This is a genomic window from Spirosoma aerophilum (assembly GCF_054782495.1).
Genome location: NZ_BAAGSJ010000009.1, coordinates 66,132 through 181,474, shown reverse-complemented (window position 1 = coordinate 181,474; position 115,343 = coordinate 66,132). Strand labels below are relative to the sequence as shown.

Below are 115,343 nucleotides of genomic sequence, written 5' to 3'. Positions count from 1 at the left end.
CTGTCCATGTAAAACTGCCGTTTGGCGGCCCTGCCCGGAAGCACCAGCCAGTTGAACCCCAGCCGGATGACCAGCAACGTCGCAATCATCAGCACGAGCCGGTTAGGCGAGGATTGGGTCATGCGCCAGCCAATGCCGAAAAGCAGGAGGGAAACAACCGCTGTTTTCCAGAACGCAGCGGGTAACACGCGGGTGGTCGGGTAAAACATAGCTGTCCAGACGCCAGCGGCAACCACCAGCGTCACCACCAGCCAGATGCGTTCGACCCACCATCGGCCCCGGTCGGTGGGGGCGGATTGTTCAGTGTAGAGATACGCCAGCACAGTAAAGAACATCGGAACCAGCCCGATCAGATACCGGCCATAGGCCTGTGGCGAAGACCAGTAAATGAGTACCGTCAGGCTGAAGGTGAGCGCGTTGAAGGCAACGAACGGATTTTTGGTCAGGATCGTCCAGATGTCCTGGCGAAACAGCAGCACCAGCAGAAGCGTAAACGGCGCGAAGTGGTACACAAACTCGAACGGAAACGTGATCAGGTGGAGGAGCGTTGGCCCCCAGCCAAAATAAAGGCCGGTGCGTTTGGTGCTTTCAGTGATCAACACACTGGCTACGTCCTGATACGGAATGGCGTTCTGACTGAAGTAAACCACGTAATAGCTGCCTGTAAGGAGCGCGAATACGCCAATGCCCGCCAGATGAGCGGGATGGAAAAGCAGCCGGGGCCGACGGGTATACAGGAACCAGCCCCCCAGCGTCAGGCTCTGAAACGCCAGTGGGGGTAAGCCTTTTAGTAAAAAGGCCAATGCTGTCAGCGCATAGGTAGTGAGATACAACAACCAGTAGTTTCGCTTTTGGTCGTAATAGTACACCAGCATCATCGCTGCGTAGATGGTCAGCGAGAAGGTGATCTCGATGAGTCCCAGCATGGAGTCATACAGCAGCACGCGGCCATTGGTCATGGTCATGAACGCAGCCGCCCAGGCAACGCTCGAATTGGTGTACTTCCTGACAACGGCAAACATCGTTGCGCCCAGCAGTAGCAAAGACACCAGCATGGGAAACCGCAGGGCGAAAGACGAATAATCGCCGAACAACCGATAGGAGCCAATGATTAGCCAGTTATAAAGGGGCGGCTTGTTGAAGTAGCGTTCACCATGGAGGGTGGGCGTGATGTAGTCGCCCGAGAGCATCATCTCCAGCGATACCAGCGCCCGCCGGGCTTCATCGCCGGTATCGAGCGGCATGTAGCCCAGGTGCGACGAGAGCACCAGCACCAGTCCTACGCATAGGCCTGGCGTCCACCAGTCGGTTGTCTGCCGGGCAGAAACCGGTTTTATTGTCGTTGTCGATTCCATGGACAGGAAGTTTTGGCTGAACCGGTTCATCGTTGCTGGATTACTTTTCGCAGGCTGAGCCAGCTGCCCACCGTATTCGTCAGCCATTGTCCCTGGTCGAGGGCTACGGCCATTGCCAGTTGCGATCCTCCCAGCCAGCGGACGGGTAATGTGAGTTGGGCCATGCCCGAAAACTGCGATAAAGGTGCTCTGGGGTCGCTGCGCATGGGTTGGCCGTAGTTGCGGCTGTAGGATAGTAAAGCCCGTATCTGAGCGCCGGAGGGCCACTGGCCCAGCAAGCCCAGGTGGCCAACCTGCACCCGGTTGTTGCTGATCATCATTAACCCATGCCGCCCGTTACCGCCGATCAGGTCCTGTAAATCGGCCCGGGCGTCGACCCGGCGGGTGATGAACGGGGTGCCGATCACGCGTTGCCGGTGTGTCCAGCCATCCACGTACTGGTAATTATTGAAATAGTCATCGGCGCCATTGTAGAGCCGGCTTCCGATCTCGAAGTTAAATCCACCCTGATCCAGCGTGGTCAGAAATTCAGCCGTTATCTGGGTAAGTTGAAAGCCGTTCGAATAGCCAATCCGCTTGTTTTTCCAGCGGATACCGTACAGGCCGTCGGGCATATTCTGGAAAGCAACCCCCGATTTGTCCTCGAACGGATGCTGGTAGTAGAGATACCAGTTGGACTGCGTGTTATCGATTTCGAGCGCTACATCAATAGAGCCCAGGTGGTTTCCTGCCTGGTTGATGATGTCGTGGCCGCTGTACTTCGTCGTGTCGTTGGGTGGTTGTCTGACCAGAATCACATCTTTATACGTCTCCAGCGAATTCGGCAGCTGACCGTCGACTGCAAACCGCTTCCCCAGTGCACTCGAATAGCCTCCCCACTGGGCAACGTGTGTCAGGCCGCCATAGAGCCGCACCCGATTGCGGAAGAGGCTGATCCGGGCGAACAGCGCTTTCTGATGAAGGAACGAGTTCCGGATGGAGTCGGTATTGCCGAACCATCCGTGCGCATACATCCCGTTGAGGGCCACAATCCCTTTCGTAAATCCCAGCGGTACATACCCCCGAGTACCAAATTGGACCTTGTAGAGGGGTAATGCATTGCCCGACCAGGCGTAGGACCCCGACGATAACAGCGTATCGACCAGGCCAAATACCTCCCGACGCCGACCTGCATAGAGTTCGAAATGCCGGGACAGGAGACTCGCATAAGCTACCGGCAGGATAAGCTGAGAACGGGTGCCCAGGTTGGCGATGCCTTCAACGGCCACTCTGCCGTGGAGCTTCCGGGGGGCTTTGTCATCCCCGAACTGCCTTGTCAACCCCACCCGTAACACACCCGCAGGGCCTGTTAGCGGTACGGTTCCGTACTGACGCGAACGAAACCAGAAAGGGGTCTGCTTTGCCGACGAACCCAATCCGCCTACCTCAGCCATGATACTTTGCTTAGCCGTAATGGTGTCGGGAATGGCCTGGCCTGTCAGCGTGTAAGCGGGTAATAAACAGACGAATAAACCAATAGGAATACGTAGTCGATTGACCATATAGTAAAGGGTATTAATAATTGCCGGAGGGTATAAGTAGGGGTAAACTCAGGCAAGAGCTAGATTAGATAGAATACTATATATTTAACAATCTTACTAAAAAATAACTATATATAGCGCTTATTGCTTATAAAGTTAATAAAATATATATTGTAAGTTAAGAGAATTATTGTTTTGGAAAGTAATTGTGGAAATTGATTAAGCGGGAATAGGTACTGGATTCATGCCCATCTACTGACCCATGAGCGGTTAAAAGATGTATTGGGGCTAATGGATCTGACTGTTTCTTAGAGCGTCATGCCCATGACAGCCTGGAAATTTTTCGTATTGTCGCCATACGCCTTCACCACAACGCCCCCCGTAAATCCGTTGCCGAACCGATAGAGTAAGCCATATTTCTGATAGGTGGCCGGATGGTACCAGAGCGGGCGCATTACATTCCAGCCCATATGGGCCGTAAAGGAAAAATGGCCCTGCCAGAATTCATAGCCAGCCAGCAGGGTGCCTTGCCGGTAGGGTTGGTAGCGACCTGTCCAGCGTTTGATTTGCTCCTTGAAATAGTGATCATCCAGCAACTCGACACCGCCCGACAGCACGTGCGTTCGGGTGAGGTGATAGCCTGCCAGCAGGTTAAGACCGAAGATAGGGTAGGCCTGTTCGGGAGCCTGATCGTTTGCTTCCAGTACTTTGGCTGACCCCAGCCCCAGCACACGGAACATCCAGCGTTTGCCCACGCGGGGCGCACGCCAGGTACGGGTGTCGGGCAGCTTGGTAGAGCCGGTATAGTGCTGAAGACCAAACGATAGCGCGGGAATGTTAAGCCCCTGATTAGGCAGGCGGACACCCGCGTTTGAGATGTGTTTGAAATCGAAACCAGCGAGCAAACGCCAGTGATCGCTCAGGTTATAGCGCGCATACAGCCCCACACCGGTTAATCCGTTTATGGGCGTACCGAAGGCCTTGTTACCCGGGTTTCGGACAATATCATAACTCCGCGATACATAGGTCAGGCCAGCCAGCGCACGAATGGAAAGACCCCACCGCGCCCGATGCACCAGAATAGGCTCGTAGAAAAGACCGGCTCCAATGGACTGACCCAGGGCTACCGGATTGCGAAACGAATACCCATTGACGAACACACCGGATCGGAAAAAGCACTGGCATTGCTCCCACGAGTCCCGACGCATGGACAACCGGCTATAACGCAGCTCGATCCCAACCGGCGTCTGGTCCGACACCGGGCTGATGTGAGTTGCTTTAGTCAAACCCGATAAAGTAATCAGACCTATCTCCCGTTCTTCGGGTTGGGTAACTGCCTGGGCTAATACAGCCAGCAAGGGGAAAAGAACAAAACAAAAGACGAGGAAGAGCCTCAATTGAAACATAAAAAATCTGGTATAGCTACGTTTTTTATTTGCTTCATGTATGAACTATAATAAAATATTAAGTTAGCTTTACAAATAAAAAGAATATTATAAAGATATATATTAAATATATAGTAACATAACGACCGGCATCTTTTTATCTGGCCGTTGAAGCTGGGCGATACTATGGTCCGTATTTATCTTGGTCTTTTACTGGTTTGCGTAGGCCTATCAAACGCCTTTTCTGCTTCGCTCACCCCGCCTGACTCGCTGGTTACCCGTCCTGTGAGGCAGGCGATCAGCTTACAGATTGGCACCACCGGACCAGGTGTTTTTTATAATCGGGAAGTAAGTTCGCTGCATCGGCTGACGTTGCGGGTAGGTGGTCAATACTTCGCGTATCGTAAGTCAATACAAGTCAAAGCGGCTTCAGATTCCTATGTGCAGATCAAACCGGACGTAACGATTGGTATGGCGCAGGCAGCCCTCAAATGGCATCCGTTTCGGCGGAGTTCGTTTTTTCTTACGGGGGGCGTAGGCTACACCTGGCATCCGGACATGCGGTTTGTGATAACGGCAGAGAATACCCTGAATTTCGACGGACTGGAGCTAACCCCTCAGGATGTTGGTACGGTTAACCTGGGCTTCCGATGGCACCCCGTTGTGGGCTACCTGGGATGGGGATTCGGGCGGAGCCTGCCGGACAAGCGACTGGGCGTTGGGGTCGAAATGGGGGTTTTCTATCTGGGAAAACCGCGTGTTTCGCTTGATTATGAAGGTTTTCTGGAAACAACGACCATCGATGATCAGGTAGCCGTTGTCGAAAAGAACCTGTCCGGTTACCGCTATCTGCCGACAATCAATCTAACGCTTTCATACAAAATCAGTCACTGAACGGCTGGCCCTCCCGGTCTGCTTTCACCCTTTTTCCTGTTATGAGCATCCGTTATCTAGTATACAGCCTGCTGATTTTTATGGTCGCTACGGAGGCCTGTCGTAATCCGCTCGATGGGGTAACGATTGGCTTGAAAGATCCCATCCAGGAGGGCGTGGTGGTGAGTCAGTTTTATGACCCGACCGGTAATCCGTTGCCGACCGACAACCAGATAACGATTGTCGGGCCGGATGCTTCGCGGGTGGTAACGACGCTGAACACCAGGCGCTATAAAGTAAATACGGATGGAAACCTGTTGCTGGCTGCTGCGCCGGGAACGGATATTTCGTCTCAAAACCCCTTACGGTTCACCCTCGTTGTCGAATCGAAGGAGTACCTGACGGTTGTGCAGCCGTATGTGCTCTCCGACCCGAAACGACAAACCCGCAGCATCCGGCGGATCAGCCTGCGTAACCCTCCCCGAACCCTCAACGCCGTTCAGCAGGCTGGAAGTGCCAGTACGAGTGGGTCCGTCCCGACGACCTTTGGCCTGACAACCACGCCAAAAACGGGCGAGATTGATCAGGCAACGGTCAGGCTTGAGTCGGGAACCCGGCTTATCGATCGGGAGGGGCAGGCAGTAGGCGGCAACCTGACACTAGCCGTTATGTATACCAATGCCCGTACTGATGAAGCTACGCGTTTCATTCCGGGGGGCGGCATTCTGTCGTCCGTAGCGGGTAGGCGTGGGGCTCCCTTAGGAAACCTGCGGTTTGTGTCGCTGGCTGGGTCGGTAACCTTTCAGCTGTATAATGACGGCTACACGCTGGTCAAAAACCTGTCGCCGTCTGCTCGCTGGACCATGGATGTCAACCCGTCTCTGTATAACGTACCCAAAGGCCGGTCTATCCAGGTTGGTGATTCGATTCCGCTGTTTAGCTACGATGAGCTAACCAGCCGATGGCAGGAAGAGCGGCCCGGTGTGGTCATTCGCAATCCGCAAACGGGGCGGCTGGAGTACCAGGCCGAAGCGGCCTACACGGCGGCCTACGTGGCTGGGTGGACGGAGTCGATTTGTGCAGTAGGGCCGGTCTTCAGGGTTAGCAGCCCGTTGGCGGGTGTCGATGTGAATTACCTCTGCAAAGTAATTGATGTAACGACAGGCCAGCAGGTAAGCGCCTTTTATACCAATGCTAATAATGGGTCGCTCATTTCCATTCGGAACCAGCCGAAAAATCGGAAACTTAAGGTACAGATCTACGACGAGACCGATGCCTGGGGCAAAGGCACGAAAGGAGGATTGATTGCCGAATCGGCACCGGGCTTCACCTGCGATCAATCGCCGGTAACGATCAGTTTGGCCGCTCTGCCTGTACCGCCCGTTATGAAGCTGGAGTTTTCGTTTTCCTGCCCGAATGGCACCCGGCTTGATGAGGCTTCTTTGCCGGCCATGATCATTTCCCAGTACAGTGAGGTTGACCAGAACAACTGGCACGATCTCATAACGGCTACCCGTACCAGTCGGAAAGCAACCTCCTATAAACTGAAGGTAGGCCGTCGCTACGACTTCCGCGCCAGCACCGATGGGGGGGCCACCTGGCCGCTGCGTCAGAATAATTATTTAGTCGACAAGCCCGAATGGACGCTGAAAATCCGGGCAGAAATGTACTGCAAATGAAAATACTGATCCTGCGATTCTCATCCATTGGCGATATCGTGCTGACGACCCCCGTAGTCCGTTGCCTCCGCCAAACCCTGCCCGACGCCGAGATTCATTACTGCACCAAGCGTCAGTATCAGGACCTTGTTGCGCATAACCCATACATCGACAACGTTTTTTACCTGGACGATAGCTTGCCCCAGTTGGTAAGCCAGTTAAAACGGGAACAGTACGATGTTGTTATTGATCTGCACAATAGCCTGCGCACCCGGCTGATCAAGCTTCAGTTAGGAAAACGGGCCTTTACGGTCAACAAGCTTAATCTCCGAAAGTGGCTTTATGTACGGTTCAAAGCCCGCGTGATGCCCCCCGTTCATATCGTTGATCGCTACATGGACACCCTGAAGGCACTGGGCGTGACCAACGACGGGCGGGGACTGGATTATTTTATCGGGCCTACGGAACACGTAGGCCTGAATCAACTACCCTATACCCATCAGTCCGGCTATGTCGCCTATGCCATCGGTGGACAGCACGGCACCAAGCGATTACCCGTAGACCGAATCATTGAGGTTTGCCGTGACATAGGCGGCCCTGTGATGTTGCTGGGCGATGCCCGGGATTATGAGCAGGGTAAACTGGTTCAGCAGGTGTTGGGCAATGAGATCATTTACAATGCCTGCGGCTCGTTCACCATCAATCAGTCGGCATCGCTGGTGAGGCAGGCACAGTCGGTATTTAGTCACGATACCGGACTGATGCACGTCGCGGCAGCGTTCAAAAAACCGATCGTGTCCATTTGGGGCAGCACAACGCCCCAGCTAGGCATGTATCCCTACAAAACGCGTCATGTTGTTGTAGAGAATACGAATTTGAGCTGCCGTCCATGTTCTAAAATAGGGCATGAACAGTGTCCGCTGGGGCACTTTAAATGCATGACTGATCTATCGTTCACGATCAACCCCGACCAAATCTGGGAAAAGGCCAGACAGGACCAGTATTGAAAAATGGATGGCAGGGAACTAGATCGTATCGGTACTTTTCAAGGCCCAATAGATGAGGACTGGCTGAAAAAACAAACGAACAAACCGCTTTCGGTCGGTATCCAGCCCAAAAGCGCTTCGCCTGTTGGTATACTGAGAGATGTTGCCGGGGAAAATAGCGGTGAAAAAGGCAGCGGCTATCTTGCCCGTTGCTTCCTGGTGTTTCTCATCGGTCAACACCAGGCTACTGCCCAATGCGATTTCGGCGATGCCTGAGTACAGAACGGTGTCATCCGTCTTCAGGGGCACCCAATCCGGCACCTGTGCTTTGAAATCTTTTCGGGCAAATGTCAAATGGCTGATACCCGCGAAGATCAACGAACTCCCCAGAATTATCCGGGCTACCTTTTTTGCACGTTTCTCGGTCATCGCTCTGTGTCGTTTATTTGTCTGTTTATATACAGTAAACGGATTCATGTGGTCAAGGTTTAGATGATCGATACGCATGAATAAATCCGCGAATGAACATAAAATTGCAAATTGACCTAAATGAGCGTGAACGCCTGATGCCAATCAGGAGCCAAGTTGCACCGGGTATAAAGTTTAGCTGATCGGAAAATTAAGGGACAAGCAATGACATGTTACGGAGCGGCTGGGCGCGTAAGGCGTCGTACTCAGCCAGGGTAAAAAGGGAGCCCAGCGCAGGCAGATCTTCGGGACGATGGATGTCGCTGCCGATAAAATCGACCCAATTGTTCTTGAGTAATCGAAGTGCCTGAGCGCGCACTTTATTGCCATACCGACCGGTTAGCGAGAGCCAGTTGAGTTGAAATAAGCACCCCATTTCGTGAATACGGGTCAGCGATGCCTCATCATTATGGTAATAGGTATACCGTTCGGGATGGGCCAGCACGGGCGTGTATCCGCGTGTTTGAATGCGAAAAATTATGTCTTCCAACTGTTGGGGAGCCGATGCCCAGCCTGTCTCGATCAACAGATACCGTTCAGCGCCGAAAGTCAACAGATCGTCGTTGTTCAGTAGATCCGGAAAGAATTCATCCAGCATGTACTCTGCGGCTACGTCGATCTGAATCGGTATATTATGGCTATCGGCCAGGGCCTGTAATTGGCGTTTACCCTCCCGAAGGTCAGTGGATGAGTTGGGGTACCAGTCCCGGCTAACGTGGGGTGTCGTGATAATTCGCTGAATGCCCCATGATACCATTTGTTGTAAGCAAGCTATTGATTGTTCAGGGTTTTTTACGCCATCGTCCACACCCGGGAGTAGGTGTGAATGCATATCTACCTGCCAGAAACAAGCGTCATTCCCTGCCTCGATCCCATTGACCGAAGAAGAAATAAACCGTTTCTTAAATCGTTCCCAAACGTTCATAGTTTTTTAATCTCGTCAAAGCTACAAAATCAGGGCCTAACAAAAAATGTGAGTATTGTCACTCATTCACCATCATCCGGCTAATTATTCCTGCAAAATCGGCTTAGGAGACCTGATTTTAGCCCTTTTGAGCTGATTTAAAGTTTTAGTTAATAAGTATCTGTTACATAACTGTGTGTTGATCGATATACGTATTTACATAAGATAAAGTAACCTATAAAGATTAAGTTGTAATAAATAGTTATAAGTACATACGGAATTGGTACATTTTGGGTTGCGTTAGCCGTTATAATTTCAATGATTAATTTTTAATGGTTAGTGACGTGTATCCGTTGGCTTGTTCAGTTGTAGCCTGAACATTCGTACATTTCTGCGGTTCTGGATAGAATAGAGTAATGTTTTTGGACATCTTTTTTATCTGGAATCATGAAGAAATTAGCCACAATAGTGATGTGTCTGGGTGTCGCTATTTCCGCTTCAGGGCAGACAAAATCCGGATCGACGACACCACCGGCGGTTGTTTCGGTGATCGAGGGCGTTAGTGGAAAGCACTTCGAGCCCGATACGGTCTTTGCCGCTTTATCAGAAGAGGATGAGAGCTTGCTGGCGAAGCAGCCTATTGCTAACTGGAGCTTACTTCAGGAATCCGGTAAGTACATTACCTATTCAAATTTGGTTGTTGGCACACGGTCCTATCAGTTGCTCATTGCCAAGGCGCCCCAGGACGAATTCCCCACGGCAACCCTGATGAGGTACACGACGCCTAAATCAAAACCCGACCCAATTGCCCGCGGCATGCTTAAGCCAAAAGAAGAGAAGCCAAAATAACAACTACAGATCGGTTGTTGCGGAATGGCTGTTAACGTTTGAGGGTCAGCTGCGCTATATTTCCGTGTAGCATAGCGACAACATCAGTAACCAGAACCGCTGGCCGCTGGATGAAGCACTGCTCCACCAGCATGGCCGGGTCATCCTCCGAATCTTCATCGGGCGATCGTTTCATCATGGCAATGCCCTCTTCAATATGAGAAAAATAGCACCATTGGGCACCATCCACACTATCGAACCCAATTAGTTCGCCCGCCTGAACATGTTCACCCCGGTTCAACAGATCGGATAAAGGAACAAGCGTTTCGTAAGTCGTCATAGCAGTTTACTTCGTTTATACTGTTTACGCATAACATCCCTGAACAGTTTGATGTATAACCTAAAAAAGCGCCTGACTTCTACAGCCGGACGCTTTTTTAGGTTATACAGATGCCTTTTTACCAAAATTAGTTGGCTAGTAGCTTTATGGCCTGAACCGCTACAGCCGCACCGTATCAAGCCAGACGTTTCTTACTCCTGCTGAGACTCGAAGATAGCCATCGCTTTGTCAATCGTTTCGTCGTCTACGCCATCAATCGTTAGTTCGTTATCGTTCTCTACATTACTAACAATGGTCACCGTAGCCATGTCCAGCGCCGGATTGGCCAGGAATAGCGCAGCCCGAAACCGTTCTTCGATACGACGGTTCAACGCATCGTTGATGTCATGCGTGAGCGCGCTCGCCAGTTGAGCTTCCTCTTTGTTACTGATCATTCGTAAAGGGATTTTTAAAGATAAGTTGAGGTGTTAAAGATAAAAAAACAATGCAACAGCCCCAAGGGTATGCCGCAGTTTTACACCATACCCTACAAAATCTATTACACGGCATCACCGGTATAGTTATTAAAAAAGGCATCCGGTTTGCCAGTTCACACGCAGCCCGATAAGGTAGTCGGGTATGTGAAATCTGACAACCAGAAGCCCGTTACCCTATAAAGGGTCTGTTTAGACCATTTGATAATCGTTGGTTTCGACAGTGGTCGAATCTTCATTCAACTCCTTCAGTACCGCCCGGGCAAATGCCAGTCGATCTGATTTGCGATACTGCTCTATGGTTAATGCACCCGACGGGGCTTGAAACGTTTCATTAACTCGCTGGCAGGCAGCCCATAACGTAGGATGCAACTTGATTTTATTCTGGCGAATGGGTGTATCTGCACCGAACCAGAGATTTTTGATGTTATCTACTGTTGACTTCATTTCAATAGACTATAATATGAAGCCAAACCGGGTGTCCTGATTAATGTTTGAGAATTTTGAGCAATTAACACAACCTTAATCCGCCGACTACTGGCCTGAACTTCTAAATAGACAGTTTAATTTATGTTCTTCCTTTGACGTATAATAAATGCAAAAGGATAAAGGGTAACTAATTTAGTTATCGTTAATAACGCAGCAAAACTACAAAACGTGATAAAAAAGCACAAAAATTTACTAAAAGTTTATTTTGAGGTACAATATTCTGTCTATTTTATATTTTACTTGCCATATATATTGATAGCCATATTATAGAAAATAATAACAAATTTTATGCCTTACTACAGTTATTCCAGCAACTCACTATATTTTATTTGTCAGGCGCCTGGCTATGGAACAATTTGATGACATTGACAATGAGCTGTTTACACCTCCTGCCGATAAAAATGTACCGATCTGGCGCTACATGGATTTCACCCGGTTTGTGTCTTTACTGAATTCCGGAAGTCTTTACCTGACCCGATGTGATCAATTCGATGATCATTTCGAAGGATCGGTCGTGCCGGCGAGTACACTACCCCGGCTGGAGAATCGGCCGGATGAGTTGCTCGACAAAGCGGCCCTTACGCCCAATCAGTTACAGGGTATACTGGCGGGCCTTTGGCGAAAATACCAGCGTCAGTACGTGTTCATCAATTGCTGGCACATCAACAGCCAGGAGTCGGCGGCTTTCTGGCGGTTGTATGGAAAGAAAGACCAGACGATCGCCATTCAAACAACGTATGCAAAGCTTAGGGAGGCACTGCCCGACCGTTTTTATGTTGGGGAGGTAAACTATGTCGATCACCAGACGTACATGAATAACGAGAAAGAGGGTTTCTTCAGTGTTATGTGTAAGCGGAAATCGTTCGCCTACGAACGGGAACTGCGTGTCTGTTACGTCGACTCCTATGAGTTTCAGCAGGATAGTAAAGATCCGAAAGAGTTCTTCTTAGAGGCTAACCCGCGCTTATTCGAAACAGTACCCGTTGATCTGCAAACCCTGATCGACTCGGTTCGGATAGCGCCGGATGCGCCGGCCTGGTTTGTGGAATTGACAAAAGATACCCTTATCCGATTCGGCTATGATCTGCCCGTTTGCCAGTCCCGATTCAATGAATACCCGTTCTATTGAATAGGGGTACCGCGTTGTTGTTGGGGCAATGGTTCATTGGCTAACCGGTTGTTAAGTCCTTATTTTTACGAAAAAGGCTACTTAGGCTTACCTCTTATCGGATGGAAACACCCTAAAAATCAAACGGTACCCATGGGATACCGCTTGAAAGTAAATCTCTATTAAAAAAACATAAGCTCATGCATTAATTTATGTTTGGCTGTTGCCTCAAAATTTACTTTCCGGCTTGTGACCGAAACTATATCTACTCTGTCTAAATGGAAGGTTGAATTAATTTGATGCTTCTTTAAGCCCGGTTGCCTCGATGTGGTCGGGCTTTTTTCTTTGGGCGGGTCAACTGGTTTTCTGCGTCGAATCACGACTGACCTGATCAACCATTTACCTGATTCCAACAACACAATCCTCAAAAAGCCATAACCCGATGTGTCTGACTGCTTTCCTGGGCCAGGTCGATGATACGGGCGAGTTGCCGGATATCGGTGGGCGATACCGACGGCTGGGCGCCATGCACAATCGCTTCGTAAAGGTTATCGTAAAAAGGGGTATAGTTCCCCCGCTCGCTTTCTATTAGTTCAGTTTGCCCGGACCGGTACAGGGTTCCCCATCTGTCCGCCGGCTCGGTGCCCCAGGTGGCCTCCGTTGGCAGCTGATCTATCCGAAGGCGCTCTTCCTGCGCATCCAAACCATGCTTGATAAAGGAACCTTCCGTACCGTGCAGGCTATAGCGAAGTTGATTGTTGTAGACGAGCAGGCTGGATTTCAGCCGGACAACTTTGTCGGCGTACCCCAATTGTATGTCGAAATAATCGTTGATCAGGCTGTTCGGGCGAATGATCCGGATCGTGGCCTCCACGGTATCCGGTTTGCCGAAAAGATGCAGGGCCTGGTCGAGTATATGCGGGCCGAGGTTAAAAAGATTTCCCCGCGCAATGCCGGGTTGCTCTTTCCAGTTCTGCACACTCAGGTTAATGGGGGAGTAGCGATCATAGTGACCTTCATACTCAACCAGCGTACCCAGAGCCCCTTCGGCCAGTAAGCGCTTGATGGTCAGAAAGTCAGAATCCCATCGCCGGTTTTGGTAGGCGGTAGCCAGACAACCCTGCTGCCGGGCCAGTTCCAGAAGCTCACTGGCTTCCTGTTCGGAGGTGGCAAAGGGCTTCTCGACAACCACATGTTTCTTGTGCAGCAACGCCTGACGCGCATAGTTGACGTGGGTATCGTTGGGTGTGCAGATAAAAACCAGATCGATGGCCGGATCGGCAAACAGCTCTTCGGCCGTGGCGACCCATTCAATGGAGGCATCGAAGGCACGAACCGCTTCCGGTCTGCTGCTAGCGATCTTCTTTAACCGAAAACGTGGGTTGACCGATAAAAACGGGGCGTGAAAATACCGTCCCGACAGCCCGAAGCCGACCAAACCAACCTGAATACTAGTAGACATACGAAAAAGAGTAAGAGTCAGGGGCCACACGCGGGCTAGGCCGGTACATCGCAATCGGGGTACGAGTCTGCGCGAACGTGTTAAGGGCAAAGATATAAACAGCACGCTATCAGAAGGCCAACACGCGTTTTATTCCTGAAAATTGGCTTCATGTGAATTCACGACTAAATCGATAGTAGGCTGAATCCGGTAATAAATGAACAAATTATACCCTGATTTATCGGATTAGATGAGCCAATTTTGTTTGTCAATGGAGCGAAGGCGTTTCGTGGTATAAGTAAGAAGAAGATGAGTCGATCCAGAACAATAAGTATAATCGTAGCCTTTGTCGTCATAAACGCTTTGGGTCTGAGCCTTACCGTTGTCAACAACGGCAGTTATAAAAATTCGCTTTATCACCGCTTTACCCGCCAGCGATTTGCCTGGATTGTCAGCGATCCGCTCCCAAAACAGCCCATCCAGGCGGGCTGGGCCCGCGAAGTTTTTCTTCCAACGGCGGCTGCTCAAGAAGGAACGCCGGACTCTGTTCAAACGCGGGTACTGGTGCTGAATAATGGTACCACGCGGGCGGCCATGATTACCGTCGATCTGGTCATGATGCCGCCCTCGGTGGCGCTGGCGCTGGAACAGCGGCTGCCAAAGCTCGGCTTTCTCTGGAAAAACGTTTATCTCGGATGTACGTACGCCCATGCCGGGCTGGGCGGGTGGGCCAGCGATTACATGGGCGAGCGGACCTATGGGCCGTACAATGAACAGCGTGTCAATCAGTTGACGGAGACTATTCTGAAAGCGGTGGCCGCTGCCCAGAAAAACAAAGCGACGGTGCAGATCGGGTACACCCAGTTAGATCTGAAATACCAGAAGCCGCTCCCGACCGAAAGCCGTCAGGCAGGGGCCGATCCGCTTCATCTGCTGCAACTTCGTAAATCGACGGGCGAATCGGCGCTGGTCTATTCGGCCAGTGCTCGCCAGATACCCACTGGTGCAGTCTCCGATGCCCCCCATGACGGCGGGTTTTTTCGTGACCTCACCCAAAAGCTAGACCGGCTGCCGGCCTGTTTTACGCTGGCAATGGTTGGGCCGGTGCAAGCGATAAGCCAGCCCGGTCAGGCGGGCCAGGAGAGCCTGTCGGCCGATCGGATAGCGACTCAGATCGTTACCTTATTGGAGCGCCAGCCGCTCCGTACCGACAGTACTTTAATTGCCCAAACGGTGCCGCTTGTCCAGAATGACCCTCATATTCGCATTAGTCAAAGCTGGCGGTTGAAGCCCTGGCTGGCCAAAGCGCTGTATGGCGACTACCCGGCGGAGTTAAAAGCGTTGCGCATTGGTCGAACGGTGTTTCTGGGATGCCCGGCCGGCGTATCCGTGGAACTGGCCGATGACCTGCTGGCATTGCCCGTTGCCGACCAGCGAAACCTGATCATCACCAGTTTCAATGGCGGAAACATTGGGCAGGTTGTTCCCGACAGGTATTATTTCGACGACAAGAGCCCTTATCCGATTGGCAAGACCAATTTGTTCGGCCCTCACACCGCCGAGTTTTTCGAAGACATGACCCAAAGTCTGGTCAGTAGTCTGAAGTAGCGGACGAGTGCGTAAGTGGACTATGTTATTTATTGGCTTAGTCAGTCCATAAAAATCAGCTGTTTTAAAGACACGCGCCAGTTAATAAGCGACTGGTGCTGGTATAGATACAAGCAGGACAGGCATAGTAGGCGTAAGTAATCCGGTCAATCAGGAAAACTTACGCTATTGTATAAGGCCAGTAAGCAACTAGTGATTAAAGCTTCAGCACTATGCCAAAGAGTAAATTTGGGAGCCAGCTACCGGAACTCTTTGAACGTTCAAGAATTGAGTTGACTATATCATCTGACCTATATCGTAAACCTCCTCCGGTAAAGACCTCTAATCGGGTATGCCCTCCCTGAGTGAGCTGGAAGTCTATACCAGTTTTCAGGTTGATACAATACACCATTCGGTAGTCCATAACTGGCGTATAACCCGTTGACGAAGAGTTATACGTATCGACATATCCCTGTCGTTTCACCATCATATTCGGGCCAACGAAAAAACGGCTTCTCCGACGGGCATTGCCGGAATAAAATCGATAATCCATCTTGATGGCCCAACCCTGACCATTAATTGACCCTAAGCTTTTCCAAAAATAACTACCGTCAATTACTAACGCCTGGCGTGGCGCCGTTCCCATTTCAGCACCCACACGCAGCTCGCCTACCGTGAGTTCAAATGGATATAGTCGAAGAAAAGATGGTGATTTGACCGGGGTGGACGTTAGGGTATCGACTTGTTGCGCAGAAACGGCAGCAAATTGAAGAACCGCAGCAATGGTGCTAAGAATAATGTGTTTTCGCATGGTGTGTGACGGACTATTTTCGTGAATTGATCAGTCAAAACTAGCCGTACACACCTGATATTGAAACGGGGAGTTTATTTCCGGTGGGTTCCGGGTTACTGTCGGATGAAAGAAGGCGGTACAAGGAGATAGGTTTTTAACTATCCAGTCCCATCTTTTTCAGGAAATCGGGTTTTACCCGGCGGGCTACATCGACCTCGCTGCCGTCGATCATGATGAGTGAGCCACCCTCGCCACGGCGGTATTTTGTGATGTAATTCAGGTTGACCAGGTGGGATTTATGGACTTTAAAGAAGTACTCATGATCATCAAGCACCTGTTCGAACTCCGCTAACGAACGCGAAGCCACCAGTTCTTTGCGATTAACAAAGTGCACGGTGGTGTAACTACCCATAGCTTCGATGCGAATGATATCGGCGGTGGCAAAGAGGAGAACGCTTTCCATCGTCGGAATCGGTATTTTCTTTACCCGTTCGCGCTCTTCCCGAATCATTTTCAGGACCTGCTTGAGGTCATCGCTGGGCGCGGGCTGGTTTTGTTGCAACTGATTTTCCAGTACTTCACTATGCCGTTCAATTAACTCCTGGTTTTCTTCCAGCCGTTTCAGGGCCAGTTCCTGCGCCTGATTAATGCTGGAACGTAATACATTTATTCGGTCAAGCAGGGCAAATGTCAGTAAGGTGGCCTGGCAAACGGCGCCAATCTGGTATCCGTAGTAGGTGAGGGTATGATCGAAGGAAATCACGTTGAACAGCGTCAGGATCAGCAGCAGAATCTCAACAATGTAGAATCCCCAACCCAGTAAGTAAAAGCGTGCCGGCCGGAAACCCCGACGGTAGAGCCACACACCCACGCCTAAAAAAGACAGGAATGTGATCAGGACAATGAGGTTGAACACCATTTCGGCTTGCTGAACGCCCAAACTTTTAGCAATGACAACGGCAATGGCCAGGGCGGCCACCGCCCGGTAGGCCCGGGCCAGATGAGGATGAACGGCGGGTATATTCAGAAATGAAACCGAGAAGGCAATGCTGGTGAGCAGGGTGAAAAGCCGGATAAGGCTGGAGTTGATCCCATTGTTCATATAGGGCATATCCTGCCAGAGGAGATCGAACAGATACCCTTCAAAGGTGAGCAGCGTGAGGGCTGAAAAGACCACGTGCAGGGTATAAAGCAGGAATGTACGGTCGTTGAGGGACACATACATAAAAAAACTGAACAGGGCAATCAGCGTCATAACGCCCACCACAAAGGCGTTGATCATCGTTTCGCGGTATATTTTGTGCATCACCGGCCGAATGGTTCCCAGCTTTATTGGCAACACCAGCCCGTTCATATCTTTGAGGGCAATATAAAGCTGCCTGGGTTCCCGGCCCAGATTCAGGGTAATGCTGTTAATGCCAAAGTAGCGGTTTGAGAACGGACGCAGTACACCCGTTTCCAGAAAGTAAGTAGTGTCCCTGCCAACAACATAGGCGTCGACATAATCGACATCCTGCGCTTCCAGAATGGCATAGAGGGGTTCATGGGTTTGATTCCGGATATCCCATTTAAGCCAGATCCGGGAGGGGGTGAAGCCTAAATTAATGACCTTATTCAAGCTGGGCTTAAAGTAACTGTCGGGCAGCTGGCTGGCCTGAATATGAGTGAGCCTGTTGGTGGTATCCTCGAAATATCGGGCCTTGGCTCCCATCTCAACTAAGTCATTACCGATGTGATACGAAACCGCCGGTTGAGCCTGGCAAGGTCCTGAACCCAACAGCCAGAAAAGCAAAAGTAAAGTTGTACTGTTAGTGAATACTAGCTGTTTAAAAGTCACTTTATATGTGTCCTGATGGCGGGATATGATTTTGTAATGCTAACGATTGCTGTCAGAAATTACAAGTGAACCGCCTGATAAACGATGATATATAGGATAATAAGTAAAATAATCTATGTAAGTGTACTAATGGAAGAATTTCTGCTAAACTATTTATGTAAAAGTGGTTACAAGTTGCGTGAATGATTTTACTATATTGCAAAAATTCCCAACGGTTAGAAGAAACGTATAGCGAAGTTTATGAATTAGTAGCCATTAATGCCAATAAGCGACATATGGCCTATGCACGGTTTTCACGCACTGCATTACAAGTAAAATGGCTCACTTTTTGTATATATGTTATTAAATATATTATACCGTTAGTAACTTATGGGATTGTATTCTATGAAACGTAAAAATTACCTCATAGAGGAAGAAAATTCTACGATTGCGCTGGAAATATCTGTGAATGGTCGCATCGAGCAAGGGTATGAACCGATAGGTGGCATAGGATTTGATAAGCTGAACGGCCGATATCTACAGGCGTTGTATCTGCCGGAAAGGCTCCAGACTACGCCCGTGGATGTGTATAGATCAAGAGAAACCAAATAAAAAAATTCTGTATTGCGTTTATTGGCTTTAAAGGGCCAATACATACCTCGTTACTTCCAGGTACTTCCCTGATTTACGCTAAATTGAGCTTTTGGGCTTCTATATATAAAAAATAGACTTACTTTTGCCAATAAGGCTTTATGGTGTAATGGATAGCATCACAGTCTTCGGAACTGTTGGTTGGGGTTCGAGTCCCTATAAGGCCATTTTTTTAATCAAATGCGCTGGCAACCTTGCCATTGATGGCATGCCCAATTCGTTGATACCCTGTCTGGCGGGGCATCCGGCATGTAAAACTCCGTAAGTTCACGAGTCGATTTTGATTTCCTGCAGTATCACTGTAAGAAAAGTGAGCCGTATTGCTCTCAGGCGCTGACCATATACCTGGTAAATGAGTTAGACCTGTCCACTCGATGAGCAGACCGGTTCGCTTTGATGGCTGGACCCGTCTGCACTGGTGGTGGCGCAGGCGAAAAAGGTGAACCATAAAATTACCGCACTTCCCATTCATGCGTACCAGCCGCAACGGCGTTGATCTTCCAGAAATTACCCTCGGGGGTTGCCTTGACCGGCTTGCCGTTTTCCAATACCTGACTTTTCGCCTTTTTACGGGGCAGATATACGACACTGCTGGTATTGGCGGGTAGGGTAGCGCGCAAAATAAAACGCGCTGCTGTGTTCTCAAATGATACCGTAACAGGCCCGCGTAGGGTAGCCAGCTGCAGGGAGGCCTGCCGCAGGGTATCCGGCTGGGGCTTTATCTGGATGGTCTCAAAGGCAGGCGTCAGGGCCTCAACGCCCATTAGTTTTCGAACGATAATGTTTGCCGGTGCCGCGCCCCAGGCGTGGTTCCAGTCCTGATTGGGCTTGTAACGGGTATCCCAGGCTTCGGTGGTCATGGTGGAGCCGGTGCGGATCATGTTGTACCAGCTTCGCTCATCGGTAGAGGTCATCAGCGCCAGCGCGTAAGCTCCCTCGTTGGCGTTGTACAGCGCATCGAGCAAAAACTGTGACCCATATACGCTGCAGGCCATCCCCCGCGACCGCATGTGAGCCAGCACCCTGGCCTGTACCTTTTCAGGGACCAGACCAAAGGCCAGTGCCATCATGTTGGCATGAAGGGAGGCATGGTCCGTACCTTCGCCATCGTGCACCAGTCCGGTCTTGGGATCAATAAACGTGGCCTGGAAAGCTTTCTTAACGAGATTGGCGCGGTTGGTGTACAAGGTGGCGTCGTCGGTTTTACCCAGTCGATGGGCCAGTTGTGCCATGAAGGCCAGCCCCTGGTAATGAAAGGCGTTGACAACGGCATTGTAATCCGTAAAGACAAAGCCGTCTGTTTCACCGGCTTCTTTCTTGCCAAGTCCCAAAACGCCCTGCTGCGGCCAGTCGACAATGTCCTGAATGGTGGGCCGACCGTCGAAGGTATCGTAATGAATGGATTTTTTGAACTCCGGGGTTTGCAGCCCTGTCCGGGTGCTGATGAGGCCGTCGGCACGGGCGAGGGGTAGCAGAAGTTTTGCCTTTAGTTCGGGGTAAAGGGCCTCTACGGTGCGCGAATCGCCTGAGTAAAGGTAGTCGTACCAAGCGATCAGCACGTTTTGCAGCGACCATTCGGTAGGCCAGGTCGCGTGAAAAACGAGGTAGTTCAGCGACCGTTTGGCCATGTTGTATTCGGCATCGGTGGCGTAGTGCGATAACTGGTTGAGCAGCGCGTCGGCTTCGTACGGAATCCGTTCACGGTCACCATCCACGTAATAACCCGTAAATGTTGTCGCTTTGATGGTATGCTTGCAGATCTCCCAAACCTGGTTGAGGGTGCTGTCCGAACTGGTGAACGTGGTGGCCGCATCATCGAACGGGTAGGTGACGACCTGACGAACCACCTGCTCGACGCGACTGGTCGGGGCCAGCTCCAGTTCGACATAGCGAAAGGGTAATACTTCGCCGATGTAGTCGGGCATCAGAATGGCTTTGGGGCCGGTATTGCGCTTGTCAGGTTTGAACTGAATGGCGTAGCGGTGCGTCCCTTTTTGCAGCAGAACCGGAATCTGTCGGTACCGGAGCGTGCCCGATGGTTGCCGGTTTATGTGCCCGTCGGCCGTCACCGCTTCTCCAAGGTGTACCCGCAGCGTACCGGCGTCGGTTGGGTTGGCAACGGTTATAAACACCTGTCCGAAGGCATCTTTCCCAAAATCATAGACGACTTGCCCTCCGGCCAGTGTCCGCTGTGAACGGGGAACTTCTTCCGTTTTGACCAGCGGGTAAAACGGCGTTTCGTAGTCCGACAGCTGTCTGGCTGTCCGGAACAGTTTGGGCTGGGAGAACTCGCTTTCGGTGTTCTGGTTGTTCCAGATCTTCACCCGCCACGCGTAAATCCGGTTGGTATCCAGTTTCTGGGTGGCAGGCAACGGAACCCCCACGCTCTGGCTGCTCATTACTTTGCCCGAATCCCAGATGTCGCCCTGACTGCTGAAGCTGTTTTTTCGGGACGACGACAGGATAAGTCGGTAGGCTGTTTGGCGGGTGGTTTTTCCGTCAGTCGGCACTACCCAGCTAAACGACGGTCGGCGGCTTCGGATAAGGGCCAGCTGTCCGGCAAATCTGGCCGAATCGGCTCCGTCGAGCGTATAGTTCGTTAAAAAGCCATTGCTCCACACCTTGTCGGTATGGAGCAATAGATCGGTCCGTAAGGTCGTGGGAGCCGTTTGGGCAACGGCTGTCAGGCTGGCCGCCAGTAGACCAAAGAAGAAAACGTAGCGCATGAAATCGGGTTGTTAGCGTAAATCCACACTATGGTCGTGCGGAAAGTCTTCGCCACTCCATATCTTTTGCGCACTCCATTTTGCCGGGGCATCGGCCCAAAAAGGGTCGGACGGTGGCAAACCAAGTGGCAGAAAGATCGTTGAGGCAATGTACAGGCTTCCCTGATTGTTGTAAAAATCAGCCAGATCGGGTTGCGAACCGTACAAGCCAATGGTAAGCCAGCCATTCTGATAAGTAGAAGGACTTTCGAGCGTTTTTTTAATCACGGCTGTCAATGCACAGCGTACCTGAGCGGGTTTTAGTGATTCGGGCAGGGCTTTGCGCCACGCCATATCGGCCAGATGCTGGAAAACGGCTCCACGGTAGACCAGCGATCGTCCGGTAGCGGGATAGGTGCCGTCGGTGTTGATGAGCCGCTCCTGAATAACGGCATACCGTTCGTTCCGCTTCCTGATTTTAGCGATCATGGCATTGTATGTATTGGTCTTTGTACTGACGATGTCGGTAATTGTTGCCAGATAGGGGTGCATGACGTAGCTGTTGTAGTAATCATAAGCGTAGGAGGGGCCGTCGGAATACATGCCATCGCCTACATACCACTGTTCGAGTTGCTGGAGCGCATAATCGACGCGCATGGGGTCCCAGTCGTAGCCGTATTTGCAGAAAAAGGCTTCGGTCATGGCCGAGAACAGCAGCCAGTTGGAAAATACCGGCTTGAACTGGCGGGTCGTTCTCAGGGCTTTCACCAGCCGTTCGCGGTCGGTTGGGTTCAGGTTTTCCCACAGCCAGGGTGCCCGCACAAAAGCGCAGGCAATGTAGGACGCGTCGACCAGCTGCTGCCCGCCGAGGTTAAAGTACATGTAGTCTTTCGCCGTCGAGTCGAGCGCATTCGAGAGGCCCTTGAGGACCCATTGCCGGTACTGGTTCCGCAGCGTTACCTCGTCGGGGCTGCCACCTTCGCCCTGTAGCCAGGGCGCTATGCCGCTGAGAACCCGGCCCAGCACTTCTACATACTGGACTTGCAGGCGGTGCTCCCGGTTGTCGATTCGTTTGGAGGTTACCCTGGGCATCACAATGCGGAGGCTGTCGTGGGCCAGATTGTAAATAACCGGCCTGACCATTTTGTCCATCTCGGCCAGCCAGAACACCCGATCGTTAACCGGTTTTGGTTTCGCAGCTATTTTTTTCTTTTGCGCGAGGACGTTGTGGCTGAATAGGGTGATGAGCAGGAGGAAGAAGACGGAGCGTAGATTCATTGTTCAGATTGTGGCACGGAGAAGATTACTTTTTACGCACAAACCGGTGCATTTCGCAGCTGGCGAGCAGAAAAGCCCCAACGCCGAAGTTGGTGGTTGAGTTGGCGTCGACAACCTGGCCGGGGATGGCCTTTTCACCGATGGGTTGTACATAGCCAATTTTTCCGTCGGGCTGAAGAGCCGTGGTGGTGAGGTAATGCCAGCCTTTCAGGGCCGCGGGCAGATACTTTTTTTCGTTTAGGTAGCCGTTGTTGATGCCCCAGAGGAGGCCGTAGGTGAAGAAGGCGGTGCCGCTGGTTTCGGGGCCGGGGGCATGAGCCGGGTCCAGAAGGCTGCGCGTCCAGTAGCCCTCTGGCTGCTGCGATTTCAGTAGGGCATCGGCGAGGCCTTTGTATTTGGCAATGTATTCCTGACGGTGCGGGTCATTCTTCGGCAGGTCCTTCAGGACTTTCGCCAGACCGGCAAACACCCAGCCATCGCCCCTGGCCCAGAAATCCTTTTTCCCATTCACGCTTTTATGTTTGGGAAATACATACTTCGCGTCGCGGTAATACAGCTTCTCGTCGGCATCGTACATGATGCTGTTGGCGTAGGTGAAGTACTCGTGCAGCTTGTCCAGGTACTGTTTGTTGCCCGTTACATTATACAGCTTGGTCATCACGGGCATCACCATGTACAGCCCGTCGGCCCACCACCAGTAGTCGTTGTTGGGCGTACTCATTTCGTACGCCATCACCTCGTTGGCGCGGGCAATTTTGCGCGCGTCGGGCTTGAGGTTGTAGAGGTCGATATAGGTCTGGAAGCAGATTTGCCAGTCGCCGAACAGCACGTATTCGTCAGTTTCGCCGTAGCTGTATTTCCAGGTCGATGTATCCGTGGCTTTGGCACCCATCCAGTCATTGTGTTCGGCCCACGCTTCCGAATACTGGCGGTAGGCTTCGTTTTTTGTCAGCGCATAAGCCTCCATGTTGCCGGTATGATAAGCGGCATTGTCCCAGAAGGCCCGCCCGTGGGTGGGGTGCGTCGATTGCCAGTAGTCGTTTACCCGCTGAATTGTGTTGAGGACGTCCGGAGCCGACGGCCGTTGCTGAGCGAAAAGCCCCGTACTGCTGAGCAGCAGGATAAGCGTGTATTTGGTGAGTGTCATGGGTAGTCAGGGGCTTGGAATGGTATCGGGATGTTACTGACCCAACTGCGTCAAATCCCACTGATCGGTCCATTGAATGACCGGTTGGTTGCTGTCAAAGGTGATGGGCAGCCAGAGGTAGCGGCTATCTTTCAGGTCTTTGGGATTCCAGCGGTCGGCCATAAAAATGAATGCATTCCGCTTGCCCTGTACGGGTTGAATGTAGGTCGACTGGCCATCGAAGGTTTTATCTGCCATGGGGCCTTTCATCGGGTCACCCACCAGTTTCCAGGGGCCAAAAGGGGACTCTGCCACGTGCAAACTGGCCTGATTGGGCGCCCAGCCCGTACAGCCGCTGGTGATCAGGTAATACATTTTGTCTTTCTTGAAGATGGCCGGTGCTTCGCGGTGGTTACTGAACAGCAACGTGTCCTGCGTAGTCGCCGACAGGTAATCGTCGGTTAATTTTACCAGCCGGAGGTCGTAGTTTTCACGGGCCGAGTAAATGTGGTAAGCCGAGCCGTCGTCATCGACAAACAGGGTCATATCCCGTGACATATGGCCGTTGGGCCGGAAGCTCTTCACGTATTGATACGGCCCCGTCACGTGTTTGCTGACGGCCACCCCCGCCCTGGCAGCTTTGTACCCCTGGCCGGGCAGCTCGAGGTGAAACCACATCACGTACTGCTTCGTCCTGGGGTTGTAAATGACCTTGGGCCGTTCCATCAGCCCGTTCGTGGCAATCTCGCTCGTCGGGTCGGTGGATTTTGCCAGTGCCAGCCCTTCGTTTTTCCAGGTATACAGGTCCTTCGACGAATAGACGTTGACCCCTTCGGAAGCTGACAGGCCGCGCTTCTCCCCGAACCAGTAATACGTCTTGTTGACATAGAGCAAACCCCCGCCATGGGCGTTGATGATGTCGCCTTTGTCGTCGTGCCAGACGGTACCGGGTTTAATGATCTTCGTTTTTTGAGCCTGGCTGATACGTGGGCTCAGGATTGCGGCCAGGAAAAGGAGGGCAAAGGAAATGAGTTTCATCGTTGAATAGATAAAGCAGCGCGGCTGGAGTTCCAGCCGCGCTAGGATTAATACCCCGGATTTTGCGTTAGCACTGCGTCTTTGTTCAGTTGGATTTCCGTCAGGGGGATCGGCATCAGCAGGTGTGTGCTGGTCAAACCGCGTAAGGGGTTGACAGCGCTGTTCGGGTTGAGCCGGGTGGCGCGGTCGACCAGCGTTTTGGTTCGCATCAGGGTCATCCGCCGATTTTCCTCGCCGATCAATTCGCGAACGCGCTCGTCGAGGATAAAGTCAAGCGTCATGTCGGCGGAGGTTACTTTGCCGACTGTTGGGTACCCGGCAAACGAGCGTTCGCGCAGGACGTTGATGCTGGCAGCCGCAGCGTCCAGTTTGCCCTGCTTGAACTGGGCCTCGGCCAGCAACAGGTAGGTTTCGCCCAGACGCATCAGAATAAAATCCTTGATCATCGCGTAGCCAAACGTATCGTTGGGGTCGAACTGGTACCACTTGGTGGTGTGGGGCGCAATGTTGAGCAGCGTATCCGTACCAGTATAGGGCACTGGTTTGCCAAACGTAGTTGGTTTCGACGGGTCGTTGTACACGTAGCGCCGACGGATGTTGTACGGCGAATTGCGAATATCGCCCGGCTTGTAAAGACTGTACAAAACCCAGTTGCTGAGTCGTAAACGCCCCAGTGCCCGGCCGCCGGTGGAGTCGGCTAAGGCCATACCCTGGACGTTGTGATAGGCTGCGCCCCAAACCCGGCGCTGCTGTGGATTGTCGGTAATGCCGCCCACAACGGTGCTTGGGTTTTCCTGTTCCAGTACCCAGATGGCTTCGGTGTTACCCTGCACCCGGCGCTGGTTACCGTAGATGAACATGTCGTGGTAATAGTCGCCGGGTTCGCCCGCTTTGATACCGTAGCGGCCCTTGATGAGCTTGAACCGGCCACTGCTGATAATGGCCTGTAGTTGCGCTTCGGCCAGATCCGGCTTGTCCATGCGCAGGTAGGCTTCGGCCAGCAGTTGCATCGCCATGAATTTGTTGGCGCGTCCGTAGAGCTTGCCTTTCGAGTTGGTTTTCACGCTCTCGATGTCCGGCAGGTTCGCAACGGCATACGTGAGGTCCTCTACGATCAGCTTATTCACCTCCTCTACCGGTGCCCGGACGAAATCCGTTTTTGGTCCCGTCAGGGCTTGCGTCAGGATGGGGACACCACCGAAACAGGTAGCCAGGTTGTTGTAGGCATACCCCCGGAAGAACCGCGCTTCGGCGTCAATTTTATCCTTACCCGTTTTGCTGATGGCCGTTAACGAAGGGGCCTCAATGCCATTGATGATCGTGTTGGTCAGGTTGATCATAATGTAATTGCGGTTCCAGGTGCGGGCCGCGGCTCCGTCGGTGGGCGTCAGCAGCGCGTAATTGTAGTAGGGAATCTCGATACCCTGCTGGTTGGAGGTGGCATTGGCGACGTCTGTGCCCACCTGCCACACGCTGGGCCAGCCCTGCTGGTCGGACCAGGAAAAATAGGTGCTCGTGTGGTTGTACAAGCCAACCAGCGAAGCTTCGAACCCTAACGAGTCGTTCAGGGTAACGGGGGTGTAGGACGAGAAAGGTTTCTCTTCCAGAAAGGTATCTTTGCAGGCCGATGCCAGAACAACCGTCGACAGGGCCAGTGCTTTTATGTATGCTTTCATTGAGGTTAATGTTGAGGCTTCCAGTTAGCGAAGGCTGATGTTCAGGCCCATAACAAAGGAGCGGGTGAGGGGGTAGTTGTTCGTCCAGTCGCCGGAGCCGCGGGTCGACTGCACGGCTTCGGGGTCCCAGCCAATCCAGTTGGTGAAGGTGTACAGGTTCCGCCCGCTGGCGTACACGGTCAGGTTGCCCAGGTGCAGTTTGTCGAGCAGTTTCTGATCGAAGACGTAGCTTAAGGTTACGTCCTTGATACGGGTGTAACTGGCATCCGATGCGTAGCCGTAGCCGCGTGGATTTTTGAAGGCCAGCGACGGGCGCGTAGTACTCCGGTTGTCGGCTGTCCAGTAACCCACGTCGATGGGTGTGTTTCGTTTGCCGGTTTCGTCGGCATAGGTCAGGTCGGCGTTGTTGCGGGTTACACCCTGAACCGTCTGGACAAACACATTGAGATTGAAGTTTTTATAATGAAAGGTGTTTGTCAGACCACCGGTCCATTTTGGCGCGGTTTGGCCCAGAATCATCCGGTCGCCATCGGCCGTGATCTTCTTATCGCCATTGAGGTCGGCGAATTTAAGGTCGCCAGCCACCGAGCCGGGGTCCTGCGAGGACGCATCTTCACCCGCCTGCCAGACACCGGCCATCTTGTAGTCATACACCACGCTGATGGGCTGACCGATGAACCAGCGGTTGCCGAGGTCATCTTTCTTATCGCCGTAGAGGTCGAGGATGCGGTTGCGGTTGGAGGCAAACACAACGGTACTTTCCCATTTGAAGTCGCCACTGGTAACGTTGCGGGTGTTCAGGGTCAGTTCGATACCGGTGTTCGACGTCTCGCCGAGGTTGTCATACACGCTCGAATAGCCGGTCAGTATGGGCAGGCTACGCAGCAGCAGCAGCCCTTTGGTGTTGTTCTTGTACAGATCCAGGCTACCGTTGATGCGGTTGTTCAGCATACCAAAATCAACACCGATGTTGCGGCTCAGCGTCGTTTCCCACTGCAGGTTGGCGTTGCCCAGGTTGCCCGGCTGTGCGCCGATGGTGCTCACGCCGTTGAAGGGCGACCGAACGGTATTGTCGGTCGTAATGGTCCGGTACACGCTGATGGCTTCGTTGCCGGATTTGCCGTAGGAGAAGCGCAGTTTCAGGTTACTCACCAGATTCACGTTCTTCATGAACGCTTCGTTGCTGATGTTCCAGCCGATAGCCGCCGACGGGAATAAACCGTACTTGGTCGTGTTGGCCCCGAATACCGATGAGCCATCGCGCCGGGCCGTAACGGTGAGCAGATAACGGCTGTCGTACGAATAGTTGACCCGGCCCATCTGCGAGTTCAGGCCGTAGCGGTCGGCATAGGAGTTGCTGGATTGCGTAGCACCGGCCCCCAGGTTATTGAACGACAACTGGTCGTTGACAAAGCCGGTAGCGTTTCCGGTAGCCGTGGCGTATTTACGCTGCTGGGCGCTGTAGAGCCCCGTAAAGTCGAAGTGGCTCTTGCCGAAATCCCGCGTGTACGACAGGATATTTTCGAGCGTAAAGCTGTTGGTTTCGGAGAAGAACGTGTTGGCCGTTCCGAGCAGGTCGTTTGCCGACCGACCGGTATAACTCGCCGTGCGGGCCGGAATGTACGAATAGCCGAGGTTCATGCGGTACTTCAGGCCATTCAGTTTGCCCGGCAGTTTCAGTTCCAGATAAGCGTTTCCGTTCAGGTTGGTGTTGCGGTCAACCCGGTCGACGTTCAGGCCGATCATGGGGTTGGTGTACAACTGCTCGGGAAACATGGGGTAGATCCGGTAAGTCCCGTCGGTGTTATACTCCTGCCCATAGGGGCTCATGGCCGATGCGTTCAGCAAGTTTGCCCGGCCACCGTCGCGGTTGCTGTTGGCAATGAACAGCGAGGTGCCCACCGTCAGGTAATCCGTCAGGGTAACGTCCAGGTTGGAGCGGAAGCTGGCCCGCTTGTACTGATAGCCTTTAATAACGCCTTTCTGGTCCAGAAATTCGCCCGATATGAAGTACCGCACGTTGGGCGACCCACCCGAAATACTCAGGTTGTGGTCCTGCAACACGCCCGTCTGTGTTGCTTCGTTCATCCAGTCGGTCGTAATGCCCGCGTTGTAATTGGTCAGCTCGTCGTAGTTGGGGACGGGGTTAACCAGTTTCTGGCCGGTCTGGGCCATGTAATCGGCGTACTTCTGCACGTACTCGGCTCCATTGCGCGGACGCAGCATGTGGGCGAAGTTTTCGATACCCACGTAGTTATTGTACCGAATGGTTGGCTTGCCCGTGCTGCCCCGTTTGGTCGTGACCAGAATAACGCCGTTGGCCCCGTTGGTACCGTAAATCGCTACCGCCGAGGCATCTTTCAATACCTCCATCGACTCGATGTCGTTGGGGTTGATATCGCTCAGTGAGCCGCCGGTTTTGCTCAGTGGAATCCCGTCGACAACCACATAGGGGCCGGAGTTGGCGTTAATGGAGTTCTGACCGCGAATGGTCGTTGACGGAGCCGCCCCCGGCACGGACGACGACTGCGAGATATTGACACCCGCTACCGAGCCCTGAATGGCCTGCAACACGTTGGTTACGGGCAACTGCGACAGGCGGCTTTTGGGGACAGACGCTACCGAACCGGTAATATCCGATCGTTTCTGTGTGCCATAACCCACCACAACCACTTCGTTCAGGGATTTGGCATCGCCCTTAAGTTGCACGTTCACCACCGTCTGGTTGCCAATGGGCACTTCCTGCAGGATATAGCCAATAAACGAAAAGACCAGTACCGGGTTGGGTGTGCCGTCGGGAATGCGCAGGGTATAGTTGCCATCGGCGTCGGTATTGGCCCCGATGGACCCGCCTTTCAGCGAAACGGTAGCACCGGGCAGGGCGTCGCCCTTCTCGTCGGTCACTTTTCCCGTAACCGTAATCACCGCCACCTCCGACGCACGTGCCCCGGCAACCGTTGATCTGACGGAAGCGTATAGCGGATTGCTATTGCCGACGATCTGTTGAGCGAATATGCCCCGGGCAGGAAGCAACACGCCACAAAAAAGTAGCCATTTAATGTCCATAAGCAGGTTCTGGATTTCTTAGTTATTTGAGGATTTACTTTACGATGTGTCAGTCGAAAGCAAAATCAATGTTTGAATAATGCAAAACTAAGAGGGCCAGCCTGAACGGATGGGGGGCGTTTTCGCCAAAAAAAGGGGGATAATTGAGATTGGGGAGTGGTGGAGCAAGTGGAGTGGTGAAGTAGTGGAGTAGCTTAGGGGTGGAGTGCAGAAGTAGACCCATTCCACTTATTCTACCACGTCACTTACTCTACCACTTCACTACTTCACCACTAACCGACTCCACTACCCTCACTTCTGATACACGCGGACGTAATCCACTTCGAAGCGTTTGGGGAATTTAGTTTTGGCGGGGTCGCCACCATTATTGCCGCCCACGGCGAGGCTCAGGAGTATGAAATGCGGCTGGCGAAAGGGATTGATGGCCGATCCGTCTTTATTAATGGTTTCGAGCAGAGAAACTTCGTTCAACAGCTGATCGTCGACATATAGCTGAATAGATCGTTCGGTCCAGTCCATACGCCAGACATGAAACTTCTTCGACCAGTCGGGATCATTAAATGAATCGATCGGCTTTTTATTACTGCGCCATATGGGCACATACTGCTTGGTATCTCGCCAGGCTACGTTGGCGAGCAGAATGTTCTGGTAATACTCCATGATGTCGATCTCGCCATTGGCGGGCCACTCGCCAGCTTCTCCCATTGTCCAGAAAGCGGGCCACATACCGGGGCTGATATCGATTCGTCCGCGCATCTCAAAACGGCCGAACAGCCAACTATGCAGGTCCTGCGTTTTCATACTGGCCGATGTGTACTCAATGGTCGGGCGTCGGCTATTCCAGTTTTCGCTGTTGGGCTTATAGGTTGGATTTCGTCTTTTCTCCCGTCGGGCTTCCAGGATCAGGAATCCATCTTTACAAAAAGCATTCTCTGGCTGATACCACTGATGCTCGTTATTGCGAACAAAGCCTTTTTCAAATACCCAGTTTTTTGCATCCGGTGCCCCGTCAATATCAAATTCGTCGGCCCACACCAATCGCCAGCTGGTGTCGGCAGGGGCCGTATCCCCGGCAGGCTGGGTTAGGGTGGTCGGTTGTGTTGACTGGCTAAAACTCTTCATGCTAAGAAAAACCAGGAAAGCAAGAAAAAGGCACTGGTGAGTCATGACTATTTTGGATTTCGGGTCTGTAACTGACGCAAAATAGCCGCCAGTTGTTTGGGTTTACTCATGTAAGGCGATAGATCTAATAACTCTACTTTGCGGAACTCGACGGGATGGCTTTCACTCTGCAGCGAGATATAGCCTCCGCGAAGAATCTGCCCGTCTTTTTTCACCTTGGGGTCGAAATTGATCACATTGCCACCACCAATCTGCGGCTTTGAATACGTAAGCACGGTGTCGCCTTCCACAATGTGTTTGATGAGCGAATCGCCCAGCACCAGCGCTTCGGCGCGCACCCACCGGTCGCCTGCGTAGGTTTTGGAGTTGGAGTCGATGCAGTGCGGGGTAAAGAGTTTACCGTCCAGCACAACGTTTGTGCCGGGTGTGCAGAGGTTAGCGGTATGCCGCTCGTGCTGCCCATCGCCCCCCAGCAACTGCATTTCCATAGAAATGGGAAAATCCTGCTGCAGGCCCATCGTTTTCGGGTCCTGCCCGTGCAGCATGGCACCACTGTTGCGAATGGCCCAGCCCGGCCCTCCTTTCACCTGCTCCCCAACGAACCGGTATTCCATGACCAGCAGGTAAGCCGAGAACGACTTTTTGTAGAAAATGTGGCCGTACTGTTCATCAAAGGCTTTGTACTGGTCGTACCGAACAACGAGTTTGCCATCTTCCACCCGGAAGGTGTTGCCGTAGTTATCGTCGAGAGGGTGCCCGGTTATTTTCACCGACCAGTCTTTGAGGTCTTTGCCGTTGAACAATTGAATCCACCTGGATTTTTTGCCGCTGGATTGACCCAAACAAAGACCGGCAGTAAGACATAGAACAAGCAACAGGAGCGAGGTACGCATGAATGAAAAGTAGAAAAGTGTAAGGGTAAAAAATACAATAGCCTGTAAAGAAAAGAGACGAGACAACTGTCTCGTCCTTTCTAAACCAATCTAATCTAAATATAAAATCGTTAGGGGCGAAGATGAGGGCGAAATTTGGTCGAGACCGGCTCGACGAACGTTGGCCAGGAAGGGTTGGTTAGCTGCTGGCCACTCGTTGTTCGTGGTTGACGAAGGCTGGCAGATATCGTTATTTAAGGAACCCGAGAAACATGAACTGTTTGCGACACTATTGGTAAAAAACAAAAATTAATTGTTGCCACCTTTTAACATAGAATAACGTATCAGTCAAAAGAAGGTTTTAATGGGTATAAAAGTAGCGTGTTGAAAATAGGTAGTAGGGTTGGTTTTCGTCAAAAGAAGGGGGTAAATTGGTCCTTAATGATGAAGTGGTTTTTTTTATATACATATTGCCTGTTAAGTGCCTGGCTGGTGCCGATCCCCGCCTGGGCCCAGCGTGAGCCGGATCAGTTTCGTTTTCAGCATATTACCGTCAACGAAGGTCTCTCGCACAGCGATGCCATGTGCGTAGCTCAGGACAAGGCCGGCTTTATCTGGGTGGGCACCAACAAAGGCATCGATCGCTACGACGGCTACACATTAAAACCTTATGAGCTGCCCATCAACGATCAGGAGGGTATTGCCAGCAACCGGATTCGGACGCTGGAAATAGACCGCTCCGGCAGGCTATGGGTAGGGGTGGAGCGATCGGGAGTCTTTTGGTACGATGCCACCCAAGACCGGTTCGTAAGCATTCGGGAACTGGCGGGTGCGGCTAATTTCGAGTCGTTCATCCGGCAGTTGACCCACACCAACGTGCATGCCATCTGCACCGATACGCAAAATCGGATCTGGGTGGCTACCCAACATTACGGCGTGTTTGTGCTCCAGACCGACGGGCGGGGCAACCTCCGCGATATTCACCAGATAGGTCTCTTAAATAAACCCAATGCCGAACCCCTTGTCAACAAACTGGCGGTCGATTACCGGGGTCGAATCTGGATCGGTACCCTGGGGCAGGGGCTCTGGCTTTTTAATGGCAGTGCTCCACTGCCCCGGCAAACGACCTTGCTCGCTGCGCATGTAACGGCTCTGCCAGCGTCGGCCAATATCAGAGCCCTGCACGTTGACACACGGGGCGATTTGTGGATTGGGAGCGACGATCAGATTTTCTGGCTAAGCCGAACAGCATTGGGCGTCCCCGTCGGCTTTCAGGTCAGATCGCTAAGCCGAACCTTTGCCGACATTGAAAGCCTTTTCCTGGACTCGTCGAAACGGTTATGGATCAGTACGAACTACGGCCTGCTGCTCATGGAGGCCGGGGCCGTAACCGGCACAACACCACCTGTCGATGAGCAGGCTGTCCATACATTTCTACCGCTGGACACCGACCCGGCCAGCATCAATTCCGTTCGGGTACACGACCTGCTGGAAGATCGCTTTCATAATCTCTGGCTGGCCACCTCGGCGGGCGGACTGAATCAGCTGAAGTTGCGCCCCAAACCCTTCGGCCAAATCCGCCGGCAAATGGTTGGGCAAACGACGCCCGCCAACAATTACATCAACACCATCTGGAAAGATGAAAAAACCAATCGGTTGTGGATGGGTACCCGAAATGGTTTTGCCAGCTATGATCTGACCCGGAAAACGTACCGGAACTACCTGAATCGGTCGCTGTCCGGCGATATAAACGGCATTGACATCGCTACGCTGTTTCAGGCTTCTGACGGAACCCTCTGGATTGGTACCCGCTATTACGGGCTCTACCTGCTGAAGGGGCAGGCCGGGGCAACACCTGTCCGGCTGGCCAGTGGTCCGACAATACCCGATCTGAGTAGCAGCAGTATCGAAAGCATTGTGGAGGATCGGCATGGAAGTATCTGGGTGGCTACCTTCAGCGCGGGCATTCATCAGTATACCCGCCAGGGCCAATACCTGAAAACCTACGATACCCGACAAAATGTCTTGCCGACGCATCAGTTTACGGCACTGCTTTACGACCCTGAACGGGATATTTTATGGGCCAGCACCCGGGATGCGGGTGTGCTGAAGATACAGATCACGCCCACGGGACTACAGACCCTCAGCCAGTTCAAACACGAACCCGATAACCCAAACAGCCTGCGGACCAATTACGCCTGGCCGTTGCTGAAGGACAGGCAGGGGAGCCTTTGGATCGGGACCATTGGCGGAGGACTGCACCGATTAACTACCCATGCCGGCGGCAAAGAAATTATTGAGCGATACAGCCAGTGGGTTCCCGAAACCGACGTCGAAAGCCTTTTGACCGATGAGGCCGGTAATCTCTGGATTGGCGGGGCTGGTTTGTATCAGTTCAATCCGGCGAGCAAACGACTGTTTCACTACGATGTGACGGATGGTTTGCAGAGCAACTCGTTCAAAGTAGGGGCTGCCTTTCGGGCGGCCGATGGAACCTTGTATGTTGGCGGTACCAACGGCATCACCTATTTTCAGCCGCGAAACCTTCACCCGAACCCGTATCCACCCCTGGTGCAGATCACCGAACTGCGCATCCTCAACCAGCCGGTGGGTATTGGCGATACGCTGAACGGTCGGGTTTTACTGTCCAAACCCTTTACCGACGTCCAGACCGTTCGGCTAAAGGCGGCAGAGAATGATTTCTCCGTTGAGTTCGTCGGGCTGAATTACGCCAATCCTCAGAAGCAGCAGTATATGTACCGGCTGGAAGGCTACAACGCTGGTTGGATACGGGCGGCACCCGGCCAGCGAACGGCCAGCTATGCCAACCTCCCCGCCGGCGACTATACTTTTCTGGTGAAGGCCAGCAACGACGATGGGGTCTGGTCTGCCAAACCGGCCCTGTTACAGTTTACGATCTTGCCGCCCTGGTGGCGAACCTGGTGGGCTTATCTGCTCTATGCGGCCTCCGTTGTGGGCGCTTTCTGGTTCTATCAACGAAGTGAACTGGCGAAACAGGAGTTGAAAAATAAACTGGTGCTGGAGCAGTATAAAGTTGAGAAAGAGAAAGAAGTGACCGATACCAAGCTGCGTTTCTTTACCAATGTCTCGCACGAACTCCGCACACCCCTGACGCTGATCCTGGGACCGCTGGAAGAGCTGGCGGCATCGGGTGGAGCACTGCCGGCGGCAAAAGATAAAATCATGCTCATGCACCAGCAAACCCGCAAACTGCTGGATCTGGTGAATCAATTGATGGATTTCCGGAAGGTCGAGTCCGGGCATGTGTCGTTGCGGGCCAGTCGCGGAAATATCATGGCTTTCCTGACCGAGATCTTTCTGATCTTCAAGCTGAAAGCCGAAGAGCTGCACATCGACTACGCCCTGGAAGCTCCTGCCGAAGCGGTGGTGCTGTATTTCGATCGGAGTAAAGTCGAGATTATCCTGACGAACCTGCTCTCTAACGCGCTTAAGTTTACGCCCGAAGGCGGTAAGATCAGGATAGGCGTCTCGGTGGTTGGTTCGCCGGATAGCGCGGCTGTTTTTGAGAAAGGTGCTCTTCAGGCAAATTACCTGGAAATAGTGGTGCGCGACTGGGGCGTGGGCATGAATGCCGACGAGGTCGACAAAATTTTCGATCCTTATTATCAGGCATCCCACACCGAAACCATGCGCATGACGGGTACGGGTATCGGTCTGTCGCTGGTGAAACAGTTTGTGGAAGTACACCTGGGGGAGGTCATGGTACAGAGTGCCCCCGGTGCCGGTACGACCTTCACCCTCCGATTCCCTTTTGGCCGGGAGCACCTGCCGCCGGACTCCATTCGCGATGAGCCTTCCCGGAGCGAACGCCACATGACCTTTACGCAAGACATGCCCGAGGTCGACAGGCCCGACTCCACCAGCGAACCCGCACCGGTGGTTCGGTCGGGACGTATCCTGCTGGTGGAAGATAACGATGAACTCCGGCAGTATTTACAGCAGCTCCTGTCGACTACGTTTGAGGTATTCGTGGCCGTCGATGGTGTGGATGGCTGGGAGAAAGCGCTGGATCTGCTGCCCGATCTGGTCGTCAGCGACGTGATGATGCCCCGGAGCAATGGGCTGGAGCTGTGTAAAAAAATCAAGCAGCACCCCAAAACGATGCATATTCCGGTGGTACTGCTCACCGCCCGGGCGGCTGCTGTGCACGAACTGGAAGGACTGGAAACCGGTGCCGACGAATACATGGCCAAACCCTTTAACCCACGACTGCTGTACACCAAAATAGCGGTGATGCTCCAGAGCCGCCACCGGCTCAAGGAGTATTACCAGCGCCAGATCCTGCTGAAGCCGACAGACATCATTATCCCCGATGAGGAAAAGCAGTTGCTGGAAAAAGCCATGGGTATTGTAGAAGCCCATCTGGCCGATTCCGATTTTTCTGTTCCGGTGCTGGTTCGGGAAATGGGCATGAGCCAGTCGGCGTTCTACCGGCAGATCAAAGCCATGACAGGACAGTCGGTGGTGGAGTTCATCCGCGATGTGCGCATCAAACGGGCCGCTCAATTGCTGGCGACAACGTCGCTGCGGGTTTCCGAAATAGCCAATCAGGTCGGTTTCGACGATCTGAAACATTTTCGCAAGACGTTCCAGAGTGTGTACACCCTCTCTCCTTCGGAATATGCCCGGCAACACCGGGAGGGTGCTACGGCCGATACATAAGTCCCTGTACGCAGTTGGGTTGGTGCCGAAATCGCTGAGGCTATTCACCAACGCGCAACAAGCCCGAATAGAAGTCATCAACACACAAACGGCCCGCCTTCTTTTGGAAGGGGGCCGCTTGTATGTTGATGAAGAATGAACTTTTGTTTGTTGATGAAGGAGGTATTAAAGATCGGCGACTTCGAACTTGGTTTTGCCGCGCAGTTCGTTTTTGGTAGAGGCTACCGCTGCCCCATATACGACTAACCCAAAACCGATCTTGTTCACGGCATCACCGATGTTGTAGATCAAGTCCAGATTGAGCCCCATATTGCCTAGCAAGCCACCGGGCATGGCCATATAGCCAATTGGGTAGATACCCCAGCCAATCAGAACGAAGTTGCGCAGCAACCGAACGGCTTTCGCTACTTCGGGGTTTGGCGATTGGTCAGCTACCTGCTTCACACTGCCCATTGTGGCTTCATACACAATGCCAATGTAACCCAGCGTCGAAATGGCACCCCAGATGATTGTCCGGGCAGGATCGATAGACTCCCCGATGTAGCCCGTTACCAGCATAAAGACAGAGTAACCCACTAAGCGCCAAAGCGTGGAGGTTTTACCACCGTAAGGCTTGATGAGCAAATAGAACTCGACGCACATCAGGGGTACTGTAAGCGTCCAGTCAATGTAGCGAAATTCCGTAGGCGACGTCTTGGTTTCGAGCCAAACGCCCCGCATGTAAAAATAGTGCACAGCCGCAATCATGGTGATTAGCCCTGAAATAAGCAGCGATGTTCTCCACTTACCATCGACCTCACTGCGTTCCATGAAAAAGAACACAGATGCCGCAAACATAGACATGTAACCTGTGAAGAACGTAAACCCAATTACGTCACCTGGCTGAAGTACCTCCAGCAGAATTGAACTGATCTGGTTAAGCATAATGGTAAAGTTTGTGATGAATGGGTGTAAAGAAATGATACAAGTTGTACGGAGAATTATACAACGGCTCAAATGTATATTGTTTAAGGTTTATAAAAAAACTTTAAACAAAATAAATATTTTCGGAGCGTTCCAAAGGTGGAATGACGTCAGGAAAAGCTCGGATAAAACGCAGTGGAGCTACTTTTTGCTAATTTAATTTTTTGATAGCTAGGCGTTTAGCGGGCAGGTTCAACTGGCGCATAACCTGAATATGGGGCAATGTAATGGTCGACAGGAGAATAAACAGATAGGGGAGGGGATCGAAATACGGCATGTAGCGGTTCCAGATGCCCGCACCCGCCAGTAAAAACCCGAAAGCTAGGACTGTAAACGGGATTGACTGTTGCCAGAGTTTCCAGATCGATCGGGCCGGATGAGCCGAGCGGTGTAGATAAGACTGAATAAGGCCGAACGAACTGAGCGAATGCCAGCCACCAAAATAAAGCATGAACGCCGGTAATAAAGGCAACGAATAGGTCAGTAACAGGACCGTGCCCAACCGGACCAGTCGCCAGCCATTAATGAGCGTTGGCCGATGGCCCAACGATAACATGGTGAGCACGATACCTAGTGTGGCCCACCCGCGTAGTAACGCTCCGCTTTTGTTTACCGCGATAGCCCAAAGCGTCATGGTTTTCGGGTCATCCTGTACAATTCGAGCCAGGATGGGCGTCACTTCTGTTGCGTGAGCGAGTAAAATAAAGCCCAGAACAAAGCCCCCCGCTATTAACCGGGTGAATGACCAATAGATATCGTCCGGCGCATGTTCAAGGTCAGTTTCGCCGAAATGCCAGGCTGAGATCAGCAAAAAGATACACAGACACAAGACGGGAAAAAACAGCCAGGCCAGCCCATAGAGCACGATCATAACGATGTACTTAGCCAGAAAGCGGGCCAGCGAAAACGGCTTTGCCTGCTGACTGATGCGCTCTTCTTCAATGAGGTGGTCGAGCGCACCGTGCGGAATACCCACTACAAGTAATAAGCTGCCGCAAAAGATCAGCTGAGCCGTTACGGATAATGGTCCTATCCAGTGCTCATAACTGACCAGCAGCGTTCCGGCCAGTATAGTCAGGTAGGTAGGCGTTCGCTCAATGGATTGTCCTAGCCGCTTTAATGTGCTGGTTATCATGGCTCCGAACGTATATAGGTACGGACAGATTAACCGTCAACACAAAGTATGAGTTCTGAAAATTATAAAAAATATAAAATTTGTTTAATAAATAGGATAAGCTGGACAAATGTATATGCCAAAATCCGGCCCGTTAAAATACGGGCCGGACAACAAAATTCACCTACTCGTTACTCATCTGCCAGTTAGCAGGATAGACGTAGTTCGACTATTCGATTTTCTTCACTTCCCGCTTGGGAATTGCCAGCGAAATGGAGAGGAAAAAGGAGGGGCGCAAAACCCGTTCGGTAACGTTCTCGATTTTTACGTCTTTGTAAACGGTGCCAACGCTGTATTCACCCGCCTTCAGGCGATTAACGTTGGAGTAGCTCAGACCTCCCGAAATGATCGCTTTCTGCGTTTGCCCTATCCCTGCCATAACGAAACCACCAACGAGGAAGCCCAGATTGATATCTGTTATCTCTTTAAAATCAGCATTGATCCCAAACATGCCTCCCCAGCTTATATCGTTACAGGTCCGGCGATGCAAATGAAGCATAGGAGCAATACCCGGAGTGATGGTGCTGAAAAATCCAGCTTTGTCGTACTGTCGAAGCGTTTGATTCGGATCGAAGAAGTAGTTTTCATTGGAAATGTATTTAGCCACCAGCCCAACACTGTAGTCAATTTTCCAGCTCTTTTTCACGTAGATCGCATCCAGAAATGTGTCGTCGCCAACATGAATGGTAAATAGTAATTCATCTACATTGCTGGCAATTTTTATAGGATTCGACTCAACCTTATAGTTCAGGGGATCAACCGCATTGCCGTACAGACCGTCAATTTTTTTGATGGTTCGCTGATAGAGATCTCTAAGGGCCATGTAATCCTTGGCAACCTGATTCTTAGCACTTTCAATTTTAGCTTCACTTTCCTTATCGTTCGCCTTGTGAGCAACAAGGGCTGCTTCTCCGTATTGAGAATATACTTTTCTGTAGGCCTCTATAAAGGCTTGGAAATTAGAGCCTAAGGCCACAATTGATAAGGAGTCAATACCAACCCGTTTCAATTCAGCGCGCATCTGGACTGCATTATAAAAACGTTTGTTGGCCATAGTACTGAGCAACTGTTCCTGTAAATCCAGTACTTGCTTGATCTTTTCCGCTTCCTCATAATACAACTCACACGAGTCGACAAGGGTTGAAACAGCCTTTGAAACCGGATTCTGGGTCGCATCTTTCAATACTTCCTCCATTTTATCTACCTGATCCTGTGTGTTATCCAGTTTCTTTTCCGTATCGGTCTTGATGCGGAAAAGGGTAATAAATTCGGCAGGCATATCCGTTGTTACCATAACGACCTGGCCATCTATCCGAACTTTTTGAGCGAAGGTGTTGACATTGATGAGCTCGTAGGTGACCAGGGTACCTGCCGGAAGGCAGGTATTGGAGGAGGAAGCATATGTTCTGGATTGCCAGTCGTAGGTGACCCTGTTGGTTTGGGCATAGAGACCCTGGCCCGCTCCCAGGAGCAGGAAAACAAGTAAATACCTCATGGATGTGGCTCGTTAAATTGTGTGAATATCTTTTAGAAAACGCATGCTGGGTGCAAAGAAGTACTCGCCCCCTTTCAGGTGGACAAACTGGTCGAACGAGGCTGTTTTTGGGCTACCAGCTGATCCCCACACAGGACAGAATGTTCCTTTGACGGTCCGGTCCCCCTGCCCGATAACCGGATCTATACCATCTGTCTGGCCGTTGGCGTGGGCCTGAACAAACTCGAATTGTTTTTCGATACTGGCCTGGTAACTCATGAAGAGTAGTCCTACTTTTTCAGTGGGTTTGTTATAGATATTCCCGTCGTTAGGGCCATCGGTTCGTTTGCCATACGGAATGCCCCGCCGGGCCATAATCCGGTTATTCTCCACCTGAACACCTTCTGTGACGGGGCCGATACGGGGGTTCGTTTTACGAATATGGCCATGAAACGGGCACCGGGTGTTGTCATTTGCCTTGTAGGTAAAGTTGTTGAGCAGGGCACTATTGATTAACTCCGGGTGCGCATCAAGTTCAATAGGGCTGCCATCTTCGGCCCGACCCACGAGCATGGCTCCGGCTCGCTCTTTGTTATCGTCATCCGTAAAGCCCAGCTCACCCGCCAGATTGGCTTCTGCTAATTTGAAGCCTTTCACATTCTGCTCCAGTTTGCGGAAAACGAAGTAGCTGCCCAGCGCGTTTGGGTCGCCCATGAACGGGTCCTGTACCAACACCAATTCTTTTTTCGCACGAGGGTCGAACTGTATGTCAGCTTCATCCTCTATATTATTATCTTTTTTGTACGTCTTCCATTCATCGGTGAAGAACAGCGGCTGCGATATGCCATCTACATAACCGAAGTGTTCAATACCCGCACCTTCGTCGTTTTTAAGCGCATTTCCCCACGCAATGGTGGTAACATCGGCAAAGGATTGAATAGCCCGGTTAACATTGTCTACCGAGGTTTTCAGTGTGTCTTCATCGGTATAGGCCAGCAGAAGCATAAAATGGATGTCGGACTGAAAGCCAGTTTGCCACTCTTTGGGTTTGGGGTCTTTAAGCAGAGTTGTTCGAGCTTTCATACCCTTTTGAAACGCCTTATCCTGAAATTGTGTAGGTATGCTGATATCAAACAAATACTGGTAACCGGCGGCACTGATATGGATGCAGGCAAAAAGGCCGGTGTCCACGGCAGGATTATCTTTATAAAGCAGGTTACTTCGTAGTTGTGCGTAGCCCGACTTAATGAGCGCGTCTTCCCCTTCTACCAGACTGTGCAGCCAGGTTTTGGCTTCTTTCCTATGGTTGGGGCGGCAGTGAATAAAGATGTTGGCGGTATGGGGGCGGCCATGCGATTTCAGGATGTTGCCCTGAATACCGTCGAGCAAAGGGCGATTGGACAGAGAGTGGGGATCGAGTAGAACAGTCATAGTCAGCTAAGTAGAGGGTAAAATTTTCTTGAATAAACCTTCGATAAAATCAGTGCCGGCATAGCCAGCCGCTACAATGGCCAGTCGGGCTTCCCGGCTGAAGTCAGCAGTATCATCGTGGCCAAAACTCGCCAGGCAGCCGGCAATAAATCCGATCAACAGCGATACCCAAAGCTGCCGCCCGTCGAACTGGCTATTGTAAATGCTTTTGGCGCTGGTCGCCGTGTTTTCGACGGCTTCTGCGGTGGCCTCTTCTTTAAGTTTCTTGAGGCCAATAACAACACGGATACCCTGCCCGATCAGGCCGAGTAATCCACATAAAATCAGATTGAGCAGGATACGTTCAGTGGACATCATCGGAATAGTTGCTTGGTAGAGTGAATTATGCAGTAAGGCCGGAGCTTAAGAATATGCACATAACGGGTGGTATGAGTGTGAGAAGAAACGGAAAGCCAATAAACTTTTTGTTGTTCTGAACGCGCAATCGAACACCTCAAAGGTCGGTACCCCATCTTCTTTTGCAAATCACTGATTATGATGATTTTGTATCCTGTAATTAGGGGATATTGTCAATGATGAACTATATCGGGGGGCTGGTTGGGAAATCTGAACAGACTGTGTAAGTTTGCCTAAAGTCCACATTCATATGAAAAAGTACGTACGTTTTTTGTGTCTGTTTGTGCCGATTTTGTCCCTGATGACTACGTTGTCGACCGGACAAGTACTCCCAATTGACAGCCTGAAGCGGGCGTTGATCAATCTGGATAAACAACCAGACGGTTATACAAAGGACACCCTTCGCTATCGTACACTAAAATCCCTCATGCAGTCGTATTCGAATAAGAATATCGACTCCTCGGTCCACTACAATACGCTAACGATCGGGCACTGCGTAAGTCGCCGGTTACAACCCGAACTTGTTTACGCCTATCTCTATGCAGGCTACCTTTATCAGGTAAAAGGGGACCATTACCAGAGTATCCAGTTTAACTACAAGGCGCTGGTACTGGCGGAAAAACTGAAGCTCTACACCCGAATGGCGCAGGCTCATAGTGAACTGGCCCATGCCTACAACAGTCTCAGGAACTACACAAAAGCCATACAATTATGCCAGCAGGGACTGTCTATTCTCCAGAGCCATCCGGACCCTTATACGCAGCTGGCTATTCTGAACGTGCTGGGCGCGGTTTACCGGGAACAGAAACGGTTTACCGAAGCCCTGAAGATCAACAATGAAATGTACCAGCTGGCCCGGCGGGAAAAGCGGCCCTGGTATGAAGCGCAGGGGCTGCACGCCATTGGCTGGGTATATAAGGAAATGGGTGATACCCGAAAAGCCCTCGACTATTATACGAAAGCACTGGCGCTGGCCCATAAGATGGGGAGCGTCGATCTGGAAGGCAGTATTCTGCTGAACACCACCAGCCTGTACATTCTGCAGCGGAATTGGGCACTGGCGCTGACAGCCTGCCAACTGGCAAAACAAACGGCTCTGTCGGTAAAAAACAGCAGTATTGTTGCAGAGTCGGAAGAAAAACTCTACACCATTTTCAAAAATACCAATCAGCCTCAAAAAGCTCTGCGGGCCTACGAAGACTTTGTGCTGCTGAGAGATAGTTTGTCGAAAGAAAAGACGCAGCAGCGGATCGACGCGCTACAGACCGAATATGAAAATGTACAAAAAACAAATGCGTTGCAGAGGCAGAACTTAAAACTTCTGGCCGAAACAAACCGGAGTCAGGCACTGGCACAAACCCGAAATGTACTGTTCCTGGCCATCATGGCTATACTGCTGGTGGCGGCATTACTCTTCTGGAACAACCGCCGGTTGAAGATCAAAAATCAGGAGATCGACCACCAGCGAACCCTGCTCGAACTGGCCCGGACTCAACTCGCCGACATCAATAAAACCCTGGAAGCCCGCGTAGAAAAGCGTACTGAAGAATTGGTTAAGGCAAATCAGGAGCTGGTTCAGAAAAATGAAGAAATAAAAAAAGCCCAGTTTAAAGGACAGACGATTGAACGAAAACGCGTGGCGATCGAACTGCACGACAACCTGAGTAGCCTGCTGAGTGCCGTGAATATGAGCATACAGGCCATTAATCCCAAAAACCTGTCGGAGTCAGAGCAATCTGTTTACCGAAACGTGAAACAGCTCATTCAGAATGCCTATTCGGAAGTACGAAATATATCCCATAATATTCTTCCGGCCGAACTGGAGCAGGAAGGGCTGTCGACAACCCTCACCACGCTGGTAGGCCGCCTGAACCAAAGCTCACCCCTGGCGTTTACTCTCACTATTACGGGCCTCCACCACCGGCTGCCGGTAGAAATTGAATTCAATGTGTACAGCATTGTGCTGGAATTGATCAACAATGCCATCAAACACGCGCAGGCAACCACCGTCGGGATCAGCCTGCTCCGAACGGACCTGGGCATTAACCTATCCGTTACGGACGATGGCATTGGTATGAATCAGCAGCACAGCAAACGAGGCATTGGCCTGCAAAATATTGAGGCTCGTCTGGCGTCGCTGGGCGGCACGTTCAACGCGGTGATGCCTACCGAAAGAGGCACCCGGATACTCATAAAAATTCCCGTCGAAACGGTGCGTTTCGACGGGAACGTAGCCATCGACTAATGGCCCTGGGATACCTGCGACCCACTTACATTAATTCGTATGCGGGGGGCCAATCGGATTCATTTCCGGCATGGTTTCGGGGTTGGGCAACTCGGCCTTGTCCCAGCTTGTGAGCGTAGGGTCAATTTTCAATAGGGTGTCCTGATGGGTCAAAAACGACTCTTTGGTGAAAGCGGCATACAGCTCGGCATTTAAAAGCCGGATTGACTTCACATTCGAACTATTGGGTATGTGGCTGAAAACGAAAGGTAGGTCCGGGTTAATTGGCTTGCCGTCCGCATCAATAAGAACAAACGTAATCCTTCCCGTATCATCTATTCTAATGTCTAGTTTACTTTCTACATACACGTATCGAAGGTCTTCAGGGAGTTGGGTTTCCATTGGCAGAATAGAGTTAGATGTGAACGAATTTGTTTAGACGAGGTTAAATTTAATGGCATACTTGACCAGACCAATGGTGCTCTGAACGCCCAGTTTCTGCATCAGGTGTTTGCGGTGCGTTTCTACCGTGGTGGAACTGATGAATAGCTTTTCGGCGATCTGCGTACCCGAGTATTCCTGGGCAATCAGCTTCAGTACATCCAGCTCCCGCTTGGTAATGGTTATCTTCTGGGGTTTATCGAGGTCGGGGGTCACTTCAATACCTGCTTCATTGGCCAGCTGGAGCATTACCTGTTCGCTGTAAAACTTGTTGCCTTTACTGATCGCCGATAAGGCCGATTCCAGTTCGGATCGCTCCGCACTTTTCAGGACATACCCATCGGCTCCGGCACGGATGGCTTCTTTGATGGCTTCGGGTTGGTCGGCCACCGTTAACAAACAGATTTTAACGTGCGGAAAACGCTGCCGCAGCTGAATGGTTAGCTCAATACCCCCCATAATCGGCATTTGTACATCCGACACGACCAGACTGATATCGGGTTCGATCTCTAGGGCGGTCAATACCTGTTGGCCGTTAGTGTGTTTCGAAACGACCTCAATGCCGTCTATACTCGCCAGGAGCATGGCAATACTATCCAGCAGAATCCGATGATCTTCGGCTACGAGAATACGCATAACAGGGAATTCATACACTAAGAATAATGGGATCAGGGTAAGCTACTTATTTTTTATCGATCGGTTGTATATCCGTCTGGTATTATTAAAAGACAACTGGCTTTTCAGTCGGCTGACAGTCAAAGGCCCACGCCATAAAGTCCTTTACCGTTCGACTTTATGGAGTGGGCCAGACATTAATGGTGTGGATAGAAACATGTCATAAAGGTCCGACCTTTACCACCACTTATCCATCCCCGATTCTCATGATTTTGTATCCTATGATTTAAGGATATTTCTACAGGCAGCGGCCTGCTTGCTTCTCTACGCCGAACGGACATACACCAGACCGGCCGTGTTTTTACCCCGTTGGTGCGCTGTCCGGATGTTGATGAATCAGGCAGTAAATTGTAATTTGCTGCCATGAGAAATTTGTTCAATCGACTCGTGACACCGATGCTCCTGTTGGCGGCACTGGGTTGTGGCAGTGGCCCGCTGGAAAAAAAGTACCGTAGCCAAACCATGTGGTACGACATACGGGTTGGGTCGAGCCCTAAAAATGATTCCATCAACCACGAACTTTGCCGCCTGGCCGTGGCCGACAATGCCAGCCATCAGGTAGCCAGTGAGGATTTTACCTATCAGGAGTTGATCGATCAGGGGTATGAACTGCTGGGCAAAACGCACCCCGAGACCTATGTCGACAGTCTGCGGAAAGCGCATGGTAAGCCCTAAACGGGTTGGGGTTGGGTTAGTTCCATAGATATATCTGTATAGGTCAGCAAAGAAAAAAGGCGAACTCTGTCGCCTTTTTTACTAATATACCCTATAAAAAACATGGCAATTAATCCAACTTTATTGGCAGACCAACGGCATACGAAACGAAGCCGTAAGTGATTTTTTGTTTGAATGAGTTGTTTTCAAAAAGCTGACCCCGTTGATTACCAGGTACTGACCAGGGCGCGCTCTTTTTTAAGGGCCAGCATGGATGCGGGTGATTCGCTGGCCAGTCGGGTCAGGGCCTGATACATCACCTTAACCGCTCCTTCAATGCGTAGCCAGTCGGCTTCGCTGCGCATATCGAGGCCAACGACGGTCCGGTCCTGTTGCGATTGTATCGTCAGGTACGATAAACCTCCGAGCAATACGGCCGAAATGGCCTGGTAATCGCCACCCTTAACAAACGAAAGCTGATCAACCAGTTTCGTTAGTTCGCTATCCAGTGCCTTGCTGATCGAATCGGCCATGGAGTCGTGCTCTTTAACCGTCGCTTTAAGAACCTCCCTGGCTGATCGGGAAGCCCGTAATTTACGAAAGACGCGTAAGGCATTGCATGACCAGATGGGTCCTAATTCTTCCACCCGACTTGGCTGGATCTGTTTTAGCCAGTTTTCCGGAAATTGAGGAATTAAACGACCCGTCTTCACATAGTGCGTCATGAGGCCTTCCAGGTTACCGAAATACTGATAAATAAGCACCTTGCTTACGTTGGCCCTCTGTGCAATGTGAGTTATGCTAAGGCCATCCAAACCCTGTTCAGCTAGTTGCTGCTCAAGAGCGTCCAGAATACGCTCTGTTGTATCAGTACGGTTGTGTTTCATTGTTAAAGTTAATTTTTCAATTTGTGAGTAAATCTGTTTTTAAAAGTAGCGGTAATACGATCGTGGGTTACCCACTTATAGATGCTGTATTCGGTGTACTTAGCTTTTATTAACGATATTAATATAAATATAACAAAATGTTTTTATATATAACAATACATAAATGACTGCGCTGGTGTTTGTTTTTATCCTACGGCTTTTTAAATCTTATTGGTATTCTATATCTAAAAAAGTGTATATGCTGTTTATGGGAGCTATTGTGTCCTGAGTAAAAACAAAGGCCGAAGCAGTGCCCCGGCCTTGAGTGGACTACTCTTCATCAACAAACTACACTAACCCCTTATTCGGCTGCAACTGTGCAGCCAACAAGACATTCTCCCTCCCTCATGCACAAACACTTACTCTTCGGTTGGTAGAGAATAGCTATTGTCTTCACAGCTATTTCGATACAATTTAAAACGAAAAAATGGTAACATAAAGTTTATTAAAAAATAAATAAGTAAATTTTATTAACGTGCCTATGGGTATGTTTCACCGGCCGAGGTTTCTGGAACTAAATTGGTAGAGTTAGCCGTACAGCCCGACGTTTTGGGAAAAGCCAGGAGGTGTCAAACCTATTCGATCATATCTGTTTTCTTTACAACTTGATACATCAATCAGCCCGGCCTGAGCTATGCAGCCCAAAGCGTTACTTGTTGGAAATGACATCAATAATATCCTGCCGAATAACAGCTGGAAAGATTTGCTGACGGAGATTATCAAGTTTTGCCAGGCGCAAAAACTGGTGACTAATGTCGAAAACAAACCCTTTCCTCTGCTTTACGAAGAGATCTTCCTGAAATCCCTCAGGAATACCCATCGCCCGGAAAGGGACCTGAAAAGTCTGATCGCTAAAAAAGTCTCTGATATCGAAGCGAATCAAATTCACCAGCGGATTCGTGACTTTGCCACAAACGATATCATGACAACCAACTATGAGTTTACGCTGGAAAGTCAGTTGCCCGGCCGGAATAGCGCCCTGATTGACGAAAAGATCTACAGTATTTTCAGGCATTACAAACTTGGCTCCCGGCGATACTGGCATATTCACGGCGACTGCAGAATTCCGAACAGCATATGTCTGGGCTTCGAACATTATGGCGGGCAGTTGCAGCAAATCAGAAATTACGTCGTAACCGGAACGGCCTACGCGAATGAAAAGGTAACTAAGCTGCCCCTTATAAAACGTCTGGAAACCAATGAGCAGATCGGTCTTTCCTGGATCGATCTGTTTTTTACGGCTGATGTTTATATCCTGGGGCTGTCGCTCGATTTTGTTGAGACAGATTTATGGTGGCTGTTGACCTACCGGGCCAGACAACTGTTCTACAGGAAAAAAACGACCATTACGAATGAGATTTATTACTTCATTCCGAAGGAGTACCGCGATAGCGCCAAAGAAAAAATTGACCTCTTGCAAGCCAATGGGGTAACGGTAATCGATACCTTATCCGGCTCTGATAAGGTACGTTATTACAACCACGTTCTTGATCGGGTCGAGCAAAGCAGCCGGTAACTAACCCAGGCCATTCGCTCTGAGGAAACTGAGTGTAGTATAATACGTTCCTCGTCCGGTTAATTCTCAAGCCATTCCATCGCCAGCAGTTTTAACATACTCACGGTGTCGTCGTTGGTGAGCGGCTTGGTCAAAAAACCGTCGGCCCCCAATCGATAAGACTCTTCTTTATCCCTGGTCAGGCTGGAGGTGGTCAGTACAATGATGGGCAATTCCTTGTATTTGGGTAAACCGCGCAGTTCCCGCAGCGTGTCGAAGCCATTCTTCCGGCTCATGTTCAAATCCAGCAGGACGAGTTGGGGCAGTACCGGAGCGGCTTCAAGCTCAGGCAGCAATTGATCTCCGTCGTAAAGTTGCTTAACCAGAATGGGCGGATTAAGGCCTTTAAAGGCGATCTCCAGCAGGAATTGATCGTCAGTATCGTCATCAACCACCCAAATAGCCGGGCCAGGTACCATGTAGATAGGGTATATATAGATTTGTAGACCGGTAAAGATAAGCCTATTTCCCGCGCGAATAAACCCTGGTATATGTAAAATGGATTAAAAATAATTGGTGTATTTCCTGTGATTATTACTTGTCCTGCCGAGATCCTAACCCACTTTGGTAAGGGCCCGAAACCGAGTCGCCTGCCGAATCGGTTTCGGGCCTCTGCAGGACAATAATTATAGTCTGTCGTTACCGGGAAACCGATAAACCAATGATCTAGCCATGTACTATGGGTTCGAACCGGTTGATCACTGCACCTTTATGAGCTTACGGTAGCTGGTGTTTTGCCCCTGTTTTACTTCCAGCATGTAGAGGCCAAAGGGCAGCCGGTCGATGGAGAGTTTCTGAACAAAAGACGTGCTGGTCTTCGGCAGGCTGTGCTGCTGATGTACCCGGCCCTGATTGGTATCGTGAATGATCACCTCTACGTTTTCCATACTGGCATTGGTCAGTGAAATCGACACGTCATCGACCGCCGGGTTAGGGTACAGTTGCAACGTTGCCAGCGAGTGGTCGGCGTCATCGGTAACGGGTTCCGCGGGTCGACCGCTTCCCGTGCCGGGAATCACAAAAAGGGGTGTTTCGCTGACCGTCAGAGTCAGGTTGCCGTTCGTGGTCGATCGCGATTGTACGGCCATGTCGGTACTGCCGGCTTTAAGTGTGTAAATCTGAGCCGACAGCACATTGCTCCCCAGCGAAAGGGTGTAGCTGGCCGTTCGGCCTTTCTCATCGGGAACCACCAGCACATAGGCCGACTGGCCATTCAGTTCGTAGCGGTCCACAATGGGGTCGGCGTTGAGGGTTTGCTTATAGCGGTACTCACCCAGCAGCTTGTTGGTCTGATACAAAAACGTGGCTGCCAGAGTGGGCGTTCGGTCGGGGTTGATCAGCCCCTGCGACCCGAATCGTTTCGTACTGGTTGGGTCGGTGGAGTACATCTGGTAGAAAAACAGTTTGTCGATTCCCAGGCGGGCATACAGCAGCGAAGCCCGCAAAATCCAGTCGGCCTGAGTTTGCTGGGCGGTTTTCGTCCCGATCGGAATGGCTCGTAAGGGGCTACTCTGATTGATGTCATAGCCGGTTTCGGTGATCCAGACGGGCATGTCATAGGCCGCATCGTGGGCGATTTTCAGGAATTTTCGCGCTGTGGTCGATGCTACACTAATTTCAGGCGCTACGCCCCGTGTGTCGGTGCTGCTCTGGCTCGATGTGCCGTTGTCGGGATAGATGTGGTAATTGATCACATCCCAGCATAGATTTACCTTTCCGTCTGCCTTGTAGCCTCGGAACTGTTTGCACCAGTCGATCATACCCGCCACATAATCCGACCCCATGGTCGAATACCCCAGGCCACCCATCACGACCACCATATTGGGGTCGGCGTTTTTAATACCCACTCCGCGGCCCATGGTGTTTTTGTGCCCATCGTAAAAAGCCGACATATTGGCTGCGTACTCCCGGCCGGTCTGGTACGCTTTTCGGCCTTTCCACCACTTATCCCGTTCGTTGTCGCATTCGATGTATTTGATCAGGTCCAGGCCGATTTTAACCGTATTGGGGGGATCATTGGTCCAGCGAGGTTTCGAGTTGACGCTGAGTAAGGTTGGGTCTACATTCCGATTGCTGCCGTAACGGGCGGCATACTGAAACGCGATACGGGCCTGCTCTATGTAGGATTCGGGTCTGGTAAAGTCTTTTCCATAGCGTACAGGCACATTTTCTGTGTCTTTCTCGGCATCCGGATAAGTGCTGATCATCCAGTCGGGCATGGTTTTCAGGCAGGCCAGCACCACCTTGCCCTCGGCCTTGCAGCGCTCATAGATGGCATCGTAGTTCCAGCCCCCGCTATAGCACGGGTTATAGGTGTAGCTGCCTTCGGTCAATTCCAGCTTTTGCCAGTCCATATAATGCCGCACCGCCGTAAAATATTTGGCGGCTTCCCATCGGCTTTCGTCAATTTTTGTTGGCGTGCTGGGGTGTTCGAAGTTCCATTCGAAGGCATTGACACCAAACATGTTCTTCAGTTGAACAGATTTTGCCGGCACGGGAGTCGTTTGAGCCCCTGCCGTGTAGCTGCCGTAGAACTCAATCTCATTCGGATACACCGAACTCGTATTAATGACCAAATACCGGGCGTTGGCAATCGGGTTATCCAGCTTGAAGCGGGCGTCGCCAGCGGGTTGCCGACTTGGGTAAGGCCCCATCCAGGTGTTATACTGCCCGCCCACGTAGCTGCCAATCGTGATGCGCTGCCATTGATCGGTAATAATGGAGAGTGTCATGGGCGTATCGGCCGGATAGCCCTGACCGCTAAATAGTCGGATGCTCTCGATGGTCATGGACTCGCCCCTGGCCAGCGGATAATACGCGTCGAAGTTGGTTAGTATTTTGCTCCATCCGGTTTTGACGGTCGCGTCGGTTCTACCATCGAACAGGCCTTCCAGCCCGTTGCTGACGTTATTGAGTTGGTACCAGCGAGCACCCTCAATAGGAATCTTCCGGGCGGTTGTCTGGGTGGCAGGGGCCAGGACAACCTGCGTTCGGGCAACGGACGGAGCTGCCAGATAGGTGCCATTACCTGCCTGAGAAGCTGTAATGACGGCCGAGCCGGGGGCTACAGCGGTGGCTTTCCATATACCAGTGGCATTGGAAACCGAAACGATAGCCGGGTTGGATGAGCTAAATGTAATGGGAGTGGCTGAATTGGTGCTGCTGGCTTGCAACGTAAATGGCGTTGTACTGACGGGCAGGTCGGCTAAGGTTCCAAAGGTGATGGTCGATGGGCTGGCCGTCTGCGATACACTGGTAACATCCATACGGTTAAAGTTCCAGAGGCCACGGATAGCATATACGCGTAGGGTCTGGTTGCCCGCGGGCAGGGTAGCCGTAGCCGTAATGGTTTGCCACGACTGGAAGCCGCCGGTTCGGGGCACATCGATACCCAGCAGAGCTGTTCCGGAGCTGCTGCGCAATTCAATCCGACCATCGCCATAGCCGTTGGCAACCCGAAAGCTAAAGCTATACTGTCCGGCAGTGGCAACGCTGACGGTATAGTCCATCCAGTCGTTATCATCAATCCAGCCTACATTGAGCCCGCCCCCGGTGTCGGTAGTCGTCTGGGTGCCTACGCCCTGCATGGCTGCAAAGTTTTCCGCTTCTACCCGGCCCGGCAACGCCATATAAGTAGCCAGCACCGAGCCAGTTGCCTGGGGCGGGGCAATGGCGAAAGGCCCGTTTGGCCAACCAGGCCGGTCTACGTTTACGTTTAAGGAAGAATGGGTTTTGTGTGTTTGAGCGGCCCTTCGGGAGCCATCTACGGGTGAATCTGGATTGACAAATAGTAAAGTTACGGCTGTGTAAAAAGAGACAAGATTCATGAAGTAAGGTGACAGTTACGTTGCTAATTGATCAGTTACGGAAAACGCGGGTGTGATAGTTAATTAAGAATATGTGAAATATTTATAAAGCATATTCTTAGTAAGCACAAATCGCTTTAGAGTACTATTACTTTCAAGATAAGGCTTGTACCAGGGGTATAATGACCTCGGTTCTTATTTAGCCGGTTAATAGATGATGTTGTTTAATGGGCGTCTCCCAATTGACTGATAGTGAAATGCCTACCTGATTTTGGTGGATAAAACCAAGTGCAGTCCTGTTAAACTTGCCAGAAAAAAGATGATTCATTGGATAAAGTTATTGCTGAAAGATAGCAAGTTATACCATTTAATAAACATTTGAAAATGCTGTCCTGAAAAAATGGTACTGGTTGGGGAGAGAGTTTCCTATTCTTTCTAGTAGGATAGTAGGCTATATATTGGTTAATGTAGCCTGGCGTGTAACCGTACGCGTCATGTATATATTAATAGAAGTAATCGTAAACAATAAGTTTTGGACTCCTTATGCTTGTTGGTGTGTTTCGCGTTTATGGCCTGTTTGTCAATCCATAATCGGTTTAATCGTCTTGGCTTGCGGTGGCTTTTGAGGATAAGTACGGGTGCAGTGAAATGGGTTAAAAGATGGTTAAATGAATACATTCATGATTTATCATTTAAATAATGAGTATTTTTACAGCTATACTAAGAATTGGTACTACCGTAACGGATAACGAATGCTTCTTCAACTGAAGACAATTGACCCCGAAAAGGGACTTCGGGTCTTTTCCTGCTGGCTGCTCAGTCTGGAACAAACATTTGATTTTTTGAGTGAGCTTTCGGGCGAGGGGACTCAGCTAATTGAGGCCAAATTGATCGATAAAGGGCACTGTTTGCCACTGCCTACGGAGGCCTTTGATGGGGCTCCATTGTCTGGCTCTATTCGGCAGCTGGAGCGCGAATGGCAACACGTATTGGGACAACCTTCGCAGAACTGGTTGGCGCATTACCAGTGGTGTATGGGGCAGCTCAATCAACAACTTGCCGCACATCAGGATTATACCAGCCGACTGACACTGGCCCTCAAAACGACGGAGTCTAATCGTCGGCGGGTACAGGAGCGGCCTTACCGTACATCGATCCAGGCCCGACTAGACCAACGCTACGAAAGTCTGGTTGATCGGTATGAACAGCTGCTGGCAAAGGCACAAATTCGGGATGAGAACCTGCGTCAACACCTGCATCAGCTACAGGCGTCCGTTGAAGAGTTGGTCTAACGGCGGGTCAGACGTCAAAAAAAAGTAGATAACGTGAATAATGGCTGCGCACCCAGGGCACTGAGCCGATGGAAAAGGGTATGGCGCCCATGATTCACGTTGGCTGGTAAGTCCGGAAACCGCCGTTGCTAGCTTTGTGATTTTTGTTGAAGCAGGGCCACAATTTCCCGGCGATTTCTGGCTTTAGCAAAATCCAGTGCCGATTTGCCATCGTTCGACAGGAGGGTCAGGTCCGCATTAGCGGCTAACAGTAACTTCACCATGTCAACGTTATCCTGCCAGATGGCGTCGTGTAAAGCGGTGTAGCCGTTGTAAGGCCCCTGCTTGTTGATGTCGATATTGTATTCGATCAGGAGTTTGGCGGCTTCCGTTCGGCCGGCGTAAGCTGCCGCGTGTAACGCCGTAGCCTTCATGCCCGGATCAACAGCCGTCACATCAGCGCCTGCTTCCAGCAATAATCTGACAATTTGGGCATAGCCTTTGTAAGCCGCAATCACCAGTGGGGCATCTTGGTTGGCATCCAGCTCATTCACATCGGCACCATTTTGAATGAGTTCCTGAACGAGCGGAAGGTTATTCTTATTGATGGCATTCATTAACGCAGTCATGATGGATTTGGTAGTTTATGTGTTCGTGAAGAGGTGATACATTAATGGGAGACGCTAGCTGTATAACCACCTGGCCACCAGCCGGACATAGCGGGGCATGATCACAAACGTCATGAGCCCGACAATCAGGCAACTGACCAGCAATGGCTTGATCAATGACGCCGATAAAAAGGGAAGTGCCGACAAGAGGGGCGAAAGCAGCCAGGGTATCAGTATGGAGAGCGGAAAAATTGCCGACCACGTTATCAGGAATTGTTTGTAGGGAGGGGCCGCTTTCTTGGTTTCCGGTGGCGTGAACCAGAACTCAAGCCCTGTCTGAATGTCGATCTTTTCGTCGGTGTCGAGAAAAGGCCGCACGTTCTCGATCATCTGCCGGCGCGTGTCCGACTCCAGCCACGCGTGCAGCGTCGATTCAGAAGCAAAATGCAGGACAATCGTGTACGCTTCGCCAGGGCTGTGCGGTCTGATCACGTTCACCCCCCGGTGCCCCGCCGATCGCTGCGCCAAGGGTACCATCTCCTTCAACCAGTTCTCATACGCGTGAACCTGATTTTTATAAGGGCGCTGCAGAATGATCGTCGTCACAGCACTATCTAATTCGATCGGGATACCGGCTGGCATAGCAAAAATTCCTTTTTGACTGGCGATTATTTATACATTTAAAAGTAGGATAAAGCCGCGAGATTACGGTTGTTCCACCAGGTTATCGAAGTTGGTTACCTCGCTCATGGGCGACTCATCAACCACAGAAGACACAAAGTGGGTTATTTTGGGTCGTTCGGGGCCCGTATGAAACTGACGCACCCGCGCTTCGAGGACCTGATCCGAAAGCGTAAAGCGGGCGTGCTGCCGTAAATGTTCGCCCCAGGTAGGTACGGTGAAAAACTCAACCTGCCGCTCGGGTAGGGCGACATCCGTAAAAATACCAATCCGGGAGGCACCATCCCGCAGCCGAAGTTGCTGAAGCGGTTTGATAGCCGCGTAAAAGGCGGCCCGGTCGGCGGGTTCGATGTGGTATTCGATCATAACGACCACGGGGCCGTTCTTAAACTGAACCGGGGTATGCACATCCGGGTCGCCCCATCCGCCAGCGGGGCTCAAGTTGAGTGATTCTGTAGGTCGGATAGGAAACGGGATACCCAGCAGCATACTAATCAGTAACCAGCCAGCCGCTCCAAAAAGGGCAACCGGTAGCCCGAACTCGTCGCCAATAGCTCCCCATACTAAACTTCCCAGCGCCATGCCGCCCTGAAAAACCAGCATGTACACGCTTAAAGCCCGCGCCTGCACCCATTTGGGTAACTGGAGCTGGACGGATGCATTGAAGCTGGTCAGAACGAGTAGCCAGGCCAGGCCGGCCAGAAACATAACTCCGGAGAGCAGTACCACCGACGTCAGGGTGGCCAGGGAGACATTGACCAGACAAAAAATCAGTCCGGAAACGATAATTCGCCGGTTGGGGCTAAGCCACTGGCCAACACGGCTCTGCAACAGGGCACCCGTTACGGCTCCTGCGCCGATGCAGGAGAGCATGAGCCCATATGTACCGGCTTCGAGGTGCAACTGCCGGGCAATGACCAGCGACAGCAACGCCCACATGGCACTGGCTCCAAACGTGAAGGCAAAAGCGCGAATCAGAATGACGTATAAAGAAGGCGAGTACCGCACATAGCGCAGGCCCGCCCGCAGGGCGCTGAAAAAATCTTCGACGGGTACATTGCTGACGACCGTCTCCCGACGCCATTGCCAGAGCGCCCGAAGTGTGATAAGAAAGGATAAGCCGTTGAGAATAAAGAGATAACCGGGTGAGTAGTACGCGATAATGACCCCACCCAGCGCCGGGCCAACGGCTCTGGCCAGGTTAACACTCACGCTATTGAGCGTTACCGCTGCCGTTAACAGTCGGCGGGGCACCACTTCGGGCGTTACCGTTTGCCAGGCCGGGCCATTCAGCGCCGAGCCGATGCCCAGCACAAACGTAAAGCCGACAACCAGCGGGGCGGTAATCAGGCCTGTTAGGGTAGTGACTCCCAGTATGAGGGCTATCACGGCCATAAATGTTTGGGTCATGAGCAGCAGCCTCCGCCGGTCAACAATGTCGGCCAGGGCTCCGGCAGGTACGCTGAGCAGGAAAACGGGCAGGCTGGTTGCGGTCTGCATCAGGGCCACCAGCGTTGCCGAGGTAGACAGGGTCGTTACCAGCCAGACGCCCGCTACATTCTGCATCCAGGTGCCCAGGTTAGAAATCAGAGCTGCGATCCAGATACTTCGAAACAGACTCTGGCGAAGGGGTTCCCAGGTCGAAACAGGAACGGCAGCTGGTGGGGCTGAAGGCAACGGTGTATTCATGCTGGCAGGGGCTGTGCTGCTTTACTAACCCGCTCGTCAGGGTCTTTGTTGCCGGTTCACGGGCAGGTTGTAGCGGAGGGAGCAGGCTACCGCGGCAACTGCGGTGCTGGGCGGTACACACAATTAGCCAGCCTGACAGAAGGGCTAATTCGGGTAACGGGCGTATATTACCGTTAAAAAACGATGATCAAGTCAGCCTGGCTATTGTTTGTGCTCTTTATCTATGGCCTGACCAGTTCGGGACAGGGCGTTCCCTATGGTAATAATCCCGCCCGGGGAAAATATCAGCTGGTAAGAGGTGTCAGGCTTTATTATGAAGTCTACGGACAGGGAAAACCCCTCCTGATGATTCATGGCAACGGTGGAGACATCAGCAAGTTCAATAAAAACATTCCTTATTTCGCCAGGCAGTACAAAGTGATTGCGGTCGATAGCCGCGCTCACGGCAAGTCGATCGACCCCGGTGACTCGCTGAGCTTTGAGATGATGGCCGATGACTTTGCGGCTCTGTTAACCAGCCTGCGCATCGACTCCGCCTACGTCCTCGGCTGGAGCGACGGTGGCATCAACGCCATTTTACTTGCCCTGCGGCATCCGGAGAAAGTGAAGAAATTGGTGTCGACCGGGGCCAACTTCTCCCCCGACTCTACGGCGATCGTGCCTTCGTTGTGGAAGCAAATGCAGAAAGCCTACGCCGACAACAAGGATAAGGTATTCACTACGCCTAAAGAAAAAAACGATTGGAAGGTGTTTGCGCTAGATGTGCTGCAGCCCAACGTTCCGCTTGCTGCGCTTGGCTCGATCAAAGCCCGGGCCCTGATTGTGGCGGGCGACCGCGATATCATCGTGACGGAGCACACAGTAGCCATTGCCCGTAATCTGCCCAATGCCTGGCTCTGGATATTGCCCAACAGCGGTCATGCTACCCTGATCGATCATGCCGACGAGTTTAACCGGAAGGTAGATGAGTTCTTCAAGGCTAAATGACCCCATTCCGTTGGTGGTTTTACCCGCTGGCAGGTCCACGAAGCGGTCTATTGCAGCTGCCTTCTACGCCAGGTGAGATACAGCGATAGCAGGGCTAACCCGATTAGTGCGTAGGGGGCGTAGCCAACGACGTCTTCGATGCCCCTGGTCAGGCTGTTGCCCTGGCCGGAAACGCGCTCAACAATCCAGGCGAGGGCGGCAAGGCCCGCCAGTAAGGCCCCCGTTTGCCGGACGATGGGATAGATCGGGGTGCGGCTCAGCAGCATCAGCCAGGGAACCACCAGCAAAATGATGAACAACTGCATCAGCTCGATACCTACATTGAAGCCCAGAATGCTCAGCGCCATGGGGCCCGCGTCGAGTTGCAGGTTGGCCAGCGTACTGGCAAATGCCAGCCCGTGAATGAGCCCGAAACCGGCCGCCACCCAGGCCTCGCGGCCCGGAAAAACAGGACGCAGCGCATGAACGGCTGACACCAGAATGGAGATAGCGATGAGCACTTCTACGGGCTGCGATGGCAACCGGCCCCAATCGGGATGCCGGGCCGCCAATGATCCCAGCAGCAGTGTAATGGAATGGCCCACCGTAAAAGCCGTAACGATCAGCAGCAGCCGCTTGGCACTGTACCGAACCCCGCCAAACTGCCCCCAGCGTTGCCCGGCTACCAGCAGAGGAGCGGGCAGCAGCAGTACGAGCAGAAACAGCAAGTGATCTGTCCCTTCGGCAATATGCTGCGTGCCGAGTTTGATCATCGCCCTAAAGCCCGTCCAACGGCTTCCCGATGCCATGTTGACCGCCAACGGCAAGATCCGGTTGTTGACAATGTCGAGGCTGATCGTACCGACCTGTATGGGTTCGGCTTCGGCCAATTGTCCGCGTTCCCAGTCCTGACGGACTGATACCAGAATGGTGTGGGTCATCACCTGGTGCAGCACCACATCGTAGTAGAACATGAACTGGCGCACATCGTTGCCCGCCGGAGGAATCATCCGTACCTGTGCCGTTAACTCGCGGTACACGCCATTAATCGGATTCTGGCTTTCGTGAACGGCCAGCTCCCCAACCGATACCGTCCAGAAACGCCCGTCCGGACTTTTGGGGCGGATATGCGCGTTGAGGTATGCCCGCAGCTGAGGTCCCAGTCGGGCCACCAGTCCCGTCGACGAATCGTTTACGGCATGCCCCCAGGCCGACTGTAATTCGATAAGGGGAATCTGCAGTTCGGCGTCGATGCGGTTGGCGTGGACGGTAAGCTGCACCACCGAATTCGGCATGGGGTGGGCGAGTGCCCGTTTCGGCTGGCCTGCTGTTATAAGAACGATAAACATCAACAGCCATCCGGACAGACGGCTGTTGAAAAATCCTGATTTGTGTACCCGAAAAGACATTCCTATCATTTTTGTAGGGGCTTAGTTGCCGCCGTAGTCGGTTGTATGGTCGCGCCAGACGGAGTGGGAGTGAGGAGTGTTACGAATGATGACACCACCCTGGTACGAAAACTCGATCCATACGCCCGGTCCGTCAATGCGAACATAATCACCCTGCGAACTCATCGCCGTCGTACCCGAATAAGCAATATAGGTGTTGGCCAGCTCTGATGTATATTTGGTAAGTACCGAAGCGGCCAGACCCGCATCCAGATCATTGACATAGAGTTTGATGGCATTCAGCACCAGCGCCTGCTTGTCGCTGCTCAGGCTACCCACCTGCAAACCCGATTTGGTAGCCGGAAATTTACCATCCTGACCCGGCCCCAGCACAAGATCATTGTAGCTACCCGACAGTTTTGCCGTCGTTTGTTCGGTTGTGCTCAGGCCCGTTAGCAGACTGGCAAAGGCCACCCGCTCCTGCTCGAAGGCGGCATACGTCCGCCCCCCCGCCGTAACAGCCGCCTGGGGCTCGGTGCCCCGAAAAGCGGGTGTGACTCCTGTACTTACCCCACCATTGAAGGTGAATGGCTGCGTGTAGTGGTGCCCCGTGAACAGAATCGCCCACAGGCTGCTGGTACTGGGTGTGCCTAAAAACGAAATGTAATAATTACTCGCACCGTACGTGGCACCTCCACCAATCGTATTAAGGTAATCGTCGGCGACCAGGTTGCCGATCATTTCATCATATCCTTCGTCGGTGGTACGCAGTGCCATCACGGCGACCATCAGATTGCGGAAAGCTGCCAGCTGCGTGTCATTGAGTGAACCCAGGTTGATACCAAGGCGAGCCGACATTCCTGCGGGCAGATTGGACCATTTCTGGGCATTGGCTTTGGTGTAGGTCAACTGCAGGGTCGATACCTGGGTGCTGCTGAGCGTAGCTTTGAACGCTTCGGACAGGCAGACAATCTGAGCTACGCCCGTTGAGCCACAGCTCGTGGTGGTGGCAGTGGTCGACAGTGCGGTCGTGATCGAACTGGAGTTGCCCGTCACGGAACCCGTGGTGGAGCCCGTTGTTGTGCTGGTATCAACATCCGTTGATTTGCAGGCTTCGAACAGACTGCAGATTCCCAGTAAGACGAGCAGGAAGATGGTAAGCTTATTTTTTTTCATAATGTAGGCTGATTCGTGTCTGTTCAGCGACTGGTTGTTTACTAATTGACTACTTGAAATCGGTCCTAACCGTTGCACACCTGGTAGGCGGTTGGGGTAAAGAGCTGAAAAGCTGTGGCGAACAAGCGGTTAAGTGATGTGTATAGGGCGTCAACTCACTGCTCCAACCCGTCTCCCCCGACAGTACAAAGGTCGCCTGAAGAAAGTGGACGCAGGAAAAAGAGTGGTTAACTCAATTCGTTCAGGGGTAATTGGCCTGAAATTGTGGTGAATCAGGAAAAGTCTGGGGTTAACACCGCGTTCCGATGGCGTGGAGGTTGCCGTAATCGTACCCGTGAGGAAAGAAAAGGGTAGTTTTCAGGAACGGACTTACTTCATGAAAAGGCTGAAAAATTCCTTTTCGTAGCTGCTGCCAATGGGGATTTCTTCGTCTCCGATCAAGATCATTTTGCTGCGGATAGACTGGATCTTTTCAACGGCAACTATGAACGATCGGTGAACGCGAACGAACTTCCCGGCCGGTAACTCGTCCAGCATGGCCTTCAGGGTAAGCCGCAGGACGATAGGCGGGGTGTCCCGCATGTGAATCTTCAGGTAGTTGTCCAGCCCTTCAATAAAGACAATATCGGCAACCGTAACCTTCACCAGACCATAATCGGCCCTGAAAAAGAGTTGTTTGGGGTCCTCATGGCCCGAATGAGTCGCTTGCTGACGGGACCGCCACCGACTCTGGGCCCGTTGCAGGGCTTTCGTGAACCGCTCGAAGGTGTAGGGTTTCAGCAGGTAATCGACAGCCTCTACCTCGTAGCTCTCCAGCGCATATTCACTATAAGCCGTTGTGAAAATAACGAGGGTTTGCTGGGTTATGGATTTAAAAAAGTCCAGTCCCGATTCCCTGGGCATGTTGATATCCAGAAAGATCAGATCAACGGGATTCGCTTCCAGATACAGTCGGGCTTCTCCGGTACGGGTAAAGCTTTTGACCAGGTCGACAAAGTCGATTCGTCCGCAGAAGGCTTCAATCACGTCCAGGGCCGGGCGTTCGTCGTCGAGTGCAATGGCTTTCATCAGGATAGGGTAAGCTGTAGATGAACACGAAAATCGGTTTCGCTGTTGTCGATGGTTAACTGGTGCGCATCCGGATACAGGAGTCGTAACCGTTCGCTGGCGTTTGTCAGTCCGACCCCCGTCGAATGTTCGAACGAACTGATCCGTACCTTTTTATTGGCCACGTAGAGGCTCAGATTCGCGTCCTCTATCCGTAAATGGATGTCGATTGGTGAGGCTTCATCCGGGCTCACGCCGTATTTGAAGGCGTTTTCAATGAACGAAAACAACAGCAACGGGGCAATTTCCAGTTGGTGTTCGTTGCCTTCCAGCTGGTAGTCGAGCTGAACCGTATCGCGCAGCCGGGCCTTCTGAAGGTCGATGTAATTTTTGATATAGCTGAGTTCTTTTCCCAGCGCCACTTTGTCCCGGTGCGCATCGCGAATGATGTAGCGCATGAACTCCGAGAGCTTTACGATCGTATCGGCCGTCTGTTCATCCTGACGAATGGCCAGTGCATAGATGCTGTTGAGGGTGTTGAACAGAAAATGCGGCTGAATCTGGGCCTTGAGTTGACGAAGTTCGGCCTGCAACTGGTCATTCTCAATCTGATGGAGTCGACTGGCCGTCTGGAAAGAAATGGAAATAAGCGTACTAACGCTACCGAGCAGAAAAAAAATGGCCAGCTTCACCGGAAGCAGCAGGGTAAACGGCGGGTGGTGCCCGTCCGGGCCGTGTCCGAAGGGAGGACCCGAGTTGCCGTCTGCTCCGTAGGGCGTTTGCCGGTTATCGAATGGGTGGACTCCGGGGTCGTGATGACTGGTACGGGATTGAAACGATGGATGTGAGGGCTTGTCCAGCATCATTTCCTCCACAAACAATTGGCGGGCCCAGGCCAGTGGCGTGTTTTCGGAAGGTAGCTTGAAATAAACCCACTGCTCGATCCGGTACGGAAAATAGACCGCAGCCAGGATGCAGCTAACCGCTACGATTGTGTAGTGTCGGTACCGTTTTGCCAGAAACCAGCGGGGAACAAACAGGGTATGGTTCAAATAGGAAAACAGCACCAGGAAAAGATAAGCCAGTCCATTTTGAACAAGATGCTCATGAGGGCGCAGCGGAGACCAGCTCACGCCCGCGTAGAGGCAATAGACCAGCGGAAGAATGGCCAGCGCCATTCCGATCAATATACGTGTACTATGGGCTCTTAACCAGATGGCCATTCGGTTCTTTTGACAACGACTGCAAAAGTATACGATCTGTCTGGTGTCTGTATATAATTGTGGTCAATGGGTCAATAACGGGGGTAAAGGCGGCTGTCGACGGCTCGGGTTTACCCCTTGGCGGAGGGCTCCTCGCCATTGGCTGTCATATCCACCGTTTGTGACACTTCCGATGGCCTAAAAAAAACACTGAGCCTAAAAGGCCCAGCGTTTCGATTCTATCCACACCACTCTACAGGCCATCACGAAGGATGGCTTGCAAAGTAATGTTGGCAATATATACAACCAGACCGGTTCGTAAAATCGTAAGTACCGATTGGTGAATATTACATACATATGTGTCAATTACCTGTATAATTTCAGGGGGCTGACCATGAGTTTATAGGCCGAAAGCTGATTGTCTTTTCTACTTACCTGCCTGTACGGCTGCACCCAAGGACCTACTATTCGGACGCTACGCTTTTCTGTAATACCGGAGGGTAATACGATGCGTTAAGCAGACAATGGCTTACAGGGTAGTTGAACGAATGGGTACGGTGTAGGTTATCGATCCGTCAACGGGGGCATCCGTGGTAATGAGGTCCACAAACTTCTTGTCGATACTCTGCTCGATAAGGGCTATATTCTGAAGGGTATTTTCTTTAATCTCCGACTTGCTTATGGCTTTTTTGTCGGATAGCTTTTCCATATAATAGGCTCTAACAGCCATTAAATCGGTGAAGGACAACTGCTCCAGCTTTTCCACGTCAATGTCAATCGTGTTTTGAGTACGGTATAAAGAAATCGGAACCACCCGAAGCGCTAATTGTCCTCACGCACGTTATAACCAGCCCCTGTGAGCCAGGCCTGATAGTCAGGGGTATGGCTGCGTTTTCGGCTAGCGCAACAGGGTTTTCACATAAGCGCGAATTTCCTTGGGATTGAAGGGTTTCGTCAGGTATTGATCGGCTCCCAGTTCCAGGCAACGGATGCGGGTGTCTGTATCTCCGGTCGCTGAAAGGACCAGGATGGGTATGTCCGGAAACGAATGCCGCTTGCGGACATAGGTGATTAGTTCAAAGCCATCGACCTCCGGCATGGTCAGATCGGTAATGAGCATGTCGGGTGCATCCCCCTGCTGGAGGGCCTCAATAGCCTCCTGCCCATTGGCATAGAGACGGAGCTGGTACTGGTCAGCAAGACTAAGCGAAAGGACCTGGCTCACAGATGAGCTATCCTCAACAATCATTATCTGGTCCATCAACGCACAGGTACTACAGGAGAGTACTGATTAGGTTTATTTTATTCGAATATAAACGAACGAATCATTACAACTATAGATTTTCTATTCTGTGAACTGCATTTGCTATTTAGTAAGTATTTGAAAATGGCTTATCACATAAATGGAAATTTGTTAACTAGTTGTTGATTAGTAGTTTAGGGTTGATAGGTTAATCAACATCGGGTACTGCCACATAAGCGGCTATCACTGGTTGCAAAATCGGCAGGATAGCCTCAATCTGCGTTTTTTCTTCGTCGGTCCAGTGTCGTGGATGGCCAAACATACAGGGCTGTAAAATTCCCCACAGTTCATTGTCCCGCTGAATGTGGGCATGAATCAGTGCCCGGTGGCCAAACGTTTCCTGCTCAAACTGCCGGTTCAGCACCTCAGGGCCTGCGGTATCCACATCATCGACATAAACCGAGGGTTGCATCGCCAGTCCTGCCCGAATCAGCGGGTCTTCGGCGGGCAGCTCATCGGTATCGGGTTGCCAGTGGGGCTGTATCGTATTTTTGAGGGGAATATCTTCGTTTTTTCGCCAGCAAAAAGCCGTTCGGCCGCGCTTCAGGTGAGGCTGTCTGACATAGAGGAAGCATCGGTCGGCTTGCAGGGTCATACCCACGCACTGCACAACCTGGGTCAGCGTATCGGTGGGAGAGGAGCCTGCGGCAATAATCTCTTTGATGGTTTTGGCCAAAGCAGGTAAAGGTATCATGCCTGCTTAACCGATGAAGTACCCTTGCGGTTTTAGGCGTGTACTCATTAATCCGACTGGCCTCGACAATATGGGCTGTTGAGGTTGAAAACGTACGACAAATACCGCCCAGCTAAAACATAAATCCTTGACTTATTGTCTACAGGCCACTGTTCGGCTATATGCCTATCAATTATAAAAATATTTATATGTTTATTTATTTGATATATATAAATACTGAAAAAAAGGACAAATAGTGTTAAGTATTAGTAGCCAGTATATTATAAGGATTAACCATTATGTCCTGATGTATGTACCTTATAGTAAATTCATTTCATTAAGCTGTATATTTTAGTCTACTTGCTCTTTCACACCACTAGTCTGATATAGCTCTATGGCCTGGCAGTTCTTGAAAAATGGTAATGCAATAGCAGAGGGTCAATTTAACTTCAATAAGGACATGAGTATACCCATCGAGGTAAGAAGGGCAGGTATCAATATCTCGAATACAGGTACCTCCTTTTTTGAAGGTATTCCTGCGTCTTTATCTTTTTCAGATACTGAAGGGAGTAAGGCGTCTCAACCTGCTGCCCAGTCGAATGGGCCAGCTCAGCAAGCTGCGAAAAAAGGTCCAACCCCTGAAACCCACAATGTACACAGGCAGGATATTCAGGGCATTAAAGAGTTGATTTTTACTATCGATACGCAACGGCAGGAACTGGTGGAACGTATCCGCAAGGTAAACGATGCCCTGCGCGTCTCGAAAAGAAAATTGACGTTGAGTCAAATCTTCCTGATTGCTCTGCTCAAAAAGAGCACTGCTGTCCACCTTCAGGAAGCTGTGCAAACGCAGGAACGAACACTGAATACACTAGAGGAGCAATTGGCAAATTCGGCTATCCAGTTGAAAGTCGAATTTGATGGCCCGCTCAAGTCCAAATACGACCGCCTGGTCAAGGCTTACCGAAACCTCACCAGGGCCGAGAAAATATGGAGTGTTAAGGGAGTTGCTCAGGAAAATAACGCCAAAGCCAGCTCGTCGGATGCGGACAGTGTTCAGCGACGGGACGTGCAGATTGGCTACAAAAGCTTACCGATTATAAAGTTTGATCAGCAGGCGTTCTATTTCGCTAATGCTGATCAGAGCGATTTATATTTCTACCCCGGTTTCCTGATTGCTGCCGGCGGTCAGGGACCGTTTACCGTTATCGGCTATAATGAGTTATCCTTTCGCTTTTCGGCAACTTGTTTTACCGAAGGGGGGGACGTGCCCAGCGATAGTCAGGTGGTTGGTCAGGCGTTTGCAAATGGCAGCCTCGGTAAATCATTCGGAGGAGGGGCATCGAGACCCATTGTGCAGTACGGCGAAATCGAGTTTCTGGCGCATACCGGATTGCGCGAAGCCTTTCAGTTTAGTCATTATGCGTACTGCCGGGAATTTGCCAGTGCGTTTCATGACTATCTGCAAACGATTGTGAGCTTGACCGGCAGGCCCGCTGAGAATTAATTGAGTTTGGGACCAGGCTCGACAAAAAAGCCCGAACGAAAGAAAAGCGTCTCATTGGTTGCTAATCAGAACGCCTACAGGTTAGCTACTAGCGAAAGGTGCCAGTCATCAAACGCCTGGCTTACCTGACAGAGATACCTTCAGGTTGGTAAAGACCACATCAAAGGACGGGTCAAATCCCCAGGCCCAGTACCTGGATACCACGAGTCGTAGGGAGCGAACTGTCTGACCGTTGCGCCCCATCGATTGCATATACTGAACAAACTCGGCATTGTTTTTTACATACCGGTTACAAATCAGGCCGTTTTCAAGCAGTGTTGTGCCAATACGATGTATTTTCTGTGTGCCATCTTCGAGATCCATTTCCAGTTTTATCGACGGGGGTTGAACCAATAGTCGTGACAGCTTGCCTAACCACGTATGATGTACTTTAATCTGAACCAACTGAACGCCGGGAGTAGGAGTTATTGAAATAGATACACCCACCCGACCCGTTTGGGTGGTGACCCCCGTCGTATCCATGTTTAGCGGCACTGTCCGGCTTTGTAAAAGTACCCAGTCCTGTTGCTGATCGGCCACGGCATACTGCTTCATCATCGCTATCTTCGTACAAACCTCATCGGCAAAGGCATACCGCTCATTGGTGGCTGAATGTGTATAAATGAGATAGGTCGGCCTTTTGCCAGAGCGGTAAAAAGTTGCGTTTATATTATCCAGATAGCGATTGGTGACCTGATACGACTGGAATATTGGCCGTGGTCGGTAAGCCTCCGTTAAGTGATTGGTATATAGTAATCCGATAGCGTCGGGGAGCACATCCACACTGGCCGGGCGAATCAATTCCTGCCAGCGTTGGGGGAGCAACCGTTGCGAAGATGCCATGCCAAAATCGCTGGGTTTGGTCATACCCGATACATACATCGCGAGTTGAGCCGGTTGATGAAGCGCAAACGAAAAAGGCCTGGCAAGCACCCAGAAGCCGACGATCAGGGCCAGTGGTATCCGTATGGCGTTTCGGAACCAGGCTGGTTGGGCAAAAACAATTAAGAGGATCAGGGGAAGGGGAGCATACTTGAAAAAAAGCTGGGTATGGGCATCTTCTGCCCGCACAAACCCCTCCTTGAACAGGATGAACAGCATCAGCGTTGCCTGCATGATGATGAACAGGGTATCGAGCATGGGCGCTTTTTTTATCCATCGTTTAACCACCCAGAACAAGAGCAGCAGGCCATAGACGCCGAGACTGACAACGGCGGCTATCAACCGATAGATAACGCTCATGTCGTTGGGAGCCAACACCATCACATCATTATAGGAATGGATGATCTGAATGTTGGTGAGCACATAAGGAATCAGGTCAGTGTTCAAATACCGGGCCGTGCCAATGAGTGCAGTCAGGAAGGCTCCCAGCATAACCACCGACCACCGTAAACGCTGACGACGAGTAACTACCCAGTATATAACATAGAGTATATAGAGGGCAACGATAACTAATCCGACACTGGCTTTGGCATAAAAGGCAAACAGGCTTATGGCACCGGCATACAGCACTAACCCAGTTTTAGGGTGGTCTCTATGGGCCGTTTCGAGATGGTAGCAAAGAACAAACTGGGAAAAAAAGAACAATACGAAAGGCATCTCCATACCATCGGCGTTATGCAAAAAGAGAACAATGACCAGTGTACCCGCTAGGTTGACGGCTGTGAAACGGTTCTTTAGTACGACCCAGATCACAAAACCCGACTGTAGGAGCATCCATACATCAAAGGCAACTATTTCCCACCGTTGTGTGGCAATCGGTAAACGCGTGTAAAGGAAGCCCAGCGGCCCATACGTAAACACAAGATCGGTTCCAAAGCGCAGGTGAAGGATTCTGGCCAGACTGAGTCCAATAGTCCAGGACCCATCAATACAATCGGGCGAAGGTGTCTGGAACATCGTCCATTTATCAAAAGAAAGCAACGTAATTAAACCGATTATTGTCAGCCTGAACCAGGTACGATGGTACATGGCAATAGGGGACTGCTCTACGGGCGCGAGGACCGGAGTACTATTCATGGTGGTTGTGGTAGTTACGGTAGTATAAATCCGATTTGCCTGAATATGAGCGCTCTCGCTGATTGGAAGAGAAATTCTCCTATGGTCGGTCACGAGGGACCGCAACGGCTGGCCGTCCGGTTACTCACACACTGCGGTATCCTTTATATAAGTTTGACAAGCCGTTGAGAAGCAAAAGAATATGTCAAAAGTAACCTGATTGTATATGATGAATAATGAGCAGCATCAACAAAAGAATAGATATGTATTAGGATTAATTTTAAGGAGGGATTTATTGCAGTAGCCTAATTCAGGTTAAAAAGCTTTACTATTCAGTTAGTTGACAGGTAGACCGGTTACGTGTCACAACACTGCAGGAAGTCCCTGTTAATCAGACCATTTTTGATGTGTGGAATAATTATATTTTTTTCAAACGGTTACCTGTATGCTTTTTGGAAAAATGAGTAATTATTTGCTTCTGTATTTTATATATTAAACATGTAGACTTTGGTAGGTCTATAGTAAAAGCCTGATATTCGATTCTTTTTGGACAACTTCAACTACGATTTTCTTTTCACACGGCCGTTATGCGTTCAAGGGGACCTCTTACTATACTGCTCTTTTTTTATGTTTGTTCGGTAGGTCTGTCGCAACATGATAAGCTATCCTTCGATGCCATCACCACCAATCAGGGTTTATCCTATAACAGCGTTATGTCGATCGGGCAGGATAAAGAAGGGTTTATGTGGTTTGGCACAACGGCCGGATTGAATAAGTTTAATGGCTACACAATGACGGTCTTCCGGGCCGACGGGCAACGGGCCGGGAACACGCTTCATAACGATGCCATATGGGATATTCACGAGGACCGAAAAGGGCGGTTATGGGTATCGACGCTGGGCGATGGCCTGTACCAGTTCAACAAACGAACGCAGGGACTAACGCCCTACCGGGTCAGCACATCGCCGGACAGTTTGTACATGAACATCTTTTACTCCATTCATGAAGAGTCGGAATCCGTGTTGTGGATCGGCAATCAGGTGGGGTTGGTGCGGTTCGATGTCAATACCAAAAAGATGCGGGTCTATCCACTGCCCGCGCCCAACGAAGTCGTTTTCTGCATGGTCGAAGATCGGTTGGGGCGCCTTTGGGTAGGTACCAAAATGGGGTTGTACACCTTCGACCGTAAAACGGGGCGCTACTCAGCCGTTGCGCTGACCAGCCAGCCGCAACCCAGTCAGCCGTTGGTGTCGGCTCTGTACATGGATTCGACCGGATTATTGTGGGTAGGCACCAATGGGGAGGCTCTGTTTAAACTGGGGGCGCGGGGATCGGGGTTGTATCAGGTAGATACCCGGGCGCCCCTGCCCGTGGCCGTTGCTTATAATCCGGATGGGTTGATCAAGAACAATATCGCCCTCAACGGTATCGTCAGCTATGCCGGCGATGTGTGGCTGGCAACCGACGAGGGCCTCCAGCGAATAAACCCCGCCACGCGTCAGGTGATCACCTACGAGGTAGATCGGTTCAGCCCCAACCCGCTGTCCAGCAATAATATTCTCTCCCTCTTTGAGGACCGGAACGGTAACCTCTGGATCGGAACAGATAATGGGGTCAACAAAGTGACGAATACCACCAAGAAGTTTTTTTCGTATCAGATCAAACCGGCCATGCCTTCGGTGCGGCTGGTCGACAACAGTATCAACACGATCCTCCAGGATCATACCGGCCTTATCTGGCTGGGCAATAACGTAAAAGGACTTTATCGGTTTGATCCGCGCCAGGGTTTGCTGGACCATCAGTCGGCCATTCCAACCGATCCGCACGCGCTGCTGAGCAATCATGTATGGACTGTTTTCGAAGACCGACAGCAACGACTCTGGGTCGGCACGCTGGAAGGTGTAAACCGGATTGATCCGGCCACAGGCCTGGCAACCCGATATCCGTCTAAAATTCCGGCCCAGCATATTGTTGAAGGCTCCGACGGTCAGCTATGGATTGGGGGCAAGAAAGGGATCGCTTCGTTTGATCCGGCTACCGGCCGGTATGTGTATCAGGATACGGCCGTTAGTGGCGGTTTTAACTTCATCACCGACCTGCTGGCCAGCCGCGACGGGAATCTGTGGGTGGCGCAGCAGGGAGCCCTGCACCGGTTCAATCCCCAAACGAAGGCCCAGATGTTCTACCGGCCGGGTATTCCCTGGAAAGCCGGTGAACTGACCGATCGAGATGTAACGGCCGTTTTTGAAGACAGCCACAACCGTATTTGGGTGGGTACCGAACGGGGAGGGCTGAATATTTTTGATCCCGCAACCAATAAATTCACTGCTTTTACCAGCCGGGAGGGGTTTATCACCAGTTCGGTTTCCGGAATTATTGAGGACAAAAACGGCGATATATGGATAAGCACCCAGAATGGTATTTCCCGCTTCAATCCCGCAACCCGAAAATTCCGAAACTACGACGCTACCGATGGGCTGCCTGCTATTGAATTTAACAAATCCAGCGTGAGCCGAAGCAACGAAACCCTTCTGTTCGGCAGTATCAATGGGTTTGTTGTCTTTAATCCCGATAGTGTGAGGGACAACGCCGTAATACCGCCCGTGTATATTACGGGCCTGAAAATAGGGGGCAAGAACCGGCTGCTGGATAGCAATCGACTCGATCTCCAGCACAACGAAAACTCGTTGGCGTTCGATTTTGTAGCGCTCAATTACCACTCGCCCGAAAAAAATCGGTACGCCTACAAGCTGGAGGGAATTGACGATGACTGGGTTGACAGCGGTTTCCGCCGGTTTGCCAACTACACCGAACTGTCGCCGGGCACTTACGTCTTCCGGGTGAAAGCCTCGAATGATGACGGCGTCTGGAATACCCAGGGGACTTCTTTAACGATCGTGATCGCTCGTCCGTGGTGGCAAACGTGGTGGGCGTACCTGCTCTATCTGGCGTTGTTCCTGGCGGCTATCCGGGCGTTTATCAATTACCGTTCGCGGGCGCTCGAAAAGGAAAATCATCTGCTGGAAACAAAAGTGGCCGAACGCACGCAGGAGGTACAACAGCAGAAAGCAGAAATTGAAACCCAGCGCGACAATCTGGAGCAAACGCTTACAGAATTAAAAACAGCGCAGAATCAGCTGATCCAGAAAGAGAAGATGGCCTCCTTGGGTGAATTGACCGCTGGTATTGCCCATGAAATTCAGAACCCGCTCAATTTCGTGAACAACTTCTCGGAGATCAGTGTCGAAATCGTGGATGAACTATCGCAGGAACAGCAGAAACCCGAGCGCGACCCGGATCTGGAAACTGAACTGGTCAACGATATTCAGGCCAATCTGGGTAAAATTCTACACCACGGCAAACGAGCCAGTAACATTGTAAGAGGTATGCTCGATCATGCCCGAACCTCAACGGGAAATGTACAGGCAACGAACCTGAACGCGCTGGTTGAAGAATACCTGCGCTTTGCTTTCCACGGGCAGCGAACCAAAGACAAGGAGTTCACCTGCGAACTGGTCACCCAGTTTGACCCCGCTATTGACAAGGTGGCCCTGATACCACAGGAGATCGGGCGTGCCCTGTTGAATGTGTTCAACAATGCGTTTTATGCTGTTCATAAAAAGCAGAAGATGGCCGCGGGGACTGGCTATCAGCCCAGCCTTATTGTCAGTACCCATCAGTTGGGCTCCGTTGTTGAGATTCGGGTGCGCGACAATGGTATTGGTATGCCCCCAACGGTGCAGCAGAAGATCTTTCAGCCCTTTTTTACCACCAAGCCTCCGGGAGAGGGTACCGGACTGGGGTTATCGCTGAGTTACGATATTATCACCAAAGGGCACAGCGGGTCATTGCGGGTAGAGAGTCAGGAAGGGGAGGGGGCCGAGTTTGTTATTCAGCTACCTGCTATGACTAGTAAGGAGAAAATAGAGGCTTGACGGTAAAGGGTCTGGGCTTTAAATAAACGCCATATCTCTGAGATATGGCGTTTATTTAAAGCCCAGACCCTTTACAAAATTTACCACTAAACAGGATATTTCCACTCGCCCCGGTAGGCGCGGCTCAGGAGCTTGTTGGCTTCGGGGTCGTTGGGGATTTGCTTGCCATCCCATTCCACACTCCGGCCGAGCTTCATGGACAACATACCCAGCAAGGCCATGTTGGTGGAGCGATGACCGATTTCAATGTCGCAAACGGGCAGTTTATTGGTCTTTATACTGTTCAGAAAATCAGCCCAGAGCAGCGCGATATTCTGATCATCGGGTTTATCCAGCTTTGAGTCCTGATGAATGACCTCCTTTTTTGAGTCCGACGGGTAAAAGGTCCAGCCGTCGAGCCAGCCCATGTGGAAGGTGCCTTCCGTACCGTAGAAATACACGCCTACTGCCTGTTGAGGATGCGTTTTCTCGGCTTTGTTTCCGCCAAATGTCCGGTGTTCCCAAACGGCCGTAAAGTCCTCAAATTCGTACGTTGCTACCTGGTGGTCGGGGGCATCGGTGCTGTCCTGTTTAATGGCCCGCCCGCCGGTCGAGAACACCTTGCGCGGATGGTGTTGTTCGGTGATCCACAAGATTTGGTCGAGCCAGTGAATGCCCCAGTCGCCGAGGGTGCCGTTGGCGTAGTTCAGGTAATTCCGCCAGCCGCGGGGGTGCATGGTCGGGTTGAAGTCCCGGAGGGGTGCCGGTCCGCACCACATGTTCCAGTCCATTTCTTTAGGCACTTCGGCATTGGGCGTCAGTTGACCCGCCCCACCGGAATAATGCACGAAAGCCCGCGCCATGCCAATCTTGCCCAGCTTTCCCGACCGCAAAAACTCCATGCCCGACACGTTATGGGGCGATACGCGCCGGTGCATACCCACCTGACAGATGCGCCCCGCTTGCCGGGCCGCTTTTACCATGGCCTTTCCTTCGTTGATGGTATGGCTGATGGGTTTTTCGACATACACGTGCGCCCCGGCTTTCATGGCTTCGATGGCCACGAGCGGGTGCCAGTGGTCGGGGGTGGCTACAATGACGATCTCGGGTTTCTCCGTCGCGATCATCTCGCGGTAATCGCGATACAATTTTGGCTGATCGGATGTTAGCTTACTGAGCTCATCGCTGGTTTTCTTCAACTGGCGCGTGTCGACATCGCAGAGGGCCACAATTTTTGATTCACCCGCCTGCACCGCACAGCGCAGAATATTGCCGCCCCACCAGCCAGCGCCGACCACGGCGGTACGGTACTTTTGGGCAGCTTTCGGCGTAATAAAGGCACGAACCTGAGCAGGGTCCGTGATGAGCGTGGCTCCGGCCAGCGCGGAGGTCTTCAGAAAATCGGTACGGTTCATCAGGTAGAACGAGTTGACTTTTTGATGTTGAGACCGGTTTTATCAATCTCTATCTTATCAAAGGGCAACCGGTTCTTTTTTTACCATCAATGGCCTGTATCGGCCAGCAGGGGTTTGCCCGCCAGCGCCTGTACCAGCATCCCCGTAACCAGTACACAGTAAATGGCAGAGAAGATAAAAACATGACTGGGTTTACGCGCCACGTAATAGCTGAACAGGGGAATCAGCTGCAGGGCATGCATACCAAAGAAATGGGCCACGCGCAGATCACCGAAGCGGGTGCTCCAGTTCAGTATAGGCAAACCCGCCCCGCCATCGGGTGCTCCTACGGTATGCGCCAGCCGCCCCGCCATCATAAACCCCTGAAAGGCGAAGACAACGAAGAGGACAATACCCAGCCGGATTCCCCACAAATACACCGGGTTGATCGTGGTCGGGCTAAGCTGAAAAAAGAGAAAACCGATGTAGGCAGTCCAGGTGGTGAACACGGCAATGGCGATTCCCATCAGGCCGAACAGCAGCCCATCGGTTGGGGACGAAATATTGAAATGCGACAGTTTACCCCGGCCGGCCTGCCAGATAATAATACCCAGTTCGATAGCGAAGACAACTACCAGCATCCAGGAATAGGCCTTCACACTGCCCTTCTGGGGTAATTCGGCCAGATACAAAGCCATTGTCCAGCAGAGGATAACGGTCGAAGCCAGAAACTTCATCGGTTTTACATAGGCGTTGATGCCCAGTACCTGCGTTCCGCTGCTATAGGCCAGCAGGGCGCAAACGAGTGTCCCGACTACACACACCCAGCCCAGTTGGTAGAGAATGGTATTTCGTTCGTGAAGGGAGGTAAATAAAGTGGTCATGGCGGCAGGTGTTGATTCGTTTGTCAGATTAATTTTCGGGTGCGGATGGTACGGATGAGCCAGTACAGGAGTAAACCAACCGGCCCCAGCATGAAACAGAAAAACAGCGGCAGCACGATCAGCCAATGTGGAATGGCCTTCTCCTGCGCATCCCGCACCACGACCGTTCCGGCTACCAGATCGAAAGCCAGATAGTGCACCCAACCCGCCAGCATGACGCCATCCCCGCCTTTCGAGAAAAGCCCTTTGACACCCGCCAGCGTTCCGAAAGCCCCGAAATCGACCGGGCCTCCGCCAAACAGATAGGTGACGTAGATACCGGCCAGACAAACCGGAATCAGATACGACTGCATCAGCCATTTGGTCGCCACCCAGCGTGGCGCAACGATCATAAGCAGCCACTGCGGCAAAACAAGGGTACTGGCGAGACTGAAAACGGCTTCTGGTGTCATGGTTTCTGGTGGTACTGTACAACGGAGTGGTACTCCCTTGAAACCGTCAGGCTGACTATTCGTCTATAATTAGCCGCTACGCGGCTATAACGGAGTACCACCCCGTTATACAGTACGGCACTACTTTACTTTCGCCTGACCCAGTACCCGCAGCAAATTGCCGCCCCAGATTTTGGCGATGTCGGCTTCGGAATAGTTACGGCGGACGAGTTCAACGGTCAGGTTTTCGATTTCGCTGACGTCTTCGAGGCCGTTAACGCCCCCACCTCCGTCGAAATCCGAACCGATGCCCACGTGGTCGATGCCCACAAGTTTCACGATGTGGTCGATGTGATCGACAATGTCCGACAGGCTCGCCCGCTCGGACGCGTACACTTTGGATACCGAATCGCTCATGGCCGTCATCCGGGCTTCCATTTCCGGGGTCACGACTTTACCCACCCGCGCCATGCGGATCTTGGTTTTGGCCGCCCGGTTGGCATCGGAGGGCTTTTTCAGGTAATCGCTTACGAAATTGACCTGCACCACGCCCCCTTTGGCGGCAATGGCCTTGATCATGTCGTCGGTCATGTTGCGCGGAAAGTCGCAGATAGCCCGGCAGTTGGAGTGCGAGGCAATAACGGGCGCTTTGGATAGAGCCAGGGCGTCGTAGAAGGTGCTGTCGGCTACGTGCGACACGTCGATCAGGATACCCAGTCGATTCATTTCCGGCACGACTTGTTTGCCGAAATCACTCAGACCGCCGTAGATCGGGCCGTCGGGATCGGTCGATGAATCGCCGATGAGGTTATTGGCGAAGTGCGTCAGGGTCATGTAGCGGCAGCCCAGGTCGTAATAGGTCTTGAGCATCGACAGATCTTTCCCGACCGGGTAGCCATTTTCCATCCCGATGAATACGGCCCGCTTCCCGGCTTTCTTGATCCGGTAGGCATCGGCGGGGGTGGTGGCCAGCTCAGCCAGATTGGGGTATTTTTTCAGGGCCTGATGAATCAGCTCGAACTGGTTCAGGGCATTGCGTTTGGCTTCGGCGTGGCCTTCGTCGGTGCGGGGCCCCTGCGAGGTGTAGACCGCAAAAAACATAGCGTCCATACTCCCTTTCTTCATTCGCGGAAAGTCGATCTGCGATCCATCCCGTTTGGTATCGTGCGACGAACCCACATCGAAACCGGGCTTCTGCATCATGATCGGCGCATCGGCATGGGTATCGAGGGTGAGTACGCGCTGATGAACTTTATGGGCTTTTTTGGCAATGGGATCGTCTCCGCCGGTGTGAGCGAGTATAAAGGGGCTGAGGGTAAGCCAGGAAGACAGAATAAGCGGGAGCATAGGAATTCAGGTTGTAGCAAAAAATGACATTCTTTCGAAACTACACATTGCCAGTGGAATATCAAACTTTCGGCTGAAACGTGCTGTTATGGCACTACCTTTGCATAAAAAGAGTGAAAGAGTGAAAGAGTGAAAGAGCGAACAAAAGACGCCTGTCATTCACTCTTTTACTCTTTCGCTCTTTCGCTTTTTCGCTTTTCACTAATGTCCGTCGTTCCTTACAAAGATAAAGACACCTCCAAGCGCGAGCAGGTCGCCGAGATGTTCGATAGTATTTCGCCGAAGTATGACTTGCTGAACCACGTGCTCAGCGGTGGTATCGACATCCTGTGGCGTAAACGGGCTATCCGCGAACTCCGGAAAGCGTCGGCCAAACCGCCCAAACGCATCCTCGACATTGCCACCGGCACCGGCGATTTTGCCCTGGAGGCTCTGGCCCTGAAGCCCGAAAAAATCGTGGGCATGGACATTTCGGAAGGGATGCTATCGGTAGGGCGCGAAAAAATGAAGAAGCGCGGTGTCGATCAGATCATCGAAATGCGCTCGGGTGATTCAGAAGGATTGCCCCTGCCAGACAATGATTTCGATGCTGTCATCGTTGCTTTTGGTGTGCGCAACTTCGAGAACCTGCAAAAAGGCCTGACCGACATGCACCGCGTTACCCGCCCCGGTGGTGTGTGCGTCGTGCTGGAGTTCTCGAATCCGCGCCAGTTTCCGTTTAAACAGCTTTACGGTTTTTATTCCAGTACCATTCTGCCGCTCATCGGGCGCGTAGTAAGCAAAGACTCGTCGGCCTACACCTACCTACCCGAATCGGTACAGGCGTTTCCCGATGGTCCCGACTTTCTGCGGATCTACGAAGCGGCCGGATTCAAAAATACCAAATGGATACCGCTCACCTTCGGCGTTGCGTCAATTTACATCGGCCACAAGGCGTAGTTACTACACGCCCGGCTCATGCTACCCATACCCTTCTGAACCGCATGGCCCGGATTTCGGTGCAGGTTGGCTTTGTGCTGCTGCTTATCGGCCTGGTGCCTGCCACAGCACAGGCGCAGTCCAACTACAAGTATGTGCGGAAGCACCTGGAACGGTACGACGACAAGGCGATTCACTACGGCTTTTTCTTTGCCGTCCCCGTCACGCGTTTCAGTGTGACGCACAGCCCTGAATTCCTGACCGCCGATTCAGCTTACCGGATCTACTCGCCCAACAAACCGGCGTTCCGGGTTGGATTTGTGGTCAACGCCTTTCTGAACGACCGCTTCGACTTACGGCTAACGCCCTCGGTATCGCTGTTCAGCCGCGAGGTTCAGTACGATTACCCCGGCGGCACCTCCAAGACAGAAACCCGCGAATCGACCTGGGTTGATTTTCCGCTGCTGCTCAAATACAAATCCGAACGACGCAACAACAGCCGCATGTATCTGTTGGCAGGGGGCACCTTTAGTGTCGAGAGTAACGTGCGCCGGAAGGAGATCCAGGGGGCGAGCAAGCTTAGCACGGGGACGATGGATTTTGCCGTCGAGTACGGGGTTGGGTTCGAGCAGTTTTTCGAGTATTTCAAGTTTGCCCCCGAAATTCGGTTCTCTCACGGTCTGGTGAACCTCTACCGCCCGGGTACCAATGCTGCGAGTGTGGGGATCAACAAACTCACGACGCACTCCATCACACTTTATTTAAATTTTGAATAGAGAAAGGCCGTTGTTTATCAGGCAATTAAAAAATAATTACATTTTTTTTGCCCTCAGGCTTGCAAAAGGGCGTTTTACCCTCTTATATTTGCACTCCCAAACGACGACAATCGCAAGGGAAAAAAGAGAGAAAAGGGAGTTTAGCTCAGCTGGTTCAGAGCATCTGCCTTACAAGCAGAGGGTCGGCGGTTCGAACCCGTCAACTCCCACAAGAAAAGCAAAAACCCCTCAGAAATGATTTCTGAGGGGTTTTTGCTTAAAAAAGTTTCAATTGCAAGATAATGCGATTAAGTATCTCACAGATCAGTTATTTCATTCATCTCGTAATTAATAGATTTAACCTCAATTAACTTAGTGGAGATGCACTTAAATTTCTGATCGTTAAAGATTGCAAGATTGAATCCTGTAGGATTTAAAGAGCTTTTGTATTCAACACCATCAAAGCCTAATGATTTAATAAGTTCACATAAATATTGAGTAGGAAGATAATCTAATTCACTATCCTGTTTTCTAATCGGTTTGGAGAGTTCTTGCCCAAGTCTAAGCAAATAATTTCTGTAACTCATATATTTTCCAATCGAATCTTCAAGCAAGATGGGACTTATGCTATCTCCATCTTTTAAGTTGACAACATTCAAATCTTCTTCAAGTTTAAATTTCCCAATCGTCACATAGTCTAATAATGATGCACGAGTTTCATACAATGTTGTAGACTCATTGTCAGAAACATAAAGATAGGAAATCCCTTTGGGGTTTGCTCTTCCAGCTGTAGCATATTCATAAGGTGGTTTTCCCATTTCATCACAAGTAAACTTATGGCTTGGTGAAATTCTCGATCTGTAAAAATACTTGCCCTTAAAATAAGGTTTCGCATGAAAGCCCAATAGTTCTTCTAATAGCTTAGTATCAATTAAATTGGTGATGAAAAATCGATTAATATTCTTAATTTCCTTTATAAAATCTTGCCATCTTAATTCTTGTATTTCGTCATTTTGATATGATGGTTCCACATAATTCGATAGAATGTCATTATAATCAAATAAAGTTGTTTTTAGTAATTGCTCTATTTTTGCATCTTCAATATTAAAGAAAGAAGGCCAGTCCTTCTTGATGACATTCCATAAATATTCTTTACTTAATGTTTTTTCATTAACGTCTTCGCACTTTTTATAAATACCAACAAGTGGAACAAGTTGGTCATAAAGTTCTAAACACTGTATAATTGCTGTCTTTTTCGTACCACAGTAATTACAATCTCCTAAGTTTGTAGCATTAGTATTAATATATATTTTAATTATCTGATCACCAAAACAATTAGCACAACACCACATAGCTCTTAGTTTACAGCAAGTTGCTTACAAGCTCTAGATGATTCATAATAGAGAGCTTCTTGACACTGCCCAAACCCGGAAAGTGCTCTCTCAACTGCAAGTTTTTGAATTCGTCTATTGCTTTTGTCTCATTAATTTCATGGGCGCCAACGAACGCAGTAAGTTGGCTTAAGGCTTCTTTAAATTTTTTAGGTAAATCTAATGGTGAATTGGTATCTTTATTTGTAGTAGATGCGAAATGTGCAATTCTTATTTCTTTTGATTTTAAATATGTTAAATGAATTACTACGACATAAGGTGTAAAACCTGATTCTGAAAAAGCCTGTCCAATAGTAAGATAATCTGCGAACCCTTTAAAGCCTTCATCTTTATAATACAGAAACTCTTCTGAGAAAGGTTCATCTGGAATATTAACATAATCAGCGTTTCGCTGCTGTTGATTAAATGAATCATTTAATGATATGCAGGATTCAGCATCAAAATTTCTTTTATATCTAATTTTAACATTTTCTATATGTAAGATGTTATATTTAACGTTGTAATGCTTTATAAAATCCTCCATCTTTTGCATATTGTCGGGTTTATTGAGATGTATTAAAGCAAGGTTGTGATCTTGAAGATTATTTACTTCAAGATATTTCCATAATTCGTCGAAATCTGTTTTGTGATCGATATTTATCCCTATTTGAAAGTTTTTATAAGTATTTGAAAAAGAATTTATTAAATCAGATATACTGCCTAAGCATCCTGAATTAGTAATACAAGAATTTAATACTAATGAGAAATTTATCTGAGCACTAATGAGTGAAGTAATAGCCTTCGTAAGCTGGGTTGTATCTGCCTTAGTAGGCTCAATTACTGGCGAAATAGGTTTGTGTGCAATCAAAGACGCTACTTCTCTTAATGCAAGTAGTTCAAATTGTTTAGCCCTTAATAGTGGAAAATACATGATTTTTATATTTGGATGAAGGTGTGTTTAGGAAATCATAAAGTGTTTTATACTCATCTTTAGAGAACCCTAATGATAGACAAACATATTTAAGTTCTTTAGGTGTCTCACTATTTAAAAGCATTTGTCTTTCCTTTATTCCTCTTAATTTTAAACAATCGAATACAGCTTTTTGGACGTCTAATATATTATAATCATGTAAAATATCTAGGCAAGTATCAAAAAATGACATATTAGGTATTTTTAATTCGATACCAGATATATTAATTATTAAAGACAATAATTCAGATTTTTTTAATGTTTTCAAAATGACTTCTAAATCTAGTTTGTTGTTATCTGAATTAGCCTTTTTTATATTCTCTATTTTAAGATTTTCCTGCAAAACATAAATGCCTACAGAGTCATCTTTAACGATTTGAGAGTATTTTTCAAATAATGTTATGTGAGTTACTATGTTTACCTCTGAAAACATCTTTTTGTAATCTGAAATCTGATTCGCTAATCTTTCAGGGCTATCTAACTCGGTTTTTATCTCATAAACACGATTTTTGCCGTTTATATAAACAACATCTGCTATAGATTTATGAATTTTAAATTCATTGAATATAACTAATGAATCTTGTACAAACCGTTTATCAGTTAACAGCTCGTTCAAAATTGTATTTTTATAGAAATATTCTATTCGATAACTATCTCTTAAGATTTGGTAAGCGTATTTTATTATATCGGCCGTTGACTTAACTTTTGAATCTGGGCAAGATGCTAACAATCTATTTGCTCTTATACTAAAGAGGTCATAGTTTTTTTCTCTGACTGCCTTTCTAAAGACAGCAGAGCTGAAAAGGTCTGACGCGCACCTTGATGGCAATGTATTGTGACTAATATTCACTTCTTGGTAACTTTCGACGACTTTCTTAACTTGCTAAGTCACGCAAACATATGTAAAAGCAATCTATATCTTATATGCCACGTGCAATTTTACCGTGAAAGTCGGCATATTGTGTAATAAACAAATAATCAAGAAAACTAATTTAAAACGGGGTAGCAATAGCTGAAAAACGCATTCCTTAGGAATACACATTATGAGGAAGATATAACCTTATCGTGAGAATAAACAAATTTGTCAAAATGCCTGCATATAGTAAACCCATCTAAAGAGTATTCATTTTGTAAAGTGGACATTCAATTGCCGATTGTTGATATAAGTGAAAGAACTCCTGTATCCGAAACCTTAGAAATAGTAACGGGAACTGTTTGCGCCAGATAGTCAAGCTGAAAAACGGACCAGTCTATTCGATCACACTGCTGGCAAATTCTAAGTATTTTTAGAATCCATATCGCTTACACAATAGCCTGAGGAGTCGTCGTTAAAGCGATGCTGTGCAAGCTTTTTATACCCCCGAAACGTTGAGTCGGGTATAGTAAAAGACTCAGATGGGCCGTTTAACCAAATAGCTTTCTCTACTTTTGTGGGTGTTGCCCGGCGTTATTTACCTTTGTTTATATGAAAAAATCGTTGCTCCTCTTCACGCTTTGCGTCTCCCTGTTTTTGCGTCCCGCTGTGGCACAGACAACAGCCCGCATGGCTACGGCCAAAACCACGTTTTCCAATCCCCTGCCTATCCAGTTTGGTGATCCTTACATCCTGCATACGGGGGATACCTATTACATGTATGGCACCGGCGGAGGAGCCGATAAGGGGTTTTCGGCTTATTCGTCTAAAGACCTGGTGAACTGGAAGGCCGAAGGACAGGTGTATTTTCACGATAATAAAAATGGCTGGAGCGACCCCAAAGCAAGCTGGGGCGGTGCCTATTGGGCCCCTGAAGTGTATGAAGTGAAAGGGAAGTATTACCTGTTCTACAGCGCCCAGTGGAAGGTGAACCCCACCAAGGAACTGGAAAACTTCCGTATCGGGGTAGCCGTGGCCGACAAGCCGACCGGTCCCTTTGTCGACCTCGCCACTAAACCCGTTTTCGATCCGGGGTATCCGGTCATCGACGCCAACGTGTTTTTTGATACCAACGGCAAAGCCTATCTGTATTACTCGCGTTGCTGCTACAAACATGCGGTCGACAGTGAAGTGGCTGATCTGGCCCGCAAAAACGGCTGGTTCAAGGAAATTGAAGAAAGCTGGGTATACGGCGTCGAGCTCAAGTCTGATTTTTCGGGCGTTATTGGTGAGCCGGTTTTGCTGCTGCGCCCGCCCGTTCGTTTGAGCGACAAGCAGGCTGAATGGGAAAGCCGGTCAGTGACGGCCCGGGAAGTAAACCGCCGTTGGACGGAGGGCTCGGTTACCTTCAAAAAAGATAATATCTATTACATGATGTATTCGGCCAATAATTTCGGTGGGCAGCATTATGCCATTGGGTATGCTACGTCGACCTCGCCGTTAGGGCCGTATAAAAAAGCCGCCAACAACCCGGTATTGCAGAAGAACACCGATCGGGGAGGGGATGTGACGGGTACGGGGCACAACAGCATTACCTATTCTCCCGATGGCAAAGAGATGTTCTGCGTCTACCACGCCAGAACCGAGAAAACCGGCGACGAACGGGTTGTGTGCCTGGACCGTATGCAGGTCAAAAACGGGATCATCACGATTTCGGGCCCTACTACCACCACCCAGAAGCGGCCATCCGGCGCAAAAACGGCGGTTAGCGGTCAATGATGGCGTTGAGGTAAGGTAGACGTTTCCGCTGGTTATTGAAACGTTACCGTAAAAGTGGTCCCGACTCCCTGGGTGCTGCAAACGGTAAGGACACCCTGCTGTAAGGCAATGTATTCCTGACAAATAGCCAGACCCAGGCCGGTACCCGGAAAATTAACAGCGTTGCTGGCCCGGTAAAATTTATCGAACAGGAAAGGAAGTTCATTGTCAGGTATGCCAATGCCTTCATCCGTTACGGCCAGCGACACGCGGTATTTCTCGTACTGAATGGTTAGACGGGGGTTTTTGGTGGAAAACTTGAAAGCATTTCCCAGCAGATTGGTTAACACATGAGTCAGCAACTTCTTATCGGCCATGACCCAACTGTCGTCGCCGAGAATGGTTAATTCCACCTGCCGCCTGTCGCTGCGGTCGTTGAAGGTCGTGGCGATCAGCGACTGACAAAGGGCGACCAGATCCGTTGCGGCCATATGCACCGCAATTTTCCCTTCCTCGATTTTGCTGACAGTCAGCGTGTCGCTGATCAGTTCGGTTAGCGAATAAACTTTTGCCAGCACATTATCCAGATGCTTTTTTATGTGTGGAATGCTTTTCGAGACATCTGGCCGGTTCAGGTACAGCTGAACCAGCTCGACGCTGGAGCTGATGCCTGACAAAGGCGTGCGGAATTCATGGGAAGCCGTGGTGACAAACTGCGATTTAAGGATATTCACGCGCCGTTCGCGGGCCAGTGACTCTTCCAGAATCTGTTCTTTCTCGATGGCCGTAGTGATATCAGTCGCCACGCCAAGCCGACGGATCAGCTCCCCTCTTTCGTCGTGGATGCTGAACACGCGCGCACTGAGCCAGCGAAGACTGCCATCCTGGTGGCGGGCCCTGAACCGGTACGAATTGCCGGGTACATTGCTAAGAAAAGCGTCCTGTAGCGTGCCCCGGTCTTCGTCCAGGACAAAGTCAAGGAACTTAAACGAACTCTGATATAATTCCTGAGCACTCATGCCCGTAAACGTTTCGAAGGCTCGGTTTATATATAAAAATCGGGGTTCATTGATAGCCCTTACCCAGAAGATCTCGTCCACGTTTTCGGCAATTTCCCGAAAGCGCTGCTCGCTCTCCAGCAGGGCTTCTTCGGCCTCTTTGCGTTTGGTAATATCGGTTAGTGTGCCGGTAACGCCTACCAGCTTATGATGCTCATCCCATTGAACCTGCGCATAAATATCGACCCAGCGATACCCGTCCACTTTGTGCATGTATCGAATCACGTAGCGAATCAGGGTTTGCTCATCTGTCCTGAATTGCACCATGTCGGACTGAATGATGGGTCTGTCTTCCGGCAGAATAGAGTCAATAAATGAACAACCTAGAGACTCCTCAATACTAAAGCCCGTAATGGCTTCCCAGGCCGGGTTAAGGTACGACCAACATCCCCGGGAATCGGTTTGAAAGACAACAATTTCGAGGTGATTTACGAGCGATCGATAGCGCTGCTCACTGGCCCGGAGGGAGTGCTCAATTAGTTGTCGCTGGGTTATGTCGCCGGCCACCCCGATCAGGCGGATGGGTTGACCGCTGTCGTTGCGAATGATCCGGCCGTTTGTTTCCATGTACCGCACCACGCCATCCGGCCGAAGAATTCGGTAGATATGGGCAAGCGGCCCCGGGCTATTGGCTAACTGGGTTCGGCTGTTACTCTGAAACGTGGCCCGATCCTCCGGATGAATGGTGTTAAGGTACTCTTCGTAAGTCAGCTCCCGTACGGGTTTCGGCAGGCCGTTTAACTCCCACAGGCACTCATCCCAGATAATTTGACCTGTTTGAAGGTCCACTTCCCAAATGCCCTGATCCATACCCTGGGTGGCCATCTGAAGCCGCTCATGCAGTGCCCGAAGCTGCCCTTCTGCCTGTTCCCGTTCGGTAATGTCGCGGGCCGATCCATACACCAGCTGTTCAATGCCAATGGCATTCCATTCAAAGATGCGGTAGGTACCGTCTTTTTTTCGGAACCGGTTTACCTGATGGCGAACCGGCTGTTGAAGAATATCCTTGAGCAGGTTCAGGTAAACGTCTTTCTGCTCATCGGGATGGATCAGATATAGAAATGGGATGGCGATGAGCTCGTCGGCGGAGTAGCCCAGCCCCTGATGAAAGGCATAATTGACTTCCGAAAACTGCCCCTGGCTGTTGGAGATACTATGCATATCCAGGGCTTCATCAAAAAACGTTTTCAGCATCCGGTTCTTTTCCTGAAGTCGGGCCTCTGCTATTTTCAGGGCCGAAATATCGGTGGCAATGCCTACGTAGCCAATGGTTGTGCCTGCCTCGCTGACCAACCGGCTAACGGTCAGCAGAACCGGGAGCTCTCTGTCCAGTTTAAGCTTAACCAGACATTCCTGCTGCGTGTACTCCTGATTCGCCAAAAGGGACTCGAAAAACGGATCGAGCGGCTCAGATGGATCATAGCCGGTAAACGAGATTAATGGGCAGGAGTCATTATTCGGATTATTTCTGAAATGAACGGCCATTCCATTGAGTTCCTGCGTAGTATAGCCCAGCAAGGTTTCGCAGGCCGGATTGGCGGTATGAATAACGCCATGCTCATTGGTGGCGAGTATGGCCTGACCAGCGTGATTGAGAATGGTGTTCTGTAGGCGGAATAGCTCCTGCATTTGCAGCGTTCGCTCAGCTACCTGTTTTTCCAATGCCTGATTCTTTTCCCGAAGTTCCGTCTTCGCCTGTTTAATAGGTGAAATGTCCATGACGCTGAACAGCACATTGGCGCCCGCCCGGGTTAGGGCAAACTCACCCCAGAGGGGAATGCCATCATGCTCAACCTGCTTCTGGTACTTTTCAGGAACACCCGTTTCGCATACCTTCGCCAGCCGGTCGAACAAACCGGCCTCTGCTGCCCCTGGAAAAGCTGACCTGAACGTCTGACTTTTGAGCTGGTTCTGGCTAAAGCCGGTCATGGCAGCATGAGCCGGGTTTGTGAATAGAAACGTAAAATCGATGATGCGACTCCCCTGCCGGATGGGTTCCAGCAGCACCAGTCCAACGGGTGTATGCTCCACGATGGCTGGGAGCCATGCCTCATCGACCCGACTGGCGGGGGGCGCTTGTGGCGACGTATGGGAAAGAAAAGCGGGTAATACCTCACCCTGATCTCGTTTTGGGTTGTTCCCCTGTATAGTACCCAGTTGATGGTGGGTGGCTCCCTCGGGCGAACGATAGTCTTCCGTGAACTCGACCAGAAACCGTCCCTGGAGGGGGGTAATCGTTAGATGTCCGGGTTGACCGGTTGCTAATCGGCAATGCAGATAACTGACCGTGCCTTCTTCGAGAGCCTGCCAGACAGGAGCCAAACTGTGCGTGGCAGAGGCCTCAATCCAATCAGAAAAGTAACTGTCTGCTGCAGGAGCGGTGGCGGAGTAGGCGCCATCAAGCCGTAAGTCAATCAGTCGCCCGTTGGCATCCAATAGGGGTAAAAAAAGAAATACAGGACGCAAACCCGCTGGTAATTGGGTAAACCCAATTAGCTGTAACGTCGGTAATTGACTATTCATGAAAAAGAGGACTAACCGGTCTCGCCGGTAAATTTCTATGTATTAGCTGCCATCTTAACCGTTGTATAACTACATCACAACAGGAGAATGCCAGGTAATCAATAGCAATTAATAAATAGTGAGGTAGGTTGAGTAGTATTGTTTAATATATTGATTTAATAAAATACAAATATAGAGTTTTTGGATATTGTAATATGTAAATATAAATAAAGCATTTGGCTTCTCAAAAGCTTATTTTTTTATGCCTGTTCTTTTTTGCGCTTACACTGGTCGATTGATAATGATAATTCTTCTGAGTTGGGTGAATTCGGATCAATGAGTCACTACAAGGAGTCCTTTGTGTAAGTATATAATATTATTTTGCTATATATAATACAACTGTAGTAGATAGGTATTATTTTTAGGCTTTTAAATAAGTACCATGGCTACTAGAAAGAAACAGTTAATCCGGGTTGTGTTTGATGTACTGGATGAGATGAAGCATAATATTCGTCTGGACGAAGATATACGTGTTGCCGCTAATGATCCTGATGAAGCCATCGACTGGGTTTTTACGGAAATGCAGCGACAGTTGAAGCGGTCGGATATCCGCCTGGCGCGGGTTCGCATTTGCGCCTGACCTGCTTCTTCGGCTGCGCACTTAATGGCGCTTTGGCTATCCAAACCAGGTGTACCAATGGCACAAATCAGTGCGCTTATAACCAGTCCGATCGTCGGCCCGTGTCCGTAAGCGTTACGGATTGAACCGCTCGTGTGGCGGCAACGCACAGCAGCGACCGTTCGGATGGTGACTAATCAGTTGGCGTAGCCGAGTCCCGACTGCTGTATTGAGCAGATTGGAAGGGTAAGGTGAGCTTGTTACTATACACCCAAAAAACAGAGTTAAATTTCACTCCCCCTCACATCGGTCAGATAGTATTACCCCGATGCTTTAACGCTGATCATCAGAAAGTATTCGCCACGAACTGCAAAGCGGGAGCCAATCAAAAAGGTAGTTGCTATGAGGATAGCCGACACATTAACCGGAAATTATAAAAAAACGATCAGCTCGGTAGGGAGTACTTCACCCTGGAGTAGCCTACACAGAATTCTGCCATTCCCCCCTTGTGGAGGTTAGGCTATTCAATTGTCTGATGGTTAGTCATTTATTTCAACAGTTGTCTCTTAGTCACGGTAGGGGCTTAACGCGAATCCAGGTTAATTGCTTGAATAGAGTCGGCTAAGACGTTTAATGACGAGGGGAGTTTCTTGTCGCTCCAGATGGCCCAAACCCGACAGAAAATGTCCCAAAGCTGACAGTACAGAAAAAGATAAACGCCGAGATTTGGTACCTTGAAGAAAGGGTTAAGGACTGGTTTGCCAGCAACTCGTTTAACGAATAACCAACATCTGGCCGAATTCAGTATGCTCACGTTCCGGTAGCAGATGCAAACGTCATAAACCTGTTCACACAAGATGTAAATCGACGCGATCATGACCGGCGAAAAACAGGATGCTGTAGGGTCCTTACCGCAATTTTACTTCAAAGTAACATTGAGTGATCTGGGAGAAATTCCATTTGAGGAAGTAACGGGTCTCGTTAGCGAGACCCAGATCGTGGAATACCAGGCGGGCAACAGTAAGGCATTTTCAACCACCAGGATGCCGGGTATTGCCCAATCCGCAAATATCACGTTGAAGAAAGGCGTCTTTGCAACAGACAACAAGTTCTGGACCTGGTACAGAACCATCAAATTGAACGCCACAAAACGGGAAAAGGTGGTCATCAGCCTTATGGATGAGGGTGGTGCTGAGGTTATGGTCTGGACATTGACCAATGCTTTCCCGGTCAAAATTTCAGGAACCGACCTGAAGTCAGACGGCAATGAAATTGCCATTGAAAGTGTAGAAATTGCCTACGAAACACTTGTCTTCAAAAACAGCTAGCCACGACTACCTACCTGGCAGCTGGATATCATTAGGCTATATCGCTCGGGCTGGAAAATTCGGATTCTGACGATGGACTTCAGAAGCCTACGGACTACATAAAAAAAGCCGCTTAACATGTCTGCTAAGCGGCTGATTATCTGGTGGGCCAGCCTGGACTCGAACCAGGGACTTACTGATTATGAGTCAGGCACTCTAACCAACTGAGTTACAAGCCCGTTGCTGAACGATTGCTCTGAATCAGCATGCAAATTTACAAATTTTTTGACAGGAATGCAGATTTAACCGGTTTTTCACTTCGGAATCCTGCTAATCCTGGAATCCTGTCCGGTATCTTTGCTGAATGTCAGCGCCTAACAAAAAGAAAATTCTCAACGATCCCGTTTATGGGTTTATCACGATTCCGACCGAGCTGCTTTTTGACCTGGTCGAACACCCGTATTTTCAGCGACTTCGGCGCATCAAGCAGTTAGGCTTATCCGAATATGTGTATCCGGGTGCGCTGCATACCCGTTTTCACCACGCTTTAGGGGCTATGCACTTGATGGGACAGGCCATGAGTACGCTGCAAAGCAAAGGACATTCCATTAGTAGTGACGAGTGCGAAGCCGCTCAGATCGCCATCCTGCTGCACGACGTTGGCCACGGCCCATTCTCACACGTACTGGAGTGCTGTTTGCTGGAAAATGTGCCCCACGAAGAAATCTCGCTGCTCCTGATGCATGAAATGAATGGTCAGTTTAACGGTGCCCTGTCATTGGCCATCCGGATGTTTGAAGGAACCTACGAGCGACCGTTTTTTCACCAGCTTATTTCGAGCCAGCTCGATATGGACCGGATGGACTACCTCAACCGCGACGGCTATTATACGGGTGTGGCCGAAGGGGCTATCGGTGCCGAACGAATCATCAAAATGCTCGACCTGGCCGATGACCAACTGGTTGTCGAAGCAAAAGGTATACTGAGTGTCGAAAATTTCCTGAATGCCCGTCGGCTGATGTACTGGCAGGTGTATCTGCACAAAACATCGATCTGCGCCGAGTCCATGCTCATCCAGATTTTGCGTCGGGCGCGGTTTCTGCTCCGTCAGCCGGGTGGAGAGCCTGTCTTTGCTCCGACTGTATTTCGTTTGTTTCTGCAAGAGGACATTTCGCTAAGCGACTTTCGCACCAATCATACATACCTCAATGCTTTTACCCGGCTGGATGATTTTGATGTGTGGGCCTGCATTAAAGAATGGGCGTTGCACGCCGATTTTGTGCTGTCAACACTTTGCCAGATGATGCTGGACCGGAAACTGTTTAAAATCATGCTGTCGACGGAGCCTTTTGCGGGTGAATTACTAACCGAACTCGAAAATCAGCTCCATCGGCTGGGATTACCCGATGAAATGCTCAGTTATTTTCTGGTGGAAGGGCAGGCCACCAATGCGGCCTACCTGCCTTCGGAAGACCGGATCAGTATTAAGCTGAAAAATGGGAAGGTCATCGATATTGCTGATGCATCGGACCTGTCGAATATCCAGGTGCTGACCAATATTGTTCGGCGGTACTATGTCTGCTGGGCCAAAGAGTTGAACGGAATAAGTCAACCAATAAACAGCAAGTGAATAAAGTTGCCGGGTTGCCAGTCCGGGAGGGTAGAGGAACAAGGGGCTTCCTAACTATTTCCGGGCGGTTTTATCCGAAAAATGCAATTTGTTAGTTACCTTAGCGGCCCAATCGATCGCAAAAAATGAGTGCTTTGCGACGGTAGTCATACGTATATGGAGTTTACAGTCAAGCAGATTGCCACGCTGCTGGGGGGCGAAATCGCCGGAAATGATGCACTGGCAATCAAGGGATTAGCCAAGATAGAAGAAGGGAAGCCAGGCGATATTTCGTTTCTGTCGAATCTCAAGTATGAACCGTTTCTGTATACGACTCAGGCATCGGCGGTGATTGTTGACCGGTCTTTTCAGCCTAAAAAGCCGGTTTCGCCAGCCTTGATTTTTGTAGAAAATTCCTACTCTGCCTTCACTCAACTGCTGGAAGAATACTACCGGCAATTAAGTTTTGCGCGCGTTGGCGTCGAACAGCCTTCGTATGTTGGCGAAGGCAGCCAGTGCGGTGATCAGATTTACCGGGGTGCTTTCTCGTATATCGGTAAGAATTGCCAGATCGGGCAGAATGTTAAAATATACCCGCATGCCTATGTTGGTAACAACGTTCGCATCGGCGATAATACAATCATTCATCCGGGTGCCCGCGTGCTGGACAACTGCGTTATCGGGCAGCAGTGCGTTATCCACCCAAACGCCGTCATTGGCAGTGAAGGGTTTGGGTTCGCTCCACAGCCCGATGGTACCTACAAAACCATCCCCCAACTCGGTAATGTTATTCTGGAAGACTTTGTGAATGTCGGCTCCGGAACCACGATCGATTGCGCCACCATGGGATCAACCATTATCCGGAAAGGGGTAAAGCTGGATAACCTGATTCAGATCGGACACAACGTCGATATTGGCCGAAATACGGTCATTGCGGCCCAGACGGGGGTGGCCGGTTCGACAAAACTCGGTGAAAACTGCGTTATTGCCGGGCAGGTTGGCTTTGCCGGTCATTTAACCATTGCCAACGGCACCAAAGTGGGTGCGCAGTCGGGAGTGGGTAAAAATGTGGAAGAAGAGGGTATATCGCTCAATGGCTCCCACGCCTTTTTAATGCGTGACAACATGCGCTCACAGGCCATTTTCCGGAAATTACCAGCTCTGGAACAACGGGTAAGCAAACTGGAAAAGAAAAACGAAAAATAGTTTATAGTGTATAGTTTTCAGGTCGAGGTCTATGATGTATGGTCGGCTGACGCGGAAACAACCGGCAACCATGCATCATAAATCCTGAACCGTAAACCATAGACTGTAAATCGCGCCGGCGACCCGGTGAAAACGAATGAATACTAAACAACAGACGATTCAAAAATCCGTATCGGTATCGGGCGTAGGTTTACACACAGGTGTGTCGGCAACGATGACCTTTCTGCCCGCCCCAACGAATCACGGTTATAAATTCCAGCGCATCGACCTGCCGGGACAGCCCATTGTGGATGCCGACGTTGATAATGTGGTGGACCTCTCGCGGGGAACGACCATCGAGCAGAGTGGTGCCCGGATTCACACCGTTGAGCATACACTGGCCGCTTTGGTTGGCTTGCAGCTGGATAACGTGCTGATTCAACTGGACGGCCCCGAGCCTCCTATCATGGATGGGTCGTCGATTCAGTTTATCAACGCCCTGCGCGATGCCGGGATCGAAGAGCAGAACGCCACCCGTAACTATTTTGAGGTCACGGAATCGGTTCATTACCGCAACCCCGAAAAAGATATTGAACTGGCTGCCCTGCCCCTGAACGACTATCGCCTGACGGTGATGGTCGATTATAACTCCCGGGTTATCAGCAGCCAGCACGCCTACCTGAACGATATAAGTCAGTTCCCCGAACAGATTGCCAGCTGCCGCACGTTTGTGTTTCTGCATGAACTGGAAGCGCTCTTCCGCCAGAACCTGATAAAAGGGGGCGATCTGACCAACGCCATCGTTATTGTTGATCGGGAGGTAAGAGATGGGGAGCTGGATTATCTGGCTGATCTGCTCAAGAAGCCGAAGGTGAGCGTAAACAAGCAGGAGGGTATTCTGAACAACATTCAGCTGCACTACCCAAATGAAATGGCACGCCATAAACTGCTGGACATGGTGGGCGATCTGGCCCTGATTGGCCGACCCATCAAAGCGCAGATTCTGGCAGCCCGCCCCGGCCATGCTGCCAACGTTGCCTTTGCCAAAAAAATCAAGAAACTGATCCAGAAGAACGCGGCAAATCAGGTTCCTCAGTACGACCCGACCCAACCGCCGGTGCTTGATATTAATCGAATCTCTCAGTTGCTGCCCCACCGGTACCCGTTCCAGATGATCGACAAAATCATCGCTCTGGACGAAAACAGCGTGGTCGGGATCAAGAACGTAACCATGAACGAGCCTTATTTCCCGGGTCACTTTCCGGGAAATCCGGTTATGCCGGGCGTTATGCAGCTCGAAGCCATGGCACAAACGGGTGGTATCCTCGTGCTGAGCACCGTGCCTGACCCTGAGAACTATTGGCCGTTTCTGGTCGGTATTGAAAATTGCCGTTTCCGGCGGAACGTATTGCCCGGCGACACCGTAATCTTCCGCTGTGAGTTTACCTCGCCCATGAAACGCGGTATAGTGAAGATGCAGGGTCGTGGATACGTGGCCAATCAACTGGTGTGTGAAGCTGACATGATCGCCAGCCTGGTTAAGAAAAAATAAGTCGGTAAGTCAGTAAGTCAGTAAGTGGCTGATGTAAAAGAAGCTCTCCGTGATCCACTTACTGACTTATCGACTTACTGACTTATCGACTAAAAAGATATGATTCAACCATTAGCTTACATCCACCCTGAAGCAAAAATCGCGCAGAACGTGGTAATCGAGCCTTTTGCTATCATTCATAAAGATGTGGAGATTGGCGAAGGATCGTGGATCGGCTCGCATGCGGTTATTAATGAAGGGTCGCGAATTGGCCGTAATTGTAAAATTTATCCTGGAGCCGTTATTTCCTCCACACCGCAGGATTTAAAATTCAATAACGAATACACCCGAACCTACATTGGCGACAATACTACCATTCGGGAGTATGCGACCATTAGTCGGGGAACGGAAGAACACTGGAAAACGGAAATCGGGTCGAACTGCCTGATTATGGCCTACGCGCACGTGGCGCACGACTGCCGCATTGGTAACTACTGCATCATCACAAACAATGTGCAGATGGCCGGCCACGTGTATATGGGTGACTGGGCGATCATTGGCGGGTCGAGTTCGGTCCTTCAGTTTACGCGCATCGGTGCTCACGCTTTTATTTCGGGCGGATCGCTGGTTCGCAAGGATGTGCCTCCCTTTTCGAAAGCTGCCCGCGAACCGCTTACCTACGCTGGTATCAACTCGGTGGGGATCCGTCGGCGGGGATATACCAACGAGCAGATTAACCAAATCCAGGAAATTTATCGCTACATCTATCTGCGGGGTCTCAACAATGCTGATGCGCTGACGCAGATCGAACTTGAGCTACCGCCATCGGATGAGCGCGACGAAATTGTGAATTTCATCCGGTCGTCGGAGCGGGGAATCATGAAAGGCCCCTCCACCAGCAACGTAGAGCGGGAGTAGGCGAGGGTGCAGGGCCGGACGATGCCTCTGTCCCTGTATCTTTTCAGGCTCCGGCCGCTGGCCGGTACGTTGCAACATCACAGCTATGCAAACCGGTGCAAAACCGGGAAACAAAAGGCATAAGGCCAAGCCAACGTGGCCCGACCTTGCACCATCAGGCAACCGAATAATGCTGACAATCGCTGCCGAGGGAATCGGTAAAAAATACCGGAAGGAGTGGATTTTTCGGCGGGTCAGTCTGACGCTCAACGCCGGTAGCAGCTATACGTTTGTTGGGCCAAATGGGAGTGGTAAATCGACGTTGCTACAGTTGCTGGCCGGAAATCTACCCTCTACAGAAGGAACGCTGACCTATTTACAGGACGGTAAACTCATTGAGCCTGACAACTGGTTTCGGCAGGTGAGTATTGCCGCCCCCTATCTGGAACTGGTTGAGGAGCTGACGCTGGATGAACTGCTCACTTTTCACCAGACGTTTAAACCCTTTCGGGATCAACTTACACCCGAAGCCGTTGCCGACCGATTGCTCCTGACACATGCCCGCCATAAAGAGATCAAGTATTTCTCATCCGGGATGAAGCAGCGGGTTAAGCTCGGTCTGGCATTTTTCTCCCATTCGCCCATCGTTATCTTAGACGAGCCCACCTCCAACCTCGACCGGCAGGGGGCGGCCTGGTATCACGAGCAGGTGCGCCAGCTCGGCTCCGACCAGCTGCTTCTGATTGGCTCCAATCAACCCGAGGAGTATGACTTCTGCCCCAATATACTGGATGTGATGCAGTGGAAATGAGTATGACGCCAGGCACATAACCGCGTGCAGTTACCCGTCTGACGTCACAATTTTCCGGTCATCAGTTAGCTACGAGCGGCATTCATCATCGACTCTGCACCGAGCTGCACGGGTGAATCGTACAATTTCCGCATCAAAAAGCCGTGTTCGATCAGGAAGTCCAGGTTGAACTTGCGTACCATACCATGGTTAGGCAAAACCGGACTCTCCAGGTGGTCAATCACGTAGTTTGGGAAGTAGTTGACCACGTCGTTATGCGAAATGCTGAACGGGGGCGTTGGCAGCGATGGTGCATATTCGACCGTGTTGAGAAACATCAATGCCCCTACCGGCGTCATTTTTTCCAGCGTCTGCAAATAGCGCATCCGCATCGGCTCGGGTAAAGCAACCAGCGAGGCCCGGTCATACACGATGTCGATCGTGCCCAGGTCTTTGGCTGTCAGATCGAAAAAATCACCGCAGAAAATGGTAATGTTGCCCGAGATAAATTTATTGCCGACCCGTTTGTATGCCCGCTGATTTTCGGCGAAGAACTGGAGAATGGCTTTTTCAACGATCTCGACGCCCACAACCCGGTGCGCAAAGTGGCTGAAATAGATCATATCGACGCTTTTGCCGCAGAGCGGAACAAATACCGACTTGCCTTCGAGCGAAAAGGGTGGAATATATTTGATCAGATAAGGGTGGACGTCTTTGCGGTGAAAGCTGGTATAAGCGCCTTCTAATTCCCATGATTTCGTCCAGAATGCCTGTTCCATGATTAAAAAGAGTAAGGATTTTTGCGAGTTTCGATGAGGCAAAGTTCCTTACTCCCTGGTCCGGATTTTAGCGAGAATGTACGGATTCTGAAAATGCCGTACATTCCCGTATTGGGGTCTGATGGGTGACGGGAAACTACGCGGTTGAGACATTACCCCTCCCCTAAAAAAAGGGGATGAGCTCAGCCTAGTCACTTTTAGCCCCTCTCCTTTTTTTAGGGGAGGGGTTGGGGTGGGGTTTACTCCGACTACTATCCCAACGTAAGCGATCCCCTTCTCTTACCCCTCCGCCCGCAACACGTCCAGCGGTGGTCTGACCAGTACCTCGCGGCTGTTGAACACGCCGATGATCACGGTTAAAGCCGTTACCGTGGCCGCTACAACCAGCAACGGAAGGGCATCGGGCCGGTAAGGGACTTCGAACACAAAATGGGCCAGTGCCCATGTACCCACGACCGACAGCAATATACCCGATAACGAAGCCAGTAAGCCCAGCAAGCCGTATTCCAGTGCCGTGATGCGTAGAATCTGGGCGCGGCTGGCTCCCAGGGTCCGGAGCAGCACGCTCTCCCGAAGCCGCTGATATTTGCTGATTACCACCGAACTGGCTAAAACGAGCAGCCCCGTTAGAATACTGAACAGGGCCATGAACTGAATCACAAAGGAGATTTGCCCGAGAATGTCGTCCACCGTTTTCAGAATAAGGCCCAGATCGATGGCCGATACGTTAGGAAACCGGCTCACCAGCGCACGTTGCAGCAGCGCCGATGTCTGGTTGTTGGGAACACGGGTCATCAACACGTGAAACTGCGGAGCCTGCTCCAGTACTCCTGACGGAAAGACGACCAGAAAGTTGGTCTGTACCCGGTTCCATTCCACCTCGCGGGTGCCGCCGACAATGGTTTGTATGGGTGCCCCCTGCACGTTAAAATTGAGTGTATCGCCAAGCTTCACGTGCATCCGATCCAGAAAATCTTTCTCAACTGATACATAAATAGCTCCGTCGGCCTGATACGGTGCTTTGCCCGAAGCTAATTTTTCAGACGAAATCAGCGTGTCGCGGTAAGTAACGCGGTACTCACGGGTGAAGGCCCATTTGGGCGTTCTGGCGGTCGTATCTTTAGGATTCTTAGGGGTAAGGTCGGTGCTTCCGTTAATGTTCGTAAGCCGCATGGTTACCACCGGAACTTCCTGCAGTACAGGGAGCTTCTGCGTTTTTACCAGCGATCGGATACCCGCGATCTGCTCATTCTGAATGTCGAACAGCACCATATTGGGCTGGTTTCCACTCGATGATAATTCCACCCGGCCCAGCAAAAGTCCCTGTGTGAGATAAAGGGTTGCGATCAGGAACGCGCCCAGACCGATGGACGTGACGAGAATAAGCGTCTGGTTGTTGGGGCGATACAAATTCGCCAGACTTTGCCGCCAGATATAACTCCACGATACCGGAAAGAAGCGACGTACCAGCCAGATCAGGCCCAGTCCCAGAGCCGTCAGGATACCAAACGCCAGCGCCAGGCCACCAGTGAACCCAATGGCCAGCATGAAGTTGCGCGTTTGCCAATACGCAAAACCGATAATGAAGCCGACAACCAGCAAATACACCAGCCACCGAAGCGGGTCCCGATTACTCAGGTCGTCTTCGTAAGAGTTACGTAATGTTCGCAGGGGCGACACGTTCCGTATGGCCAGCAGGGGGAGCAGGGCAAACAGGACGGAAATGAGCAACCCTGTTCCAATGCCGCCCAGAATGGCCGGGGCCGATAATGTTGTTTCAACCGTGATAGGCAGGAAATTCCCGAATACGCGCGGCAGGATCAACTGCACAACCGAGCCGGCCAACGCGCCGATGATGGCACCAAGCAAACCCATGAGGGCGGTCTGGATGAGGTAGATCAGGAAAGCCTGACGACCGCTGGCTCCGAGCGTCCGCAGAATAGCTACCGACGTCACTTTCTCTTTTACATATAGTTGAACCGCACTGGCAACGCCCACACAGCCCAGCAATAAGGCCACAAATGCCACCAGACTCATGTACTTGGTGAGGTCGGCAAAGGAGCGGCCGGTCTGTCGTTTGCGGGCGGCAACGGTATCGTAATTAAGCCCGGCTTTTTCTAGTTTAGGGCCGATCTGCTTGAGTATCTTCTCAACATCGGTGCCCTGATCAAATCGGAAATAGTATTTATAACTGACTCTACTGCCACGCTGCAGTAAGCTTTCCGATACAAACGGCAGAAAGACGGTTGGCGCTACTGTCGACGTCACCGCCGATTGACCCGGGGTTTTCAGTACGCGACCGATGATCTTATAGGAAATGCCCCCCACTTGTATAGAGTCTCCTACCTGTGCCCCAAACTGATTCATGAGCGCGTCATCAACCAGCGCATAGGGCTGCTTGGGAAGACTATTGAACTTATCCCGCCAGAGCTTTTCGGCTGACTGCGGAACAATCTGCCATTCGCCATAATACGGATAGCTGTTAGCGAAAGCATAACTACCCGGACTTAAGTTTTTAACCTGGGCCAGCCTTACTCCCTGATTTTTGGGGAACGAAACCATGGACGCAAACGAAATTTCATTTGTGTATTCGTAAGCATCGTTAATGGGTGTTTTCTTATCGGCATTCTTCTGAGCCGGAGCAGAGACAACTTTACCCAGAAGCGGGTAAATAAGCTTCTCTTTATTGGGCTCGTTACTCGACAGCACCAAATCCGCGCCGAGTAACTCGCGGGCCTGCTCATCAATACTCCGGGCCAGGTTGTCGCCGAAGGAGTTGATGGCGACCAAAGCCGCAATGCCCAGCACAATGGCCGACATGAAAAGAAGTAAGCGCTGTCGGCTCCGGCGGCTATCGCGCCAGGCCATTCTGAAAAGCCAGGACATAATTTAAAGAGCGAAAGAGTGAAAGAGCGATTTGCCAAGGTGGTGAAATAGTGTGAGTGTTGTCACTCTTTCACACTTTCACTCTTTCGCTCTTTGGTATCAGAAACGACCGTTCCACCTTTGATTCGGATGACCCGCTGGGTGCGGGCGGCCAGTTCGAGATCGTGGGTAACGAGGACGAGGGTTGTACCGGCTTCGCGGTTCAGTTCAAAAAGCAGGTCGACGACGGTGGCGCTGGTTTCGCCGTCGAGGTTACCCGTGGGCTCATCGGCGAAGAGCAGTTTGGGCCGGTTGGCGAAGGCTCGGGCCAGCGAAACCCGCTGCTGCTCACCACCCGACAGCTGGGTAGGGTAGTGGTGCCCGCGCTGACCCAAGCCCACGCGTTCCAGCAGTGCCTGGGCCGCTTTGGCCGCTCCCTTTTCGCCACGGAGTTCGAGCGGTACCATCACGTTTTCGAGGGCGGTAAGCGTGGGCAGGAGCTGGAAATTCTGAAAGATAAAGCCGACATACTGATTTCGGATGGCGGCCCGCTGATCTTCGTTGAGTGTATCCAGCCGAACGTCGTTCAGGTACACACTGCCCGACGAAGCCCGGTCCAGCCCGGCACACAAACCCAGCAGGGTCGTTTTGCCGCTGCCCGAAGGACCAACTATAGAAAATGTATCGCCTGGTTCGAGGGTGAAGTTGACGCCATGCAGAACGGTCAGGTCACGACCCCCACTCGAATAGGTTTTCGTAAGATTTTCGACGCGAAGAATACTCATGGAACAAAAAAGGGTTGTTGCGACTTTTTAAACGCAAAGACGGGGGATAACGCAACGAGCGCAACGTAATTGGAGCGTCCTTTGCGTTTAATTAACTGATGTATTCTTTATGAAGTTCTGCCTATATAGTAAAACGCCTTATTCTGTGATAAGCGGGTTGTTGTTGGTCTTAACGGTCTGGGGCTGTGGCGCAACTGATACCAAAACGACCACCACAAAAGCACCGGCTGCCGAACAGGCGGAGTCAACGCCAGCGAGTCCGGCCCAAAAGAAAACCATCCTGTTCTATGGCAACAGCCTTACGGCCGGCTATGGTGTAGAGCCATCGCAGGCCTTCCCGGCGCTGATCGGGCAAAAGCTCGATTCAGCCGGGTTGAACTACACCGTTGTGAATGCGGGTTTGAGTGGCGAAACGACTGCCGGGGGTAAAAGCCGCATTGCGTGGGTATTGCGTAAACCCGTGGCGGTGTTTGTACTGGAACTGGGCGGAAACGATGGCCTTCGGGGCCTTCCGCTGGCCGACACCCGAAAAAACCTTCAGGCTATTATGGATACCGTTCGGCAGAAGAGCCCGGAGGCTACTATCGTTCTGGCCGGTATGCAGATTCCGCCCAATATGGGTGCCAGCTATACCAAAGAGTTTCGGGGGCTGTTTAAGGAACTGGCCGATAAGAACAAAGCCGTTCTGATTCCGTTTCTGCTCGAAAACGTGGGAGGAATCCGTAAGCTGAACCAGCCCGATGGTATTCATCCAACGCCTGCCGGGCATAAGATTGTGGCCAACACGGTATGGCAAGTGATCCGGCCGATTTTGAAGTAAGCTTATGCAGCGCGGGTCTTCAGCCTGCGTAGTTGTCAGGCTAAGATAGGATGGTTTTTAACCTGACGGCTACGCGGGTTAAAGACCTGTGCTATGTCGATCAGAATGGATAGCCGACGGCAATGTTCAGGACCAGATTCTGCTTTCGCCAGTCTTTGCTGCCAAAGTCGATCTGGTCGATAACCCACTCGCTGCCATTCGTTTTATACGGTTTTCGTAGGGGCGTAGCCAGATCAAAACGCACCAGAAAATAGGAGAGGTCTATGCGAATACCGACACCGGTTCCAATGGCGATCTGTCTGTAAAACTCCGGGCTGAACTTGGCCTGTACTTCGTCTCCGAAGGTCGCGTTGTTTGAATAGGTCCATATATTGCCCGCATCGACAAAGACGGCGGCTTCAATATACTTATTCAACTTAGCCCGAATCTCAGTATTGGCTTCGAGCTTTATATCGCCCCCGCCGTCCTGGAAGAGCTGCCGGTCACGAATCGTGTCCCTGGCAAACAGACCAGGGCCAATAGCTCGTGGGCGAAATGCCCGGATGCTATTGCTGCCGCCTACAAAGTACTGTTTGGTCAGCGGTAACTGAAACCCTCTGGAGTTGCCATACGTAACACCTAGTCCCCCAAATAACCGATTGGCCCAGGTTATTTTCGGCGTGAGTTTGGTATATAAACGCGCATCGGCATCGACTCGGAGAAACTGGGCAAAAGGTACATTGAAGATAATTTTATCACCGTCGTCGTTGCGTTCCTTTGCAAATAAGTTTACGACGTTGCCCGCAACTTCCAGATTGGTGGTCAGCCGGAACGTGGTTGGTGAAGTAGTTCGCAGCGACGAATTGTAATTGAAGGAGTATAAGCTGCTAAGGATCAATTGCTGCGAGCGGCTTACTGTAAGGTACTGTTGATAGATATAAGGGTTAGTAATGAGGTTATTCAGGGCGGAATCCAGGAAGGCTACGCTGATGTTAGATGGCCGAACATAGGTAATGCTAAAGGGCTGGAATGAATGTTCAACCTGCTGATTCTGCCGCCATGCGTAGCCGAACGTGGTCTGGAACGAGTTTAGATCATACAACCCGCCCCGAATCACTTTTTGATAACTCAGGGTAACATTCGTTTTGGGTAGCGCCTGCCGTCGTTCGTCGTAGTTGAACCGAACGGGGCTGACAAGACGCGGGAAGCTCAGTATGGCTTCGGTACCAAAACGGTAGTTGGTAATGCTCTGTGGACCGCCACCGACCTGAAACTCAATACCGGCGTTGGCATTGATCGTCAGTAATTCGGCCCGTTTCATCGTGTTGCGGTTCCGCCAGCTCAGGATCACCTGCGAGCCGTTGAAGTTGTTCGAGCGAGACGTACCATCGAGTTCGACCCGCATCGACTTGGTTGGGTAGGGCGTCAGGTAATAATGCACGTCGAGCACGGCGGAGTCACCCTGTTGATCAGGTTCAAACCGGTTTCGGACGAATTTAAAAGCCCCCAGGTTAATAAACCGCGACAGCGTTAAATCCTGTGCCCGGCTGTTATAGCGGGCACCCGGCTTCACGGTCACAATATCCCGGAAGAGCTTCGGGTTAAAATGCTGGGTCGAATCGACAATAATGAACTGTTCTTTACTCGTGTAGGCCTGTCCCCGGTTGGTGTCGGTCTGGGCCGTCGATAAATTGTAATTTGGATAAAGGAATACGTTTCGGATACCGTATGGAATACCAGCTGCATCAGGCATGTCGGGCTTGATGGCAAAATACAACCGGGTACGGTGCCGGGCGGTGTCGTTATCGGCCAGAATGGCTATGTAATCGGGTATAAAGTAATAAAATCCTCGCTGTTTGAATAGTTGACTAAGCCGTTCCCGCTCCAGTTTAAGGTTATCAAAATTGTAGGGGTCATCCTTTTTGATGATCGTTCGGCGACTTGCTAATCGCATAGCCGCTTTCAGGGATGCCCGAATTTTGGTGGTGTCGATGAAAACCACCGAATCGACATAGTAGCGGGGCATCACATCGACGGTATAAACCCCCCTGGCCTTATAACCACTTTCGGTCAATGTACCCGTGACGTTGGAACCAAAATACCCCTGGTTTTGCAAGGTGGCTTTCCATACCGGAATGTTGGACGTAATGGCTTTGGCACTGGCAAACACGGGCTCATCGCCAAACTTCCGCCGAAACCAGGCTCTAAAACCATTTCGGCGTGGTTCGCCAAACAGATAGTACAGAGCAACTTTGTAGGGGTAACCAAACAGCTGCTTGTTGGGCCGGGGGCGAGCCAGCGCGGCCAGTTGCTCTTTGATATTCCCCTGCTCATCTTTCGAAACCGTCGAGTCGGCCTTTATGGTAATATCCGTACCCATATACAGCCGTTCATTGGCAGGCAGGTGTTTGGCAATATTACAGGCGTTGAGCGAAAGAATAGACAGGAACAACAGGAAACGGGTTACCATCCGGGCAGATTGGGAGTACCGACGCGCTGCCCCGGCGGAATGGCTAAGGAAGAAAAAAGATAGAATAAAACTCGTTATACGATCAATCATAATGAATTACAGCGAATTGCCCGGCGACCGACGCAAAATATCGGAGAGCGTGTTATAGTCGACCGTAATAACAAAGCCAACGCCAGTTTCAATAATATAACCGTCCAGCACGGCCTGGTAGTCATTACGCCGGTAGGCCCGGAGCACATAACGCCCGTCGCGGCTGAGGTTGTAGTTCAGGGATACGTTGTCGAACACCTCATTTGGGTTGCGGGTCGCACTTTGAGCCGCATTTTCCAATACGAAATTCCGCCCCACTGCAACTGTCAATCGTCCCGATAAAAAGCTCTTCGAGAGCCCTACGTTCAAGTCTGTCCGGGCGCCGTTGGTCGTCCCACCCGTATTGGCGCTACCCGTTTGCGACAGCAGGTTGAAGTCCACATCGAATCCTTTCAGGATACCCGAAGCCAGGCGCCCCAACTGTTCGGAGATGAGCTTACTAACACTGCTACGAGCTACGCCTTCAGCCTGGTTATCCAGCCCGCCACCGCCGGAACCGGAGAAGAAATCCGAGGTATTCTCGGGTAAGAACCGGTTCAGAATCAGCAGCGCAAAGACCTGTTTGTTGATCTGCGACTGATCCTGACGGAGGGTTTTAAGCTTGTTTTCAATGGTTGTGGCAAACTCGCTGGATGCTGTTGCCGTACCTTCTTCCGCTTCGGGCAAACGAATGTCGAAGTCCAGTTTTGGGGCTGCCAGGTTGTTGCCAATGCTCAGGGCCACATCAAACGGCAGCTTGCGGTTGAGCGCAGCGGCATTGATGGTTGTCGTCTCGTTGCCAATCAGATCGGCGGGGGAGGTCGACACCTGGTAAATGGCGGTGATATTGATATCGGCCCTGAGCGGATCACCGGTGAACTGGATATAGCCGCCCTTCTGAATTTTAAACTGCCGTTTCAGGACCTGATAGGTCAGGGAGTATTCGCCCTCGGTCACGTCGTAACGGCCCAGCACTGTGACCTGCCCGGCCGCATTGACGCCCACGTTGAGCCGGGCGTTGCCCCGTGCCCGCAGATAATCGCCATTGAGTTCGTCGACAACGATAGTTAGCTCCGATTTTTCGTCGGCTTCCAAGTCGAGCGAAATGTTAGCATTGCTGAGCTGGTCAAAAGCTAATCGGGGAGCCAGGCTATCCGTTTTGGGTCGGTACAGATATTTTGTCAGTGCCAGTGAATCGCCATGATTGATAAATGTAACGATCTTACTGGCTTCGTTCACGTCCAACTGATCGTCGGGTAGGACAACCGATACTTTGCTGCCATCATCGAGCCGTATGTTGCCGTTGACAGACGGACTGGCACCGGCTCCTTTTATTCGCAGGTCGGCCGTGATAGCGGCTTGCCCGTATGCATAATCGTTGTCTTTGCGACCGGCATTCAGCACCTGGAAATGATCCGCCCGAACGCGGAGGTTATACGACGCGTTGGGCAGGTTTTTCAGTACAACGGTACCGTCGGTCGTTAACGTCCGGCCCTGCTCGTCGCGCAGATTGAAGCCATCGAGCGTAATGGTCTGACCCGAAAAGGCGAGTTTCTCCTGATCGATTCGATAGGTCGCGTTGAGCTGCTTGATGTTGAAGGCTACGGAGTCGAAGGAGACACTGCCGTTCAACTGGGGATTGTCGGCAGCCCCGGCAACGGTGAATTCACCCGTGAGTTGACCCTTGGCCTGCCGCAGCTCGCCAAAGCTGAAAGCTTCGATGGTTCGGGCGTCCAGTCGGTTTAGGTTGATAGCCAGATCAAGGGCTTTCTTAGCATCTTCAGGATTGTAATAACCCGTAACGGTGGCATCATTATATGGCCCGGCCAGCACCGTGTTGACACTGATGCGCCCGTCGGATTCGTTGCGGAATCGGGCGGTGAGGTTGCCAATCGGCTTGGCCATTACTTTCAGACTATCGACATAAACCGATCCGATAAACGACAATTTACTGTCTGTACTCATGTAATCGCGGACGATAACCGTGCCGTTCAGCTGCCCACTGGCCAGCGTGGTGTCCTGATTCGCCAGTCGGGCCAGGTTGCCCAGTTCAATGGCGCGGGCCGTCACCCGAATGGGCGCGTTTCCGTATTGTTCGGTACTGCTGATTTCCAGCGACTGCTGACCGGTCTCTATGTGCAGGCGGTTGAGCAGCACGCCATTTTTACCGTACTGAGCAAAGCCGCTGGTATCTGTCTGCCAGCGCTGGTAGTTTGTGAGCAGGCCATTGGGCGCAAACTGGAATCGATAACTGGAATCGACAATGCTGAGTGTTCCCGCAATACCATGCAGATCCTGATTGATCGAATCTTTGTTGACAACGGCAAACCGAAACCGGTTATTGGCCGCAATGCCATTCAGGTTGGTTTGCCGAATTGTTATGCCATCGTACAAGACACCGTCTATGCGACCATCTACTTTTAACTGGTTGTTGGCACCCCGTATCGCCATGGTACTTCCCTGCAAAGTCGTTGTGTCATAAACAACGACGCCGGTACGAATCGTGGCCGATAGGGTAGTGTCACGTGAGTTGTCCAGATAGGCATTGAAACGGACGGTATCCAGCCGGGTAAGAGCTGGAACGAAAGCCTGCAGCAACGGATTCTGATACGCTTTCATCGCGACCGTGAAGGCATGCGGGGGCGGAATGCGCTTGTAGGTTAACGAAGGCAGGGCAATGTACTGACTTATTTCTCCGGCAATGATGTCGTACAATTGGGCATACTCAAATTGCCCGTTCAGCCGAAGCTGAGCCCCCGGCAGCCGGGCTACTACATTTTTTGTGTTCCCATCGGCAGCCAGTTTGGCGTAGAGGGAATCGACGGGGTAGTTTTTGCCATCCAGCGTGATCACCGCATCGCTCGCCGAGATTGTACCAACGGGTTTGGCCGGGTCGGTGGAGGCCATGTCGAGGTTAATCTTTCCTTTGAGCGATAATGGGTCTTTGTACAGTTTGAGTTGCTGGAGGTTTAGCTCGTTGATAACGGTTTGCCCGGCAACGCTCGGGAAGTCCCCTTTCAAGCTGGCCTTGATGTCGAGATCCAGGTTCGCATTCGGATCTTTCAACCCTCCTTTCAAATCCAGAAGCCCATTGGCGAGCCGGCCTTCGGCATCCAGATTCTGGTAGCGATAGCCGTTCAGATCGGCTGATTGTACGGCCAGATCAAAACGGGTTGTCAAGGTGTTCGGGTCGATTCCCCGTCCATCGACTGTCGCGCGGCCGGTAACTTTGCCCACGGTCCCAGTTTGCTTAAGCCACTTGCCCGCATCGAAATCATTGAGGTTCAGCGTGCCTTTGTAAGTCTGGTTTTTACCAGCCACGAAGCCCGCGAGTTTACCGTCAAAAGCCGCCGTTCCCCATTCGGTATTCAGTTTGGCATCGAGGACAAGGTTGTTTAGCTCGCCCTTCAGTTTGCCGGTGAGTTTCAACGAGGGGGGAAGCGCAATTGATGAGGGAATGGTCCCTTTGGGCACCAGTTTATTGATATCGGCAATGTTGGTCGTGGCGTCCTGAATGGTCATATCCAGCCCGACATGGTCAGGGTCTGTCACATTAGTCAGTCGCCCGCTGGCCCGGATTCGAGTGCCCGACAGCATATCGAACTCAAACCGAGGTAAGTTCAGCGAGGCCAATGTGCCTACCGCCTGGGCATTTGCTTTGAAAACACCCCCGCGATTGCCCGCAAACGGGGGCGTATCGGCCAGAAAAGGAGCCAGTTGCAGAACATCTTCAACCGATAATTTACTCTGACGCAGGTTCACCCGGACGCCCACCCGTTTGGCAAAGCGGGGGTTGGTCAACTGACCGAGCGAATCGTACCGAAGCACCAACTGGTCGCGCAGCAGACTCGTTGGCGTTTGCACATAAAGTTTGGTGATGGTGGTGGTGGTGTCGGTGTATAAAACGTTGCCTTCGAGTTGTTGCAGCACGAACCCGCTGGTAGCGCGGAAACGGCCATTTCGCAGTTGCCCGCTAATTTTCTGCCCCCGCTTACCCAGATCTTCATACACCAGAAACCGCCCGTCGATACCCAGGTTCCGCAAGTCGAGGTGGCCGTAGTCGAGTCCTGTTTTTTGCCGGGGAGCCGTTTCGTCGTCGTACCGGATTCGGTTGTTGGCAAAGCGGACGTTGGTTAGTTTCGCCTGCCAGCCGGGCGTAACCGCCGAAGCGGCTGTTGGCGGGGTCGCTGTTGCCTTTTTCGTTGGTTTGGTTAGCGTAGCGGCCACATCGGCATTGGCTAAGTCTAGGGATTTGATGCCTATTTTTTCGCCGTCGAGGTAGAAATAGTCGGACTCCATCGCCAGTCGTTCGGCATTCCCTTTTGTCTTGAAGTCGGCTGTTTCAACCCGAATATCCCATTTCGCCCGGTTGATCTGCCATTTGCCCAAGGCCAGATCGAGCGTGTCGCCGGGTTTGCCGGGTGCACTGGGTGGCGTGGGCAAGCCCTGGTACAGGCGGGTATAAACGTCCAGCCCGTTTACCGCCACATTGGATAAATGGTATCTGGATTTATCGACGTCCGTTTCGCTGAAGTTGGCCCGCAGGCTATCCATGTAAGCATTGACATCAGCCCCGGTAACGTCATCTTTGTATTTGATGCGTACATCCCGCAGGGCAATTCCCGTCAGGTTAATGGCCAGTGGAGTCGACACCGTATCGGACGGTTCGGGGGCGGTGCCTGTATCGAACGCGTCGAGAATGTACTTGAAATTGAAGGCCGTGTCGGGTAATGTTCGGCTGATATTCAGTCGAATATGCTCCAGTTCGATCTGGTTGAGCGCAACACGATTGTTAAGCAGGCCCCACATGTCGAGGTCTACCCGCATGCGACCGCCATTCAAGAGGGTATCGCCTTTGGGTGTTTTAAAGAAAACATCTTCCAGTTCGATCCAGTCGGGAATGGAATAGCGGATATGCCCGATGCGAAAGGGTGACTGAAGCTTTTGGGCGAGATAGGAGTTTACCTGTTTGGTTACCAACTGCTGGCCCCAGGGAGTTGTGGCAACAACAACCACGAATCCTACCAGTAACAGCACGATGGCAAGCAAGCCGAGTAAAATACGAACAATCAGTTTCGACACAAGACGCTGAGTTTTGGCGGATAGCTAACCGGTTTAGGATCGAATCAGGGTATACGTCACTGTGAGTATAACGAGCCAACTGTAAATATGTTACCAGCTCGTGTCAAAGCGACTAAATGTCCATAAATATCGTCTATTTATGAAATTGTATCCCGTTTGGGGGCAATTCGACGCTACAGTTTAACAGAATCTATCCGCATCTGGTATAACTATACGCAATCGACCGTTGTTTTGTTGCCAGCTACGCGTTTCTCCTATAATTTACCAACTGTCCAATTTACACGCCTTTTGTCCGGTTTAAGGCTCTTTCTTGGGTAAGTTGTTGCAGACCCGACCTGTAGGGGGTAATTTTGGCTTTCACTTCTGTTCAACTATGAGCGATCTTTTTACTGCTGAATCAATCGTCAGTCTGCTTACCCTGACCTTTTTGGAAATTGTTCTGGGTATCGATAACATCATTTTCATCTCCATTGCGGCCAACAAGCTGGCCCGTCAGGACCAGCCCAAAGCCCGGAATATTGGTTTAATTCTGGCAATGGGTTTCCGGCTGCTGCTGCTGATGGGTATTTCGTTTGTCATATCGCTCAGCAAACCCTTTACGCACATTGATGCAGGCTGGTTTAAAGCCGCCCTTACCGGCCAAAGCCTAATTCTGTTTGCCGGTGGTCTGTTTCTGCTCTACAAAGCCACATCCGAAATTCACCACAAACTGGAAGGGGGCGGAGAGGAAGAGATCGAAAGCGGCAGCACGAAAGGAAAAGCGACCGTTTCCAGTGTAGTAACACAAATTGCCATTACTAATATTGTGTTTTCCATCGATTCCATCCTGACAGCCATCGGTCTAACCCAGAATGTCGCCATCATGATGATCGCTGTTGTGCTGTCAATTCTGATCATGATGTTTTTTGCCGGGCCCGTTGGCTCATTTGTTAACGAACACCCGACCATTCAGATGCTCGGACTGGCCTTTCTGATCATGATTGGCTTCATGCTGGTGGCCGAAGGCGCTCACCTGTCTGAAGTCGTGATCTTCAACCAGGAAGTAGGTGTCGTGCCCAAAGGGTATTTGTATTTTGCTATCGCCTTCTCCCTGCTGGTCGAGTTCCTGAACATTCGCCTGCGTAAGAAGCAACCACCCATCAAACTGCACAATTACGAAGGGCAACCGGATCGTGATGGCATGATTTAAGTATAGTTTCTGGTGAAGTGAGTGGAGTAGTGGAGTGAGTGAAATGAGTGGAAGAAGATGTATTACTTCACTACTCTACTCACTCCACTACTTGACTCACTCCACTACTCGACTTCTCCACTTCTCCACCAATCACTATTTTGTCTCTTACCGATCAACTTACCGATATCATTAACAGTCTGGGCGGCTTCGGGCCGGAAATCTGGCTGTCGGCATCTTTCTGTCTGCTGTTACTTGCCGAACTGGTATTCGTTCGGGTAATGGCCCGGCCGAATGTACGTCGGTATCTGGCGGGGTTGACGGTTATCATGCTGCTGGTGGGGGGCATCTGGGCCATGCGCTTACCGGTGCGGGGTTTTCTGTTCATGAACCTGCTGTTTGTCGATCAGCAAGCCATTTTTATACAGGTCATCGTGGCCCTGGGGGCGATTCTGGTGGTGCTGTACGAATTTTTAACGGTTCGGCAGGAGCAGACCTCCAATGGCGGGATAAGTACATCGCCAGCCGATCTGACCACTCAACCCACATTGCCCTTTGAGTGGTACTCGTTGCTGATCGCCATGACATTGGGCCTGTTCCTGATGGCTATATCGGTCAACATGCTTAGTATTTACCTGAGTATCGAACTGGTATCTATCTGTTCCTACCTGCTCACGGCGCTCACCACCAGCCGAAAGGCATCGGAAGGGGGCATTAAATACCTGTTGTTTGGTGCCATCAGCTCGGCAGTCATGCTGTACGGCATGTCATTATTGTATGGCATGACCGGTACGCTCGACCTGACGTCTGATGCGTTCGGAGCTGAACTGGCCCGGCAGGATGGAGCCGTGGTAGCCGTAGCCATGTTGCTCACGACCGCTGGATTGTTGTTCAAGCTGGCGGGTGTGCCATTTCATGTCTGGACACCCGATGCGTACGAAGCGGCTCCCGTACCCGTAGCGGCCTTCTTTTCGGTTGGTCCCAAAGCGGCTGCGGTACTGGTGCTGATGCGCGTTGTGACGGCCCTGCCTGCCGAAACAACGGCCGGAGGTGCCACTGCAACGGTCCTGCAAACGCCCCTGGCCGTGCTGGCGCTGGCGGGTATTCTCATCGGGAATCTGTCGGCACTTCGGCAAACCGATGCCAAACGGCTACTGGCTTACTCGACCATTGCCCATGCCGGTTTTTTGCTGGTGGGTGTGGTGGCGCTCAGCGATGCGGGCTTCGAAGCCGTTCTATTTTATACCGGTACGTATCTGTTTATCTCGCTGGCGGCTTTTTTCCTGGTCGACCTGCTGGCCCGGAGCAACGGGAATACCGACCCACTCACCATTCGTGATTTCGCTGGCTTGGGAGCCAAACAGCCGCTATTGTCGGTGGCGCTGACGATCGTTATGCTGGCCTTGACCGGGTTGCCGCCAACGGTGGGCTTCACGGCTAAATTGCTGTCGTTCTCGGCCTTATACGAAGCTTACCAACAAACGGGCGACAACTGGCTACTAGCCTTATTTGCGTTGGGTTTGCTGAATGCGCTTATTTCGCTGGTGTATTATCTGAAGATTCCTTTCCTGCTTTTTTTTCGTCCGGCACCGGTTTCCGCAGAACCCGCACCAGCTGTCGTTTTACCTCGCCCGCTGGTTTGGCTAGCTGTTAGCTTAGTGATTCCGGTGATTCTGTTTTTCCTGAAACCCGATCTGTTGCTTCAGTTTATAAGCCAGCGTTAATAGCTCCGTTTCCTCAATGGGGCAGGTCTATTTTCGGAAAAGGGAATAGTGTTTCGTTTCTTTGTAGCCAAAACAAGTTTTTCCGCCCGTATGAGTTCAACTCATGACTCTGTAGTTTTAGATATGTCAATTGACGAACTGTTCGATCAGTTCGATAAACTCCGCGTTCTGATTATTGGCGATGTCATGCTCGACTCCTACGTTTGGGGTCGCGTGGAGCGGATTTCGCCCGAAGCACCCGTCCCGGTAGTAACCGTCGATCGGCGCGAATTGCGGTTGGGCGGGGCTGGCAATGTGCTGCTGAACGTGCAGGCTTTAGGGGCCGAAGCCATTATCTGCTCCGTCATTGGCACCGACGCACCGGGCGATCAACTCGAACAGGAATTGCACGATCGGGGACTAAACTGCAAAGGACTCATTCGAAGCAGTGCCCGGATCACCACCATCAAGGAACGCATTATCGCCGGGTCGCAGCAAGTGGTTCGGGTGGATACAGAGACCGATAAATACATCACCGCCGATGAACGGGCGCAGTTGATTGCCAAAGCGAAAGAACTGATTCCGACCTGTCAAGTCGTTATTTTTGAAGATTATGACAAAGGCGTTCTGAGCAGGGAAGCTATCGCCGAAATTACCGACTTCGCCAACGAGCAGCGCGTACCGACGGTGGTTGATCCGAAGAAACGCAACTTTCTGGCATATCAGAATACGACGCTGTTCAAACCGAATCTGAAGGAGTTGCGGGAGGGCTTAAAAGTAGATTTCGACGTCGATAAACCCGAAGAACTGCGGGCCGTCGTTACTCAACTAAAAGAGACGCTGAACCTGAAAGGGGCTTTGATCACGTTGTCGGAGCGTGGGGCCTTTATCGACTATTATGGCGAGACGTTAAAACTACCCGCTCACATCCGTAAAATTGCCGATGTATCGGGCGCTGGCGATACCGTCATCAGCATTGCCGCCTGCTGTGTCGCATTGAAGCAACCTCCGCATGTCATTGCCGGTCTGTCAAATCTGGGTGGAGGCCTGGTTTGCGAGTCTGTTGGCGTCGTGCCAATTGATAAGACGTTGCTGAAACAGGAAGCGAAAGAGAATTTGTAGCCCGTAACGCGGGTTTCCACCCGCGTTATGTGTGGTGGCGGGTTCATAAACCCGGCACAGTAAGGTTTCTCAAAACCGTCTATATTTTTAACTGTAAAGGTTTTGAGAAACCTTACCTGTCAGGTTTGAGAACCTGACATCACGGGAAAGACACGTACCTGCGGACTTTAGTCCGGATAGAATGTGTAGCTATCCGGACTAAAGTCCGGAGGTACGTTACATTTCTTTAATGGCATCCACAAAGCACCGGGCTTTGTCGGGGTCGGTATCCGGGTAGATGCCGTGACCAAGGTTGGCAATATAATGCTGGTGGCCAAAGTCGCTGAGCATCTGTTTGACCTCCGCGCGGATCTGGGCAAAATCAGCATAGAGCACACAGGGGTCTAGATTTCCCTGCAAGACGCGGTCCGGCACTAACGCCCGCGATTCTTTCGGGTCCATGTTCCAGTCCAGTCCCACTACATCGCAGCTCAACTGACCAATTTCGTGCCGGGCAAAGAAAGCCCCTTTGGCAAAAACGGTCACGGGAACTTCACGGTCCGGCGTTCCGGAGATCACATCGCAGATCTGCTTGATGTACGGCAGCGAGAACGTCCGGTATTGCTCTGGCGAGAGAATACCTGCCCACGAATCGAAGATCTGAACCAGATCAACCCCCGCCCGAATCTGCGCCTGTAAATACGCGATGGTGCTGTCCGTAATTTGCTGAAGCAGTGCGTGCGCAAAGTTCGGATCGGTGTAGAGTAATTTCTTCGCTACCGAGAAGGTCTTGGAGCCTTTTCCCTCGGTCATGTAGCAGAAAATAGTGAACGGTGCCCCGGCAAAACCAATGAGCGGTACCCGGTTGTTCAGTTCTTTCTTGGTCAGTTTTATCGCATCCAGCACATAGCCCAGATCACTTTCGGCATCGGCTACCCGTAATCGGCTCAGGTCGGCCTGATTACGTACCGTCGATGGGAAAACGGGGCCCCGGCTCTCGATCATTTCGTACGGCAGGCCCATGGCTTCGGGCACGACGAGGATATCCGAAAAGATAATGGCCGCATCAACGTCGAAGGCATCGACCGGCTGAATGGTCACTTCGGCGGCTAGTTCGGGCGTTTTGGCGAGGGTGATAAAACTCCCGGCCTGCTCCCGAACGGCCCGGTATTGCGGTAAGACACGCCCTGCCTGCCGCATCATCCAGACGGGCACCCGCTCGGTCAACTCACCCCGCGCGGTGCGGAGCAACAAGTCATTTTGTAAAGTCATGGTGCAAAAGTAAGTCTGAACCGGGATTTTTAGGATTGAAATGATTTATATGATTTTTTCTGAAAGCAGGTAGCCGGTCCACAGTTCTAAACTATGGCCCGGCTTTTTATTTGGGCTGGATGTTTAAATATTTCCCAATTTTGCCAAAATCAGGAAATCGTATGCCATCTCTCTTTATCGACGCCGAACGCCTGCGCGACCTCAACAGTGGTCTGGGGCAGGTTTGTTTACATCTTGGACACGAACTGGTTCGCCAGCGTCACGATGGATGGAACCTGACGTTTCTGGTGCCAAAAGGAAAATCGGGTGTTTTTGGTGATTCCGTCTCTTACATTGAAGCGTCCTGGCAACGAAAATTGCTGATTCCCGGCAGTTATGATGTTTGGCATTGTCTGCATCAGGATTCGTCGTATTTACCAAATCCGTTAATTAATAAGTCGGCTAAGTTGATGCTGACGATTTACGACCTTAATTTTCTGGAACGGGCCGATTATTCAGCTGCCAAAAAGGAGCGTAAGCTGGCCCGGCTGCAGCGAAAGATCAACAAGGCGTCGTTGCTGACGGCTGGTTCGGCATTTACAGCTTCGGTGGTCCGCCAGAACCTGACGATTCCGTCAACTACACCTTTCGATGTGGTGTATACCGGTGTGGCCGTTGATCCAAAGAATGCGCCGACGGAACTACCCGCCGATTCACCGCTGCACGACTTCACCCAGTCGCCTTTTTTACTCTTCGTGGGCGTCATTCACCCCAAAAAGAACGTGCATACGCTGCTGCCGCTGCTCGAAGCCTTTCCCGATTACCGGCTGGTGCTGGCTGGCCCCGACCGGCATCCGTACGCCCAGCACATCCGCCAACAGGCCGAAAAGTTGGGTGTGGCCGACCGGTTATTATTGGCTGGCTCGGTTGAAGAGTCAACGAAGTTATGGCTTTACGCTCACTGTGAAGCGTTTTTGTTTCCCTCCCTGACCGAAGGTTTTGGTTTGCCCGTTGCCGAAGCGATGACCTTCGGCAAGCCGGTCTTCATTTCCAACCTCACGAGCTTACCCGAAGTGGGCGGCAAAGAAGCGTATTACTTCGAAGATTTCGAACCGGAAAATATGGCCAAAGTGCTCCACGACGGACTGCACGATTTCGGTCAGAATTCCCTGCGCGAGGAACGTCTCCGCCGACGAGCCGCCGGGTTTAGCTGGCCAAGTGTGGCAGGAGAGTACTGGAAGTTATATGAGGGGTTAGTGAATCCCTAACCAGTGGCGTCCGGTTTGGCACTATTGGTTAAAGACTATTTACCGATTTGGATAAACTTCATACAGAGATTCGTACATAATGTTGCCAGTTCGCATATACAGACCAGCGAATCCTAAGTAAAGCGAAACGAGTATAGGCTGAACAGGATAAGGTAGGAAGGAGAAAATTCCTAGAAACCCCATTCCTCCTGCTCCATACATGATGAGAAGTAGTACGGAATGACGTGTAACCAAATAGAGTGCTTCTGTAGGAATGTTGTAAAGGCCATGTTTGAAAGCAGTTTTTAGGTAAGGCCATATTAAGCTCACTATCAAGATAATAAACCCTGAAAGCGTTCCACTTGCAAAGCCGTAATAGAAGTCGTCATCTAGCTCCAATCCATTTGCTGGATTAGGCGTGTAAATAACAAAAGATAAGAGAAGTATAACCGCATAAATAGGCACTGTTTGCCGCCACAACAACGGTTTCTCAAACTGGGTACGCAATGTCTGTCGCCAGCGCTCGTCGTACTGCCGGAAGGTGACCCGGTTGTACTGGCGCTCCATTTTCTGTAATCCTTTGCGCCCGCCAAACGCCTGTTGCGTATCCGTCAGGGCCGTTTCGAAGGTCATGCCCTGTGCCATACGGTCGAGCAGAGCCGTGGTGTAATGGTCGGTCAATTCGAGAATTAATTCCTCGTTCGTGAGTAGGTTCGTCTCGCGAAGGTGATAATCGAGGGTGGATTGCTGGGCGGGGGTGAGCATGGAATGAAGTAATCGAAAAAGGTGAATCAGACGGAGGTAAAGCCTAAGTCAGACTGCTTTTTATATAGTTCAACGTAGGTAAGCGTGTACAAAATGGCTACAAAAGCCAGGGCAGCCGATAAGCTCGCGTGCCACTCAAACAGGTACGGTCTATTTGGAGACCAGCGCGTACCATCTAAAAATAAACTGGCAGCCAGCGCGGGTAGTTGAATAACGACCAGATACAGGTAATTTCCATAACGAGCCTGCCGATACACAACTTCCCGGCGGAGCGAGGTAAGTAGCTGTTGTTTCCTTATCCGTTCTCGCCAAAACAACCGTAATTCGCTGGGGATAAACAATAAATAAGGTACTAAAACGAGGACCACAAACGCCAATGTTAACGCTCCCGGCGGCACAACCTTCGCTATTGAATAAGCTAACACGCCGATCAGCAAGGTTGTGACCAGCGTAGGCCAGCGAAAATAACGGCGCACAATGGCCCAGTGCTGCACCTGCATTTGCTTCAACAATAGTTTCTTGTACCGCTCCTGAATGTGAGAAATGCCCTGTCCGCTTCCCAAACTGATCCACGCTTTTCGGCTGGCCTCGTCAAACGAGTAACCTTCGTTCATACCGTGCTCGGTCAGGCTGGCGTAATGGTCCAGTAGTTCGTCCAGTACCTCTTTGTAAGAAATGTTCGCTTCCTCAAGCAGGTCCTGACGGAGAACAGCGAATTGGTCGGGCGTGAGCATGTTCGGATAATTAGGCGGACTTAGGATAACGTTGGTTACGTTCTTTCAATAGAATGTGTCTCGTAGCCAGCGCGACGGCTGCGTAATAAACCAGGCACAGTGTTTCCAGTAAAGTTTGCAGTGATAGGATTACCGACGCCGGGAGGCTTAAGCCGTACATTGTCAGGCCGTATTTATTGAGAAGTAATAAGGACATACTAAGCAGGTAGGCCGTAATAAAAACCGGCGAACTTGGTTGCATAACAGCCTGACTAACCTCATTCCGATTCTGATAAAAAAAGAAAATACTCTTGGCAATACTAACAAGAATAGAAAACGTAACAGGCAGAAAACCAACAGCCAACCCGTTTTTTACCATATCTTCCGCACCGAAATTCGCGTTGACTACATACAGACCAACGAACAGACTGGCGGTAATCGGCCATCTTGATCCATTCATAAAGGAACGAATCAACTGCCATTCCAGCTGTCCGAGTTTTCGGTAACTCTGCACCTGATACTCCTCTTCCATTCTAAGCAGCCCCTTCCGTCCGCCAAAGCCGGTATGGATTTCCCGCAGGGCTAAATCAAAAGCCATCCCTTGTGCCAGCCGTTCACTGATCCCATTGATGTAATGATCGGTGAGTTCGGCAATTAAGTCTTCATTGAGCAGCCAGTTTTCCTTACGCAGGTGCTGGTCGATGGCGGTGAATTGGGTGGGGGTGAGCATGGCAGGTTAAGCGAGTTTTAGGTTGAAATTCTCCTTGAACAGTTGAACGAAACTGACCGCATAGAGCAAACTAGCCATACATAAGACAAGGCCAACTGTTGAGTGTACCTGAAACAGCCAAATTCTGCTCTTCTCTTCGAATAACGAATTAAGGCTGTTTATGCCAAAAACGTAAAACATATTAAAAATGAGGCT

At 51.0% G+C, this 115,343-nt stretch carries 88 protein-coding genes and 3 tRNA genes (2 of these 91 cut by a window edge); 32 read left to right on the top strand and 59 right to left on the bottom strand.

All coding sequences use genetic code 11. From position 1 onward, the window contains the following. The 3 genes from ACYVK4_RS08400 to ACYVK4_RS08390 form a co-directional block, all read right to left on the bottom strand. A protein-coding gene (locus ACYVK4_RS08400) for an ArnT family glycosyltransferase (protein ID WP_461127045.1) crosses the window boundary here: on the bottom strand, positions 1-1,442 show its 5' portion. 271 nt of this gene lie to the left of the window's left edge; 1,442 of the gene's 1,713 nt are visible here — the first part of the coding sequence; its start codon is at positions 1,440-1,442; its stop codon lies off the left edge, out of view. Next, entirely contained in the window at positions 1,382-2,896 is a 1,515-nt protein-coding gene (locus ACYVK4_RS08395; protein ID WP_461127044.1) for a capsule assembly Wzi family protein, read from the bottom strand. Before ACYVK4_RS08395 ends, ACYVK4_RS08400 begins: the two co-directional genes overlap by 61 nt. Positions 2,897-3,183: 287 nt before the next feature. Next, a complete protein-coding gene (locus tag ACYVK4_RS08390; RefSeq protein WP_461127043.1) occupies positions 3,184-4,233 on the bottom strand; it encodes an acyloxyacyl hydrolase in 1,050 nt (349 codons plus the stop codon). A 213-nt stretch (positions 4,234-4,446) separates the two neighbouring features. Here ACYVK4_RS08390 and ACYVK4_RS08385 point away from each other — a divergent pair, with 213 nt between their 5' ends. The 3 genes from ACYVK4_RS08385 to ACYVK4_RS08375 are packed head-to-tail and all read left to right on the top strand — an operon-like array spanning position 4,447 to position 7,798. Further along, the gene (locus ACYVK4_RS08385) at positions 4,447-5,154 is read left to right on the top strand and encodes a hypothetical protein (RefSeq protein WP_461127042.1); all 708 of its coding nucleotides are present in this window, start codon (positions 4,447-4,449) and stop codon (positions 5,152-5,154) included. 41 nt (positions 5,155-5,195) lie between these two features. Beyond that, complete coding sequence (locus ACYVK4_RS08380) at positions 5,196-6,812, top strand: hypothetical protein (RefSeq protein WP_461127041.1); 1,617 nt, start codon at positions 5,196-5,198, stop codon at positions 6,810-6,812. After that, entirely contained in the window at positions 6,809-7,798 is a 990-nt protein-coding gene (locus ACYVK4_RS08375; protein WP_461127040.1) for a glycosyltransferase family 9 protein, read from the top strand. The genes ACYVK4_RS08380 and ACYVK4_RS08375 overlap by 4 nt, the downstream gene beginning before the upstream one ends. 18 nt (positions 7,799-7,816) lie before the next feature. Here the strand turns inward: ACYVK4_RS08375 and ACYVK4_RS08370 are convergent, their stop codons facing one another. Then, positions 7,817-8,206 carry a DoxX family protein gene (locus ACYVK4_RS08370; protein WP_461127039.1) on the bottom strand — a complete coding sequence of 130 codons (390 nt, stop codon included), beginning with the start codon at positions 8,204-8,206 and terminating at the stop codon, positions 7,817-7,819. A 190-nt stretch (positions 8,207-8,396) separates the two neighbouring features. Then, positions 8,397-9,170 (bottom strand): tyrosine-protein phosphatase, encoded by a 774-nt coding sequence (locus ACYVK4_RS08365; RefSeq protein ID WP_461127038.1) that lies wholly within the window; start codon positions 9,168-9,170, stop codon positions 8,397-8,399. Between the two features lie 426 nt (positions 9,171-9,596). Here ACYVK4_RS08365 and ACYVK4_RS08360 point away from each other — a divergent pair, with 426 nt between their 5' ends. Further along, positions 9,597-9,998, top strand: a complete 402-nt coding sequence (locus ACYVK4_RS08360; RefSeq protein WP_461127037.1) for a hypothetical protein — start codon at positions 9,597-9,599, stop codon at positions 9,996-9,998. A gap of 31 nt (positions 9,999-10,029) precedes the next feature. Here the strand turns inward: ACYVK4_RS08360 and ACYVK4_RS08355 are convergent, their stop codons facing one another. The 3 genes from ACYVK4_RS08355 to ACYVK4_RS08345 form a co-directional block, all read right to left on the bottom strand. After that, positions 10,030-10,317 carry a hypothetical protein gene (locus tag ACYVK4_RS08355; protein ID WP_461127036.1) on the bottom strand — a complete coding sequence of 96 codons (288 nt, stop codon included), beginning with the start codon at positions 10,315-10,317 and terminating at the stop codon, positions 10,030-10,032. A gap of 191 nt (positions 10,318-10,508) precedes the next feature. Beyond that, positions 10,509-10,751, bottom strand: coding sequence for a hypothetical protein (locus tag ACYVK4_RS08350; protein ID WP_461127035.1), 243 nt, complete (start codon positions 10,749-10,751; stop codon positions 10,509-10,511). A 231-nt stretch (positions 10,752-10,982) separates the two neighbouring features. Next, entirely contained in the window at positions 10,983-11,237 is a 255-nt protein-coding gene (locus ACYVK4_RS08345; protein WP_461127034.1) for a hypothetical protein, read from the bottom strand. Positions 11,238-11,625: 388 nt separating this feature from the next. On the opposite strand from ACYVK4_RS08345, the gene ACYVK4_RS08340 reads away from it, so the two are divergent. Next, positions 11,626-12,408, top strand: a complete 783-nt coding sequence (locus ACYVK4_RS08340; RefSeq protein WP_461127033.1) for a hypothetical protein — start codon at positions 11,626-11,628, stop codon at positions 12,406-12,408. A gap of 403 nt (positions 12,409-12,811) precedes the next feature. On the opposite strand, the gene ACYVK4_RS08335 is transcribed toward ACYVK4_RS08340, so the two are convergent. Continuing rightward, a complete protein-coding gene (locus ACYVK4_RS08335) occupies positions 12,812-13,849 on the bottom strand; it encodes a Gfo/Idh/MocA family oxidoreductase (protein ID WP_461127032.1) in 1,038 nt (345 codons plus the stop codon). A gap of 288 nt (positions 13,850-14,137) precedes the next feature. Between ACYVK4_RS08335 and ACYVK4_RS08330 the strand changes: the two genes are divergently transcribed. Beyond that, a complete protein-coding gene (locus ACYVK4_RS08330) occupies positions 14,138-15,436 on the top strand; it encodes a neutral/alkaline non-lysosomal ceramidase N-terminal domain-containing protein (protein ID WP_461127031.1) in 1,299 nt (432 codons plus the stop codon). 196 nt (positions 15,437-15,632) lie between these two features. Here ACYVK4_RS08330 and ACYVK4_RS08325 read toward each other — a convergent pair whose 3' ends face one another. Together ACYVK4_RS08325 and ACYVK4_RS08320 are read right to left on the bottom strand one after the other, a co-directional pair. After that, a complete protein-coding gene (locus ACYVK4_RS08325) occupies positions 15,633-16,226 on the bottom strand; it encodes a hypothetical protein (protein WP_461127030.1) in 594 nt (197 codons plus the stop codon). Positions 16,227-16,362: 136 nt separating this feature from the next. Beyond that, on the bottom strand, positions 16,363-18,000 hold the full coding sequence (locus ACYVK4_RS08320) for a 7TM diverse intracellular signaling domain-containing protein (RefSeq protein WP_461127029.1): 1,638 nt from the start codon (positions 17,998-18,000) through the stop codon (positions 16,363-16,365). Between the two features lie 429 nt (positions 18,001-18,429). Here ACYVK4_RS08320 and ACYVK4_RS08315 point away from each other — a divergent pair, with 429 nt between their 5' ends. Both ACYVK4_RS08315 and ACYVK4_RS08310 read left to right on the top strand, forming a co-directional pair. Next, positions 18,430-18,636, top strand: a complete 207-nt coding sequence (locus ACYVK4_RS08315) for a hypothetical protein (protein ID WP_461127028.1) — start codon at positions 18,430-18,432, stop codon at positions 18,634-18,636. A gap of 134 nt (positions 18,637-18,770) precedes the next feature. Then, positions 18,771-18,842 (top strand) — tRNA-Arg (locus ACYVK4_RS08310). 285 nt (positions 18,843-19,127) lie between these two features. On the opposite strand, the gene ACYVK4_RS08305 is transcribed toward ACYVK4_RS08310, so the two are convergent. The 8 genes from ACYVK4_RS08305 to ACYVK4_RS08270 all read right to left on the bottom strand — a co-directional run bounded on the left by ACYVK4_RS08305 (position 19,128) and on the right by ACYVK4_RS08270 (position 31,579). Beyond that, positions 19,128-21,401: an alpha-L-rhamnosidase-related protein gene (locus ACYVK4_RS08305; protein WP_461127027.1), complete on the bottom strand. Its 2,274-nt coding sequence runs from the start codon at positions 21,399-21,401 to the stop codon at positions 19,128-19,130. A gap of 12 nt (positions 21,402-21,413) precedes the next feature. After that, positions 21,414-22,658: a DUF2264 domain-containing protein gene (locus ACYVK4_RS08300; protein WP_461127026.1), complete on the bottom strand. Its 1,245-nt coding sequence runs from the start codon at positions 22,656-22,658 to the stop codon at positions 21,414-21,416. Positions 22,659-22,683: 25 nt separating this feature from the next. Continuing rightward, positions 22,684-23,805, bottom strand: coding sequence for a glycoside hydrolase family 88/105 protein (locus ACYVK4_RS08295; RefSeq protein ID WP_461127025.1), 1,122 nt, complete (start codon positions 23,803-23,805; stop codon positions 22,684-22,686). Between the two features lie 33 nt (positions 23,806-23,838). Beyond that, positions 23,839-24,822: a glycoside hydrolase family 43 protein gene (locus tag ACYVK4_RS08290; RefSeq protein ID WP_461127024.1), complete on the bottom strand. Its 984-nt coding sequence runs from the start codon at positions 24,820-24,822 to the stop codon at positions 23,839-23,841. Positions 24,823-24,869: 47 nt separating this feature from the next. After that, positions 24,870-26,498, bottom strand: coding sequence for a RagB/SusD family nutrient uptake outer membrane protein (locus ACYVK4_RS08285; protein ID WP_461127023.1), 1,629 nt, complete (start codon positions 26,496-26,498; stop codon positions 24,870-24,872). Positions 26,499-26,522: 24 nt separating this feature from the next. Beyond that, on the bottom strand, positions 26,523-29,564 hold the full coding sequence (locus ACYVK4_RS08280; protein ID WP_461127022.1) for a SusC/RagA family TonB-linked outer membrane protein: 3,042 nt from the start codon (positions 29,562-29,564) through the stop codon (positions 26,523-26,525). Between the two features lie 291 nt (positions 29,565-29,855). Beyond that, a complete protein-coding gene (locus ACYVK4_RS08275) occupies positions 29,856-30,686 on the bottom strand; it encodes a glycoside hydrolase family 16 protein (RefSeq protein ID WP_461127021.1) in 831 nt (276 codons plus the stop codon). A gap of 47 nt (positions 30,687-30,733) precedes the next feature. Next, complete coding sequence (locus ACYVK4_RS08270) at positions 30,734-31,579, bottom strand: 3-keto-disaccharide hydrolase (protein WP_461127020.1); 846 nt, start codon at positions 31,577-31,579, stop codon at positions 30,734-30,736. Positions 31,580-31,999: 420 nt separating this feature from the next. On the opposite strand from ACYVK4_RS08270, the gene ACYVK4_RS08265 reads away from it, so the two are divergent. Continuing rightward, positions 32,000-36,262, top strand: a complete 4,263-nt coding sequence (locus ACYVK4_RS08265; RefSeq protein ID WP_461127019.1) for a hybrid sensor histidine kinase/response regulator transcription factor — start codon at positions 32,000-32,002, stop codon at positions 36,260-36,262. A 165-nt stretch (positions 36,263-36,427) separates the two neighbouring features. Here the strand turns inward: ACYVK4_RS08265 and ACYVK4_RS08260 are convergent, their stop codons facing one another. The 5 genes from ACYVK4_RS08260 to ACYVK4_RS08240 form a co-directional block, all read right to left on the bottom strand. After that, positions 36,428-37,186: a bacteriorhodopsin-like gene (locus ACYVK4_RS08260; protein WP_461127018.1), complete on the bottom strand. Its 759-nt coding sequence runs from the start codon at positions 37,184-37,186 to the stop codon at positions 36,428-36,430. Between the two features lie 190 nt (positions 37,187-37,376). Further along, positions 37,377-38,360: a Brp/Blh family beta-carotene 15,15'-dioxygenase gene (locus ACYVK4_RS08255; RefSeq protein ID WP_461127017.1), complete on the bottom strand. Its 984-nt coding sequence runs from the start codon at positions 38,358-38,360 to the stop codon at positions 37,377-37,379. A gap of 208 nt (positions 38,361-38,568) precedes the next feature. Further along, positions 38,569-39,894, bottom strand: a complete 1,326-nt coding sequence (locus ACYVK4_RS08250) for a hypothetical protein (RefSeq protein ID WP_461127016.1) — start codon at positions 39,892-39,894, stop codon at positions 38,569-38,571. A 12-nt stretch (positions 39,895-39,906) separates the two neighbouring features. After that, the gene (locus ACYVK4_RS08245; RefSeq protein WP_461127015.1) at positions 39,907-41,304 is read right to left on the bottom strand and encodes a Dyp-type peroxidase; all 1,398 of its coding nucleotides are present in this window, start codon (positions 41,302-41,304) and stop codon (positions 39,907-39,909) included. A 6-nt stretch (positions 41,305-41,310) separates the two neighbouring features. Continuing rightward, positions 41,311-41,661: a hypothetical protein gene (locus ACYVK4_RS08240; protein WP_461127014.1), complete on the bottom strand. Its 351-nt coding sequence runs from the start codon at positions 41,659-41,661 to the stop codon at positions 41,311-41,313. A 289-nt stretch (positions 41,662-41,950) separates the two neighbouring features. Here ACYVK4_RS08240 and ACYVK4_RS08235 point away from each other — a divergent pair, with 289 nt between their 5' ends. After that, positions 41,951-43,945, top strand: coding sequence for a tetratricopeptide repeat-containing sensor histidine kinase (locus ACYVK4_RS08235; RefSeq protein WP_461127013.1), 1,995 nt, complete (start codon positions 41,951-41,953; stop codon positions 43,943-43,945). Between the two features lie 30 nt (positions 43,946-43,975). Here the strand turns inward: ACYVK4_RS08235 and ACYVK4_RS08230 are convergent, their stop codons facing one another. Both ACYVK4_RS08230 and ACYVK4_RS08225 read right to left on the bottom strand, forming a co-directional pair. Beyond that, positions 43,976-44,326, bottom strand: coding sequence for a hypothetical protein (locus ACYVK4_RS08230; RefSeq protein WP_461127012.1), 351 nt, complete (start codon positions 44,324-44,326; stop codon positions 43,976-43,978). A gap of 33 nt (positions 44,327-44,359) precedes the next feature. Continuing rightward, a complete protein-coding gene (locus tag ACYVK4_RS08225) occupies positions 44,360-45,001 on the bottom strand; it encodes a response regulator (protein WP_461127011.1) in 642 nt (213 codons plus the stop codon). Between the two features lie 402 nt (positions 45,002-45,403). Between ACYVK4_RS08225 and ACYVK4_RS08220 the strand changes: the two genes are divergently transcribed. Then, positions 45,404-45,715, top strand: a complete 312-nt coding sequence (locus ACYVK4_RS08220) for a hypothetical protein (protein WP_461127010.1) — start codon at positions 45,404-45,406, stop codon at positions 45,713-45,715. A gap of 206 nt (positions 45,716-45,921) precedes the next feature. Here the strand turns inward: ACYVK4_RS08220 and ACYVK4_RS08215 are convergent, their stop codons facing one another. Beyond that, positions 45,922-46,581 carry a TetR/AcrR family transcriptional regulator gene (locus ACYVK4_RS08215; protein ID WP_461127009.1) on the bottom strand — a complete coding sequence of 220 codons (660 nt, stop codon included), beginning with the start codon at positions 46,579-46,581 and terminating at the stop codon, positions 45,922-45,924. 673 nt (positions 46,582-47,254) lie between these two features. Between ACYVK4_RS08215 and ACYVK4_RS08210 the strand changes: the two genes are divergently transcribed. Then, positions 47,255-48,136, top strand: coding sequence for an SIR2 family protein (locus ACYVK4_RS08210; RefSeq protein WP_461127008.1), 882 nt, complete (start codon positions 47,255-47,257; stop codon positions 48,134-48,136). 59 nt (positions 48,137-48,195) lie between these two features. Here ACYVK4_RS08210 and ACYVK4_RS08205 read toward each other — a convergent pair whose 3' ends face one another. Beyond that, positions 48,196-48,594, bottom strand: coding sequence for a response regulator (locus ACYVK4_RS08205; RefSeq protein WP_461127007.1), 399 nt, complete (start codon positions 48,592-48,594; stop codon positions 48,196-48,198). A gap of 279 nt (positions 48,595-48,873) precedes the next feature. Next, positions 48,874-52,002, bottom strand: coding sequence for a carbohydrate-binding protein (locus ACYVK4_RS08200; RefSeq protein ID WP_461127006.1), 3,129 nt, complete (start codon positions 52,000-52,002; stop codon positions 48,874-48,876). A gap of 731 nt (positions 52,003-52,733) precedes the next feature. Here ACYVK4_RS08200 and ACYVK4_RS08195 point away from each other — a divergent pair. Next, positions 52,734-53,273, top strand: a complete 540-nt coding sequence (locus ACYVK4_RS08195; RefSeq protein ID WP_461127005.1) for a hypothetical protein — start codon at positions 52,734-52,736, stop codon at positions 53,271-53,273. 128 nt (positions 53,274-53,401) lie between these two features. Here ACYVK4_RS08195 and ACYVK4_RS08190 read toward each other — a convergent pair whose 3' ends face one another. From ACYVK4_RS08190 to ACYVK4_RS08180, 3 genes are all read right to left on the bottom strand, one after another. Beyond that, positions 53,402-53,881: an ankyrin repeat domain-containing protein gene (locus ACYVK4_RS08190; protein WP_461127004.1), complete on the bottom strand. Its 480-nt coding sequence runs from the start codon at positions 53,879-53,881 to the stop codon at positions 53,402-53,404. A 54-nt stretch (positions 53,882-53,935) separates the two neighbouring features. Beyond that, positions 53,936-54,502 (bottom strand): antibiotic biosynthesis monooxygenase, encoded by a 567-nt coding sequence (locus tag ACYVK4_RS08185; RefSeq protein ID WP_461127003.1) that lies wholly within the window; start codon positions 54,500-54,502, stop codon positions 53,936-53,938. 63 nt (positions 54,503-54,565) lie between these two features. Then, positions 54,566-56,230 carry an MFS transporter gene (locus ACYVK4_RS08180; RefSeq protein ID WP_461127002.1) on the bottom strand — a complete coding sequence of 555 codons (1,665 nt, stop codon included), beginning with the start codon at positions 56,228-56,230 and terminating at the stop codon, positions 54,566-54,568. A gap of 183 nt (positions 56,231-56,413) precedes the next feature. Between ACYVK4_RS08180 and ACYVK4_RS08175 the strand changes: the two genes are divergently transcribed. Continuing rightward, positions 56,414-57,217: an alpha/beta fold hydrolase gene (locus ACYVK4_RS08175; protein ID WP_461127001.1), complete on the top strand. Its 804-nt coding sequence runs from the start codon at positions 56,414-56,416 to the stop codon at positions 57,215-57,217. A 47-nt stretch (positions 57,218-57,264) separates the two neighbouring features. Here the strand turns inward: ACYVK4_RS08175 and ACYVK4_RS08170 are convergent, their stop codons facing one another. The 7 genes from ACYVK4_RS08170 to ACYVK4_RS08140 form a co-directional block, all read right to left on the bottom strand. Continuing rightward, positions 57,265-58,614: a HupE/UreJ family protein gene (locus tag ACYVK4_RS08170; protein ID WP_461127000.1), complete on the bottom strand. Its 1,350-nt coding sequence runs from the start codon at positions 58,612-58,614 to the stop codon at positions 57,265-57,267. A gap of 12 nt (positions 58,615-58,626) precedes the next feature. After that, positions 58,627-59,760, bottom strand: coding sequence for a DUF3500 domain-containing protein (locus ACYVK4_RS08165; protein WP_461126999.1), 1,134 nt, complete (start codon positions 59,758-59,760; stop codon positions 58,627-58,629). Between the two features lie 369 nt (positions 59,761-60,129). Further along, the gene (locus ACYVK4_RS08160; protein ID WP_461126998.1) at positions 60,130-60,828 is read right to left on the bottom strand and encodes a LytR/AlgR family response regulator transcription factor; all 699 of its coding nucleotides are present in this window, start codon (positions 60,826-60,828) and stop codon (positions 60,130-60,132) included. Further along, positions 60,828-62,030, bottom strand: coding sequence for a sensor histidine kinase (locus ACYVK4_RS08155; RefSeq protein WP_461126997.1), 1,203 nt, complete (start codon positions 62,028-62,030; stop codon positions 60,828-60,830). Before ACYVK4_RS08155 ends, ACYVK4_RS08160 begins: the two co-directional genes overlap by 1 nt. Before the next feature lie 508 nt (positions 62,031-62,538). Beyond that, positions 62,539-62,775 carry a hypothetical protein gene (locus ACYVK4_RS08150; RefSeq protein ID WP_461126996.1) on the bottom strand — a complete coding sequence of 79 codons (237 nt, stop codon included), beginning with the start codon at positions 62,773-62,775 and terminating at the stop codon, positions 62,539-62,541. A gap of 132 nt (positions 62,776-62,907) precedes the next feature. After that, positions 62,908-63,270: a response regulator gene (locus ACYVK4_RS08145; RefSeq protein ID WP_461126995.1), complete on the bottom strand. Its 363-nt coding sequence runs from the start codon at positions 63,268-63,270 to the stop codon at positions 62,908-62,910. A 190-nt stretch (positions 63,271-63,460) separates the two neighbouring features. After that, the gene (locus tag ACYVK4_RS08140) at positions 63,461-64,006 is read right to left on the bottom strand and encodes a GAF domain-containing protein (protein WP_461126994.1); all 546 of its coding nucleotides are present in this window, start codon (positions 64,004-64,006) and stop codon (positions 63,461-63,463) included. 439 nt (positions 64,007-64,445) lie between these two features. Here ACYVK4_RS08140 and ACYVK4_RS08135 point away from each other — a divergent pair, with 439 nt between their 5' ends. After that, on the top strand, positions 64,446-65,492 hold the full coding sequence (locus tag ACYVK4_RS08135; RefSeq protein ID WP_461126993.1) for a hypothetical protein: 1,047 nt from the start codon (positions 64,446-64,448) through the stop codon (positions 65,490-65,492). A 108-nt stretch (positions 65,493-65,600) separates the two neighbouring features. Here the strand turns inward: ACYVK4_RS08135 and ACYVK4_RS08130 are convergent, their stop codons facing one another. Further along, positions 65,601-67,550, bottom strand: coding sequence for a hypothetical protein (locus ACYVK4_RS08130; protein ID WP_461126992.1), 1,950 nt, complete (start codon positions 67,548-67,550; stop codon positions 65,601-65,603). A gap of 566 nt (positions 67,551-68,116) precedes the next feature. Here ACYVK4_RS08130 and ACYVK4_RS08125 point away from each other — a divergent pair. Further along, on the top strand, positions 68,117-71,464 hold the full coding sequence (locus tag ACYVK4_RS08125; RefSeq protein WP_461126991.1) for a two-component regulator propeller domain-containing protein: 3,348 nt from the start codon (positions 68,117-68,119) through the stop codon (positions 71,462-71,464). An 86-nt stretch (positions 71,465-71,550) separates the two neighbouring features. On the opposite strand, the gene ACYVK4_RS08120 is transcribed toward ACYVK4_RS08125, so the two are convergent. The 4 genes from ACYVK4_RS08120 to ACYVK4_RS08105 form a co-directional block, all read right to left on the bottom strand. Further along, positions 71,551-72,858 (bottom strand): Gfo/Idh/MocA family protein, encoded by a 1,308-nt coding sequence (locus ACYVK4_RS08120; protein WP_461126990.1) that lies wholly within the window; start codon positions 72,856-72,858, stop codon positions 71,551-71,553. A gap of 86 nt (positions 72,859-72,944) precedes the next feature. Next, entirely contained in the window at positions 72,945-73,721 is a 777-nt protein-coding gene (locus tag ACYVK4_RS08115) for a hypothetical protein (RefSeq protein WP_461126989.1), read from the bottom strand. Positions 73,722-73,744: 23 nt separating this feature from the next. Then, entirely contained in the window at positions 73,745-74,173 is a 429-nt protein-coding gene (locus tag ACYVK4_RS08110) for an ABA4-like family protein (RefSeq protein WP_461126988.1), read from the bottom strand. A gap of 120 nt (positions 74,174-74,293) precedes the next feature. Beyond that, complete coding sequence (locus ACYVK4_RS08105) at positions 74,294-75,499, bottom strand: dipeptidase (RefSeq protein ID WP_461126987.1); 1,206 nt, start codon at positions 75,497-75,499, stop codon at positions 74,294-74,296. A gap of 204 nt (positions 75,500-75,703) precedes the next feature. On the opposite strand from ACYVK4_RS08105, the gene ubiE reads away from it, so the two are divergent. From ubiE to ACYVK4_RS08090, 3 genes are all read left to right on the top strand, one after another. Beyond that, positions 75,704-76,438, top strand: coding sequence for a bifunctional demethylmenaquinone methyltransferase/2-methoxy-6-polyprenyl-1,4-benzoquinol methylase UbiE (ubiE, locus tag ACYVK4_RS08100; RefSeq protein WP_461126986.1), 735 nt, complete (start codon positions 75,704-75,706; stop codon positions 76,436-76,438). Positions 76,439-76,482: 44 nt separating this feature from the next. Next, on the top strand, positions 76,483-77,193 hold the full coding sequence (gene porT, locus ACYVK4_RS08095; protein WP_461127505.1) for a type IX secretion/gliding motility protein PorT/SprT: 711 nt from the start codon (positions 76,483-76,485) through the stop codon (positions 77,191-77,193). Between the two features lie 134 nt (positions 77,194-77,327). Further along, positions 77,328-77,402: transfer RNA gene (locus ACYVK4_RS08090), tRNA-Val, on the top strand. An 87-nt stretch (positions 77,403-77,489) separates the two neighbouring features. On the opposite strand, the gene ACYVK4_RS08085 is transcribed toward ACYVK4_RS08090, so the two are convergent. From ACYVK4_RS08085 to ACYVK4_RS08075, 3 genes are read right to left on the bottom strand one after another with little or no spacing between them, the layout of a single operon-like run. Then, positions 77,490-78,524, bottom strand: coding sequence for an RES family NAD+ phosphorylase (locus ACYVK4_RS08085; RefSeq protein ID WP_461126985.1), 1,035 nt, complete (start codon positions 78,522-78,524; stop codon positions 77,490-77,492). Between the two features lie 10 nt (positions 78,525-78,534). Next, positions 78,535-79,473 carry a sce7725 family protein gene (locus ACYVK4_RS08080; protein ID WP_461126984.1) on the bottom strand — a complete coding sequence of 313 codons (939 nt, stop codon included), beginning with the start codon at positions 79,471-79,473 and terminating at the stop codon, positions 78,535-78,537. Continuing rightward, positions 79,448-80,362: a sce7726 family protein gene (locus ACYVK4_RS08075; RefSeq protein WP_461126983.1), complete on the bottom strand. Its 915-nt coding sequence runs from the start codon at positions 80,360-80,362 to the stop codon at positions 79,448-79,450. The genes ACYVK4_RS08080 and ACYVK4_RS08075 overlap by 26 nt, the downstream gene beginning before the upstream one ends. Positions 80,363-80,977: 615 nt before the next feature. On the opposite strand from ACYVK4_RS08075, the gene ACYVK4_RS08070 reads away from it, so the two are divergent. Further along, on the top strand, positions 80,978-82,144 hold the full coding sequence (locus ACYVK4_RS08070; protein ID WP_461126982.1) for a glycoside hydrolase family 43 protein: 1,167 nt from the start codon (positions 80,978-80,980) through the stop codon (positions 82,142-82,144). A gap of 32 nt (positions 82,145-82,176) precedes the next feature. Here the strand turns inward: ACYVK4_RS08070 and ACYVK4_RS08065 are convergent, their stop codons facing one another. Beyond that, a complete protein-coding gene (locus ACYVK4_RS08065) occupies positions 82,177-85,704 on the bottom strand; it encodes a PAS domain S-box protein (RefSeq protein ID WP_461126981.1) in 3,528 nt (1,175 codons plus the stop codon). Positions 85,705-86,125: 421 nt separating this feature from the next. On the opposite strand from ACYVK4_RS08065, the gene ACYVK4_RS08060 reads away from it, so the two are divergent. Together ACYVK4_RS08060 and ACYVK4_RS08055 are read left to right on the top strand one after the other, a co-directional pair. Then, the gene (locus ACYVK4_RS08060; protein ID WP_461126980.1) at positions 86,126-86,323 is read left to right on the top strand and encodes a hypothetical protein; all 198 of its coding nucleotides are present in this window, start codon (positions 86,126-86,128) and stop codon (positions 86,321-86,323) included. An 854-nt stretch (positions 86,324-87,177) separates the two neighbouring features. Further along, positions 87,178-87,630: a phage tail protein gene (locus tag ACYVK4_RS08055; RefSeq protein ID WP_461126979.1), complete on the top strand. Its 453-nt coding sequence runs from the start codon at positions 87,178-87,180 to the stop codon at positions 87,628-87,630. A gap of 141 nt (positions 87,631-87,771) precedes the next feature. On the opposite strand, the gene ACYVK4_RS08050 is transcribed toward ACYVK4_RS08055, so the two are convergent. Further along, positions 87,772-87,848, bottom strand: a tRNA-Ile gene (locus ACYVK4_RS08050). A gap of 125 nt (positions 87,849-87,973) precedes the next feature. Between ACYVK4_RS08050 and ACYVK4_RS08045 the strand changes: the two genes are divergently transcribed. From ACYVK4_RS08045 to ACYVK4_RS08025, 5 genes are all read left to right on the top strand, one after another. Then, complete coding sequence (locus ACYVK4_RS08045) at positions 87,974-89,239, top strand: HD domain-containing protein (RefSeq protein ID WP_461126978.1); 1,266 nt, start codon at positions 87,974-87,976, stop codon at positions 89,237-89,239. Positions 89,240-89,395: 156 nt separating this feature from the next. Then, positions 89,396-90,424 carry a UDP-3-O-(3-hydroxymyristoyl)glucosamine N-acyltransferase gene (lpxD, locus tag ACYVK4_RS08040; RefSeq protein WP_461126977.1) on the top strand — a complete coding sequence of 343 codons (1,029 nt, stop codon included), beginning with the start codon at positions 89,396-89,398 and terminating at the stop codon, positions 90,422-90,424. Positions 90,425-90,560: 136 nt separating this feature from the next. Then, on the top strand, positions 90,561-91,955 hold the full coding sequence (locus tag ACYVK4_RS08035) for a bifunctional UDP-3-O-[3-hydroxymyristoyl] N-acetylglucosamine deacetylase/3-hydroxyacyl-ACP dehydratase (protein ID WP_461126976.1): 1,395 nt from the start codon (positions 90,561-90,563) through the stop codon (positions 91,953-91,955). Between the two features lie 99 nt (positions 91,956-92,054). Beyond that, entirely contained in the window at positions 92,055-92,852 is a 798-nt protein-coding gene (lpxA, locus tag ACYVK4_RS08030) for an acyl-ACP--UDP-N-acetylglucosamine O-acyltransferase (RefSeq protein WP_461126975.1), read from the top strand. A 169-nt stretch (positions 92,853-93,021) separates the two neighbouring features. After that, positions 93,022-93,642, top strand: a complete 621-nt coding sequence (locus tag ACYVK4_RS08025; protein WP_461126974.1) for an ABC transporter ATP-binding protein — start codon at positions 93,022-93,024, stop codon at positions 93,640-93,642. A 65-nt stretch (positions 93,643-93,707) separates the two neighbouring features. Here ACYVK4_RS08025 and ACYVK4_RS08020 read toward each other — a convergent pair whose 3' ends face one another. The 3 genes from ACYVK4_RS08020 to ACYVK4_RS08010 form a co-directional block, all read right to left on the bottom strand. After that, complete coding sequence (locus ACYVK4_RS08020) at positions 93,708-94,400, bottom strand: class I SAM-dependent methyltransferase (RefSeq protein WP_461126973.1); 693 nt, start codon at positions 94,398-94,400, stop codon at positions 93,708-93,710. Between the two features lie 279 nt (positions 94,401-94,679). Further along, a complete protein-coding gene (locus tag ACYVK4_RS08015; RefSeq protein WP_461127504.1) occupies positions 94,680-97,268 on the bottom strand; it encodes an ABC transporter permease in 2,589 nt (862 codons plus the stop codon). A gap of 80 nt (positions 97,269-97,348) precedes the next feature. Then, positions 97,349-98,050, bottom strand: coding sequence for an ABC transporter ATP-binding protein (locus tag ACYVK4_RS08010; RefSeq protein WP_461126972.1), 702 nt, complete (start codon positions 98,048-98,050; stop codon positions 97,349-97,351). A 109-nt stretch (positions 98,051-98,159) separates the two neighbouring features. On the opposite strand from ACYVK4_RS08010, the gene ACYVK4_RS08005 reads away from it, so the two are divergent. After that, on the top strand, positions 98,160-98,870 hold the full coding sequence (locus ACYVK4_RS08005) for an arylesterase (protein ID WP_461126971.1): 711 nt from the start codon (positions 98,160-98,162) through the stop codon (positions 98,868-98,870). Positions 98,871-98,970: 100 nt separating this feature from the next. On the opposite strand, the gene tamL is transcribed toward ACYVK4_RS08005, so the two are convergent. Then, positions 98,971-101,319, bottom strand: a complete 2,349-nt coding sequence (tamL, locus tag ACYVK4_RS08000) for a translocation and assembly module lipoprotein TamL (protein WP_461127503.1) — start codon at positions 101,317-101,319, stop codon at positions 98,971-98,973. Between the two features lie 96 nt (positions 101,320-101,415). Continuing rightward, complete coding sequence (locus ACYVK4_RS07995; protein ID WP_461126970.1) at positions 101,416-106,470, bottom strand: translocation/assembly module TamB domain-containing protein; 5,055 nt, start codon at positions 106,468-106,470, stop codon at positions 101,416-101,418. 373 nt (positions 106,471-106,843) lie between these two features. On the opposite strand from ACYVK4_RS07995, the gene ACYVK4_RS07990 reads away from it, so the two are divergent. From ACYVK4_RS07990 to ACYVK4_RS07980, 3 genes are all read left to right on the top strand, one after another. Then, positions 106,844-107,659: a TerC family protein gene (locus ACYVK4_RS07990; protein WP_461126969.1), complete on the top strand. Its 816-nt coding sequence runs from the start codon at positions 106,844-106,846 to the stop codon at positions 107,657-107,659. Between the two features lie 140 nt (positions 107,660-107,799). Beyond that, complete coding sequence (locus tag ACYVK4_RS07985; RefSeq protein ID WP_461126968.1) at positions 107,800-109,362, top strand: NADH-quinone oxidoreductase subunit N; 1,563 nt, start codon at positions 107,800-107,802, stop codon at positions 109,360-109,362. A gap of 123 nt (positions 109,363-109,485) precedes the next feature. Further along, positions 109,486-110,463, top strand: a complete 978-nt coding sequence (locus ACYVK4_RS07980) for a bifunctional heptose 7-phosphate kinase/heptose 1-phosphate adenyltransferase (protein WP_461126967.1) — start codon at positions 109,486-109,488, stop codon at positions 110,461-110,463. A gap of 216 nt (positions 110,464-110,679) precedes the next feature. Here ACYVK4_RS07980 and hemE read toward each other — a convergent pair whose 3' ends face one another. Beyond that, entirely contained in the window at positions 110,680-111,714 is a 1,035-nt protein-coding gene (hemE, locus tag ACYVK4_RS07975) for a uroporphyrinogen decarboxylase (RefSeq protein WP_461126966.1), read from the bottom strand. 161 nt (positions 111,715-111,875) lie between these two features. Here hemE and ACYVK4_RS07970 point away from each other — a divergent pair, with 161 nt between their 5' ends. Then, positions 111,876-112,961 carry a glycosyltransferase family 4 protein gene (locus ACYVK4_RS07970; protein WP_461126965.1) on the top strand — a complete coding sequence of 362 codons (1,086 nt, stop codon included), beginning with the start codon at positions 111,876-111,878 and terminating at the stop codon, positions 112,959-112,961. Between the two features lie 39 nt (positions 112,962-113,000). Here ACYVK4_RS07970 and ACYVK4_RS07965 read toward each other — a convergent pair whose 3' ends face one another. The 4 genes in view from ACYVK4_RS07965 to ACYVK4_RS07950 are tightly spaced (at most 26 nt apart) and all read right to left on the bottom strand, a layout consistent with a single transcriptional unit that may run on beyond the window. Then, positions 113,001-113,705, bottom strand: a complete 705-nt coding sequence (locus tag ACYVK4_RS07965; protein WP_461126964.1) for a hypothetical protein — start codon at positions 113,703-113,705, stop codon at positions 113,001-113,003. Between the two features lie 26 nt (positions 113,706-113,731). Continuing rightward, a complete protein-coding gene (locus ACYVK4_RS07960) occupies positions 113,732-114,439 on the bottom strand; it encodes a hypothetical protein (protein ID WP_461126963.1) in 708 nt (235 codons plus the stop codon). A 10-nt stretch (positions 114,440-114,449) separates the two neighbouring features. Then, a complete protein-coding gene (locus ACYVK4_RS07955; protein WP_461126962.1) occupies positions 114,450-115,148 on the bottom strand; it encodes a hypothetical protein in 699 nt (232 codons plus the stop codon). A gap of 6 nt (positions 115,149-115,154) precedes the next feature. Then, positions 115,155-115,343, bottom strand: the end of a protein-coding gene (locus ACYVK4_RS07950; protein ID WP_461126961.1) for a hypothetical protein. The gene runs 477 nt beyond the window's last position; 189 of the gene's 666 nt are visible here — the last part of the coding sequence; its start codon lies beyond the right edge, outside the window — the gene reads right to left on this strand; its stop codon occupies positions 115,155-115,157.

What these genes read in the sequence shown, in the direction of transcription:
- ACYVK4_RS08395 (WP_461127044.1), bottom strand. Translation starts at nt 2,896, where the DNA reads ATGGTCAATCGACTACGTATTCCTATTGGTTTATTCGTCTGTTTATTA.
- ACYVK4_RS08385 (WP_461127042.1), top strand. Translation starts at nt 4,447, where the DNA reads ATGGTCCGTATTTATCTTGGTCTTTTACTGGTTTGCGTAGGCCTATCA.
- ACYVK4_RS08380 (WP_461127041.1), top strand. Translation starts at nt 5,196, where the DNA reads ATGAGCATCCGTTATCTAGTATACAGCCTGCTGATTTTTATGGTCGCT.
- ACYVK4_RS08375 (WP_461127040.1), top strand. Translation starts at nt 6,809, where the DNA reads ATGAAAATACTGATCCTGCGATTCTCATCCATTGGCGATATCGTGCTG.
- ACYVK4_RS08370 (WP_461127039.1), bottom strand. Translation starts at nt 8,206, where the DNA reads ATGACCGAGAAACGTGCAAAAAAGGTAGCCCGGATAATTCTGGGGAGT.
- ACYVK4_RS08365 (WP_461127038.1), bottom strand. Translation starts at nt 9,170, where the DNA reads ATGAACGTTTGGGAACGATTTAAGAAACGGTTTATTTCTTCTTCGGTC.
- ACYVK4_RS08360 (WP_461127037.1), top strand. Translation starts at nt 9,597, where the DNA reads ATGAAGAAATTAGCCACAATAGTGATGTGTCTGGGTGTCGCTATTTCC.
- ACYVK4_RS08355 (WP_461127036.1), bottom strand. Translation starts at nt 10,317, where the DNA reads ATGACGACTTACGAAACGCTTGTTCCTTTATCCGATCTGTTGAACCGG.
- ACYVK4_RS08350 (WP_461127035.1), bottom strand. Translation starts at nt 10,751, where the DNA reads ATGATCAGTAACAAAGAGGAAGCTCAACTGGCGAGCGCGCTCACGCAT.
- ACYVK4_RS08345 (WP_461127034.1), bottom strand. Translation starts at nt 11,237, where the DNA reads ATGAAGTCAACAGTAGATAACATCAAAAATCTCTGGTTCGGTGCAGAT.
- ACYVK4_RS08340 (WP_461127033.1), top strand. Translation starts at nt 11,626, where the DNA reads ATGGAACAATTTGATGACATTGACAATGAGCTGTTTACACCTCCTGCC.
- ACYVK4_RS08335 (WP_461127032.1), bottom strand. Translation starts at nt 13,849, where the DNA reads ATGTCTACTAGTATTCAGGTTGGTTTGGTCGGCTTCGGGCTGTCGGGA.
- ACYVK4_RS08330 (WP_461127031.1), top strand. Translation starts at nt 14,138, where the DNA reads ATGAGTCGATCCAGAACAATAAGTATAATCGTAGCCTTTGTCGTCATA.
- ACYVK4_RS08325 (WP_461127030.1), bottom strand. Translation starts at nt 16,226, where the DNA reads ATGCGAAAACACATTATTCTTAGCACCATTGCTGCGGTTCTTCAATTT.
- ACYVK4_RS08315 (WP_461127028.1), top strand. Translation starts at nt 18,430, where the DNA reads ATGAAACGTAAAAATTACCTCATAGAGGAAGAAAATTCTACGATTGCG.
- ACYVK4_RS08305 (WP_461127027.1), bottom strand. Translation starts at nt 21,401, where the DNA reads ATGCGCTACGTTTTCTTCTTTGGTCTACTGGCGGCCAGCCTGACAGCC.
- ACYVK4_RS08300 (WP_461127026.1), bottom strand. Translation starts at nt 22,658, where the DNA reads ATGAATCTACGCTCCGTCTTCTTCCTCCTGCTCATCACCCTATTCAGC.
- ACYVK4_RS08295 (WP_461127025.1), bottom strand. Translation starts at nt 23,805, where the DNA reads ATGACACTCACCAAATACACGCTTATCCTGCTGCTCAGCAGTACGGGG.
- ACYVK4_RS08290 (WP_461127024.1), bottom strand. Translation starts at nt 24,822, where the DNA reads ATGAAACTCATTTCCTTTGCCCTCCTTTTCCTGGCCGCAATCCTGAGC.
- ACYVK4_RS08285 (WP_461127023.1), bottom strand. Translation starts at nt 26,498, where the DNA reads ATGAAAGCATACATAAAAGCACTGGCCCTGTCGACGGTTGTTCTGGCA.
- ACYVK4_RS08280 (WP_461127022.1), bottom strand. Translation starts at nt 29,564, where the DNA reads ATGGACATTAAATGGCTACTTTTTTGTGGCGTGTTGCTTCCTGCCCGG.
- ACYVK4_RS08275 (WP_461127021.1), bottom strand. Translation starts at nt 30,686, where the DNA reads ATGAAGAGTTTTAGCCAGTCAACACAACCGACCACCCTAACCCAGCCT.
- ACYVK4_RS08270 (WP_461127020.1), bottom strand. Translation starts at nt 31,579, where the DNA reads ATGCGTACCTCGCTCCTGTTGCTTGTTCTATGTCTTACTGCCGGTCTT.
- ACYVK4_RS08265 (WP_461127019.1), top strand. Translation starts at nt 32,000, where the DNA reads ATGATGAAGTGGTTTTTTTTATATACATATTGCCTGTTAAGTGCCTGG.
- ACYVK4_RS08260 (WP_461127018.1), bottom strand. Translation starts at nt 37,186, where the DNA reads ATGCTTAACCAGATCAGTTCAATTCTGCTGGAGGTACTTCAGCCAGGT.
- ACYVK4_RS08255 (WP_461127017.1), bottom strand. Translation starts at nt 38,360, where the DNA reads ATGATAACCAGCACATTAAAGCGGCTAGGACAATCCATTGAGCGAACG.
- ACYVK4_RS08250 (WP_461127016.1), bottom strand. Translation starts at nt 39,894, where the DNA reads ATGAGGTATTTACTTGTTTTCCTGCTCCTGGGAGCGGGCCAGGGTCTC.
- ACYVK4_RS08245 (WP_461127015.1), bottom strand. Translation starts at nt 41,304, where the DNA reads ATGACTGTTCTACTCGATCCCCACTCTCTGTCCAATCGCCCTTTGCTC.
- ACYVK4_RS08240 (WP_461127014.1), bottom strand. Translation starts at nt 41,661, where the DNA reads ATGATGTCCACTGAACGTATCCTGCTCAATCTGATTTTATGTGGATTA.
- ACYVK4_RS08235 (WP_461127013.1), top strand. Translation starts at nt 41,951, where the DNA reads ATGAAAAAGTACGTACGTTTTTTGTGTCTGTTTGTGCCGATTTTGTCC.
- ACYVK4_RS08230 (WP_461127012.1), bottom strand. Translation starts at nt 44,326, where the DNA reads ATGGAAACCCAACTCCCTGAAGACCTTCGATACGTGTATGTAGAAAGT.
- ACYVK4_RS08225 (WP_461127011.1), bottom strand. Translation starts at nt 45,001, where the DNA reads ATGCGTATTCTCGTAGCCGAAGATCATCGGATTCTGCTGGATAGTATT.
- ACYVK4_RS08220 (WP_461127010.1), top strand. Translation starts at nt 45,404, where the DNA reads ATGAGAAATTTGTTCAATCGACTCGTGACACCGATGCTCCTGTTGGCG.
- ACYVK4_RS08215 (WP_461127009.1), bottom strand. Translation starts at nt 46,581, where the DNA reads ATGAAACACAACCGTACTGATACAACAGAGCGTATTCTGGACGCTCTT.
- ACYVK4_RS08210 (WP_461127008.1), top strand. Translation starts at nt 47,255, where the DNA reads ATGCAGCCCAAAGCGTTACTTGTTGGAAATGACATCAATAATATCCTG.
- ACYVK4_RS08205 (WP_461127007.1), bottom strand. Translation starts at nt 48,594, where the DNA reads ATGGTACCTGGCCCGGCTATTTGGGTGGTTGATGACGATACTGACGAT.
- ACYVK4_RS08200 (WP_461127006.1), bottom strand. Translation starts at nt 52,002, where the DNA reads ATGAATCTTGTCTCTTTTTACACAGCCGTAACTTTACTATTTGTCAAT.
- ACYVK4_RS08195 (WP_461127005.1), top strand. Translation starts at nt 52,734, where the DNA reads ATGCTTCTTCAACTGAAGACAATTGACCCCGAAAAGGGACTTCGGGTC.
- ACYVK4_RS08190 (WP_461127004.1), bottom strand. Translation starts at nt 53,881, where the DNA reads ATGACTGCGTTAATGAATGCCATCAATAAGAATAACCTTCCGCTCGTT.
- ACYVK4_RS08185 (WP_461127003.1), bottom strand. Translation starts at nt 54,502, where the DNA reads ATGCCAGCCGGTATCCCGATCGAATTAGATAGTGCTGTGACGACGATC.
- ACYVK4_RS08180 (WP_461127002.1), bottom strand. Translation starts at nt 56,230, where the DNA reads ATGAATACACCGTTGCCTTCAGCCCCACCAGCTGCCGTTCCTGTTTCG.
- ACYVK4_RS08175 (WP_461127001.1), top strand. Translation starts at nt 56,414, where the DNA reads ATGATCAAGTCAGCCTGGCTATTGTTTGTGCTCTTTATCTATGGCCTG.
- ACYVK4_RS08170 (WP_461127000.1), bottom strand. Translation starts at nt 58,614, where the DNA reads ATGATAGGAATGTCTTTTCGGGTACACAAATCAGGATTTTTCAACAGC.
- ACYVK4_RS08165 (WP_461126999.1), bottom strand. Translation starts at nt 59,760, where the DNA reads ATGAAAAAAAATAAGCTTACCATCTTCCTGCTCGTCTTACTGGGAATC.
- ACYVK4_RS08160 (WP_461126998.1), bottom strand. Translation starts at nt 60,828, where the DNA reads ATGAAAGCCATTGCACTCGACGACGAACGCCCGGCCCTGGACGTGATT.
- ACYVK4_RS08155 (WP_461126997.1), bottom strand. Translation starts at nt 62,030, where the DNA reads ATGGCCATCTGGTTAAGAGCCCATAGTACACGTATATTGATCGGAATG.
- ACYVK4_RS08145 (WP_461126995.1), bottom strand. Translation starts at nt 63,270, where the DNA reads ATGGACCAGATAATGATTGTTGAGGATAGCTCATCTGTGAGCCAGGTC.
- ACYVK4_RS08140 (WP_461126994.1), bottom strand. Translation starts at nt 64,006, where the DNA reads ATGATACCTTTACCTGCTTTGGCCAAAACCATCAAAGAGATTATTGCC.
- ACYVK4_RS08135 (WP_461126993.1), top strand. Translation starts at nt 64,446, where the DNA reads ATGAGTATACCCATCGAGGTAAGAAGGGCAGGTATCAATATCTCGAAT.
- ACYVK4_RS08130 (WP_461126992.1), bottom strand. Translation starts at nt 67,550, where the DNA reads ATGAATAGTACTCCGGTCCTCGCGCCCGTAGAGCAGTCCCCTATTGCC.
- ACYVK4_RS08125 (WP_461126991.1), top strand. Translation starts at nt 68,117, where the DNA reads ATGCGTTCAAGGGGACCTCTTACTATACTGCTCTTTTTTTATGTTTGT.
- ACYVK4_RS08120 (WP_461126990.1), bottom strand. Translation starts at nt 72,858, where the DNA reads ATGAACCGTACCGATTTTCTGAAGACCTCCGCGCTGGCCGGAGCCACG.
- ACYVK4_RS08115 (WP_461126989.1), bottom strand. Translation starts at nt 73,721, where the DNA reads ATGACCACTTTATTTACCTCCCTTCACGAACGAAATACCATTCTCTAC.
- ACYVK4_RS08110 (WP_461126988.1), bottom strand. Translation starts at nt 74,173, where the DNA reads ATGACACCAGAAGCCGTTTTCAGTCTCGCCAGTACCCTTGTTTTGCCG.
- ACYVK4_RS08105 (WP_461126987.1), bottom strand. Translation starts at nt 75,499, where the DNA reads ATGCTCCCGCTTATTCTGTCTTCCTGGCTTACCCTCAGCCCCTTTATA.
- ubiE (WP_461126986.1), top strand. Translation starts at nt 75,704, where the DNA reads ATGTCCGTCGTTCCTTACAAAGATAAAGACACCTCCAAGCGCGAGCAG.
- porT (WP_461127505.1), top strand. Translation starts at nt 76,483, where the DNA reads ATGGCCCGGATTTCGGTGCAGGTTGGCTTTGTGCTGCTGCTTATCGGC.
- ACYVK4_RS08085 (WP_461126985.1), bottom strand. Translation starts at nt 78,524, where the DNA reads ATGTGGTGTTGTGCTAATTGTTTTGGTGATCAGATAATTAAAATATAT.
- ACYVK4_RS08080 (WP_461126984.1), bottom strand. Translation starts at nt 79,473, where the DNA reads ATGTATTTTCCACTATTAAGGGCTAAACAATTTGAACTACTTGCATTA.
- ACYVK4_RS08070 (WP_461126982.1), top strand. Translation starts at nt 80,978, where the DNA reads ATGAAAAAATCGTTGCTCCTCTTCACGCTTTGCGTCTCCCTGTTTTTG.
- ACYVK4_RS08065 (WP_461126981.1), bottom strand. Translation starts at nt 85,704, where the DNA reads ATGAATAGTCAATTACCGACGTTACAGCTAATTGGGTTTACCCAATTA.
- ACYVK4_RS08060 (WP_461126980.1), top strand. Translation starts at nt 86,126, where the DNA reads ATGGCTACTAGAAAGAAACAGTTAATCCGGGTTGTGTTTGATGTACTG.
- ACYVK4_RS08055 (WP_461126979.1), top strand. Translation starts at nt 87,178, where the DNA reads ATGACCGGCGAAAAACAGGATGCTGTAGGGTCCTTACCGCAATTTTAC.
- ACYVK4_RS08045 (WP_461126978.1), top strand. Translation starts at nt 87,974, where the DNA reads ATGTCAGCGCCTAACAAAAAGAAAATTCTCAACGATCCCGTTTATGGG.
- lpxD (WP_461126977.1), top strand. Translation starts at nt 89,396, where the DNA reads ATGGAGTTTACAGTCAAGCAGATTGCCACGCTGCTGGGGGGCGAAATC.
- ACYVK4_RS08035 (WP_461126976.1), top strand. Translation starts at nt 90,561, where the DNA reads ATGAATACTAAACAACAGACGATTCAAAAATCCGTATCGGTATCGGGC.
- lpxA (WP_461126975.1), top strand. Translation starts at nt 92,055, where the DNA reads ATGATTCAACCATTAGCTTACATCCACCCTGAAGCAAAAATCGCGCAG.
- ACYVK4_RS08025 (WP_461126974.1), top strand. Translation starts at nt 93,022, where the DNA reads ATGCTGACAATCGCTGCCGAGGGAATCGGTAAAAAATACCGGAAGGAG.
- ACYVK4_RS08020 (WP_461126973.1), bottom strand. Translation starts at nt 94,400, where the DNA reads ATGGAACAGGCATTCTGGACGAAATCATGGGAATTAGAAGGCGCTTAT.
- ACYVK4_RS08015 (WP_461127504.1), bottom strand. Translation starts at nt 97,268, where the DNA reads ATGGCCTGGCGCGATAGCCGCCGGAGCCGACAGCGCTTACTTCTTTTC.
- ACYVK4_RS08010 (WP_461126972.1), bottom strand. Translation starts at nt 98,050, where the DNA reads ATGAGTATTCTTCGCGTCGAAAATCTTACGAAAACCTATTCGAGTGGG.
- ACYVK4_RS08005 (WP_461126971.1), top strand. Translation starts at nt 98,160, where the DNA reads ATGAAGTTCTGCCTATATAGTAAAACGCCTTATTCTGTGATAAGCGGG.
- tamL (WP_461127503.1), bottom strand. Translation starts at nt 101,319, where the DNA reads ATGGTAACCCGTTTCCTGTTGTTCCTGTCTATTCTTTCGCTCAACGCC.
- ACYVK4_RS07990 (WP_461126969.1), top strand. Translation starts at nt 106,844, where the DNA reads ATGAGCGATCTTTTTACTGCTGAATCAATCGTCAGTCTGCTTACCCTG.
- ACYVK4_RS07980 (WP_461126967.1), top strand. Translation starts at nt 109,486, where the DNA reads ATGTCAATTGACGAACTGTTCGATCAGTTCGATAAACTCCGCGTTCTG.
- hemE (WP_461126966.1), bottom strand. Translation starts at nt 111,714, where the DNA reads ATGACTTTACAAAATGACTTGTTGCTCCGCACCGCGCGGGGTGAGTTG.
- ACYVK4_RS07970 (WP_461126965.1), top strand. Translation starts at nt 111,876, where the DNA reads ATGCCATCTCTCTTTATCGACGCCGAACGCCTGCGCGACCTCAACAGT.
- ACYVK4_RS07965 (WP_461126964.1), bottom strand. Translation starts at nt 113,705, where the DNA reads ATGCTCACCCCCGCCCAGCAATCCACCCTCGATTATCACCTTCGCGAG.
- ACYVK4_RS07960 (WP_461126963.1), bottom strand. Translation starts at nt 114,439, where the DNA reads ATGCTCACGCCCGACCAATTCGCTGTTCTCCGTCAGGACCTGCTTGAG.
- ACYVK4_RS07955 (WP_461126962.1), bottom strand. Translation starts at nt 115,148, where the DNA reads ATGCTCACCCCCACCCAATTCACCGCCATCGACCAGCACCTGCGTAAG.